The sequence below is a fragment of the Mesorhizobium sp. CNPSo 4670 genome, assembly GCF_057784235.1.
The window spans coordinates 335,701-448,607 of record NZ_JBWJFQ010000004.1; the positions used below are offsets into that span (position 1 = coordinate 335,701).

The following is a 112,907-nucleotide window of genomic DNA, read 5'->3' on the forward strand; positions in this document are numbered from 1 at the left end:
TGGCTTCATCCAACTCCATTGGGTGATCGGCATGGCAGGCCGCCAGGCCTGCATCGAGCCGACCGGCGACGCGCGGGATATGTTTATGCGCGTAAGGTCGCCGCCAAGCGAGACGTGACGGGCGAGAAGCAGGGTTTCCATCTCCAGCGTCACTGCGTTGGCGACGAGACGACCACCGGCTCGCAAGGCCTTGATGGCAGCGTTCAACACGCCGGTATCACTGCCGCCGCCGCCGATGAAAATCGCGTCCGGCGTGTCCAGCCTGGCAAGCGCCTTGGGTGCACTGCCCTCCACCACGATCAGGCCGGGAACGCCACAGGCAGCAGCGTTGCGGCCAATGCGGGTGGCGCGGATCGGGTCGGCCTCGATGGCGATGGCACGCATCGAAGGATGGGCGAGCATCCATTCGATGCCGACGGAACCGGAGCCGGCACCGATATCCCACAGCAACTCGCCGCGCCGTGGCGCCAGCGCCGACAGGGTGATGGCACGGATTTCGCGCTTGGTGATCTGGCCGTCATGGTCAAACAAATGATCGGCAAGGCCAACCGTGAGCGGCAGGACGCGCGCATCAGGCCCCGATTCAACGTCGATCGCCAAAACATTGAGCGGATTGATGTTTTCGAGGTCGAAGGCATTGGCGTGGGCCGAGCGCAGGTTTTCGTTTGGACCGCCCAGCGCCTCAAGAACCGTCAGCCGCGATGCGCCAAAGTCGAGTTCGACGAGCAGGCGCGCGATTGCAGCAGGCGCTTCGGCGTCCGACGTCAGCGCCAGGATGCGCGCGTTCGGCTGCAGCAGCGGCCGGATCAGGTCGAGCGGCCGGCCATGCAGCGACACGGTGTCGATATCCGGCAGCGGCCAGCCAAGGCGGGCCGCTGCCAGCGAAACGGCCGATGGTGCCGGGATGACATGCATCTCCTGCGCCTTCACCTTGCGGGCGAGGGTGGCGCCAACCCCATGGAAGAACGGATCGCCGGAGGCAAGCACGCACACGTTTCTGCCGGCAAGCGCCAGCACGTCGACCATATCGGCATCGAAAGGAACCGGCCATGGGCGCGCCTCGCCCTTGGCGAAGGAGGCGACAAGTGCGAGGTGCCGCTTGCCACCGAAGATGATTTCCGCCTTGGCGATCAGCCGCTTGGCCTCGTCGCCGAGACCCGCTAAACCATCCTCGCCGATGCCGACGACTGTAAGCCATCTTGAGTTGAGCTTGGCGCCGCGCGGACCTTCAGCAGGCATGATGACCCACCGCATTCTGATCCTCGGCGGAACCACGGAAGCCCGGCAGCTGGCCGGAAAACTGACGGCGCGCGCCTCGGTCACGCTGTCGCTGGCCGGCCGCACCGAAAGCCCGGCGGCGCAAGGGGTGCCGGTGCGAACCGGAGGGTTTGGCGGCGCCGATGGGCTGGCTGCCTATCTGCGGGACACGCGCACCGACCTTCTGATCGACGCAACCCATCCCTACGCAGCGCGAATCTCGGCCAATGCCGCGCAAGCCGCGCACGTGGCCGGTGTGCCTATTTTGGCCCTGAGGCGGCCGGGTTGGGAGCCTGTCGAAGGCGACCGCTGGACGCAGGTCGACACCGTCGGCGACGCCGTGCACGCGCTGGGTCCGGCGCCTCGTCGTGCCTTTCTGGCTCTGGGCCGGCAAGAGGTTGCCGCTTTCGAAGCTGCGCCCAAACATCACTATCTCATCCGCAGCGTCGATGCGGTCGAGCCGAAGCTGGCCGTTCCCGATGCTAACTATCTTTTGGCCCGGGGGCCGTTTCGCGAGGCGGAAGAACGCGCGCTGCTCGAAGAGCATCGCATCGACATCGTGGTGTCCAAGAACAGCGGCGGCGCGGCGACCTATGGAAAGATCGCCGCGGCGCGAGCACTTGGCATCGAGGTTGTCATGGTCCGCAGGCCGGCCCTGCCGGATGTTCCTTCGGCTGAAACCGTCGAAGCGCTGGCCGCCATTGTCAACCAGTTCGGGGCCGATCATCTTCTCTGACCCGTGGACGAGCGCGGCGTGTAGACCAGCGCGGGTCTGTCGTCGCGCTTGATGATCCTGGTTTCTGGCGAGCCGATGATGATGCAGGTCGCCATGTCGGCCTTTTGCGCGTCGACATCGGCCAGCAGAGTGACTTCGATACGCTCATCCGGACGGCCGGCGGCGCGGCCGAAAATCACCGGCGTGGTTCCCGGCAGGATCGCGGTTAGGCATTCGAAGGCGCGGCCGAGCTGCCAGGGGCGCGCCTTGCTGATCGGATTGTAGAGCGCGATGACGAAGCCGGCGCCGGCCGCCGCCAGTAGGCGCAGCTCGATCAGCTCCCACGGCTTCAGATTGTCGGACAGCGAAATGGCGCAGAAATCATGACCGAGCGGGGCGCCGATGCGGGCGGCAACGGCGAGCATGGCGGTGATGCCGGGCACCACGGCGACATCGACCGCACGCCATTCAGCCGGGCCGGCCTCGATCGCCTCGCAGACGGCAGCCGCCATGGCGAAGACGCCGGGATCGCCACCGGACACGACGGCGACGTCATGGCCTTCGGCGGCTTTGGTCAGGGCGTCCTTGGAGCGGGCGAGTTCCTCGCGGTTGTCAGAGGCAACGCGAGTCTGGTCCGGGCGCAACTCGAGCCGATCGAGATAGGGCTTATAGCCGTAGAAGAACGCGGCCTGCGCCACGGCGCGGCTGGCCTCAGGCGTCACCTGATCGGCATTGCCGGGTCCGAGCCCGATGACGGTGAGACGGCCGCTCATGCCTGCGCTCCCAAGGCGCCGGGCCGCCCGGACCAGCCGGCGACCAGCACGATGGCAAAATAAGGCGCCCTGTCGTCCTGCTTGTCGGCAAGTCGCATCGAGACGCTGCCGGTCATGGTGCCGCGCTCGACATAGACGGCGCGCGCCAGCTTGCCGGTTGCCTCCAGCGCCCGCCTGATCTTGGGCAGGTTGCGGCCGACCTTCATGATGACGGCGGCGTCGGTGTCGGCCAGCCGGCGGGTGAGCTCGAACTCGCTCATCGTACCCGGCAGCACGGTCAGCACATCGTCGCCCTGGACGATCGGCAGGCCGGTCGCCGACCAGCAGCCGGACATGGCGGTGACGCCGGGAATGACCTCGGTGGGGAAACGATGGGCGAGCCGCACATGCAGATGCATGTAGGAGCCGTAGAACAGTGGGTCGCCTTCGGACAGCACGGCAACCATCTTGCCTGCTTCGAGGTGCTGGGCGACCTTCTCGGCGGACTCCTCGTAGAAACCGGTGATCTGCGAGCGGTAGTCGTCGTGATCCTTGTCGATTTCGGTGGTGACGGGATAGAGCAGCGGCAGTTCCGTCATGCCCGGGCGGAACTGCGCTTCGACGATGGCGCGCGCATTGCTGTTGTTGCCGCGTTTGGCGAAATACGCCACGACATCGGCCTCGGCCAAGGCCCGTGCAGCCTTCAGCGTCAACAGTTCGGGGTCGCCGGGACCGGTGCCTACGCCGACGAGACGGCCTTTGGGGAGCGCGTTCACAGGCCAGGCCTCGCCAAGGCGTTGAGTGCGGCGGCAGTCATCGCGCTGCCGCCAAGCCGGCCGCGCACGATGGCATAGGGCACGGCATAGGAATTCTCGGCGAGCGCATCCTTGGATTCGGCCGCGCCGACGAAGCCGACCGGCATGCCGATGATCGCTGCCGGCTTCGGCGCACCGTCGCGCAGTTTTTCCAGCAAATAGAAGAGCGCGGTCGGCGCATTGCCGATGGCAACCACCGAACCGGCCATGCGCTCGCCCCAAAGGTCGATGGCGGCCGCGGAGCGTGTATTGCCGATCTCCCTGGCGATTTCGTGTGTGCGCGGGTCGCGCAAGGTACAGATCACTTCGTTGCCGGCCGGCAGCCTGGCGCGGGTGACCCCATGCGAGACCATCTCGGCGTCGCAGAAGATCGGCGCACCAGCCGAAAGTGCCGTGCGCGCGGCGGCAACGAAATCCGTCGAAAAGACAAAATGGCTGGCAGCTTCAACCTGGCCGCAGGCATGGATCATGCGGATGGCGACATCGGCCTCTGCTTCGGAGAAGCGCGACAGGTCGGCCTCGGCGCGAATGATGGCGAAGGAGCGCTCGTAGATCGCCGTGCCGTCGTGGATGTAGTCGTAGGCGGCCATGCTTATTCCTGTCGGTAAGCCCCGGCGATGCCGGCCGTGCCAAGCCTTGTCAGGCAAGCGGCGGCGGTTTCGCCGGGAAGTCGTGCGCTGCGGATCGCCGCCGCGACGCGGCTGATGCCGCGCGCGGCGTCATAGCCCGGCCTGTAGCTGGCAGGAAGGCCCTTTGCCGTCGCGTTCACGACAAGTCCGGCTCCGTTTTCGCCGCCGACCAAGGTGAGCGCTGCTTTGCCCGGATGGGCGCAGCCCTTGGCGCAGCCGGAAATGTGCAGGGTGAAGTCGAGGATGTCGGCATTTTCAACGGCAATCGCCTCGGCAATGTCGCGCGTGGCGATCCGGCCGGAGGCGCAGGCCGGCGTACCGGGGCAAGCGGCGATGCGTGTGCGCGGATCGGCGGCGTCGATGACGAATCCGAGGGTGGCGGCGTTGTCTTGAAGGGGCTTGTTGGCGGCCGCCGGCTGGCCGAGGAAGAGCAAGGCGCGGCCGGGGGCGAGGCGGATTTCCGACGTGCCGAGCGCGAGGGCGTTTTGGGCAAGGCCGATGATCTCGTCCGCCGGCATGCTGCCATAGGGGAGGGCGATGCCGAGGGCGACGCCAGAGGCGGCGAGGTCGAAAGTTCCGATTGGAGAGCGAGTCGATGGCGCAGGATAGCGATCCTGCCTACCCCCCGCTGTCCTGCCGGACATCTCCCCCACAAGGGGGGAGATCGGCAGTTCTGCCGCCGGCTCTCCTTTTGGACGCTGAGTGATTGCTGCAACTGCGACTAGCGAAAGCGGAGATGAGAGCGCAATCTCCCCCCTTGCGGGGGAGATGTCCGGCAGGACAGAGGGGGGTGGGACGGAGTGCCAACTTGCAAGAGAAGCCAGCTGCCTCTCGGTCAAATCCCTTGCATGGGCGTCGCGACCCTTCTCGGCAATCATCCTGAGCACGGCAACGGCAATATCGCGTGCAGCATTGTCTTCCACCGTAGCCAGCGGCCTCGCATTCGGCCCATCACCCGCGACAGAAACCAGCCACCGAACTCCCGCATCGGTGCGCGCTGCGGCAAGCCGCACATCGGCCGTCACCGGATCCAGTCGAAGCTGCCCGCCGCCGTCGACAACTACCGAAACCTTCGGGCCAAGCCGTTGAACGAGCCCGGCTTCTTCGACCGCTGCCTTGATCCGTTCAGCCAGCGGCCGGGGATCGGCGACTTCCAGCGGATCGATGCCGGCCAGCGGCCCGGTCTCGACCGGCACGCCGGTGCGCACCGCGATATCAAGCGCATCGACCTCTGTCGCCAGCAGCGACGCGCTTTCCGGTGTCAGGCCGCGTATCTGCAAACTGCCGCGCGCGGTGACTTCCATGATGCCGTTGCCGTGCCGCAGGGCGGATTCGGCGAGTGCGATCAAAAGCTTTGGTGACAATCCTTCAGAAGATGGGCCTCCAGCAACCGGGTTGAGCCGCACCAGCAGGCCATCGCCGGTCTGCATGGGGGCTGCCAGAGCAGGGCAGGCTCCGCGACGCGAGAAGGCGTTCATGCCGCGACCCCAAGCGCTTCAGCCTCGGCAATCAGGGCGGTGAGGTCGTCGTCGATGGAATTGCGCAAGGGATGCCAGAGCCCACGTCGGCGTGCCGACAGGAAGCGCTCGGCGATGACTTTGGCTGCTGCAGGGTTCTCGCGCAGGATGAAGGCGCGCACCATGGGGTCGCCCAGATAGGCATCGTGAACGGCCTCGATCAGGGTGCCCGATATGGCATGGGTCGTTTCGGCAAAGCCGACCAGCCGGTCAACGGTTTCGGCGAATTCGGAGGCGCCGCGCGGGCCGTGGCGCATCTGCCCTGATATAAAGCGGGCATTGACGGCGCGGGCCCGTACGACGCGGGCCACCGCCTGGCCCACCGAACGCGGCTTCGGCTTTTGCGGATCGGTAGTGTCGAGCACGATGACATCGGCATTCCTGCCAAGCGCCGCAAGCGCTGCCGAAAATCCGCCGATGAAGGCGACGTCGGCGGAGCCCTCTAGGATATCGCGGCCGGGATCGTCGCCGGTGTGGACGAGAAGATCGGCTTCGGCGATGCGGCCCTCGAAGGCGCCGGGTGCCAAGACGCCTTCGCCCCCTGCGCCGCCATAGGCATGCGAGGTGGCATCGAGATAGGCGCGGCCGATCTCTTCGCGCGCCGCCCAATCGCCGCTCGACAGCAAGTCCTCGACGCCGGCGCCGTAGGTACCGGGCGAAGTGCCGAAGATGCGCGGGCTGATCTTGCCATCCGCGCGGGTCTTGGCCGCCAGCGGGTTTTCCGAATCCTCCTCGTCGCGGGCGGCAACGGCGTTGGCCGCGGCATCGATAAGCGCGATCTGGGTTGGGAACATGTCTCGAAACAGGCCGGAAATGCGCCAGGTGACGTCGACGCGTGATCGGCCGACGGTTGCCGGCGGCAGCACCTCGATGCCGGTGATGCGGCCGGTCGCGGCATCCCATTGCGGCCGGCAGCCCATCAGGGCCAGGCCTTGCGCGATCTCCTCGCCGCCGGTGCGCAACGAGGCCGAGCCCCAGAGATCGATGACCAGCGAACGCGGCCAGTCGCCATGCGACTGCATATAGCCACGCACCACTTCTTCCGCCGCCGCCTTGCCGAGGTCATAGGCGGTCGGCGTCGGCATGGTGCGCGGATCCGACGTGAACAGGTTGCGGCCGGTGGGCAATACATCGGCGCGGCCGCGCGCCGGCGCTCCTGCCGGGCCGGCCTTGACGTGACGGCCATCGAGCGCTGCGAGCAGCGCCGCCTTCTCGGCTGCCGCGCTTTGACGTCGGATGGCGTCAGGCTCGTCCTCGGAGGCGCGGCCGTAGATATGAAGCCCGTCCTTGATGGCGAAATCCTTGAGGTCGCAAAGCCAGGCGTCGATGCGGCGCAACGCCTCGTCGGGCGCGTCGGTCTTGGCGACGCCCGCTTCGGACGCGAGGCCGGTCTTCTGGGCGGTGTCGACGATCAGCTTTGCCAGACGATCTCGGCGGCGGCGGTCGAGCCCATCGGCCTGGGCATACTCGTCGACCAGCCGTTCGAGCCTGTGCTGATCCTCGTCCAGTCCGGCGCCGGTCAGCGGCGGCGGCAGATGGCCAAGGGTGACGGCGGCGATGCGCCGCTTGGCCTGTGCGGCTTCGCCGGGGTTGGAGACGATGAAGGGATAGATCACAGGCAGCGGGCCGGTGACGATCTCGGGAAAGCAGTTTTCCGAGAGCGCAACCGTCTTGCCCGGCAGCCATTCCAGCGTGCCATGGGCGCCGACATGGACAAGCGCATGAACGCCGAGCGACTTGCGCAGCCACAGGCCGAAAGCGATCAGCGCATGGCGCGGCGGCAGCGTCGGGTCGTGATAATCGGCGCGGCGGTCCGACGAGCGGCCGCGATCGGGGGCGAGCGCCACGGTGATGTTGCCGAAGGTGGCTGCGCGGAAGGGGAACTGCCTTGAACGCTGGTGTTCCTTCCCACCCCCCTCTGTCCTGCCGGACATCTCCCCCGCAAGGGGGGAGATCGGGCCCTTATCTCTGCTTTCGCCAATTACAACGATAGCCGGGAGAGAGCCGTCTGTGGAACTGCTAATCTCCCTCCTTGCGGGGGAGATGTCCGGTAGGACAGAGGGGGGTGCCTCGCACAAACCAGTCTCGTCTTGCGCCTTCCCCCAAGCAGCCTCTACGGCAGCCGTTGCCACCCTCGGCAATTCTGTCGAACGGTCGAGATAATCCGCCAGCTTCAGCCCTTGCCCGACCACTTCCAGCAAATCCAGCAACTCACGCGGCGTTTGCGGTATCCCGTCAACGGCATAGCCCTGTCCCTTGAGGTCATGCAGCATCGCCAGCACGCTGGACGGCACGTCGAGGCCGACGGCATAGCCGGTGCGGCCGGGAGCACTCGGGTAGTCGGGGATCAGGATGGCCAGCTTGCATTGGGCGCGCGGCGTTTCTTGCAACCTGATGAAGGCTGCGACACGGTCCGCGACTTGCGCCACACGATCGGGCTCCGGCCGGTTGGCGAAGGCGCGGTGACCAAGTGCGGGATCGACCTCGCTCTCGCCCTTGAAGGAAATGGCGCCGGCAAGGATGCGGCCGTCGAGTTCGGGCAGCACGACATGCATTGCGAGGTCGGCGGGCGCCAGGCCACGCTGGTTGTTTTCCCAGATGTCGCGTGAGGTGGTGGCGACGATGACCTGGAACACAGGCACGCCGGCGCGGTCGAACAGGGTTTCGACGCCGGGTTCGGCTCCGGACGCGAAGGCGGTCGCGGTGATGATGGCAGCGGGCTTCAGTGCGGCCAGTGCGGTTTCCACAAACGCCAGGGATGCCGGTTCCTTGAGGCTAGAGACGAAGATGGGGACCGGGTTGATGCCGCGCTGCCTGAGCGCTTCAAAAAGGGCGTCGATCGGTGCGACATCGGCGGCCAGCAGCATCGAGCGGTAGAACAGGATGGGGATCACAGCGTTTACCCGCCCCTCGAGGGGGAAGGGGACGACGCCGCGGCCCGGCTCATAGTAGCCAGCCTTCGGTACCGCGACAGGCGCCGAAATTGTTGCTTCAGACCCGGCCAGCCGCGCCAGCTTCTGCACCAGCGCGCTCATATTGGCCGGGCCGCCCTCGCGAAAATAGTCGAGCAGGCCGTCCAGTTCTTCGCGCGGCAGTGTCGAGGCCTCGATCAGGCGCAGATCCTCGTCGCGGCATTCGCCGGGCAGCAGCGCCAGTTTTATGCCGCGCGCGCGGGCGGTCGAGGCAAGCTGGTCGCAGCCGTAACGCCACCAATCGTAGCCGCCGAGGATGCGCACTAGGATGACCTTGGCGTGGCGGGCGACGCTGTCGACCCAGAGGTCGACGGACATGGGATGGCGCAGGTCACGCAGGGCCGCCAGCCGCATCGAGGGTGGGCGGCTGGCATCGGCCTTCCACGCCGCCGCCAGTCCGGCAAGATCGCTGTCGGTGAAGGACAGGGCCACGATATCCGCCGGCGTCTGCCGCAGATCGACCGGCTCGGCGAGATCGTCGAGCGAGGCGGAGGTCGTGGTGAGGATGTGCATCGCGGCCCGTGGTTTGCGTCAGCCGGCGAGTATACGCTCGATCGCCGGGCGGTTCAGCCCCTTGAGGCCGATGACGACGAGACGCGAGCGGCGGTCATCGCCGGCCGTCCAGGCGCGGTCATAGTAGTGATTGACGCGCGGTCCCACGGCTTGCAGCAAGAGCCGCATCGGCTTGCCGCCGACCTCGACGAAGCCTTTCACGCGCAGCACGTTTTCTTCCTCGGCGGCGGTAGCAACGCGCTTTGCCAGCTCATCCGGATTGGCGATCGAGGCAATGTCGATGACGAAGGAATCGAAGTCGTCGTGCTCGTGGTCAAGTTCGTCGTCGTGATGGGTCTTGCGGTTCTCGATGTCGTCTTCGACGGCAAGACCAAGGCCGAGCAGCACCGAGGGATCGACCTTGCCCTGTGACGTCGGCACGATCTTCACAGCGCGAGCGATGTGCTCGTTGATGATGGCGTTGGCGCGGGCGGAGTCGGCGGCGTCCATCAGGTCGCTCTTCGACAGGATGATCAGGTCGGCGCAAGCGATCTGATCCTCGAACACTTCCTCGACCGGATCGTCGTGATCGAGCGTCTGGTCCTGCGCACGCTGTGCCTGAAGGGCGTCCATGTCGTTGGCGACGCGGCCCTCGGCGAGTGCGGGACCGTCGACCACGGCGATGACACCATCGACGGTCACCCGGCTCTTCACCGTTGGCCACTGAAAAGCCTGGACCAGTGGCTTGGGCAGAGCGAGACCTGAGGTCTCGATCAGGATATGGTCGACCTTCGGCGTCAGCGACAGGATCTGGTCGAGCGCCGGCACGAAATCGTCGGCAACGGTGCAGCAGATGCAGCCATTGGCCAGTTCGACGATGTTTTCCTCAGGGCACGTGTCGATGCCGCAGCCCTTCAGGATCTCGCCGTCGATGCCAATGTCGCCGAATTCGTTGACGATGATGGCGATCCGCTTGCCACCGGCGTTTTCCAGGAGATGGCGGATCAGCGTCGTCTTACCGGCGCCGAGGAAGCCGGTGACGACGGTGCAGGGGACGCGGGAGACGGAAGCAGTCATGATCAGTCCTTCAGCAGGTCGAGGGGAGGGATGCGGGCCACGAGGCCGCGCTTGAGGCTGTCGGGACGGCCGCGCCATGGGATCAGGCCGTCGGTCGAGGTGGCGAAGAGTTTTGCGCCAGTGACGAGGTCGGCACCGCTGGTTGCAGTCAAGTCGCCGAAGACGTAGCTCCAGCAGCCATCGCGCAGGATGGCGGCACTGAGCCGGCGCTTGCAATTGCCGAGGCATTCGACGCTGCGGACGCGGATGTCTTCGCCAGAGGCGGCGCGGCGCGTGTCGTCCGCCAGAAGTTCGCCGGCGCGGGGATGGGCATCGGAACCGGTTTCATCACGACAGGAGGCACAGACGATGACGGTCACGCCGGCAAGGGCATCGGTCGCGCCGGACGAATTGTCCGCTGTGCCAGCGGAATAACTGCTGTCGTGGTCCAAAAATCGGGCTCCTTGCCCGGAAACCCGCCGGGCGATCGGATTCTATAGTCGCAGACGGCAGGTCTCCTGGCTCGCGGGTCATCGCCTTGGGTAGCCGCCTTCCCGGGATCATCCCAGTGGCTTTCGGCCTCGGCTCTTCGCTTACAGTTGCGGGGACAGCCGCGGATTTGAAATCGGAATTTCGCACCGCATTCCCTCTTGGCTCCTCTCGTTGAAGAGAAGAGACCGTCTGGAGCTGATTTAGGCTTTTGCGGGTAGCGGTGTCAACGCGGGCTTACGACACGGTCAAGTCGGCCAGCGCCGGACCCAAATCACCGGCTGATGTCACTTCTATACGCTCAAGGCCGAGCCAGCCCTGCATCTGCTTCAGTTCCTCGAAGAGTTCTGCTGCGGTTTCAGGCGGCGCGCCGGGCTCGGCATAGGCCGCATGAACGCGCAAGACACCGGCCGGCCGGTCGGCCTTGAGGTCGACTCGCGCCACGATCCTGTCGCCGAACAGGAACGGCAGGACGTAGTAGCCGTATTGGCGCTTTTCGGCCGGGGTGTAGATCTCGATGCGGTAGTGGAAATCGAACAGCCGCTCGGTGCGCGACCGTTCGAAGACGACCGGATCGAACGGCGCCAGCAGGGCGCGGGCCTCGATTTTCCGCGGCAGACGGGCGTCGCTGTGAAGGTAAGCCGGCTTGTCCCAGCCTTCGACACGCACCGGCAACAGCTCGCCGAGTTCGACCAGTTCCTCCAGTCGGCCCTTCATGTCGGCTGGGGATAGGCGGAAATAGTCGCGCAGGTCGCCTGATGTCGCGATGCCGTGGGCGCGGGCCGAGATACGCAGCAACTCGCGGTGCGCGTCCTCGGCGGCCGGCACCGGCAGGTCGAGGATCGCCTGCGGCAGCACGCGGTCCGGCAGATCGTAGAACCGCTCGAAACCGCGGCGATGCGCCGTGGTGATGCGCCCGGCCCAGAACAGCCATTCGAAGGCATGCTTGGCATGGCTCCAGCCCCACCAGCCGCCCGAACCTTTCTGGCCTTCGAGCGCGGAAGCGGCGATCGGACCGCGATCGGCGACTTCCCTATAGATTTCCTCGATGTAGCCAGCGTGTTCGCGGCCCCATTTTGCCAGGCCGAGATACATTTCATCGCCGCGCTCGGCCCGCTGCATGCGCCAGCGCATCAGCGGATATGTCTCGACCGGCAGGAAGGAGGCTTCGTGCGCCCAGTATTCGAACACCGTGCGCTTGCGCGTTACGGCCGCATTGTCGAGCAAGGCGAGCGGGTAGGGGCCAAGGCGCGAATAGAGCGGCATATAGTGGGCGCGCACCACCGCACTGACGGAATCGATCTGCAGCAGGCCGGTCCGGGCCAGCACGCGGGCGAAATGGCGGCGGTCGGGCGTACCAGCGGGGCGGGGATCGAGAAACCCCTGGGCGGCGAGCGCGATGCGCCGGGCCATGGCAAGCGAGATCTTTTCCTTCATTCGGATGGGACTCTGATGGTGTCAGCTGACGTTTTGGCTGGTGATTCCGGCCCATGCTAGCAGGGTTTTGGCGGCAACCATGTCAGGAGACAAAAGTGGAGTAAAAAACGAAGGAAATCAAACAGGAGCGGATCGGACCTGTTTCCTCGGATATGCCGTCCAGCACCGCGTTTTGAACAAGGTTTGACTTGCTTCGCTGGAAGTGCTGCGCTAACCCTCGCCGCGTTGCAGCATAGGCCCTTAAAACGGTTCAGCGGTTAAACTGTCACGCTTCCGCATTAGGGTCCGGTGCTGTAATCAACGTGGATTGGCGCCAACGGAAAGCCGAGCATGAACGCACTTCTAGGTTCATACCTGCCCATCGTCCTGTTCATCGGCGTGGCACTGGTCGTCGGGCTGGCGCTGCTGGCCGCCCCCTTCCTGGTCGCCTACCGCAATCCCGATCCCGAAAAGCTTTCCGCCTACGAGTGCGGTTTCAACTCGTTCGACGACGCCCGCATGAAATTCGACATCCGTTTCTACCTGGTGTCGATCCTGTTCATCATCTTCGATCTGGAAGTGGCTTTCCTGTTTCCGTGGGCGGTGTCCTTTTCGAAGATCGGCATGCTCGGCTTCTGGTCGATGATGGTCTTTTTGGCGGTGCTGACCATCGGCTTTGCCTATGAATGGAAAAAAGGAGCGCTGGAATGGGATTGAACGACAGTTCCGGCACGCTCGTCGCGCCGAAGCCCAAGGGCCTGATCGATCCCAACACCGGCAAGCCGGTGGGGTCCGACGATCCGTTCTTCCTCGAGATCAACAACGAATTGGCCGACAAGGGCTTTCTCGTCACCTCGACTGAGGCGCTGATCACCTGGGCGCGCAGCGGTTCGCTGATGTTCATGACGTTCGGCCTCGCCTGCTGCGCGGTCGAGATGATCCACACTTCGATGCCGCGCTACGATTCGGAACGGTTCGGCGTTGCGCCGCGCGCGTCTCCGCGCCAGTCCGACATCATGATTGTCGCCGGCACGCTGACCAACAAGATGGCGCCGGCGCTGCGCAAGGTCTACGACCAGATGCCGGAGCCGCGCTACGTCATCTCGATGGGCTCCTGCGCCAATGGCGGCGGCTACTATCACTATTCCTATTCGGTGGTGCGCGGCTGCGACCGCGTCGTGCCGGTCGATATCTATGTGCCCGGCTGCCCGCCGAGCGCCGAAGCGCTGCTTTACGGCATTCTTCTCTTGCAGAAGAAGATCCGACGCACCGGCACGATCGAACGGTAGTCGTCATGGGCAAAGAGCAAATTATCTATGGCAACCCTGAGCCTTGGCTGGGGTTAACGTTCAAAACCTTGGATCAGCGATTCGACGTATATGAATCGGATAAGCGGTTTTATTCTTCCGAGTTCTCAACTGATACAAAATTTGGAGATGCTGGTCTCGGTATCGACATCTTATTGAATGACTGGGAGGCCAAGCCCACAGGCGACCCCCGAGCAGTTTTTTATTACGGTGACGTGAGACTGCGGTCGCTCGGTGATCGAACTAAGAATCTAGTTGCAGAAATGTCGGCCAGGCTTTCGTACAGGGGCTCGTCCGCCAATGGAGCGGCAAGCGAAAAATTGTTTGTGGAATGCGTTGCGCTGAATGGCGACCCGGCAAATCTGGAGGCCCGGCCGCTTGTCGGAAAGTTATTTTTTGGCGAACCGGGTGGTGACGATGAATGTCAAATTTTTTTGACCATTGATGCGGTTAAAGAGAGCGGCTGGTTTGGTGAGAAAGACGCGGACGACTCGTGCAAGGTCTTAGGTTGGTTGGCGAGGTTGTCATGACCGCATCCCTGAGCGAACTGTCGACCTATCTCGGCGAGAAGCTGATCGGCCGCGTGAATGACGCGGCGATCGCTTACGGCGAACTCACCGTCCATGTCGAGCCGCGCAATCTGGTCGAGGTGATGACCTTCCTGCGCGACGACGCGCGCTGCCTGTTCATCTCGATCATCGACGTCTGCGGCGCCGATTATCCGTCGCGGGCCAAGCGCTTCGACGTCGTCTATCACCTGCTGTCGCCGAAGCAGAACGTGCGCATCCGCGTCAAGGTCCAGGCCGACGAGGAAACAATGGTGCCGTCGATCACCGGCGTCTATCCCGGCGCTGACTGGTTCGAGCGCGAGACCTACGATCTTTATGGGGTGCTGTTCTCGGGCCATCCCGACTTGCGGCGCCTGTTGACCGATTACGGTTTCGAAGGCCATCCACTGCGCAAGGATTTCCCGCTCACCGGCTTCGTCGAGGTGCGCTACGACGACGAGGCCAAGCGCGTCATCTACGAGCCGGTCGAGCTCAAGCAGGAATTCCGCAATTTCGATTTTCTCTCGCCATGGGAAGGGACGGATTACGTCCTGCCGGGCGATGAAAAAGCCAAGACGAATTGAGGCGCCAGAATGGCCGAAACCTCCGTCCGCAACTTCAACATCAATTTCGGCCCGCAACACCCTGCGGCGCATGGTGTTTTGAGGTTGGTTCTCGAACTCGATGGCGAAGTCGTCGATCGCGTCGATCCGCATATCGGGCTGCTGCATCGCGGCACCGAAAAGCTGATGGAGGCCAAGACCTATCTGCAGGCGATCCCCTATCTCGATCGGCTCGACTATTGCGCTCCGATGAACCAGGAGCACGCCTTCGCGCTGGCCGCCGAGCGCCTGCTCGGCATCGACGTGCCGAAGCGCGGCCAACTGATCCGCGTGCTCTACTGCGAAATCGGCCGCATCATGTCGCACATCCTCAATGTGACGACGCAGGCGATGGACGTCGGCGCGCTGACGCCGCCGCTGTGGGGCTTCGTCGAGCGCGAAAAGCTGATGGTGTTTTATGAACGCGCCTCCGGCTCGCGCATGCATGCGGCCTATTTCCGCCCCGGTGGCGTCCACCAGGACCTGCCGCAGAAGCTGGTCGAGGATATCGGCAAGTGGATTGATCCATTTCTAAAGTCGATCGACGACCTCGATCAGTTGCTCACCGGCAACCGCATCTTCAAGCAGCGCAATGTCGACATCGGCACGGTTTCGCTGGCCGATGCCTGGGCCTGGGGCTTTTCGGGCGTGATGGTACGAGGTTCGGGCGCGCCCTGGGACCTGCGCAAGTCGCAGCCCTATGAATGCTATTCGGAGATGGATTTCGACATTCCGATTGGCAAGAACGGCGACTGTTTCGACCGTTACCTCGTGCGCATGGAAGAGATGCGCCAGTCGGCCAAGATCATGCGCCAGTGCGTCGACCTTTTGCTCGGCAAGGAAAGCACCGGCCCCGTGTCGAACCTCGACGGCAAGGTGGTGCCACCGAAGCGCCAGGCGATGAAGCGCTCGATGGAAGCGCTGATCCATCACTTCAAGCTCTACACCGAGGGCTACCGCGTGCCCGCCGGCGAGGTCTATGCGGCGGTCGAAGCGCCAAAGGGCGAGTTCGGCGTCTATCTCGTGTCCGACGGCTCCAACAAACCCTACCGCTGCAAGCTGCGGGCGCCCGGTTTCGCGCATCTGCAGGCGATGGATTTCCTCTGCCGCGGCCACATGCTGGCCGACGTCACCGCCGTTCTCGGCTCCCTCGACATCGTGTTTGGTGAGGTCGATCGCTAAATGTCAGTCCGCCGTCTCGCAGAAGCCAGCGTCCAGCCAGCGTCCTTTGCCTTCAACCGGGCGAACGCGGCGGCGGCGAAGCAATGGCTCAAGAAGTACCCCAAGGGCCGTGAGCAGTCGGCCATCATTCCGCTTTTGATGCTGGCGCAGGAGCAGGAAGGCTGGGTGACGAAGGCGGCGATCGAGACGATTTCGGACATGCTCGGCATGCCCCGTATCAGGGGGCTGGAAGTAGCCACCTTCTATACGCAATACCAGCTGAGCCCGGTCGGCACCCGCGCCCATATCCAGGTCTGCGGCACCACGCCCTGCATGCTGCGCGGCTCGGAAGCACTGATGGATGTGTGCCGCTCCAGGATCCATCACGACCAGTTCCACACCAACGACAAGGGCACCTTGTCGTGGGAAGAGGTCGAGTGCCTTGGCGCCTGCGTCAACGCGCCGATGGTGATGATCTTCAAGGATACGTTCGAGGATTTGACGCCCGAGCGGCTGGCCGAAATCATCGATCTCTATGACGCCGGCAAGGGCGCTTCGGTGACGCCCGGACCGCAGGACGGCCGCACCGGCTCGGAGCCGGCCTCCGGCCTCACGACCCTGAAGAGCGAAAAGGCGATCCTCAAGTCGACCCGCGACAGGGAAGCCAGGGAGGCAACCAAGGCCGCGAAGGCGGCGCCCGACGCGATAATCGCCACGGTCGCGCCCGCTGCCTCCCCTGTCGCGCCGTCCAATGCCAGCAAGCCGAAGACCGATGCGCCTGAAACCAGCCCGGCGTTGAAGACGCCTTCAAAGACCAAGGTCGCGCCGGCAGTTGAAAAGGCGGCGAGCGTTTCGGCCCCACTGCATTCGGCCGCCAATGCCAACAAGGCGGCCCCCGAAGTCGAGCAGGTTTCCAAGCAGCGCAATGGTCCGAGGACCAAGGCCGAGCCGGCAGCCGCCTTCAAGGCGCCGGAGGTCAAGGTGCCAGCCGCGAAGGCTGAGAAGCCGGCCAAGCCGTCGCTCGAGGACAAGAACCGCCCGGCCGGCATCGAGAGGCCGGCGCTGGTCGACGACCTCAAGTTGATCTCTGGTGTCGGCCCGAAGATCGAGGGCGTCCTGCATTCCCTGGGCATTTTCACCTTCTCGCAGGTTGCTTCCTGGAAGAAGGCCGAGCGCGAGTGGGTGGACGGTTATCTCGCTTTCCACGGCCGCATCGATCGCGACGACTGGGTCAAGCAGGCCAAGGCGCTCGCCAAGGGTGGCGTCGCCGAATACATCCGCGTCTTCGGCAAGAAGCCGGTCTGAGGGACGAAAAATGCTTCAGGACAAAGACCGCATCTTCAACAACATCTACGGCCTCTTCGACAAGTCGCTGGCCGGCGCGATGGCGCGCGGCGCCTGGGACAACACGCCCGGCATCGTCGCCAAGGGGCGCGAGTGGATCGTCAACGAGATGAAGGCATCCGGCCTGCGCGGGCGTGGCGGCGCCGGCTTTCCGACGGGCCTGAAATGGTCGTTCATGCCCAAGCAGAGCGACGGCCGGCCGAGCTACCTTGTCATCAATGCCGACGAATCCGAGCCCGGCACCTGCAAGGATCGCGACATCCTGCGCAATGACCCGCACACGCTGGTCGAAGGCGCGCTGCTCGCCGGCTTCGCCATGGGTGCGATTGCCGCCTACATCTATGTTCGCGGCGAGTTCATCCGCGAGCGCGAGGCGCTGCAGCGGGCCATCGACGAGGCCTACGAAGCCAAGCTGATCGGCAAGAACAACACGTCCGGCTACGACTTCGACATCTACATGCACCATGGCGCCGGCGCCTATATCTGCGGCGAGGAGACGGCGCTGCTCGAAAGCCTCGAAGGCAAGAAGGGCCAGCCGCGGCTGAAGCCGCCATTTCCGGCCAATGTCGGCTTGTATGGTTGCCCGACAACCGTGAACAATGTCGAATCCATCGCTGTTGCGCCGACCATCCTGCGCCGCGGTGCGGCCTGGTTCTCGTCCTTCGGCCGGCCCAACAATGTCGGCACCAAGCTTTTTTGCGTCTCAGGCCACGTCAACAACCCGTGCACGGTCGAAGAGGCGATGTCGATCCCGTTCCGCGAGCTGATCGAGACGCATTGCGGCGGCATTCGCGGCGGCTGGGACAATCTCCTGGCGGTCATACCGGGCGGCGCCTCGGTGCCGCTGGTGCCGGCAGAGCAGATCATCGACACGCCGATGGATTTCGACGCGTTGCGCGACCTCAAATCCGGCCTCGGCACGGCGGCTGTCATCGTCATGGACAAGTCGACCGATATCGTGAAGGCGATCGCGCGGCTTTCCTACTTCTACAAGCACGAGAGCTGCGGCCAGTGCACGCCGTGCCGTGAAGGCACCGGCTGGATGTGGCGGGTGATGGAGCGGCTGGTGCGCGGCGAAGCGCAGAAGCGCGAGATCGACATGCTGCTCGACGTCACCAAGCAGGTCGAGGGCCACACGATCTGCGCGCTGGGCGATGCGGCGGCATGGCCGATCCAGGGCCTGATGCGGCATTTCCGCGGCGAGGTGGAACGCCGCATCGACGAGTTTTCGCGCAATGCGCACCGGGCCGAGCCGGTGATGGTGGCGGCGGAATAGAGACTTTGTGAATTCGGGCGAAAGCCCGGAGCGGAATGCGGGCAAGTGCCCGATTTGAGACAACCGGGGCGGGCGAACGAAGAAACGACCAGGAGATATCTATGGCGCCGTATTCGACACCCTACTCATTGATGCCCAATTTGGACCAGTTCGAGAAGATGAACCAGGATCTGACCAGGATGATGCCAAAGGAGATGGCGAGCGCCGTCAACCTTCTCGCGCATCCTGTGGCGGGTGCCGCGGCGATGTCGGCGCTCGGTATCGGGTTGGCGAACCACGCCTTCGGCATCTGGCTGGGCGCACTCTCGGGGGCTGCCGAAGCCTCGCAACGGCTGCTGCAGCCGATCGTCGATGATTTCGAGGCGCGCACCGAGCGCTTCCCGGAGACGGAAAAGAGCGCCTCCAAGGCCGCTCGCGCGGCGACCAAGACCTTGATCGCCGAAGCGCAATCCTTCGCGCAGGACGTGACTGACATGGTTGCCAGGGAGGCAGCCGACGCAGTGCCGGTCGCCGATGGCGGCCCAGCAGCAGGCCCGGCTCCGGCCGGGTTGATGCCGGAGGATTTCAGGCAGCCGAAGGCTATGGACAGGCCGGAGCAGCCTTCGGACCTCAAGGCGATATCGGGCATCGGTCCGAAGCTGGAGAAGGTTCTCAACGGCTTGGGCATCTGGACATATGACCAGATCGCGGCCTGGGCGCCGGAAGAGGTTGCCTGGGTCGAGGACTATTTGTCGCTCGCCGGCCGCATCGTCCGTGACGATTGGACTGCCCAGGCGGCGGCACTCGCTGTCGGGAAATGATTGAAATGCCGGGTACGGTTTCGACCCTGCCCGGGACAAGAGATTGCGGGAAATCCGCAGGGGTTTGAGGCGAATGGCAAAGCTCAAGGTCGACGGGAAAGAGATCACTGTACCCGACCACTACACGCTGCTGCAGGCGGCGGAAGACGCTGGCGCGGAAGTGCCGCGTTTCTGCTTCCATGAGCGGTTGTCGATCGCCGGCAATTGCCGCATGTGCCTGATCGAGGTGAAGGGCGGGCCGCCCAAGCCGCAGGCCTCCTGCGCCATGGGCGTGCGCGACCTGCGCCCCGGCCCGAATGGCGAGGCGCCGGAAATCTTCACCAACACGCCGATGGTCAAGAAGGCCCGCGAGGGCGTGATGGAATTCCTGCTGATCAACCATCCGCTGGATTGCCCGATCTGCGACCAGGGCGGCGAATGCGACCTACAGGACCAGGCGATGGCCTTTGGTGTCGATTCCTCGCGCTATCACGAGAACAAGCGCGCAGTCGAAGACAAGTATATCGGCCCGCTGGTCAAGACGGTGATGAACCGCTGCATCCATTGCACGCGCTGCGTCCGCTTCACCACCGAAGTCGCCGGCATTTCCGAACTCGGCCTGATCGGCCGTGGCGAGGACGCCGAGATCACCACCTATCTCGAACAGGCGATGACCTCGGAGCTGCAGGGCAATGTCATCGACCTTTGCCCGGTCGGCGCGCTGACCTCGAAGCCGTTCGCCTTCCAGGCGCGGCCGTGGGAGCTGACCAAGACCGAATCCATTGATGTGATGGACGCCGTCGGCTCGGCGATCCGCGTCGACAGCCGCGGCCGCGAAGTGATGCGCATCCTGCCGCGCGTCAACGAGCAGGTGAACGAGGAGTGGATCTCCGACAAGACCCGCTTCATCTGGGATGGTCTGCGCACGCAGCGCCTCGACCGCCCCTATGTGCGCAAGGATGGCAGACTGGCACCGGCCAGCTGGGCCGAGGCCTTTGCCGCGATCAAGGATGCGGTGTCGAAGGCGGCACCCGAAAAGATCGGCGCCATTGCAGGCGATCTGGCCGCGGTCGAGGAAATCTACGCGCTGAAGCTGCTGATGGCTTCGCTCGGTTCGAAGAACACCGACTGCCGTCAGGACGGCGCCGCACTCGATCCGGCGCTCGGCCGGGCCAGCTATATCTTCAACGCGACCATCGAGGGCATCGAGCAGGCCGACGCGGTGCTGATCATCGGCGCCAACCCGCGCTATGAAGCCTCGGTGCTCAACGCCCGCATCCGCAAGCGCTGGCGGATCGGCAATCTGCCGGTCGGCGTCATCGGCGATGTCGGCGACACACGCTACGACTACGAACAACTGGGCGCCGGACCGGATTCACTGAAGGATCTGGCCGACGGCAACGGCAAGTTCTTCCAGACGCTGAAGAAGGCGACGCATCCGCTGATCATCGTCGGCCAGGGCGCGCTAGCGCGCGCCGATGGTGCGGCCGTGCTCGGCCAGGCGGCAAGCCTCGCCGCCGCCGTCAACGCCGCTAGGGCGGACTGGAACGGCTTTGCAGTGCTGCACAATGCGGCCGGTCGCGTCGGCGGCCTCGATCTCGGCTTCGTGCCGGGCGAGGGCGGCAAGAACGTCGCCGGCATGCTGGGCGAGATGGAACTGCTGTTCCTGCTCGGCGCCGACGAAATCGACATGGCCAAGACCGGCGGCGCCTTCGTCGTCTATATCGGCACGCATGGCGACCAGGGTGCGCACCGCGCCAATGTCATCCTGCCGGCGGCAGCCTACACCGAAAAGTCGGCCACCTATGTCAACACCGAAGGCCGCGTGCAGCAGACCAACCGCGCCGGCTTCGCGCCGGGCGATGCGCGTGAAGACTGGGCGATCCTGCGGGCGCTGTCGGACGTGCTGGGCAAGAAGCTGCCGTTCGATTCGCTGTCGCAGCTGCGTGCGAAGCTCTACGGCGAATTCCCGCATCTGGCCCGCATCGATCATGTCGCGGCCGGCAATGCCGAGGACATCGCCAAGGTGGCGAAACTCGGCGGGCGGCTGAACAAGGGCACCTTCACCTCGCCGGTCACGGACTTCTACCTGACCAACCCGATCGCGCGGGCATCGGCCGTGATGGCGGAATGCTCGGCACTGGCCAAGAGCGGCTTCAAGCAGGCGGCGGAATAAGCATGGACACTTTCTTCTCCTTCTACGTGCTGCCGGCGCTGCTGATCCTTCTCAAGTCGGTCGTGCTGATCGTCGTGCTTTTGATCTTCGTCGCCTACATCCTCTACGCCGACCGCAAGATCTGGGCGGCGGTGCAGCTGCGCCGCGGCCCGAACGTGGTCGGCCCGTGGGGCACGCTTCAGGCCTTCGCCGATCTTTTGAAGTTCGTCTTCAAGGAACCGGTCATCCCGTCCGGCGCCAACAAGGGCGTTTTTCTCCTGGCGCCGCTGGTTTCTGCCGTGCTGGCGATCTCGGCCTGGGCGGTCATTCCGGTCAACCAGGGCTGGGCGATCGCCAACGTCAATGTCGGCATCCTCTATGTCTTCGCCATCTCTTCGCTCGAGGTCTATGGCGTGATCATGGGCGGCTGGGCGTCCAACTCGAAATATCCGTTCCTCGGCGCGCTGCGTTCGGCCGCACAGATGGTGTCCTATGAAGTCTCGATCGGCTTCGTCATCGTCACCGTGCTTTTATGCGCCGGTTCGCTCAACCTGTCCGACATCGTCTTGTCGCAGCAGGATGGGCTGGGCACCAAGCTGGGCCTGCCCAACACCTTCCTCGACTGGCATTGGCTGTCGCTGTTCCCGATGTTCGTCATCTTCTTCATCTCGGCGCTGGCCGAGACGAACCGGCCGCCTTTCGACCTGGTGGAAGCCGAATCGGAACTGGTCGCCGGCCACATGGTCGAATATTCGTCGACGCCGTTCCTGCTGTTCTTCCTCGGTGAGTATGTCGCCATCGTGCTGATGTGCGCGCTGGCCACAATCCTGTTCCTCGGCGGCTGGCTGCCGCCCTTCGACTTCGCGCCGTTCACCTGGGTGCCGGGCGTCATCTGGTTTGTGCTGAAGGTCTGCTTCGTGTTCTTCGGCATCTCCATGGTGAAGGCCTTCGTGCCGCGTTACCGCTACGACCAGCTGATGCGGCTCGGCTGGAAGGTGTTCCTGCCGATCTCGCTGTTCATGGTGGTCGCCACCGCCGCCTTCCTCAAGATCACGGGGTTTGCGTGATGTCCGCTCTGTCCCAAGCCGCAAAATCGCTGTTGCTGCAGGATTTCGTCAGCGCCTTCTTCCTGTCGATGCGCCAGTTCTTCGCACCGAAGGAGACGATCAACTATCCGCACGAGAAGGGGCCGACCAGCCCGCGCTTTCGTGGCGAGCATGCGCTGCGCCGCTATCCCAACGGCGAGGAGCGCTGCATTGCGTGCAAGCTGTGCGAGGCGATCTGCCCGGCGCAGGCGATCACCATCGAAGCCGGCCCGCGCCGCAATGACGGCACGCGCCGCACGGTGCGTTACGACATCGACATGGTTAAGTGCATCTATTGCGGCTTCTGCCAGGAAGCCTGCCCGGTCGACGCCATCGTCGAGGGGCCGAATTTCGAATTCGCGACGGAGACGCGTGAAGAGCTCTACTACGACAAGGACAAGCTTTTGGCGAATGGCGACCGGTGGGAGCGCGAACTGGCGCGCAACATCTCGCTGGACTCGCCGTATCGCTGATATTTGACGCATGGACGGGGCGAGGGGCCTCGTCTAAGGAACACGAAACTTGCTTACCGGAGGCGGTGGCAAAAATCGAACTTGGCGCAAGCGTCATGTTCGAACAGGAACCCGGGGGAACCCCATGCTGAGTGGACTAGAGGCGGCCTTTTTCTACCTCTTCGCCTTTGTCGCGGTGGCGTCGGCGTTCATGGTCATTTCGTCGCGCAACCCCGTGCATTCGGTGCTGTTCCTGATCTTGACCTTCTTCAACGCGGCCGGGCTGTTCATGCTGACCGGCGCCGAGTTCCTGGCGATGATCCTGCTCGTCGTCTATGTCGGCGCGGTCATGGTGCTGTTCCTGTTCGTCGTCATGATGCTCGACGTCGATTTCGCCGAGATGAAGGAAGGCGCGCTGCAGTATGCGCCGATCGGCGCGCTGGTCGGGCTGATCCTGGCGGCGGAGCTGATCGTCGTGCTGGGCGGCTACACATTCGCACCGCAGCTCGCCTCGACGGTATCCAAGCCCATTCCGGACCTCGCCACGCGCTCGAATACGGCAGCACTCGGCGACATCCTCTATACGGACTACCTCTACTACTTCCAGATTGCCGGCCTCGTGCTCTTGGTCGCCATGATCGGCGCCATCGTCTTGACGCTGCGCCACAAGGAAGGGGTCAAGCGGCAGTCGATCGCAGCCCAGGTCGGCCGCACCGCGGCGACCGGCATGGAAATCCGCAAGGTCAAGTCGGGCGAAGGAGTCTGAGATGGTCGTCGGCATCGCACATTATCTGACCGTATCGGCGATCCTGTTCACGCTCGGCGTGTTCGGCATCTTTTTGAATCGCCGGAACGTCATCGTCATCCTGATGTCGATCGAGCTGATCCTGCTCGCGGTCAACATCAACTTCGTCGCTTTCTCGGCGGCACTTGGCGATCTGGTCGGCCAGGTGTTCGCGCTGTTCGTGCTGACGGTCGCGGCGGCCGAGGCTGCCATCGGACTTGCCATTCTCGTCGTCTTCTTCCGCAACCGCGGCTCGATCGCGGTCGAAGACGTGAACATGATGAAGGGTTGACGGAACCACCATGTACCAGGCCATCGTCTTCCTTCCCCTGCTCGGCTTCCTGATCGTCGGCCTGTTCGGCACGTCGCTCGGCGCCAAGGCATCCGAATACATCACCTCAGGCTTCCTGGTGATCGCGGCGGTGCTGTCATGGGTTGCGTTCTTCACCGTCGGCTTCGGCCATGGCGAGGTGTTCACCGTGCCGGTGCTGCGCTGGATCCAGTCAGGCGGATTGGAAGCGTCCTGGGCACTCCGGATCGACACGCTGACGGTGGTGATGTTGGTGGTGGTCAACACTGTGTCGGCGCTGGTCCACATCTATTCGATCGGCTACATGCACCACGATCCGAACCGGCCGCGCTTCTTCGCCTATCTGTCGCTGTTCACCTTCGCCATGCTGATGCTGGTGACCGCCGACAATCTGGTGCAGATGTTCTTCGGTTGGGAAGGGGTGGGTCTCGCGTCCTACCTGCTGATCGGCTTCTGGTACAAGAAGCCGTCGGCCAACGCCGCCGCCATCAAGGCCTTCGTCGTCAACCGCGTCGGCGATTTCGGCTTCGCGCTCGGCATTTTCGGTCTGTTCGTGCTGTTCGGTTCGGTCAATCTGGGCACCATCTTCGCCAATGCGGCGACGTTCATTCCCGCTGAAGGCGCGCCGCAAGGTGCCGCCGTGCTGACCTTCCTCGGGCACGCGCTCGACAAGCAGTCGGCAATGACGATCGTCTGCCTGCTGCTGTTCATGGGCGCCATGGGCAAGTCGGCGCAGGTGCCGCTGCACACCTGGCTGCCGGACGCCATGGAAGGCCCGACGCCGGTCTCGGCACTCATCCACGCCGCCACCATGGTGACGGCCGGCGTGTTCATGCTGGCGCGGTTGTCGCCGCTGTTCGAACTGTCGCATTCGGCGCTGACGGTCGTGACCTTCATCGGCGCCTTCACCGCCTTCTTCGCGGCAACCGTCGGCCTCGTCCAGAACGACATCAAGCGCGTCATCGCCTATTCGACCTGTTCGCAGCTCGGCTACATGTTCGTGGCGCTCGGCGTCGGCGCCTACGGTGCCGCGATCTTCCACCTGTTCACACATGCCTTCTTCAAGGCGCTGCTATTCCTCGGCTCGGGCTCGGTCATCCACGCCGTCTCCGACGAGCAGGACATGCGCAACATGGGCGGCCTGCGCAAGCTGATCCCGACCACCTACTGGATGATGGTGATCGGCACGCTGGCGCTGACCGGTGTAGGCATTCCGGTGACGGTCATCGGCACCGCCGGCTTCTTCTCCAAGGATGCCATCATCGAAAGCGCCTTTGCCGGCCACAATTCAGTTGCCGGCCTCGCCTTCGTGCTTTTGGTCATCGCCGCCTGCTTCACCTCCTTCTATTCGTGGCGGCTGATCTTCATGACCTTCCATGGCGAGCCGCGGGCGAGCCATGAGGTGATGCACCACGTTCATGAATCGCCGCCGGTGATGCTGGTGCCGCTGTTCATCCTGGCCGCAGGCGCACTGTTCGCCGGCATCATCTTCCACGGCGCCTTCATCGGCGAGGGCTATGCCGAGTTCTGGAAGGCATCGCTGTTCACACTGCCGGACAACCACATCCTGCACGAAATCCACGAACTGCCGCTGTGGGTCGAGCTCTCGCCCTTCATCGCCATGCTGATCGGCTTCGCGCTGGCCTGGAAGTTCTACATCCGCTCGCCGGAATTGCCGCGAAGCGTCGCCGCCAACCACCGCTTGCTCTACGCCTTCCTGCTCAACAAGTGGTATTTCGACGAGCTGTACGACTTCCTGTTCGTGCGGCCGGCCAAGCGGCTCGGTCGTTTCCTGTGGAAGACCGGCGACGGCACCATCATAGACGGTCTTGGTCCTGACGGCATCTCGGCGCGCGTCATCGATGTCACCGACCGCGTCGTCAAGCTGCAGACCGGCTACCTCTATCACTATGCCTTCGCCATGCTGATCGGCGTTGCCGCACTCGTCACCTGGATGATGCTCTGATGACCGCCTGGCCAATCCTCTCGCTGGTCACCTTCCTGCCGCTGGTTGGTGTGCTGCTCATCCTGTTCATCAATGATGACAGTGAAAACGCGCGCCGCAACATCCGCGCCATCGCGCTGTTGACGACGACGTTCACGTTCATCATCTCGCTGTTCATCTGGACCGGCTTCGACAATTCGCAAGCGGGCTTCCAGTTCGTCGAGAAGATTGCCTGGCTCGACTCCGGCATCTCCTACCATATGGGCGTCGACGGCATTTCAATGCTGTTCGTCATCCTGACGACGTTCCTGATGCCGCTCTGCATCCTGGCCTCGTGGGAAGCTATCGAGAAGCGCGTCAAGGCCTACATGATCGCCTTCCTGCTGCTCGAAACGCTGATGATCGGCGTGTTCTGCGCGCTGGACATTGTGCTGTTCTACGTCTTCTTCGAGGCCGGCCTGATCCCGATGTTCATCATCATCGGCGTCTGGGGCGGCAAGCGGCGCGTCTATGCCTCGTTCAAGTTCTTCCTCTACACGCTGGCCGGCTCGGTGCTGATGCTGCTCGCCATCATGGCGATGTTCTATCAGTCCGGCACGACCGACATCCCGACGCTTTTGACGCACAATTTCCCGGCAAACATGCAGACTTGGCTGTGGCTCGCCTTCTTCGCCTCCTTCGCGGTGAAGATGCCGATGTGGCCGGTGCACACCTGGCTGCCTGACGCGCATGTTGAAGCGCCGACGGCGGGCTCGGTGATCCTGGCAGCAATCCTGCTCAAGATGGGCGGGTACGGCTTCCTGCGCTTCTCGCTGCCGATGTTCCCGCTGGCGTCAGAAATGTTCGCGCCACTGGTGTTCACACTGTCGGTTGTCGCCATCATCTACACCTCGCTGGTGGCGCTGATGCAGGAGGACATGAAGAAGCTGATCGCCTATTCCTCGGTCGCTCATATGGGCTTCGTCACTATGGGCATCTTCGCCATGAACCAGGAAGGCGTGCAGGGTGCGATCTTCCAGATGCTCAGCCACGGCCTCGTCTCCGGCGCGCTGTTCCTGTGCGTCGGCGTTATCTACGACCGCATGCACACGCGCGAGATCGACGCCTATGGCGGGCTGGTCAACAACATGCCGAAATACGCCACCGTGTTCATGGTGTTCACCATGGCCAATGTCGGCCTGCCCGGCACCAGCGGCTTCGTCGGCGAGTTCCTGACCATGCTCGGCGTGTTCCGGGTCAACACCTGGGTGGCGTTCTTCGCCGCCACCGGCGTCATCCTGTCGGCAGCCTATGCGCTGTGGCTTTATCGCCGGGTGATCTTCGGCGCGCTGACCAAGGACAGCCTGAAGGGCCTGCTCGATCTCTCGCCGCGCGAGAAGGTGATCATCTACCCGCTGGTCGTGCTGGTCATATTCTTCGGCGTCTATCCGGCGCCCGTCTTCGACGCGACGGCCCAATCGGTCAAGTCGCTCGTCACCAATGTCACTGCATCCATCGGCGCCGCGCAGACCGCGGCGGCGAATTAACCCAAGGGTTTTGCGAACCATGACGCCGGACCTTCTCTCCAGCCTGTCGCTCTCGACGCCAGAGCTGATCCTCGCCATCGGCGCGCTGGCGCTGCTGATGGTCGGCGCCTATTCGCGCGCCAACACCGCCAATACGGTGACCGGCCTCGCCGTCGCCGTGCTGGTGATATCAGGCGCCTGGCTGGTCTTCCGCACGGGGCAGGGCAGCGCCTATGGCAATGCCTTCATCCAGGATTCCTTCGCCCACTTCATGAAGGTGCTGGCGCTGATCGGCTCGGCGGTGACGCTGGTGATGTCGATGCGCTTTGCCAAGGCGGAGCATTTCGACAAGTTCGAGTATCCGGTGCTGATCCTGCTTTGCACGCTCGGCATGATGCTGATGATCTCGGCCAACAGCATGATCGGGCTCTATCTCGGTCTTGAGCTGCAGTCGCTGGCGATCTACGTGCTGGCGGCGATCAACCGTGACAATCTGCGTTCGACCGAGGCCGGCCTGAAGTACTTCGTCCTCGGCGCACTGTCGTCGGGCATGCTGCTCTATGGCATCAGTCTGGTCTACGGCTACACCGGCAACACCGGCTTCCAGGAGATCGCCACGGCGCTGGGCAGCGGCGAGCGCCAGCTTGGCCTGGTTTTCGGGCTCGTCTTCGTGCTGGCCGGCCTTGCCTTCAAGATCTCGGCGGTGCCGTTCCACATGTGGACGCCCGACGTCTATGAAGGCGCGCCGACGCCGGTGACGGCCTTCCTGGCGGCTGCTCCCAAGATGGCAGCGATGGCGCTGATGGTGCGCGTCACCATGGGCGCGTTCAAGCCGATCGCCTCGGACTGGCAGCAGATCATCGTCTTCATCTCGATCGCCTCGATGGCGCTCGGTGCCTTCGCGGCGATCGGCCAGACCAACATCAAGCGACTGATGGCCTATTCCTCGATCGGCCATATGGGCTACGCGCTGGTCGGCCTTGCCGCCAACAGCCAGGCGGGCGTGCGTGGCGTTGCCATCTACATGCTGATCTATCTGGTGATGACGCTCGGCACCTTCGCCTTCATCCTCGCCATGCGGCGCAAGGAAGGCAATGTCGAGCAGATCAGCGACCTGGCCGGCCTGTCGTCGACCAACCCGATCATGGCGACGATCCTGACCATCCTGATGTTCTCGCTGGCCGGCATTCCGCCGCTCGCCGGTTTCTGGGGGAAATGGTACGTCTTCCTCGCCGCCATCAACGCCAACCTCTACGCGCTGGCGATCATCGGCGTGCTGGCCTCGGTGGTGGGTGCTTATTACTATCTGCGCATCATCAAGATCATGTGGTTCGACGAGCCGGTTGGCGGCTTTGTGCCGATGGCGAGTGAATTGCGCATGGTGCTCGGCGTCAGTGGCGCCTTCGTGCTGTTCTACGTGCTGATCGGCGGGCCGATCGGCACCTATGCCGAAGCCGCCGCCAAGACATTTTTCTAAGCGGCATGGCATTTCGGCTGGCTCCTACCTCGGCGTCGGAAGGGTTCCGGCTCGAGGCGCATGACAGCGTCGGCTCCACCAATGCGCTGGCGCTGGACCATGCCCGGGCCGGCGACCCCGGCAAATTGTGGGTCGTTTCCAAGAAGCAGGAAAGCGGGCGCGGGCGGCGCGGCCGTGTCTGGGCGACACCGGAAGGCAATCTCGCGGCGACGCTGCTTGTCATCACCACTGCCGAGCTTCGCCTTGCCGCGACGCTGGGCTTCGTGGCCGGGCTGGCGCTCGCCGATGCGCTCGACGCGGTGGTGCCGAAGGGCCGGATCGCCGTCGGCCTCGACGGCGCAAGTGCGGGCAAAAACCGGTTCCAGCTGAAATGGCCGAACGACGTGCTTGCCTCTGGCGCCAAGCTGGCCGGCATCCTGCTGGAATCGGCGAACCTGGACGGCGGCCGTTTCGCGGTGGCGGTCGGCATCGGCGTCAATGTTGTGGCTTATCCCGAGGATTTGCCTTATCCGGCAACTTCATTGCGCGCGCTGGGCGCGACATGCGATGCGGAAACATTGTTTCTGGCGCTGTCGGATGCCTGGAGCGAGAATGCCCGGTTGTGGGATGAGGGGCGCGGACTTGCCGCCGTCAGGCAACGCTGGCTGGCACGGGCGGCGGGGCTTGGCGGCGAGGTTGCTGTCAGAATTGACGGTAATGTGGTGCGCGGCGTGTTTGAAACCATTGACGAGGACTGCCGTTTCGTGATCCGCGACGATGAAGGTTCTATTCTGACGATCGCCGCCGGCGACGTGCATTTCGGCGCGGTGGCGTCTGCCCGCGTCTAACGGGCTGGCCTGAGGGCCAGGAAGGGAAAAATCATGGCGAAAGCGGAAAACGCCGAACTCGTCTTCGTGCCGCTCGGCGGCGTCGGCGAGATCGGCATGAACTTCGCCCTCTACGGCTACGGCCCGCCGAGCGCGCGCGAGTGGGTCGTCATCGATGTCGGCGTCACTTTCCCCGATGCCAGCCTGCCCGGTGTTGACCTGGTGCTGCCCGACACGCGCTTCATCGAGGAGAACCTCGCCAACCTGCGCGGGATCATCATCACGCATGCGCATGAAGACCATTACGGCGCGCTGCTCGACACCTGGCCGAAGCTGAAGGCCCCGGTCTGGATGACGCCGTTCAGCGCCGGCCTGCTCGAAGCCAAGCGGCAGGGCGAGCAGGGCGCGCCGAAGATCCCGCTGACCATTTACCGGGCGGGCGAGAAATTCACCGTCGGCCCGTTCGAGATCGAAGCTATTCCCGTGGCGCACTCTATCCCCGAGCCGATGTCGCTGGCGATCACGTCGCCGGCCGGCACCGTCATCCACACCGGCGACTGGAAGATCGATCCGGAGCCGACGATCGGCCCAAAGACCGACGAGGCGCGTTTCCGCGCCTATGGCGACAAGGGTGTTCTGGCGCTGATCTGCGATTCGACGAATGCACTGCGGGAAGGCGAGTCACCTTCGGAAGTCGCCGTGGGCGAGGGCCTCAAGGGCGTCATCCAGGCCGCCAAGGGCCGCGTCGCCGTCACGACTTTCTCCTCCAATGTCGGCCGCATCGTCTCCATTGCCAAGGCGGCGCGGGATGCCGGCCGCCAGTGCCTGGTGCTCGGCCGTTCGTTGAAGCGGGTGATCGATGTGGCTGATGAACTCGGCTACATGGATGGGCTGCCCGAGTTCATCGCAGAAGAGGATTTTGGCTTCATACCGCGCGAAAACCTGGTGATCATCTGCACCGGCAGCCAGGGCGAGCCGCTGGCGGCGCTGGCCAAGCTTTCGCGCGAAGAAATGAAATCGGTGTCGCTGACGGCCGGCGATACGGTTGTGTTTTCGTCGCGTACGATCCCCGGCAATGAAAAGGCGATCCTCGAGATCAAGAACCGCCTGATCGACCTCGGCATCAAGATCATCGAGGACGGGGACGCGCTGGTGCATGTTTCCGGCCACCCGCGGCGCAGCGAATTGCGCAAGATGTACGAATGGGTGCGGCCGCAGATCGGCGTTCCTGTGCATGGCGAGGCGGCGCATCTGGTGGCGCAGGGGTCGCTGATGTCGACCTCCGGCATCGGCCAGGTGGCGCAGGTGCGAGACGGCGACATGCTCAGGCTCGCTCCCGGCCCCGCCACCATCATCGACCAGGTGCCGTTCGGGCGCATCTACAAGGACGGCAGTCTGATCGGCACCGATCAGGCGATGGGCATTCGCGACCGGCGCAAACTATCCTTCGCCGGCCATGTCGCGGTCAATGTCGTGCTCGACGACAAATATGAGCTTGCCGGCGATCCCGATCTGGTCGCCATCGGCGTCGCCGAGGCCGATGCAAGCGGTGAGGCGCTCGAAGACCTGATGATCGATGCGGCGGTCGGCGCGGTGGATTCGATCCCCCGCCAGCGCCGAAAGGACCTCGACCTGGTGCAAGAGGCAGTCCGGCGCGCCGTGCGCGGCGCTGCCAACGAAGCCTGGGGCAAGAAACCGCTGGTGACGGTGTTTGTCACCCGGTGAGGGTGGCAGCGTTCGCTACACGTTCAGCTGATAGCTGACGGGAAGCCAGCGAAAAGATCCGTCCACCTGCTCGACGTAGCCCAGTCCTGGAAATGGCAGGTGATGGCCAGCGATCAACAGACGCTGTTCCGCGGCCATCTTCAGCAGTCGCTTGCGGGTCTCGACGGCTTGGTCTTTGTCATCATCCAGATCAGCACGCCACTCCGGTCGCTGGATGGACACGACATAGTGCAGGAAGGCGTCCGACCAGATGAGCAATTGCCGGCCGTCGCTTTCGACGAGAAACGCCAGGAGCCCGGGGGAATGACCGGCAGCGTCGATGGCGGTAATGCCTGGCACAACCCGATCTCCGGGCGCTATGAATGTCACCTGATCAGTAAGGCTGCTGCATATTCGCCTGAATAGATCACGGTTGGCCAACCTGGCCTCACGCACCGCATTTCCCCCGGTCCAGAAGCTGAATTCGGCCGCGCCGAATACATAGCGTGCTCGCCTGAAAACGGGTTCGCCATTCTTCACGAGCCCTCCGATGTGATCCGGGTGCCCGTGGGTGATAATCACCACATCGATGTCATCAGGCCCGAGCCCGAGGTCCTGCAGACATTCCAGGAGTGAACTGTCCTCGTCTCCGCATCCGGTGTCGAACAGGATCCTTTCGGAACCGGTGTCGATCAACGTCGGGATGAAGCAGTGCTCGTAGCGATCGCGGTCGATGAAGTTCGAGACGGCGAGGTCGTGCACTGCGCTTGGCGACTGTCCAGGTGCCAGGGCCGATGCGAGGTTGTCGCGAACATCGACGGCATCGAGCAAAGCGGCAACTTTGAATGAGCCAAGGCTGAATATGAAAACGCGTGGGCGGGCAGGGCAGGCGTCGAACATTGCCGTTTGTACTTCGCAGTTGCCGATTGGAACAGCCTGGGCCGTGATTTTGTATCTCTGCCCGTTCGAAGACGGCTCATCAAAGTGCGACAGTGCGCGCCTCGTGAAAGGCTGTTGATATCGGTCGATTTGACGTATGACGCCAGCCATTGGAGCCTAGGAGAGAAAGCTCGGATATATGCTCGGACGCCTGAACCATGTCGCGCTTGCCGTGCCGGATCTGACCGCGGCCGTTGCCGCCTATCGCAACACGCTCGGCGCCGAAGTGACCGAGCCGCAGGCACTGCCGGAGCACGGTGTGACCGTGGTGTTCGTCAATGTCGGCAACACCAAGATCGAACTTCTGGAGCCGCTGGGCGAGGGGTCGCCGATCGCCGCCTTCCTCGAGAAGAACCCGTCCGGCGGCATGCACCATCTTTGCTACGAAGTCGACGACATCCTGGTCGCGCGCGACCAGCTCAAGGCCGCCGGCGCGCGCGTGCTGGGTGACGGCAATCCGAAGCTAGGTGCGCATGGCAAGCCGGTGCTGTTCCTGCATCCGAAGGATTTCTTCGGGACGCTGATCGAACTGGAGCAATCATGAGCTGGGTATCGTTCACTGCCCTTTTCTTCGCCACCTGGTGGATCGTATTGTTCGTCGTGCTGCCGTTCAGCGTCAGGACACAGGACGACGATCACGACGTGACGCTGGGCACGGTTCCAAGTGCGCCACGCGGCCCGCATATGCTGCGCGCCGTCCTGCGAACCACCGTCGCCACGGCGGTACTCATGGGCATTTTCTATGGCCTCACGAAAGGGTTGGGATACAGCCTCGACGAGGTGCCGCACATCATTCCGGAATTCAGTCAGACGCCAACGAAATAGACCGTTTTCAGGTTCGCGCTTCAGCAGGTTCGAGATCGAAACGATATCGCCTGAAGGCCATGGCGATTCCAGCCTTGTGCCGGTTGACGCAAGGTCATCCAGTTTATCAATCTCTGCTGCTAACCAGATGTTTGCACAAAAAAAATGCAAGGCACAAGGCCTTGCAATTTAAACGCGTCCGATCTGTTTCCGGTTTCCGGCGGCAGCGAGTAACCGCGCCTAGATCGCATCCTCCCAAGACTTTGACCGCGTAGGAGAGCAGATTTTTCTCTACCCTCTCGGTTATCGGGGCACATTAGCCCAACGCGAATGAAAATGTCACGAAGAATTTTGCCTTGAAACGGGCATTCTCGTGCTGCACTGCACAATAGTGCGGCAGGCTTTGCTTGGGAAACGAACAGTAAGACGCACGCGGCACTGCAGCATCCCTGGAACGCCGGGTGTCCGAGGCACGCGCGAGGACGCTCAGGCACGTTCGACCCCATGTATCGTGCATTTCCGAAGCCGATTTCCGATTTTCGGATCGATGGGTCCGGGTTTCCATTCCGCCATGAAATGGCTATGAAGCCGGGGCAAGCAAGCCCGTGTCGCGCCGATTCCCGCGCGGCCATCCTCACTCACGGACCAGTCCATGCGTTTGTCGCGCTATTTCCTGCCTATCCTCAAAGAAAATCCGCGCGAGGCCGAAATCGTCTCGCACCGGCTGATGCTGCGCGCCGGCATGATCCGCCAGCAGGGGCAGGGAAGTTTCTCGTGGCTGCCACTCGGCAAGCGGGTGCTGGACAAGGTCTGCAGGATCATCCGCGAGGAGCAGAATCGCGCCGGTGCGCTGGAAATCCTGATGCCGACCATCCAGTCGGCGGATCTGTGGCGCGAAAGCGGCCGCTATGACGATTACGGCAAGGAGATGCTGCGCATCAAGGACCGGCAGGACCGCGATATGCTCTACGGCCCGACCAATGAGGAAGTGGTCACCGAGATCGTCCGCGCCTATGTGAAGTCCTACAAGGACCTGCCGCTCAATCTCTACCACATCCAGTGGAAGTTCCGCGACGAAGTGCGGCCGCGCTTCGGCGTCATGCGCAGCAGGGAATTCCTGATGAAGGACGCCTATTCCTTCGACCTCGACTTCGAGGGCGCCAAGGCGGCCTACAACCGGATGTTCGTGTCCTATCTCAGGACGTTCACGCGCATGGGCCTGCAGGCGATTCCGATGCGGGCCGACACCGGACCGATCGGCGGCGATCTCAGCCATGAATTCATCATCCTCGCCGACACCGGCGAGAGCCAGGTTTTCTGCCATCGCGACTATCTTTCGCTCGACGTGCCCGGAGAGAAGACCGACTTCGCCAACGACGCCGAGATCGGCGACATCGTCAAGACATGGACGACGCCCTACGCCGCCACCGACGAGATGCATGATGAGGCGGCTTGGGAAAAGATCGGCGAAGGCGACAAGGTTTCGGCGCGCGGCATCGAGGTTGGCCACATCTTCCATTTCGGTGACAAATACTCAAAGCCGATGGGCGCCAAGGTGACCGGGCCCGACGGCAAGGATCATTTCGTCTCCGGCGGCTCCTACGGCATCGGTCCGTCGCGCCTGGTCGCAGCGATCATCGAGGCCAGCCATGACGACAACGGCATCATCTGGCCGGAAGCGGTGGCGCCATTCGACATCGGATTGATCAACATGAAGGCGGGCGATGCCGAGTGCGACCGCATCTGTGACGAACTGCATGCTGCCTTCGTCGCCGCCGGCAAGGATGTCCTTTACGACGACACCGACCAGCGGCCGGGCGGCAAGTTCGCCACCGCCGATCTGATCGGTCTGCCGTGGCAAGTCATCGTCGGTCCACGCGGCGTTGCAGCAGGCGAGATCGAGATCAAGAATCGCAAGACCGGCGAGCGCGAGACACTGCCGATCGCCGACGCGAAAAAACGCTTTGGCAGCGCCGCATGAGCGACGTGGCGGCGGCAAGATCGGCGGGCGCCGGACCTTTTTCCATGTTCGAGCGCATGGTTGCCTGGCGCTACTTGCGCTCGCGGCGCAAGGAGACGGTGATCTCGGTGATCGCCTCGATCTCCTTCCTCGGCATCATGCTGGGGGTCGCCACGCTGATCGTGGTGATGGCGGTGATGAATGGCTTTCGGGCGGAGCTGTTGACGCGCATCCTCGGCGTCAACGGCCATCTGATCGCGCAGCCGCTCGATTCGCCCCTTGAGGACTACGCGCAGGTTGCCGGCCGCATCAACGGCGTGCCCGGCGTCAAATACGCCATCCCGCTGATCGACGGCCAGGTGCTGGCGCAAGGCAATGTCGGCGGCGGAACCGGTGCGCTGGTGCGTGGCATACGCGGCGAGGATCTGAGCAAGATCGCCATCGTCGCCGCCAACGTCAAGCAGGGCTCGATCGCCGGCTTCGACACCGGCGAGGGCGTCGCCATCGGCAAGCGCATGGCTGAGAATCTCGGCCTGGCGCTCGGCGACACCATCACCTTGATCTCGCCCGACGGCGACGTGACGCCGCTCGGCACGACGCCGCGCATGAAGGGCTATCCGATCACCGCGATCTTCGAAGTCGGCATGTCGGAATATGACAGTTCCATCGTCTACATGCCGTTCTCGGAGGCACAGCTCTATTTCAACATGGACGGCCGGGCCCAGACGATCGAGATCTATGTCGACAATCCCGATGATGTCGACGCGCTGAAACCGAAGGTGGAGGAGGCGGCGCAGCGGCCGATCGACCTCGTCGACTGGCGCCAGCGCAACGAGACCTTCTTTTCCGCCCTGCAGGTCGAGCGCAACGTCATGTTCATGATCCTGACGCTGATCGTGCTGGTGGCGGCGCTCAATATCATTTCCGGCCTGATCATGCTGGTGAAGGACAAGGGGCATGACATCGCCATCCTGCGCACCATGGGCGCGTCGCGCGGCGCCATCCTGCGCATCTTCCTGATGACGGGGGCGGCGATCGGCGTGACCGGTACGATCGCCGGCGTGCTGCTTGGCGTACTGATCTGCACCAACATCGAATCCATCCGCCAATTCTTCTCCTGGATGACCGGAAAGGTGCTGTTCAACCCGGAGCTCTATTTCCTCAGCCAGCTGCCGGCAAAAATGGATCCGCGCGAGACGACCTATGTCATCCTGATGGCGCTCGGGCTGTCCTTCCTGGCAACGGTGTTTCCCGCGTGGCGAGCCGCCCGGCTCGATCCCGTCGAAGCCTTGAGGTATGAATGATGGCCGAGGCCATAATCGAGCTGAAGAGCGTCGAGCGGCACTACGTCCAGGGGCCGCGCAAGCTCACCATTCTCAACGGCGCCGATTTCTCGCTGAAGCGCGGCGAGATGGTGGCGCTGGTGGCGCCGTCGGGCACCGGCAAGTCGACGCTGCTGCACACTGCCGGCCTGCTGGAGCGGCCTGATGCCGGCGACGTCATCCTGGCCGGCCGTGCCTGCGGCCGGCTCTCAGATGACGAGCGCACGGCGATCCGCCGCAACGATGTCGGCTTCGTCTATCAGTTCCATCACCTGCTGCCGGAATTCTCGGCGCTGGAAAACATCATGATGCCGCAGCTGATCAAGGGGCTGAGCCGCAAGGAGGCGTCGGAGCGAGCGGCGCAACTGTTGGACTACATGCAGATCGGCAAGCGCGCGTCGCATCGTCCATCCGAGCTTTCCGGCGGCGAGCAGCAGCGCGTCGCCATTGCCCGCGCGGTTGCCAACGCACCGCTGGTGCTGCTGGCCGACGAGCCGACCGGCAACCTCGACCCGGTCACCGCTTCCTATGTGTTCGAGGCGCTGGCGGCGCTGGTCAAGCAATCGGGCCTCGCAGCGCTGATCGCCACCCATAATCACGAACTGGCCTCGCGTATGGACCGGCGCGTCACGCTGGCCGACGGCAAAGTGGTGCCGCTCGGCTCGGGCTGACTTCAATCTCGACAGACCATGGGTGGGCTCGCGGACGGTCCGCCTTCGGAGCGTGTTGCCGCTCCTTTGATGGCTGTCGCACGCCCGTCAACCTTTCCTTAACCCTGCCAGTTTGATCGCCCGGAAATTCGGAATGCGGCCGGATTCCGGTCGTTGACATTCGAACAAAATTAGAACAAATTACGAACATATCAACAACAGGAGAGAGTTATGACCGATCTGGTTCAGGATGTCATCTCACTGGTTTGCATGAGCACTTTTCTCATTTCCATGGCGATCTGGATCGGCGCCATGTGATCTGGAGTTGAGGACGTGGTGCGAACGCTAGCGTCCCTGCGCAGCATTGCTCCTCACACTTACCCTCTCCCCGTTAAGAACGGGGAGAGGGGGGCATCAACGCGGGCGGCATGCCTTTCACCGAGACGCCGACGCGAATGGCATGTGACCGGGAACCGAGCTTTCCTGTTAAGCCTTTCTTGCCGCCGCGACGTTTAGGGTAGTCCCTCCAAGACAGGGAGCAACGTCGCGTGTCGCCCATCGTCACGGCCATCCTCGTGGCCAGCAATCTCGGGCTGATCTTTCTCTTGATGAGCGTGCCGCTTGGTTTGCGCACGATCAGGCTCAGCCGTGTCGTGGCTATGGACCAGCAGCGCCTCTGGCAGGCGCTGTGGCCGCTTGGCAGCGATGCCGGCTGGTCCGGCGAGATCCTTTCGGCCGAGCCGCTGGACGGCGAAGGCATGGCACGCATCATGCTGTCCTGGGAAGGCCGCGACGGTAAGCCGATCGAGCGCAAGTCGCGGTTTGAAGACGTGGTCGAGGGCAGCCGGTTCTCGATGCGGGTCATCGAGGATACCGCGCTCGACACCTCGTTCTGGAAGGATTTTCGCGAGACCACTGAGCTCGTTTCCGAAGGCGGCGGCACGCGGGTCACGCTTGGCCAGACGGATCGCTATCGCGGCTTTGCCTTCCTGGTGTTCCGCTATTTCGCCATGCGCCGTGAACTCTCCAAGCTGCAGCGCTGGGCAAGGACCGGGCAGTATCGCAAGGGCGGCTGGTTCGAGCATCCGCTCAGCCAGGTCGGCTTCGCCGCACTGTCGGCATTGATCCTGTGGCCGTTGTTCGGTCTTCATCTCGGCGGACTGGCGCTGGCCGCGATCTTGACGTCGGTGGTGGCCCTGCACGAGCTCGGCCATATGGCGGCGTTTCGCCTGATGGGTCACAGCAAGGCGCGCATGATCTTCATTCCGCTGCTCGGCGGCATCGCCATTGGCGGGCGGCCATATGACAGCCGTTTCGAAGTCGCCTTCGTGGCGTTGATGGGCGCCGGCTTCTCCGCCTTCCTGGTGCCGGTCGTCATCGCCGCCAGTACCTTTGCCGGCGCGGAAGGATATCGACTGGCAGCAATGCTGCTGGCGACGCTGGCGGGCTTTGCTGCCCTGTTCAACATCGCCAATCTGGTGCCGGTGTGGAAGTTCGATGGCGGCCAGGTGCTGCGCCAGATCTGCCCGGGACCGATCGTGCTGGCGCTGGCCTCGTTCTCCTTGCTTTCGGCCTTCCTGGCGCTTGGCCGACAGGCCGGCTTTTCCCCGGGCTTTCTGCTCGCCGCGGGCGCGGTCTTTTCAATCCTCAGCCTGTTGACGATGCGCAGCGGGGTCAAGCCGCGCCATGAGCTAAAACCGATCCGCACCGTCGACCGCTTCGTCATCGCCGGCGCGCTGCTGGCGGTGTTCGCCATTCATGGCTACGGCGTTCTGTGGGCGTCGGCGCAGCTCATCTGAGGTGTTGCTATTCAGATGATGCCGGCCTGAGATCTCAACACCACCTTGAGCCGTTTCCAGACCGAACGGTCAGCCGGCCTTGCGCGCGGCTTCGACAGGCAAAGCCGTGGCAGGACCGAACACGTCCTCGAAGGCGGATTTCAGGGCCAGGTCGAGGTCCGCCATTGTTACAGGCAAGCCGAGGTCGACAAGGCTGGTAACGCCGTGGTCCTGCACGCCGCACGGCACGATGCCGCTGAAATCGTCTAGGTTCGGTTCGACATTGATGGCGATGCCGTGAAAGCTCACCCAACGCCGCAGCCTGATGCCGATGGCCGCGATCTTGTCCTCGGCCGGCGAGCCGTCCGGCAGGGCAGGGCGATCCGGCCGCACCACCCAGACGCCGACCCGGTCCTCGCGGCGCTCGCCGTGCACGTTGAAAGCGGCGAGCGTGCCGATGATCCACTGTTCGAGCGCGGCGACAAAGGCGCGGACATCCTCGCGCCGGCGCTTCAGGTCGAGCATCACATAGGCGACCCGTTGGCCTGGCCCATGATAGGTGTACTCACCGCCGCGCCCGGCCGCGAACACCGGGAAGCGGTTGGCGTCGATCAGGTCCTCGCTGCGGGCGCTGGTGCCGGCGGTGTAAAGCGGCGGATGTTCGACCAGCCAGACCATTTCGCCGGCGGCGCCGCTTCGGATCGCCTCGGCACGCTCCTCCATGAAGGCCAGCGCATCGGGATAGGCGGTGAGGCCAGGCTCGATGCGCCATTCGACCGGTGCTGAACCGGGGAGCGGCAGGAACGACGTGGCGATCTGGCTGCGTTCTGGCATGGCTTTTCGTTTTTCGTTTATGCATGCCATGATCCCAAAACCGCCTTGCGCTTTCGGGCGACATGCATTTGCCTTCCATATGGCGCTATCGGGCCGAAACGTCCAGTTTCGGCTACGCATTCCAATTCTGTGGAACGTTATGCCAATTGCTGGCGATTATTGCTTGCGGCGCCCTTGTTTCGCCGGAAACGATTTGCTACACGCCGCGAGCCGGTCGGTTCCGGCTCCTACCACGTGCGGTCGTGGCGGAATTGGTAGACGCGCAGCGTTGAGGTCGCTGTGGGGCAACCCGTGGAAGTTCGAGTCTTCTCGACCGCACCAAAATTTCCCTGACAGATTGCTTATGGCGAGCTCTGACGGCAGGCGATGACACATCGCGGCCACAGGGCTTTCCGCGGATCGAAACGGCAGCGGCGGCGCGTCATTCAGACCAGACCGCCGCTTCGCTTTTTAGGACCTATCCCGTCCACCCAAGGCCAGCCGAGATACAATTGATCGATACAAGCAAAGCGTCGGTCGCCCGCTTTTGATCCGCAGTGCCGGTACTTGCCCGAACTTCACGCAGCAGATCGACCTGCAGCCGGTGAATGTCATCCATCTGTCGCCGCAGACTGTCGAAACGCCGCTTGAACATCGGAAAGCGCGCGGAAAGATCGCCTCCCGTGAGGTCGCCGATCAGGCGTCGCGTTAACTCGTATTCGGCGGCGATTCGGGCGTAGATTCGTCGGGCCGCGTCGCTGTCGGACACCAAGCGGGCGTAGAGACCCGCGATCTCCATGTCGGACTGGTAAAGCGTCTTCTCGGCCTCGTCGATGATCAAGCGGAAGAAGCGCGAGTGCTCGAACATGCGAGCCAGAAGTTCGCGCCCGGCCTCGCCGCGCACGGCGACGAAAGAGCTAAGCGCGCTGCCGATGCCATACCAGCCGGTCAGCAGATGACGGTTCTGGCTCCACGCGAACACCCATGGAATGGCGCGCAGGTCAGCAATGCCGCTGGCGCCGAAACGGCGCTCCGGCCGTGAGCCCATTTTCAGGAGCGCCAGCTCCGCGACCGGGCTTGCCTGGTTGAAATAATCGAGGAAACCGGGCTCGGCCATCAATCTGGCGTAGGATGCCTGCGACATGCCTGCCAGCGCTTCCAGCGCTTCGTCGAACTCCGGCGTTTCCTTCGGCTCGACATCGCCGGGCGATCCGACACCGTGGGCCAGCACGCCAGCGGCGAGAACCTCGAGTTGGTTGAGGCCGGTGCCGCGATTGGCGAATTTCGACGATACGACCTCGCCCTGCTCCGTCACCCGCATGGTTCCGGCGACCGTGCCTTCCGGTTGTGCCGCGATCGCTCGGCCAGTCGGCGCGCCGCCACGGCTGACAGAGCCGCCGCGACCGTGAAAGAAACTGATCCTGACGTTGTTCTTGCGCCCGACCGCAGAAAGGCGCTTTTGCGCTTTTGCCAGCTCCCAATTGGAAGCCAGGAAACCGCCGTCCTTGTTGGAATCTGAATAGCCAAGCATGATTTCCTGGCGCGCGCCGAAGTCCCGCACCGTCCGCCTCACCAGCGAAACGCCGAGCAATCCATTGAGGATGCCCGGTGCGGCCTGTAGATCGGCGATGGTCTCGAACAATGGCACGATCCGCAGCCTGATTGTGCCGCCGCCAGCGGGCGCGGTTGAAAGTCCGCAATATTGCGCCAGCAGATAGACCGCGAGCAGATCGTCGGCCGAGCGGGTCATGCTGAGAACGAAAGAGCCGACTGCGTCAGCATCCGAGCCGGAGATGTGCTCGCGGATAACGGAGAATGTCGAAAGCAGTTCACCTGCTTCAGGCGAGAGCCGGCCTGCGTCGATCTCCAGCAGCCCGCCCTGGCTGACGGCCGCGCGAATGCGCGCCGACCATCGCGGCGTGCCGGCTACGACCGGATCGGCGGGATTTGCCAGCGCAAACAGCTCGGCCAGCACCCGGTTGACGACCGTGGAGTTCTGCCGGATGTCGAGCGAGACCGTACGGAAGCCGAAGCTTCCGACTTGCCAAAGCAGAGGCTGGATGAAGCGCTTGGCTACCGCGCGCCCTCCGATTGCTTCGAGAACGGAGGACAGCCCGTTCAGATCAGCCCGAAACGCCTCTGCCGAGAGATATGCCGGCGGACCGCCGTCTCGCGTGGTCTCCAGCCGGGCAAGCAAGGCCGAGGCGAACTGGCGAAGCGGTTCGTCGGGGTTGCGGGCGGCGATCACGTGCGCCAGTCCGCTTTTATCAAGCGCCGTTTGCAGCACCGGCTTGAAGCTGGCCGGCAGGTCGATGACGTTCGAGCTGGCGCTGAGCACCGTCACCAGCCGCTGCACCTGCGTCAGATACCAGCCGATGGCGGTGTTGCGGTATTCGGCCATGGCATGGGCGGTGACCGCGGCAGTCACATTTGGATTGCCATCGCGGTCGCCGCCGATCCACGAGGCATAGCGCATGAATGAGGGAATTCTGATCGACTCTCCCGGATAGTGACGCTCGAAGGCGCCCTGAAGCTTGCCATAGAGCTGCGGCGTTGCCTCGAAGATGACTTCGCGAAAGAAATGCAGGCCCCAGGCGATTTCACGTTCGACCGTCGGACGCTCCAGGCGCAGCTCACCCGTCATCCACAGAAGCTCGATCTCGCTTTCCAGATCGGCGACCAACAAGGAGCGTTCGCGCGGCGCCCAGCGTGGCTGGTCGAGCTCGGTCAGTTTGCGATAGATACGTCGGTGGATCTCCAGCACCGTGACCCGTTTGGCTTCCGTCGGGTGCGCGGTCATGGTCGGGCCGACGCGAAGCTCATCGAGCTTTGCCTGGACTTCCTCGGCGGAGTGGCCGTTCGCTGCCATCTGCGCGATCACGCTGGCAAAGGATCCGGGCACTTCGTCGACACCCGCGCCTTGTTCGAGTTCGCGGCGCGCCCGCATGGCAAGCAACTCGTCTGCTATCGCCAGCAACTGGAACCATACGCCGCTCGCCTGGAGCGCCGGGATGCGCTGCTCCGCGGCGAGGGAGACAAGGGACCGACGTCCGGCCAGAACGGCGGCGATCTCGGGCTCACGCGCGCTTGCGACCTGAAGCAGCAAGCGCAACAACAGGCTGCGCTCGTCCTCACGAAAGTTGATGCGTCTGCTCTGTTCCAAACCGGTTTCCTGCTTCGTGCGCACCGATGCCGCTGTAGCCCTGAACCGAGGGCGGCGCCTGCTGTCAGGCGACCCGGTCGGGGACCGGGCGACCCTCGAAAAAGGCGGTCAGGTTCTCCACCACCTTCATGCCCATTGCCACCCGCGTTTCCTCGGTCGCACTCCCGAGATGCGGCAACAGCACCACGTTCTCCAACCGCTTCAGCGCCTCCGGAACGGCCGGCTCGTCGGCAAAGACGTCGAGACCCGCCCCAGCGATCTCGCGCCTTTCCAGCGCACCGATCAGGGCATCCTGGTCGACAACGTCGCCGCGCGCCGTGTTGATCAGGAACGCGTCGCTTTTCATGGACCGCAAGCTTCGAGCATTGATGAGATGGCGGTTTTCCGCGCCGCCCGGACAGTGCAGCGACACGAAATCGGATGCTGTGAGCACATCTTCCAAAGTTGGCATCTGGACTGCGCCCATGGCGCGCGTCTCGTCGTCATCAACTGGGGACCGATTGAAGAACACGATCTTCATCCCGAAGCCGAAATGCGCGCGCCTGGCTGTCGCCTTGCCGATGCGCCCCATGCCGACAATACCCAAGGTTTTGCCCGACACCTTCGCGCCGGCCATATGGGTTGGCGACCAGCCCCGCCACTCTCCGGCCCGCAACTGCCGCTCGCCCTCACCGGTCCGGCGCGCGACAGCCAACAGCAAGCTGAGGGCGAGGTCGGCGGTGCAATCGGTCAGCACTCCCGGGGTGTTGGTCACCACGATGTCGCGGTCGCGAGCTGCCGCGACATCGATATGGCTGAAGCCGACGCCGAAATTGGCAATGATCCGGGTGCGGGCGGTGTTCTCGGGAAACACCGCAACAGGTAAGCGGTCGCTGACCGTTGCCAGGATCGCGTCAAAATTCGCGAACGCCGATGTCATTGCGGCAGGGCTCAGCGGCGTATCGCTTGGGTTGAGCGTCGTGTCGAAGCGCTCGGCGAGGATCGCTTCAACGGGGGCCGGCCATCTCCGGGTGACAATCAAACGCGGTTTCATCGAATTTCCTGCCGATCGATGGGCCGCGATGCATCCGCCAACCCGAAACAGACTTCACATCTTGCGCCATGCGACCGTCAGGCCGCCTTCTTCATCCCGGCCAGTGTATTGGCAACGACCTCCCCGAAGGAGGATGGCGTCGGCACGATGACGACGCCGGCCTCTTTGAGGATTTCGACCTTTTCCTGCGCCGACTCGCCGAAGGCCGAGATGATGGCGCCGGCATGCCCCATGCGCCGGCCCTTCGGCGCGGAAAGCCCGGCGATGTAGGCGATCAGCGGCTTGCGCATGTTGTCGCGTGCCCAGATCGCGGCTTCCGCTTCCTGCGGTCCGCCGATCTCGCCGATCATGACCACGGCATCGGTTTCGTCGTCCTGTTCGAACAGCTTCAGCATGTCTTTGAAGGACGAGCCGTTGATCGGATCGCCGCCGATGCCGACGCTGGTCGAGACACCGATGCCAAGCGCCTTCATCTGTGAGGCGGCCTCATAGCCGAGCGTGCCCGAGCGTCCGACGATGCCGACGCGGCCGGGGAGATAGATGCTGCCCGGCATGATGCCCATCAGTGCCTGTCCGGGCGTGATCACGCCGGCGCAGTTCGGCCCGATCAGCCGCATGCGGTCCTCAAAACGGTAGCGAAGCATGTAGCGCTTCACCTGCATCATGTCCTGCGAGGGGATGCCGTCGGTAATGCAGACGCAAAGCTTTATGCCGGCATCGGCGGCTTCCATGATCGAGTCGGCGGCGAAAGGCGGCGGCACGAAGACGATGCTGGCTTCGGCGCGGGTTTCGCGAACGGCGCCCTTGACGGTGTTGAAGACCGGCAGGCCGAGATGCTTCTGAGCGCCCTTGCCGGGCGTCACGCCGCCGACGAGCTTGGTGCCATAGCGCTTCATGTCCTCGGCATGGAAACTGCCGATCTTGCCGGTGAAGCCCTGGACGATGACCCGCGTGCCGCGGTTGAGCAGGATTGCCATATTTTCAGCTCCCTCAGCTTGCTTTCTTGAGCGTTGCCGAACGCCATGCGGCGACGGCTTTTTCGGCGGCTTCGGCCAGCGTTTCGGCGACGATCACCGCCTCGCCGGAATCGGCCAGGATGCGGCGCCCTTCCTCGACCTTGGTGCCGGCAAGCCGCACAACCAGGGGGACGTTGACCCCGACTTCGCGGATCGCCTTGACGACACCCTCGGCGACCCAGTCGCAACGGTTGATGCCGGCGAAGATGTTGACCAGGATGGTCTCGACATTCTTGTCGCCAAGCACGGCGCGGAACGATTTCGCGACCCGCTCCGGCGAGGCACCACCACCGATGTCAAGGAAGTTGGCCGGCTCGCCGCCGGCGATCTTGATCATGTCCATCGTCGCCATGGCGAGGCCGGCGCCGTTGATGATGCAGCCGATATTGCCGTCGAGGCCGACATAGGACAGGCCGCGGTCGCTGGCGAAGGTTTCGCGCGGGTCTTCCTGGCTCTTGTCGCGCAGCTCGGAGATTTCCGGCCGCCGGAACAACGCGTTCTCGTCGAACGACATCTTGGCGTCGAGCGCGACAAGGTTGCCGTCGCGGGTCACCACCAGCGGATTGATCTCCAGCATCGAAGCGTCGTAGTCGCGGAACACCTGGTAGCAGCTGAAGATGGTTTCGGTCGCCTTGCCGATCAGGTTCTGATCCAGGCCGAGCCCGAAGGCGATCTCGCGCGCCTGGAAGCGCTGCATGCCGACACCCGGATCGACCGTGGTCCGGATGATGGAATCCGGCGCCCGCTCGACGATATCCTCGATCTCCATGCCGCCGGCGGCCGAAGCCACGATCATGACGCGCTCCTCCTTGCGGTCGAGAACGAAGCCGACATAGAGCTCCTGCGCGATGTCGACGGCCTCCTCGAGATAGAGCCGCGAAATCAGCTTGCCCCGCGGGCCGGTCTGCTGGGTCACGAGCTTGCGGCCGAGCATTGCTTCGGCTGCGTTGGAGATCTCCTCGTCATTGGCGCAGAGCTTGATACCGCCGGCCTTGCCGCGCGCACCGGAGTGAACCTGAGCCTTGAGAACCCATTTGCCGCCGCCGATCTCGCGCGCCCGATAGGTCGCCTGCTCGGGGCTGTAGGCCAGGCCGCCGCGTGGAACGTGAATCCCGTGGCGGGCAAGCAGTTCCTTGGCCTGGTATTCGTGAATGTCCATCTTTTGTCCTCCCAAGAGCCTTCAGTGCGTGGCGGCGTGCGCCTGGCCGGCGCGTTCGATTGCTTCGTTGACCACCAGCACATTGCGGGCCATGCGTTCCGAGGCCGCGTCGATCATTTTGCCGTCGAGCGCTGCCGCGCCCTTTCCGAGCGCCTCTGCTTCCTTGAGCACTTCCAGGATGCGCCTGGCGCGGACGACTTCCTTTTCCGGCGGCGAGAACACGCTGTTGGCAAGCGCGATCTGCGAGGGGTGGATCGCCCATTTGCCTTCGATGCCAAGTGCCGCCGCGCGCCTTGCCGCAGCCGTGTAGCCCTCAGGGTCCGAGAAATCGCCGAACGGCCCGTCGATGGCGCGCAGGCCGTAGGCCCTGCAGGCAACCGTCATCCGCGACAAGGCGAAATGCCACTGGTCGCCCGGATAGTCGGGATTGAGGCCGCCGATGTTGACGGTGCGCGCCTTGTTGCTGGCGGCATAGTCGGCGACGCCGAAATGCATCGCCTCCAGGCGGCCGGGCGTGGCGGCGATAGCCTCGACATTGGCCATGCCGAGCGCCGTCTCGATGAGGGCTTCGAGGCCGACGCGGGTCTTGTAACCCTTGGCCATCTCGATCTGATTGACCATGGCCTCGACCATATAGAGGTCGGCCGGAACGCCGACTTTCGGCACCAGGATGGTGTCCAGCCGGTCGCCGGCCTGTTCCATCACATCGACCACGTCGCGGTACATGTAGTGTGTGTCGAGGCCGTTGATGCGCACCGAAACGGTCTTGCCCTTGGCACGCCAGTCGATGTCGTTGAGCGCCTGGATGATGTTTTTGCGGGCGCGTTCCTTGTCTGGCGGCGCCACGGCGTCCTCGATGTCGAGGAAGACGAAGTCGGCGGCGCTGTTGGCCGCCTTTTCGATCATCTCCGGGCTGGAGCCGGGAACCGCGAGTTCGCTGCGCTGCAGCCTGAGTTTTTTGAGATGGTTGATCGTGTGGCTCATAGTCGCGTTCCTCTCACGCCGCTTCGGCGACAGGTACCTCGGCCGAGGCACGGAAGTGCTGGATGGCGGCGCCGACGCCCGAGCCTGGCGCCAGCCGGACGCCGCAATCGAGCAGCGCCATTTCCGCCGCCGACAGCGAGGCCAGCACCATCACCTCGTTCAGCCAGCCGAGATGGCCGATGCGGAAGACCTTGCCGAGCACCTTGTTGAGACCGCCTCCGAGCGAGGTCCGGTAGCTCTGGTAGGCGCGCTTGACGACGTCGCTGCTGTCGATGCCTTCCGGCACCAGGATAGCGCTGACAGTATCCGAGTGCCATTTCGGCGCCTTCGCGCAAAGCTTCAGGCCCCAGGCGTCGACCGCCTTGCGCACGCCTTCGGCGAGGCGATGGTGACGGGCGAAGATGTTGTCGAGCCCTTCCTCGGCGATCAGGTCGAGCGAGGCGCGCAGTCCGCGCAGCAGCTGCGTCGCCGGCGTATAGGGGAAATAGCCGGCGTCGTTGGTGCGGATCATGTCCTCGAACGAGAAGAAGCAGCGGCGGTGAGTCGCGACCCTGGAAGCGGCCAGCGCTTTCTTGCTGACCGAGAGGAAGCCGAGGCCGGCGGGCAGCATGAAGCCTTTCTGCGAGCCGCTGACGGCGCAGTCGACACCCCATTCTTCCTGACGGAAGTCGATCGAGCCAATCGACGACACACCGTCGACGAAGAGCAGCGCTGGATGGTTCGCCGCGTCGAGTATGGCTCGGCAGCCTGCGACATCGCTGGTGACGCCGGTGGCGGTCTCGTTCTGCGTGCAGAAGATTGCCCTGATGCGGTGTGCCTTGTCGGCCTTCAGCTTTTCTGCGTAGAGGTCGAGCGGCACGCCGGTTCCCCACTCGCAGTCGATCACGTCGACCTCGAGGCCGAGGCGCTCGGCCATGTCGACCCACAGATGCGAGAACTGTCCGAAGCGCGACATCAGCACGCGATCGCCGGGGCTGAGCACATTGGTCATCGCCGCCTCCCAGGCGCCGGTGCCCGACGACGGGTAGATGAAGACGCGGCCGGTTTCGTTCTTGAAGACTTTTTTGATGTCCTCGAACAGCGGCAGCGTGAAATCAGGAAACGATCCGGCGCGCATGTCCTCCATCGGGAGGTTCATCGCTTGCCGGACCTGCTCCGGAATGTTGGTGGGTCCTGGAATAAAAAGGTGGGTGAACCCAGCCATGCGTGAACTCCTCCGAAGTTAGAGATTTGTGGAGGGAGTGTCGTTTGGAAGGCGAGGGGCAACAACACCTTGGTGGGTAAGTTCTCGCCGCGCGCGGGTGGGGCGAGACTACCCGCTTGGCCTACCCGGTCGTCCTATCCGACAGGCTGTTTGGGACTGCGACGTTTCTCGCTCGAATAGAGCGCGACCGCCATTGCCCGATTGCGGACGTCAAGCTTGTCATAGAGATTCTTGAGGTGATACTTCACCGTATTCTCGGAAATTCCCGTGCGCGTTGCGATCTGAAGGTTGGTCCAGCCGTCGGAAAGCACCGCCAGCAGTTCGCGCTCGCGAACCGTGAGCTGGGCCAAAGGCGTGTCGTTGACCTTGTTGATGTCGATGTAGGGGATGCAGATGCGGCCGTGCGCGACGGCCAGGATCGTCTCGAAGATGATATGCGGATCGTCGAACTGGAAGCAGTAGCCTTGAGCACCGAGTCGCACGCACTGCTTCAAGATGCCGATGTCGTGGTCGTTGGAGAACACCGTGATGCGCACATCGAGCTTGCGGCTCTGGACCTCGGCCAGGACATCCGCGCCGTCCATGTCGGCGAGCCTCCAGCCGATGACGGCGACATCGAACTTGGTCTTTCCTGCCAGGTCCAGGAGTTGCCTGCCGCTCTGCACGGCGCTCAGCAATTCGAAACGTCCGTCGCATTCCAGCATTTCGCGGAGCGCCGATATGACAAGCGGATTGCGCTCGGCGACAACGACGCGAACGCGTTGCTGTCCTGATGTGGCCTCGTTCGTTCTCGCCGACCTTGCGTTCAAGGGCTTCCGTTCTGGACCGGTTGCGGGCATGGGCGGATCCGGCCGATATCCGGACCCTGTGCCATGACAATCGCCGCAACCGCACCACCGTGCTCTTTCCCCAGCGACATGCGCTGTCGCGCCACCTGAACCGGTATCCTATTGGTTTTGACGCGATCGGCATTGTCAGCCCAAGGTTTGGCGATGTCCGCCTCTCACGAAGTCAGGCCGGTAGGTGAGCGCGTATTTCGTTTGATATTCCGTGCGTTAGCACCATAGGTTCCCAAATCGAATCGTGCTGCCGCGCTATCCCTGGATTGAGCGGCGGATTCTCCCCAAAAGCGGTTTCCACTTTTGGGTCCGATGCTCTAGACCTGAGACGCTCCTTTTCCGGGATTGCGATGGCGGGAGGCGCTGGTGGAAGGCCAGGACGAACGGACGACCGGCGCCAGGGCCGCTGAAGACGCCCACGCCGATATTTATGGCGAGGATGGCGCCGTCCTATCGTCCTTCCTTGCCCAGATCGGTGCGGCGATCGCCGACCGCGACACGCTCACGCTCAAGCATGAAGTCGACCACTTGCACCAGTCGGAGCTCGGCGACCTGCTCGAGGCGCTGCATCCCGAACAGCGCCGCGCGCTGGTCGACTTGTTGGGCGCCGATTTCGATTTTTCCGCGCTGACCGAGGTCGACGAGGCGATCCGTATGGAGATCGTCGACAATCTGCCCAATGCGCAGATCGCCCAGGCGGTGCAGGAGCTCGATTCCGACGACGCGGTCTACATTCTCGAAGATCTCGAAAAGGAAGACCAGGACGAGATCCTGTCGCAACTGCCGTTCACCGAACGGATCAGGCTGCGCCGTTCGCTCGACTATCCGGAAGAGACGGCCGGCCGCCGCATGCAGACCGAGTTCGTCGCGGTGCCGCCGTTCTGGACGATCGGCCAGACCATCGACTACATGCGCGAGGACAAGAACCTGCCTGAGCGCTTCAGCCAGATCTTCGTCATCGATCCGACCTTCAAGCTGCTCGGCGCCATCGACCTCGACCAGATCCTGCGCACCAAGCGCGCGGTCAAGGTCGAGGAGGTCATGCATGAGACGCGGCACGCCATTCCCGCCACCATGGACCAGGAAGAGGCTGCACGGGAATTCGAACAGTATGACCTTCTGTCTGCCGCCGTTGTCGACGAGAACGAGCGGCTGGTCGGCGTGCTGACCATCGACGACGTCGTCGACGTCATCCAGCAGGAAGCGGAAGAAGATCTCCTGCGCATGGGCGGTGTCGGCGACGAAGAGCTCTCCGACAGCATCCTTTCGACCTCGCGCTCGCGCGTTCCATGGCTGCTGGTCAACCTCTTGACTGCATTCCTGGCGGCTTCGGTGATCGGCCTGTTCGACCGCACGATCGAGCATATCGTGGCCCTGGCGGTGCTGATGCCGATCGTCGCGGGCATGGGTGGCAATGCCGGCTCGCAGACCATGACCGTCACCGTGCGCGCGCTGGCGACCAAGGATATCGACATCTACAATGCCGGCCGCATCATCCGCCGCGAGATGGGTGTCGGTTTCATCAACGGCATCGTCTTCGCCATCCTGATCGGCATCGTCGCCGCGACCTGGTTCCACGACAACAATCTGGGCGGCATCATCGCGGCGGCGATGATCATCAACATGTTCGCGGCCGCTTTGGCCGGCATCCTGATCCCGCTGCTGCTCGACCGTTTCAAGATCGATCCGGCGGTCGCTTCGGCGGTCTTCGTCACCACGGTCACCGATGTCGTCGGCTTCTTTGCCTTTCTCGGCATTGCCACGTGGTGGTTTGCGGTGCCTTGAAGGCGCATCGTGCCTTCAATTGACTTTTACGTAAATGCCGTGCGAGGCTTGCGCGGGGTGCAATGTCGATTCCGGCATGGCATGGGTTTGGTTCGGGACAGGAGGGGGTGCCGCTCCCCGGGTTCCGGGTTCCGGGGTGTGGGAGTGACAATGCGGGAATATTATTCGATCACCGAACTGACCCGCGAATTCGACGTGTCGACGCGGACGCTGCGCTTCTATGAGGACGAGGGGCTGGTGCAGCCGGTAAGACGCGGCCGCACGCGGCTGTTTCGCCCGTCCGACCGCCACCTCATTCGCCAGATCATGCGGGGAAAACGGCTAGGCTTCTCGATCAATGAGATCCGCGAAATCATCCAGATGTACAAGGAGCCGCCCGGCGAGGTCGGTCAACTCAAGCTGATGATCAAGCGCATCGAGGAAAAGCGCGAGGACCTGCGACAGAAGCGCCGCGACCTCGAGGAGACGCTGGCCGAACTCGACCAGGCCGAGGAATCCTGTGTCGAGCGGCTGGTGGAACTCGGCGTCAACACGTAACGCTGTTCAAATCCAGCGCCGCACTCTTTTGGCGTAGTCCCGGTATTTCTTGCCGAATTTCGCCGCAAGCACCTTTTCCTCGCCCTCGATCGCGACCTTTTGCGTGACAAAGGCAGCGATGAAGGCGAGCGGCAGGAACCAAACGATCCCCGAGACAAAGGCGACGCCGATCAACAGCAGCGTGTTGGCCAGATACATCGGATTGCGGGTGATGCCGAAGGGCCCCGTGGTAACCAGGTGATCGGGCACCGCGTTGGGATTGAGCGTGGTCTTGGCCCTGATCATGGTGCGGATCGCGGTGAACCAGAGTGCCGCGACGCCGAACAGGGCCACCCAGCCGGCGGCGAACAGGATATCGCCCAAAAGGTCGCCAATCCAGGGCAGGGGATAGAGCAGGCCGAGTGCGATGCTGATGGCGATGGCAGCAACGTAGATCACCGGCGGCCACGGTATGAGCCCTGCCTTCGGCTGGTTCTCGGTCATTTGACCCCTCCCTCCGTCATCTTGTCTTCGGTCTTGGCGGTGCACATACCGGCGAGATCGGATATATGCGTCTTCCATTCGGCAGTCTGGTCGTTGTTGTAGAGCCGATCAAGTGAGGCCTCGCCCTCGAGCGTGTCGAGCATGCAGACACAGTAGCTCGAACAGAACTCGGTGTCGCGCGACTGCTCGCAAGACAGCTGGCAGGTTTTCAGGAAGTTCACCTGCGGGGTTTCGACCTTGGCCGGCATGACTTGCGCGAACAGCCACACACAGCCGATCAAAAGCGGCTGGTGGATCAGGTAGAAGGCCAGGCTGTGGCGGCCGATGAAGACCAGCGGGTTGGCCCAGCGGCCGGGTGTCAGTTCGGCAAGCCGCGCAAGCAGGCCCGAAGCGGAGGCGAGTTTAGTTACCGCGATGCCTGCAAGTACGGCGCCGAACCACGGAAACAGCGGAACGTAGTCGTTGGAACGCGGATTGATCGCCGACAGGCCGATCCACCACAGCCATGGATGGTCGAAGGCCTCGAAGCGCAGATAGACGGGCGCTGCGATGACCAGCGCTGCCACAAGTAGCGTCAGCAGCGCCGGCAGCCGCAGGAAGGCGAGGCCGAGCAGGCTGGCCAGCGCGATCTCGTGCAGGATGCCGAAGAAGATAAAACCGTCCGGGGTGGCAATGCGGGTGACGACCGAGATGGCGATCGCCGCTCCGGCGACCATGGCGAAGCGCCTCCAGAAGTCGTTCCAGCGGATTTGCCGGCCATGGGCGAGGTACAGGCTGACGCCGACCAGGAACAGGAAGGTCGAGGCGATGCAGCGCGCATAGATCTTCCACCAGCCGAAAGCGGTGAGGCCGGGATCGGTATAGCCGAAGAATTCCAGGTCCCAGGTGAAATGGTAGCTCGCCATGGCGATGAGCGCGATACCGCGCACGATGTCGATGGCGACGATGCGCTTCGGTCGATCCTGAATTGGTACGGTCGGCGTGTGGATGCTCATGGTCTCGTATTCTGATTCAGCCCCGCAAGACGACTATCACGGTTGCCCCGGACAAAAGAAGGCCGGCAGCTTCGGGTATAGGGTGCGCTGCAGAAGATGGATCAGGCGCCGCTTTAGGCCAGTGCCGGAAAGCCTTTGGCCGACTTCGCTTTTGCTGGATAGGCGTCGGTTTCCTGTTACCCGTGCAGGAATCACCACGGCAGATTTGACCCGCTGATTCTGCTTTGGGGAAGCAATGTCCACCCATGTGCGCCATCCGATCTGGCTACCGGCTTTGCGGCCGGCCGACGCGCGCACCTTCGCTTCGCTCTATGCGGTCGAATCATTCGCCCGCGCCACGGTGTCGAGCGTCATCCCGATACAGGCCTACGAGATCCTGCATAACGAGCAGATCGTCTCGATCCTCTACACCATCGTGGCGATGCTCGGCCTGTCGGTAACGCTGTTCATGCCGATGCTGATCCGACGCTTTGCCCGGCGCTGGGTCTACACGGCAGGTGCCTGCCTGCTGGCCATCGGCTCGCTGTTCTTCGTCACCCATACGCTTGCCGGACAATTGGCCGGCATGCTGTGCCGCGTGATGGGCGCCAGCGCGCTGTCGATCACGCTCAACCTCTACATCATGGACCACATCCGCAAGACCGATTTCATGCAGGCCGAATCACTGCGCATGGCGTGGTCGATGTTGGCCTGGACCGGCGGGCCGACGCTCGGCATCTTCCTCTACACGCGCTTCGGCATCTACGCCGCGCATGGTGCGGTGGCGGTGTTCGCGCTGGCCTTGCTGGCGCTGTTCTGGACCTACCGCCTGGGCGACAACCCATCGATCCGCCCAGGCAAGACGCGGCCGGCCAATCCGCTCGCCAATATCGGCCGCTTCCTCGCCCAGCCCAGGTTGCGGCTGGCCTGGCTGATCGCCTTCGGCCGCTCCTGTTTCTGGACGACGTTCTTCGTCTATGGGCCGCTGTTCATGGTCATCACCGGCGAGGGCAAGCTGGCCGGCGGTCTTTTGGTTTCGGCCGGCAATGCGTTGCTGTTCATGGCCATCTTCTGGGGCAAGGCAGGAAAGCGCTTCGGTGGCCGCCGAACCATGACATTTGCCTATTTCGCCATGTCGGCCATGCTGCTGGCGGCGGGTGCGGTCGGCGAAACCGGGCCGCTGCTCACCGGCGCCCTCCTGCTCTGCGGCGCTTTCTTCACCATCGCGCTCGATGCACTGGGCTCGACCGCCTTCATGCGCTCGGTGCGATCCTATGAAAGGTCGCAGATGGCGGCGGTCTATCGCACCTATCTCGACTTTTCCGAACTGACGCCGCCGCTGGTCTATTCGGTCGTGCTGGCGTTCTTCGGACTGGGGTCGGTGTTCGTCACGCTCGGCCTGCTGGCGGCGTTTTGCGGCTTCGTGACCTGGCGATACCTGCCGAAATCGCTGTGATCTTCACGGGTTGGGGGTAGCTGCTGCGTGCCGTTCGCGGATCCAGTTGTGGAAGCGGTGCAGGTCGTACTCCTCGGGCATCAGCACGCCGGCCGCATGGCGCCTCGAGCGCAAGCCTTTCTGGTTGACCTCGCAGATCCCTGCATCCTCCTCCAGCACCTGTTTGCCGAAGGCGACGATGTTGTCGATATCGGTTGCATCAAGCGCCTCCGGCGCAAACAGCCATTCGGCGACAAGCTCGGTCTGCTCGGGGCCGAGCGGCACCAGCCGCACGGTCCTGACATAGTCGACATGCCCGACGATGAACATCGACGGCAGGTTGGTGGCGTAGGTCTGGCCGGCGGCGCGTTCGGCTGATGTGAGGCTGGCAAAGATCGGCCCATGCGCCTGGCCATCGCGCGACCAGGTCTGCGCGCCGGCACGCAGGCCGCCGGAAAACTCCGGCGCGTCATTGTCGGCGTGGCGGGACCATTCGGGATCGTCATGGCGACCCATCAGGCCGCGGCCATAGATCGGCACCAGCCGCGACAGGTCCTTGTGGACGCCCGGACAATGCAGGCACTCGTTGAAGTTTTCCCAAAAGATCTTCCAGTTGCAGTTCATCACCTTGCGCAGCACATGGCCGGTAACAAGCGTTTCCAGCGGCCAGTTGGCGAGACTGCCGGACGCTGGATCGAAGGAGGTTTGCGCCGAGCCGGCGGCGTCCTCTTGCAGATTGACGAAGACAAAACCGCGCCACACCGAGAGCGCCACGCGATAGAGCGGATGATTTGCCTTGTCGAAGCCTTCCGGCAGCGACTTCGACGGCACGCGAACGAGGTCGCCGCGCAGCGAATAGGACCAGGCATGGTAGGGGCAGGTGATGAGCCGTGCCTTCAGCCGGCCTTCGCTTTCCTGGCAAAGCTGCGAGCCGCGATGGCGGCACGTGTTGTGGAAGGCGCGCAGTTCGCCGGTTTCGTCGCGGAGCATGACGATTTCCTGCGTGCCGACGCGGAAGGTGCGGAATGAAAGCGGCTGCGCAAGGTCGGCCTCGCGGCAGACGAGCAACCAGCTTTTGTACCAGATGACGTCGAGATCGCGCTGATAGCTGTCCGCATCCCAATAGGCCGACGATGGCAGCGTCGGTTCGGCCCGGGTCAGGCCGTTGTAAGGATCGCGCTCGCTGGCAATGGGCTGCATGGCTGGCTTCCTGTGGATTTGTCAGCCGACACCCGACCATGGGAATTGTCAATTGTTGTGCCGGAGACCCGATTTATCTGGATGGCGCAATCGCGCTGGTTGTCGGCGGAATTTGGTTTGCCGGTTGCGGCGATTTTCCCTATAGTCGCGCTTGTCGTCGGTTCCGTTTTGGAGCCAAGAGGGAATGCGGTGCGGGCGGACTGGTTGCCCAATGCCGTGGCTGCCCCCGCAACTGTGTGCGGTAGTCCTCTCCATATGCCACTGAAGGTTTTTCTTCGGGAAGGTGGGGAAGGGCGCTGATCCGCGAGCCAGGAGACCTGCCGGCGACAGGAAACTGACTTCGATGCCCTCGGGTGGAGGGTGAAAGGACAAGACATGACTACCGCTTCCGTCTCCCTCGGCGCCTCCGTCTCCTCGCAGTCGCGCTTCATGCAGCTTGCACTCGTGGCGCTGCTCGGCATCTTCGTTGTCGGCTTTGTCGGCTTCTCGCATATCGATGCGGTCCACAATGCGGCTCACGACTATCGCCATTCGATGGCGTTTCCCTGCCACTGACGAGGATTTGACATCATGAACTTGTTTCGCAACGTCGTGTTCATCGCGGCGATCGCAGGGCTCGTGGCCGGCGTCGTTCTCGCCTGTCTGCAGGCCTATGCCACCGTGCCGCTGATCCTGAAGGCGGAAGTCTACGAACAGGCCGGCGGCGGCCACCATCATGACCATGCCGCTCCTGCCGCAACCGATACCAGCGCCATGAGCACAGCCGCTCCGGCGGGGAATGCCATGAGCTCCGCCGCCCCGGCGCCGGCGGAAGCAGCCACTCCGGCCGCGGAAGACGAAGGCTGGGCGCCGGCCGACGGTTTCGAGCGTTTCGCCTTCAGCGTTGTCGCCAATATCGTCACCGGCATCGGTTTTGCGCTGATCCTGGTCGCGGTTTCCGAATTCGCCGGCGGCATCGGCAATTGGCGCCAGGGCGTATTCTGGGGCCTGGCCGGCTTTGCCGTGTTCACGCTGGCACCTGGCCTCGGCCTGCCACCGGAATTGCCCGCCATGCCGGCGGCCGATCTCACGCAGCGCCAGATCTGGTGGTGGGCAACCGTGGTGGCGACCGCGGCGGGTCTCGGCCTGATCGCGTTCCGCAAGTCGCTGCCGCTTGCGATCCTTGCTGTCCTGCTGATCGTCGCGCCGCATGTCGTCGGCGCACCGCAGCCCGACAGTTTCGAGACGCCGATCCCGGAAGGCCTGCACCACCAGTTCGTGGTGGCGGTTACGGTGACCAACCTGGTGTTCTGGCTGGTGCTCGGCGCCGTCGTCGGCGTGGTGCGCGGCCGCTTCACCGGCACCGCGACCAGCCTGCGCGACAGCTTTGCCTGATCGCAGCAAGCTGACCTTCATCATCGGCGGTGCGCGCTCCGGCAAGAGCGCGCATGCCGAAACCCTGGCGACGGTTCTACCCTCGCCATGGACCTATATCGCCACGGCGCAAGCCTATGATGACGAAATGCGTGAGCGTATCGCGTTGCACCGCTCGCGGCGCGGCGAGGGCTGGGCGACCATCGACGCACCGCTCGATCTCGCCGGCACGCTCGAGGCTTTGCCGGACGATCAGCCGGTGCTTGTCGACTGCCTGACACTGTGGCTGACCAATCATATGCTGGCCGAACACGACCTCGACCTTGAGTGCCGTCGGCTGGCGGACGTGCTGTCGCGGCCGCGCGGGCCCTGGTTCGTCGTGTCCAATGAAGTCGGCCAAGGCATCGTGCCGGACAACGCACTGGCGCGCCGTTTTCGCGATGCCGGCGGCCGGCTCAACCAGCAGGTGGCCGCTGTCGCCGATACGGTGCTGCTGATGGTGGCGGGGCTGCCGCTCAAGGTGAAATGAAATGACCGATATCGACGACAAGACCATTGACGACCGGGATGAGGAACGCCACCGCGCCAAGATGGCCAAGCGCAAGGCAGTGCAGGATGCCGAGGTGGCGGCCAAGACGATCGAGAAGGGGCTGCTGATCGTCAACACCGGGCCGGGCAAGGGTAAGACCACCGCCGCTTTTGGTCTGGCGCTGCGGATGCTCGGCTACGGCAAGCGTGTCGGCGTCGTCCAGTTCATCAAGGGCAAATGGCACACCGGCGAGAAGGATGCCTTCGCCGCCTTTGGCGACCGCGTCGTCTGGCACGCCATGGGCGAGGGGTTCACCTGGGAAACCCAGGATCTGAAGCGCGACATCGCGGCGGCCGAAGCCGCATGGGCCAAAGTGCTCGAACTGATGGCCGATCCATCGATCAGCCTGCTGGTGCTCGACGAACTGAACATCGCGCTGCGCTACGATTATCTCGATCTCGACAAAGTGGTTGCGGCGCTGAAGGTGCGGCGCGAGGGCCTGCACGTCGTCGTCACCGGCCGCAACGCCAAGCCGGCAATGATCGAGGCGGCCGATCTCGTCACCGAAATGGGCGTGACCAAGCACCATTTTTCCGCGGGCGTGAAGGCGCAGCAAGGCATCGAGTTCTGATAGCCTTAACCAGCAGGCCCGATCACGCGACGATGACGATTGCCAAGACCAAACCGAACAGCGCGATCAGCAGATAATCGGCGACACGATAGAGTTTCAGCGCCTGCCTGATGTCGATGCTGTCGGCCTCGCGGCGGCCACCTTCGCCCATGAAGAGATCGTCGACCAGCACGCCGCCATAGCTGCGCGGCCCGGCGAGCGCCAGGCCGAGCGCGCCGGCCATCGCCGCTTCCGGCCAGCCGGCATTGGGCGAGCGGTGTTTTTTCGCGTCGCGCCACACAGACTGCCAGGCGTTTTTCGCATCAGCACCCCTGACGAGGAATGCGGCCAGCACGATCAACAGCGCCGTCAGCCGCGATGCCGGCAGGTTGATCCAATCGTCGAAGCGCGCCGCCGCCCAACCGAACGCTTGGTGGCGCGGGGTGCGGTGGCCGATCATCGAATCGGCGGTGTTGGCTGCCTTGTAGGCAGCGCCTCCTGCCAGCCCGCCGACGCCGGTCCAGAAGGCGGGAGCAACGATGCCGTCGGAAAAATTCTCGGCCAGGCTCTCGATCGCCGCGCGGCTGACACCGGCCCGGTCCAGCGATTCGGGATCGCGGCCGACGATGCGCGAGACGGCGATGCGTCCAAGAGCAAGGCCACCGGTATCGAGCGCGTCGGCCACGGCCTCAACATGCTCGTAGAGGCTCTTCTGCGACAGAAGCGATGTCGCCAGAAGAGCGGAAATGATCAATCCCATGGGAACGAACCAGAGCAGGATCTGCACGCCGAGCCCTATCGCCGCCGGCACCAGCACGATGACCAGCAGCGCCTGGACACCACGCTTGCGACGCAGCGCGTCGGGATCAGTGGCGCGGTTGAGCCGGCCGTCGAGAAAGGATATCAGCCTGCCGAACCACGTCACCGGATGGCCGATGGCGCGAAACAGCCAGTCCGGGTAACCCAGGACGAATTCAGCGGCCAATGACAGGAAAGCGATCAGGATTGACATGAAGCTTCTTGATGGGGCGGTGGACCATGGTGGAAGTCTCGGCCGGGCGAGGGCGCTTTTCCCCAACGCGCCGCAGCCTTTCGTCGACCTCTCGACCGGTATCAATCCGCACTCCTACCCGCTTTTCGAGTTGCCCGCCACCACCCTGTCGCGGCTGCCGGAGGCAGCGCGTGCCAGCGAGCTGGTCGAGATCGCGGCGAGCGCCTATGGCGCGCCATCGCCAGCCAATGTGGCGGCGGCACCCGGCACGCAGATCCTGTTGCCGCGCGTCGCATCGCTGATCGCGCCCGGCAAGGCGCTGGTGCTGGGTCCGACTTATGCCGAACATGCGCGGGCAGCGGTGATCGCCGGGCACGCGGTGACGGAGGTCGGCGATTTCGAAGTATTGGCGGAAGCCGACCTTGCCATCATCGTCAATCCCAACAATCCGGATGGGCGCATCATAGAGCGCGACAGGCTGCTGGCGCTGGCCGCGGGGCTGCGCGCCAAGCACGGGCTGCTGGTGGTCGACGAGGCGTTCATGGATGTCGGCCCGCACGAGCACAGCCTTGGCGTCGATGTCGGTCAGGGCGGCATCGTGGTGCTGCGCTCATTCGGCAAGTTCTTTGGCCTGGCCGGGCTGCGGCTCGGTTTTGCGCTTTCCGATGCGGTGACGGTCGGCCGGCTGGACACGCAATTCGGACCATGGGCCGTCGCCGGCCCGGCGCTGGAATACGGCATTCGCGCGCTTGCCGACCTTGAGTGGCAGGACGCGATGCGGGCATCGCTTGCGGAGGCATCGGCACGGCTTGATGTGCTGTTCGGCCGCTTCGGCGCTGCTGTCGCGGGCGGCACCACATTGTTCCGCTATCTCTGCTTGCACGACGCCGCCGATCTGTTTGCCAAACTCGGCGAGCGCGGCATCCTGCTGCGTCATTTCGCCGATCGTCCGGGCGTCTTGCGCGCCGGCCTGCCGGGGAGTCCGGAGGAATGGCAGCGGCTCGAATCCGCTCTTGCCGAATGGGCGTCACGGCGCGAGGATCGTTCGAAGGGTTCGAAACGATGATCCATGTCTGTTCGCTGGCAAAGGTCGAGGAAACGGTGGCAAGGACCGGCGCCGACCGCATGCTGTCGCTGCTCGCCGCCGGAACCGACGTTGTGCGCCCGGCCTCGATCGCCCGGGAAAACCATCTGCATCTGGTCATGCACGACATCGCGGTGGCGCAGGACGGCATGACCATGCCGGGCGAGGAGCATGTCCGCAACCTGCTTGATTTCGCGCGCCGATGGGACCGGGCAAAGCCGATGGTCGTGCATTGCTATGCCGGCATCAGCCGCTCGACCGCTTCCGCCTACATCATCGCCGCGGCATTGGCGCCGAAGCGCGACGAAGCCGAACTGGCGCAGACGCTGCGGGCGCTGTCTCCATCGGCGACGCCCAACCCGCGGCTGATTGCGGTGGCCGATGTGCTGCTCCACCGCAATGGCCGCATGATCGAGGCGATCCAGGCTATCGGGCGCGGCGCCGACGCCTTTGAGGGAACGCCCTTTGCGCTGAAGATCGACATCTAGGACATGTTGATATTCAGGTGACCTGCCCTGCGACGGAAGTGCTATCTCAGCCAGTCGGCAAGCTTTGCCTTACGCACATCGCGCAGCAGGCTGATGAAACCGTCGGCCTGATGTTCTGATGTCAGCCGGCCTTTCTCGGCCGTGGCGATGCTGGCGTCGCCGACCACGCCATTCGGGTTGAGATCGCTGGCGATCCAGGCAAAGGCATGGGTGCCGGTGTGGCGCAGCAGCGAAAATTCCTTTTCGGCCCTCGCGACACTGGAAACGAAATTGTCGGCCTTGCCCATGTCGACGAGATCCGGCCGGAAATGCAGCATCAACGACGTCTCGACATCGCCGCCATGGATGCCATGGCGGTCCTCGAGCTCGGTGTACATGCCGGCCGGGCGGCCAAAGCGCTGCCAGCTGGTTTTCACCGCCAGAATTTTTTCGCGCACACGCAGTTCGCGCGTGACGATGCCCATGATCTCTTCATTGCCGCCATGCGAATTGACGACGATCAGTTTGCGCACGCCGGCCCGTGCGATCGACAGGCCAAGTTCGGTCCAGGCCTCGACCAGCGTCGTTGCCGGCAGGCTGAGAGTGCCCGGTGCGTGAAGATGCTCGTTCGACTTGCCCACCGCCTGCACCGGCAGGATGCGGATGTCGAGATCGTCGGGCAGGCGGGCAATCACCGTGTCGAGCATGCCGTTCATGATCGCAGTGTCGGTCGAGACCGGCAGATGCGGACCATGCTGCTCGATCGCCGCCAGCGGCAGCACTGCGATCGTTGCCTCCGGGTCGATCGAGGCGTATTCGGTCGTGCGGTAGTCGCCCCACCACACGCGTCTTTTTGCAACGGTCATGTTACGCCTCTTCGATAATAGGTCAGACCTAGCGCGGCAAGCGCGGCCTGTCGATCACCCAGCCGCGATGGCCTCGACCTCGACCTTGAATTCAGGCCGGGCGAAACCGGTGACGATCATCAGCGTCGAGGCTGGCGCCGGGCTGGAAAACAGCCGGTCGCGGACATCCATATAGGGCCGCAGATGTGCGCGGTCGGTGACGTAGGCGTTGATGCGGACGATATCCTGCAGCCCCAGACCGGCCTCTCCGAGCACTGCCGCGATGTTGCGGAAGCAGAGTTCGGCCTGCGCGCTGGCATCTTCGGGTATCTGGTCGTCCGCCGTGATGGCGACCTGGCCCGAGCACAGCACCAGCCGCTTGCCGGCCGGCACCTCGACGCCGTGGCTGTAGCGGGCAAAGGGCGGCTTGATCGACTTCGGTGTAAGGAACTTGAACATGGCAATCTCCGGTTCGTCGGCAACCTAAGACCGGACGCACCATACCTTCAAGATGGCGGTGCATGTCGCTGGGGCGATTGTGGACAGGCGTTCAAAAAATAGGCACGATGCCTCTGGTGCAGCATGACCCGTCCGGCTTTCGCAGATGGCTGTGGTGCAAGCGGGCGGTCCCGGCGCAAGACGCCGGTGGCATGTGTCTTGCTTCTTGAATCTCTGGTGTCGAGCCTGGCGCGTGGCGTGCCGGAGCAAACAAAGGGTGATGTTAATGTACGGAAAACAGAAGATCTCGGTGGCGGTGGTGGCCCTGCTTGCGGCCAGCACGCTCGGTGCCGCAGCGAATGAAAAAGTCACCTTCGGCACCAACTGGTTGGCCGAGCCGGAACATGGCGGATATTATCAGGCGGTGGCTGACGGCACCTACGCCGCCTGCGGCCTCGACGTAACCATCATGCAGGGCGGTCCGCAGGTCAGCGGCCGGCCGATGCTGCTTGCCGGCAAGATCGATTTCTACATGGGCGGCAATCTGCTGTCGGCGTTCGATGCCGTCCAGCAAGGCATTCCGATGCGCGTGGTGGCGGCGGATTTCCAGAAGGACCCGCAGGTCATCATGTCCCACCCCGGCGAGGGGCTCGACAAATGGGAGGATCTGAAGAACGCCGACCAGTATATATTGGGCGACGAGGGCGTGCAGACCTTCTTCCAATGGATGGTCATCGAACTCGGCTTCGATGCCGCCAAGCGCGCGCCCTACACCTACAACACCGCCCCGTTCCTCGCCAACAAGAAGTCGATCCAGCAGGGCTATGTCACCTCCGAGCCGTTCGCGGTCAAGAAGGAAGGCGGCTTCGTACCGAACCAGTTCCTGCTTGCCGACTATGGCTGGGATACCTACTCGACGACGATCGAAGTGATGCAGGACACGATCGACAAGAAGCCGGAGGTGGTCCAATGCTTCGTCGATGGCTCGGCCAAGGGCTGGTACAAATATCTCTACGGCGACAACAAGGCCGCCAACGACATGATCAAGAAAGACAATCCTGACATGAGCGACGAGCAGATTGCCTTCTCGATCGAGCAGATGAAGAAGTTCGGCCTTGCCGATTCAGGCGACACCGAAAAACTCGGCATCGGCGCCATGACTGACGCGCGCATCCAGAGCTTCTACGACAAGATGGTCAAGGCCAAGGTCACGCCAGCCGGCATCGACATCAAGAAGGCCTACACGCTGACCTTCGTCAACAAGGGCGTCGGGCTCGAGCTGAAGAAGTAGGCCGTTCCGGCATGATGCAGGAGAATGTGGCGCAAGCGCCAGCGAGCGCGTCGGATGTCGCTCCGACATTGCTGGCGCTGCGTGGCGTTGGCAAGGTCTTTTCCAACGGCGTGACGGCGCTCAGCGATGTCGATCTGACGATCCGGGAAGGCGATTTCCTCAGCCTGCTCGGACCGTCCGGTTGCGGCAAGTCGACGGCGCTACGGCTGATCGCCGGCCTGTCGACGCCGACCTCCGGCGTGCTCGACTGGCGCGGCGGCGGCTCGCTTGACCGCTCGAACATCGGCTTCGTCTTCCAGGAGCCGACGCTGCTGCCCTGGGCCAGCGTCTTCGACAATGTCTGGCTGCCGCTCAGGCTGAAAGGCGTTTCCCGCGCCAAGGCGGCGCCGGCGGTGACGGAAATGTTGGCGCGGGTTCACCTGACCGGCTTCGAAGACGCAGTGCCGCGCGAACTGTCCGGCGGCATGAAGATGCGCGTCTCGATCGCGCGCGCCATGGTGACGAAACCGCGTGTGCTGTTGATGGACGAGCCGTTCGCCGCGCTCGACGAGATCACCCGCTTCAAGCTCAACAACGATCTTCTGGAGTTGTGGCAGGACGAGCGCTTCACCGTCGTCTTCGTCACCCACAGCGTCTTCGAAAGCGTGTTTCTCTCCAACCGTGTCGTCGTCATGGCGGCGCGGCCGGGCAGGGTGTTCGACGAACTCGCAATCGAGGCAGCCTATCCGCGCGACGAGGCGTTTCGCACCTCGCCCGACTATGCGGCGTTGTGCCGGCAGGCCTCCGACGTGTTGGTCAAGGCCATCAATTCAACAGCAGGCACGCATCATGACGGCCATTGACGAGGGCGTCCTCAAACTGGACCCCGAGGAAGCGCGCCGCGTGCGCCAGGAGCGGCTCGAAGGGATTGGTCGCTGGGTGTTGCCGCTGGCGATCATGATCCTGGCGATCTGGCTATGGGATCGCATTTGCGTGTGGAATGAGATCCCGCAATACATCCTGCCGCGCCCCGGCGTGGTGCTGTGGACGCTCTACAACGATGCCGGCCTGCTGTTTTCCGCGCTGCTGGTGACCTTGCGCATCACCTTCCTCAGCCTGGCCTTGGCCGTCATCGGTGGTGTCGGACTGGCGGTGCTGTTCGCGCAATCGAAATGGGTCGAGATGTCGTTCTTCCCGTTCGCCATCGTTCTGCAGGTGACACCGATCGTGGCGATCTTTCCGCTGATCAACATCTATGTCGACAACCAGACGACGAAGCTTCTGCTCTGCGCCTGGATCGTCGCCTTCTTTCCGATCCTGTCCAACACCACGCTCGGCCTCAACTCGGTCGACCGCAACCTGCGCGACATGTTCAAGCTCAATGGCGCGACGCGCTGGCAGCAGTTGCGCTATCTCAGATTGCCGGCGGCGATGCCGTATTTCCTGGGCGGGTTGAAGATCGCCGGCGGCTTGTCGCTAATCGGCGCCGTGGTGGCCGAGTTCGTCGCCGGCGCCACCGGCCAGTCTTCGGGGCTTGCCTCACGCATCATCGAAGCCGGCTATCGGCTCAACGCGCCGCGGCTGTTCGCAGCGCTGTTCCTGATCTCGCTCACCGGCATCCTGATCTTCCTCGTGCTGTCGCTGATCTCCCATCTCATTCTAAGGCGCTGGCACGAAAGCGCGCTGAAGCAGGAGCGCTAGTTCCTTGGTACCGAACACAGGTTCCTACCGCCTCGCCAACGCCCGGCTTCACGCGTCCCTGACGCCGGGATTCACCGCTGCTTTCGACAGCGATGGCTTTGCGCTTGCGGACATCGCTGTCGCCGATGGCAAGATTTCCGCTATCGCCGCGCATGGCCGTGCAGCGGCGCCGGCGGGGGCTGTCGACCTCGCCGGCCGTATCATCCTGCCGTGCTTCGTCGACTGCCATACACATATCGACAAGGGCCATATCTGGCCGCGAAAACCCAATCCCGACGGTACCTTCATGGGCGCGCTGAATGCAACCGGCGCCGACCGCGCCGCGCGCTGGAGCGCCGAGGACGTGGCGCGGCGCATGGATTTCTCGCTGCGCTCAGCCTACGCGCATGGCACCAGGGCGCTGCGGACTCATCTCGACAGCGTCGCGCCGCAGGAGGAAATCTCCTGGCCGGTGTTCGAGACGATGCGCGAGACATGGCGCGGCCGCATCGAATTGCAGGGCGCCTGCCTGATCGGCATCGAGGGCGTACGCGACAAAAAATGGTTCGACAGGCTGGCAAAAAGGGTTGCCGCGGCCAAGGGTGTTCTCGGTGTCGTCACCTATATGGTGCCGGACCTGGAAGAGCTGCTCGACCATGTCTTCGCGCAAGCGATCGCGCATGGGCTCGATCTCGATTTCCATGCCGACGAGACCGACGACATCGCCGCGATCTCGCTGAAGAAGATCGCCGAGGCGGCACTGTGGAACGGCTTCGAGGGCAACATCCTCGTCGGCCATTGCTGCTCGCTGGCGCGCCAGCCCGACCTCGATGTGCTCGACACGCTGGACAAGGTGGCGAAGGCCGGGCTCGCAATCGTGTCGCTGCCGATGTGCAATCTCTATCTGCAGGACCGGCGCGCTGACCGCACCACGCCGCGCTGGCGCGGCGTGACGCTGCTGCACGAGATGAAGGCGCGGGGCATTCCGGTCGCCGTTGCTTCCGACAACACGCGCGACCCGTTCTATGCCTATGGCGATCTCGACATGCTGGAGGTCTACCGCATGGCGACGCGCATCCTGCATTTCGATCATCCGGTCGCCGATTGGCCGCAAGCGATCACCGCGACGCCCGCCAAGGTGATGCGGCTTGAGGGTTTCGGTATGCTTACCAATGGCGGTGATGCCGACTTCGTCGTGTTCAAGGGCAGGAGCTGGACGGAATTGCTGTCGCGGCCCGAATCGGATCGCATCGTCGTGCGCAGCGGGCGCGCGATCGACCGGCAATTGCCCGACTATGCCGAACTCGACGAGCTGATGGTGGAATGATGGATGTTTCGGCGCTCAAACGCGATCTCGACGGGCTGAAGCTCGACGACAATCCGGCCATCGTCCAGCAGAAGAGCCGCGACTTCTACTGGTACAGCCCGGTGCTGAAGCAGCAGCTCGATCATATCACCGGCGACCTGATCGTGACGCCGAAGAGCGAGGCCGAGCTGATCCGCGTGCTTGCGGCCTGCCACAAGCATGGCGTGCCGGTGACGCCGCGCGGCAGCGGCACGGGCAACTACGGCCAGGCCATGCCGCTCTCCGGCGGCGTGGTGCTCAATCTTGCCGAAATGAACGAGATCAAGTCGATCGCACCGGGGCGCGTGGTGACCGGACCGGGTGCGGTTCTGGCCGACATCGACAAGGCAACGCGGGCCCATTCCGGCCAGGAACTCCGGCTGTCGCCCTCCACCTACAACACGGCTTCGATCGGAGGCTTCATTGCCGGTGGCTCGGGCGGCGTTGGCTCGATCAATTTCGGCGGCCTGCGCGATTTCGGCAATGTGCTTCGCCTGCGCGTGGTGACCATGGAGGCCGAGCCGAAGGCGCTCGAACTCACCGGCGAGGATTTGCACAAAGTGACCCACGCCTATGGCACCAACGGCATCATCTCCGAAGTCGAGATGCCGCTGACATCAGCCTATGACTGGGTAGATGTCATCGTCGGCTTCGACGCCTTCATGGACGCGGCCCGCTATGGCAATGCGCTGGCTTGCCAGGACGGCATCCTGACCAAGCTGATCACGCCGATAGCGGCACCCGTGCCGCAGCTCTATTTCAAGCGGCACCAGAAGTTCCTCAGGGAAGGGCAGAGCATCTGCGTCGTCATGGTGGCACAGCATGGGCTGGACGCCTTCCTTGCCTTTACCCGCCGTACCGGTGGCGAGGTGATCTTCAATGCCGCCACAGCAACGCCGGAGGACAAGAAGGGCCTGCCGCCGGCCTATGAGCTGGCCTGGAACCACACTACGCTCAGGGCGCTGCGCGTCGACCCCTCGATCACCTATCTGCAATCGCTCTATCCCTTTCCCAACCAGCTGGCGCTGGTCGAGAAGATGGACGCAATGTTTCCTGGCGAGGTGTTCTCGCATCTCGAATTCGTGCGGCTGGACGGCAACATCACCTGCTTTGGCCTGCCGCTGGTCAAGTTCACCACCGAGGAACGGCTCGACGAGATCGTGCGCCTGCATGAGGAGAATGGCTGCCCGATCTTCAACCCGCACCGCTATACGCTGGAAGAGGGCGGCATGAAGCAGACCGACGCGGTGCAGCTTGCCTTCAAGCGCGAGACCGATCCGCAAGGCCTGCTCAACCCCGGCAAGATGATCGCCTGGGAAAACCCGGAGTACGACTACCGTTCGGGCCGGACATTCCTGTTCAAGGGGCTGCAAAAGGCAGGCTGATGAACATTCTCGTCCTCCACGCCCATCCGGTCGAGACCAGCTTCAACGCCGGCCTGCACCGGGTGATCGTCGAGCGGCTGACGGCAGCGGGCCATACGGTCGACGATTGCGACCTCTACGCCGAGGATTTTGATCCGCGACTGACGCGTCAGGAGCGGCTGGACTACCACAATCTGCGCGGCCCCGCTGACCCTGTGGCGCCCTATGTCGAGCGTCTGCTGCGGGCCGATGCGCTGGCGCTTTCCTATCCGGTCTGGAACTACGGCTTTCCGGCGATCCTTAAGGGCTTCTTCGATCGAGTCTTTCTGCCCGGCGTGTCGTTCAAGCTGGTCAACGGCAAGGTGCAGCCATCGCTGCACAACATAGTCAAGGTCGCTGCGGTGACCACCTATGGCGGCAGCCGGTTCCGCGCGATGCTGATGGGTGATCCACCGCGCAGACTGATCAAGCGCATGCTGCGCGCCACGGTAAAACCGGGCGCGCCGGTGAGCTATCTCGCGCATTACGCGATGAACCTGTCGACAATTGAGACGCGAACGGCCTTCATGACCAAGGTCGCGGCCAGCATGGACAGATTCTGATGCGCGCGCTGGTGGTCTACTGCCATCCGGTGCCTGAAAGCTTTTGCGCTTCAATCCGCGACACTGCCGTAGACGTGCTGAAGGCGCGGGGCTGGGAGGTGCGGCTGCTCGACCTCTATGCCGAGAAATTCGACCCGGTGATGGGTTGCGACGAGCGGCGTTCCTACAATGACCAGGCGCCGCAAGACCCGGCGCTGAAGCCGCATTTCGAGCTGCTCAACTGGGCCGAGGCGATCCTGTTCGTCTATCCGACCTGGTGGTACGGGTTGCCGGCGATGCTGAAGGGCTGGCTCGACCGGGTGTGGGCGACCGACGTCGCCTTCAAGCTGCCGGCGGGCAAGGGGCGGATCAAGTCGCTGATGACGCATGTGACCAAGGTCGGTGTTATCACCACCTGCGGTGCGCCGACCTGGTGGAGCGTCGTCGTCGGCCAGCCCGGACGCAAGACCCTGCTGCGCGGCATGCGGGCGCTGTGCGCGACGCGCTGCCGGACCTTCTTCCTGGCGCACTATCTGATGGATGCCTCGACGCCGGCGACGCGGGCCGCGTTTCTGCTCAAGGTGCGGGCGAAGCTGGAGCGGTTCTGAGGGATTAGCATCTTCTCCCCGTGAAACGGGGAGAAGGGTAAGACGCTACATCCTCGTCCGCTCCGACTTCGGATCATACATCGGCTTCAGCGATGCTTCCGCGGCGAAGCGTTCGCCGGCGATTTCGATCTCATAGGACGAACTCAGCACGTCAGCCTCACTCTCGCCCTGGCACGGCACATAGCCCAGCCCAACGGCGCCGCCGAGGTGATGACCGTAATTGCCCGAGGTTATCGGGCCGACAATCCTGCCGTCGCGCAGGATCGCCTCGTTGTGGAAGAGCAGGGGTTGCGGTTCCTTCAACCGGAACTGCAGCAGCCGGCGTGACAGGCCGGCCTCCTTCTTCCGCAGCACCGCATCGCGACCGATGAAGTCGCCCTTGGCCATCTTGACGGCAAAGCCGAGGCCGGCTTCCAGCACATTGTCCTCATCGGTGATGTCGTGGCCGAAATGCCGGAAGGCCTTTTCGATGCGGCAGGAATCCAGCGTGTGCAGGCCGCAGAGCTTCAGGCCGACATCAGAACCCGCCTCGTCGATCGCCTCGAAGACATGAGCTGCCTGGTCGGTCGAGACGTAGAGTTCCCAGCCGAGTTCTCCGACATAGGTGACGCGATGGGCGCGGGCCAGGCCCATGCCGATCTCGATCTCCTGGAACGTCCCAAACGGGTTGGCTTCGTTGGAGAAATCATTCGGGCTGACCTTCTGGATCAGCTTTCGTGAGTCCGGCCCCATCAGGCAAAGCACGGCTTCAGCGGCGGTGACATCGGTGACGACCACGAACTCGTCGGTCAGATGCTTGCGCAGCCAGGCGAGGTCTCGCTGCAGCGTCGCGCCGGGAACGACAAGGAAGAAAGCCGTTTCCGACAGCCGCGAGACGGTGAGGTCGCTTTCGATGCCGCCGCGCTGGTTGAGCATCTGCGTGTAGACGATCTTGCCCGGCGCCACGTCCATATCGTTGGAGCAGAGCTTTTGCAGGTAGGCGCAGGCATCGCGGCCCTCGACACGGATCTTGCCGAACGAGGTCATGTCGAAAAGACCGACCTTGTTCCTGACCGCCAGATGTTCCTCGCGCTGGTTGTCGAACCAGTTCTGCCGTTTCCAGGAATAGCGGTATTCGCGCTCCTGACCGTCACGGGCGAACCAGTTGGCACGCTCCCATCCGGCGACTTCGCCAAAGACGGCGCCACGCGCCTTCAGATGTTCATGCAGGGGCGAGCGGCGGACATCGCGCGATGTCGCCATCTGCCGATAGGGGAAATGGTCGGCGTAGAGCAGGCCGAGCGTTTCGGAGACGCGCTCCTTCAAATAGCGGCGGTTCTTCTGGAACGGCTGGGCGCGGCGAATGTCGACTTCCCACAGATCAAAGGGTGCTTCGCCATCGTTGATCCACTGCGCCAGCGCCATGCCGGCGCCACCGGAGGAGACGATGCCGATCGAGTTGTAGCCGGTCGCCATCCAGTAGCCGGACAGCTCCGGCGCCTCGCCGAGATAGTAGCGGTCGTCGGGGGTGAAGCTCTCGGGACCGTTGAAGAAGGTGTGGATGCCGGCGGTCGCCAGCATCGGCATGCGGTTGACGCCCATTTCAAGGATCGGCTCGAAATGGTCCATGTCTTCGGGCAACTGGTCGAAGCAGAAATCCTCACGGATGCCGTCCATGCCCCAGGGCTTGGCCACCGGCTCGAAGGCGCCGAGCATCATCTTGCCGGCGTCTTCCTTGTAGTAGGCGCACTCGTCCGGCACGCGCAGCACCGGCAGACGGGTGAGGCCTGGGATCGGCTCGGTGACGAGGTAAAAATGTTCGCAGGCGTGCAACGGGATGGTGACGCCGTTCTGGGCGCCAAGCTCACGCGCCCACATGCCGGCGCAGTTGACGACGATGTCGGCCTCGATGGTGCCCTGTTCTTCGCCTTGCGCCCAGGACACGCCGGTGACGCGACCGGCCTTGGTATGGACCTTGGTCACCTTCACATTCTCGACGATGGTGGCGCCGCGCTGGCGCGCGCCCTTGGCCAGTGCCATGGCGATGTTGGCTGGGTCGCACTGGCCGTCGAGCGGCAGATGCACGGCGCCGACGACGTCGGACACATTGAGATGCGGGTATATCTCCTTGACTTCATTCGGCGAAATCTCCCGCACGTCGACATCGAACGCGCGGGCGAGAGACGCCTGCCTATAAATCTCGTGCTTGCGCTCCTCGGTTAGTGCCACCGTGATCGAGCCGACCTGCCGCATGCCGGTGCCAACCTCGGTCTCGGCCTCCAGCTTGACGTAGAGGTCGGCTGAATATTTCGCCAGCCGCGTCATGTTCTGCGAGCCGCGCAACTGGCCGATCAGGCCGGCGGCGTGCCAGGTCGTGCCCGACGTCAGTTGCTTGCGCTCCAGGAGCACGATGTCGGTCCAGCCGAGCTTGGCCAGATGATAGGCGACCGAACAGCCGGAGACGCCGCCGCCGATGATGACAGCCCTTGCCTTGGTGGGGATGGCCTTGGCGGTCATGCGGCCTCGCGGCGATAGCTGGAAGCAAAACGGCGCAGCCGAAGCGCTGCTTCCTGCAGCACGGGCTCCGGCTGGCAGAGGCTGATGCGGATGTGGCCGGCGGCGGCCTCGCCGAAGCTGGAGCCGGGCATCACGCCGACCTTTTCCTTGTCGAGCAAGGCCCAGGCGAATTTCTCGTCGTCGGGTTCGACGGCCGATACGTCGAGCATGACGTACATGCCGCCTTCAGAACCGCGCACGGTGACATCGTTCATGCCACGCACGGCGTCGAGGAAGACGGCGCGCCGCGCCGCGTAGCGTTTGGCGATCTCCTTGACGCCATAACGGTTCTCGAGCGCCTCAGCGCAGGCGATCGAGATGAAGGCCGGCAGGCCGTAGGTCGTCACCAGATTGAGGTTGGTCAGCAGCGAGATCATTTCGCTGGGGCCTGTCAGCCAGCCCATGCGCCAGCCGGTCATGCCGTGGCTCTTCGACATCGAATTGATGACCAGGGTGCGCTCGGCCATGCCGGGCAGCGAGCGCGGCGAGACGTGCTCGCCGCCGCCCAGTGTCCAGTAGACCTCGTCCGACAGCAGCCAGAGGTCGTGCTCCCTGCAGATCTCAGCCAGCTGTTCCAGCCGCTCCCGCGAATAGACCGCACCGGTCGGGTTGTTCGGCGTGTTGATCAGAATGGCGCGCGTGTTCGGCCGAAGTGCTGCGCGGATCATGTCGGCGTGCGGCTGGAAGCCATCCTCGGCCGGTGTCTCGACCACGGTGAAACTGGCACCGGCGGCGCTGAACGTGTTGGGATAGGTGGCGTAGTAGGGCGCCACCACGATGGCATGGTCGCCCTGGTCGAGCACAGCCTGCACGGCGGCGTAGAGTGCGGCCTGGCCGCCCGACGTGGCGATGACCTGATCCGGCGTCGTCTCGACGCCGGTACAGGCGCTCGAGGCTGCCGCCATTGCCTTGCGCAGGCGTGGCAGGCCGGGAAGCGGGGTGTAGTGATGATTGCTGCCGCGAACCGCTGTCACACAGGCTTCGATCGCTTCCGAAGGCGTGTCGAAATCATGGTCGCCGACCGACAGCATGATGATGTCTTCGCCGGCCGCCCTGCGGGCCCAAGCGGCCGAATGGACTTCCCATCCGTCTTTGCCCGAAGGCACGATGCCGGAAATGCGCGATGATGGTCTAGGCATGTATATCTCCCGAAATTTCATAGCCGGCCTGTTCGAGCCGGTCGCGCAGAGCGGCGATATGCGCCGGTCCGACTTCGCAGCAGCCGCCGACAATGTTCGCGCCGGCCTGCACCCAGCCGATCGCCTGGTCGGCATAGGCGTCCGGACCGAGGTCGTGGCGAGCGTGCAGCACATCCACCGTGCCGCCGTGCTTGAGCGCTTCGACCGAGGTGAAGCCGTTGGCATAGCCGCCGACCAGGCCGCCGAGATCGATCAGCTCGGGCAGCGCCGCACTGACTGCTTCGGGCCGGCAACAATTGACCAGCCGCGCCGCCACAGGCAGGCCGTCTAGAGCGCCTGCCGCCGCGGCTATTGCCTCGCCACTGCGCAGGCGTGGCTTGCCATGATCGGCCAACGTCCACGAAACCCACACCGGCTTGCCGCTTTCCGACGCCGCGGTGACGGCCGCACGCGCTTCCTCGGTGGACGCCATGGTCTCGCACAGGAACAGGTCGACGCCATCAGCCTGCTCGGCAACGATGCGGCGGTAGATGTCGAGCGTATCCTCGAATGAAATGGTCAGCGCATCGGCATAGCTGCCGAAAAGCGGCGACAGGCAGCCGGCGATGGTTGCCTTGCCGGCCTGGTCGCAGGCTTGCCTTGCAAGCTCGATGCCGCGCTTCTGCAATGGCTTGAAGAGGTCTTCCGCGCCTTCGCGCGCCAGGCGTTCGGGTGTCGCCGAATAGGTGTTTATGGTGATGACGCGGGCGCCGGCACGGATAAATTCCGCGTGCAGGTCGCGCACCAGGTCCGGCTCGTCGATCAGCACCCTGGCCGACCATAGCGGCGTCGGCTCGGATTTGCTGCGGCGGACCAGTTCCTGGCCCATGCCGCCATCCGTGAGGATGATTTTCTTCACGTGCGCAACCTCTCGTTCTTCGGATCCCACAAAGGCTCATCCTTCTGCACGACCGCCTGAAAACGGTCGCCGAAGATTTCGACCTCGATTGCTGTTCCCGGTTCCGCCAGATCGGCGCGCAGCATGCCGAGCGCGATCGATTTGTCGACCCGATGACCCCAGCCGCCTGACGTCGTTTCGCCGACGATCTGGCCGTCATGCCACAGCGTCGACATGTAGGGCGCGTCGCAATCACTGGGGTTCTCGACGACCAGCGTGACGAAACGCTTCTTCACGCCTTGTTGCTTCTCGTTCTGCAGCGCCGCTTTGCCGCGGAAGTCGGGCTTGTCCCATTTGACGAAGCGCTGAAGCCCGCCCTGGAGGATCGAATAGTCGGTCGACAGGTCGCCCTTCCAGGTGCGGTAGCCCTTTTCGAGCCGGAGCGAATCCAGCGCGTACATGCCGAATGGCCTCAGGCCATGCAGCTGTCCGGCCGCGCAGATGGCGTCAAAGATGGCTGCGGTGTCGTCGACCCTGGTGTGGATTTCCCAGCCGAGTTCGCCGGCGAACGAGACGCGCACCAGCTTCGCCCAGCGGCCGGCGATCTTCGTCTCCTGATGTGTCAGCCACGGCAGAGCAAGGTCGGCGCTGCAGACATCGGCGAGGACTTTTCGCGAGTTCGGCCCGGCCAGGATCTGGGTGGAAAATTCCTCGGTGCGGTCGATCAGCCTGAACGGCGCGTCCTTGGGCATCTTCGATTTCAGCCATTCGAAATCATGCCATTGCGCGACCGCCGCGGTGATCAGCGTCATCAGGTTCTCATCATGGCGCACGACCGACATTTCGGTGACGATGCGGCCCTTGTCGTCGGCGAAATAGACGAGGCCGATGCGGCCGGGCTTCGGCACCAGCCCGGTGACCTGCAGGCTCAACCATTCGGCAGCACCCGGGCCGTCGAGGTTGAAGCGCGAGAAGCCCGGCAGGTCGAGGATGCCGGCCGCGTCGCGGACGGCCAGGCATTCCTCGCGGACGCGATTGTGCCACGGCCCTTCGCGACGGAAGGTCAGCGTCGCTTCCTCGGAGATGTCGTCGCCGTCTTTTGCGTACCAGGTGGCGCGTTCCCAGCCATTATAGGCATCGAAGCGGGCACCGAGCGCCTTGATGCGATCGTGGATCGGCGACAGCTTGCGATCACGGCCTTCCGGCCAGGCATGGCGCGGGAACTGGATGGCGTATTCGTTGCCGTAGATCTCCATGCCCTTGGCGACGCAATAGTCCGGCGCGGCGGCAAAGGAGGTGAAGCGGCGCGGATCGCACGACCACATGTCCCATTCGGTCTGGCCCTCTGTCACCCATTCGGCCAGCACCTTGCCGGCGCCGCCGCCCTGGGCGATGCCGAAGGTGAAGACGCACGCCTCGAAGGCTTTGGGAACGCCGGGCATCGGCCCGATCAGCGGATTGCCGTCCGGCGTATAGGGGATCGGACCGTTGATGACCTTGGACAGGCCGGCGGCGCCCAAGATCGGCACGCGGGCGACGGCATCGGCCAGATAATGTTCCAGCCGGTCGAGGTCGTCGGGGAACAACTGGAAGGAAAAGTCCTCCGGCATCGGATCGTTGTGGGTCGCCCAATGCGCGCGGCAGTTGCGCTCATAGGGACCGAGATTCATGCCGTTCTTTTCCTGGCGCAGATAGTAGGAGGTGTCGACGTCGCGCAGCAGCGGCAGTTTCTTGCCCTGTTCCTTCGACCATGCCGCCAGCTCGGGGATTTCCTCGAACAATATGTACTGATGGCTCATCACCATCATCGGCAGCTCGCGGCCGAACATCTTGCCGACTTCGGCGGCGCGGTAGCCGGCGGCATTGATGACGATCTCGCAGCGGATTTCGCCTTGCGCGGTCTCGACCACCCATTCGTCATTCTCGCGGCGCACGCCGGTGACCGGGCAGAAGCGGATGATCCTGGCGCCCATGTCGCGCGCGCCCTTAGCCAGCGCCTGGGTCAACTGCGCCGGATCGATGTCGCCGTCGCTCGGATCGTAGAGTGCGCCTTTCAGGTCATGCGTCTCGATGAACGGGTAGCGGCGTTTGATCTCGTCGACGCCAACGATGTCGATGTCCATGCCCTGATAGCGGCCCATGCCCTTGGCGCGCTGGAACTCCTGCATGCGCTCTTTCGTATGGGCAAGGCGCAGCGACCCAGTGACGTGGTAGTTCATGGGATAGTCGACCGCTTCGGCCAGCCCGCGGTAAAGCTCGGTCGAATAGCGCTGCATGTTCATCAGCGACCAGGACGAGGAGAAGGTCGGCACATTGCCGGCAGCATGCCAGGTCGAGCCGGAGGTCAGCTCATTCTTTTCGAGCAGCACGCAGTCGGTCCAACCCGCCTTGGCGAGATGATAGAGCGCGGACGTGCCGACGGCACCCCCTCCGATGATCACCACGCGTGCCGTGCTCGGCAAACCCGCCATGTTCTTCTCCCTGACAAACCCAAAGCGCGTTGCGCTTTCCATTTTTGTTTTTGATGCCTGTCGTTGTCCCAAACCGCTGCACGCTTTTGGGCGACATGCATTCAATAGACTGGCGGCGCAACCACCCAGATGACAACCGCCGGCTCGGTACCCGGATTGCGCCAGCGGTAGGGCTTGCCATCGAAGCGAAAGGAGTCGCCTTCGCCTAGCCGATGCCAGACGCCCGATATCTCGATGTCGAACAGTCCCGACGCGACGTATCCGGCCTCCTCGGTCGGCCGGCGCGCCTCGGTCTTCAGCTCCGCGCCCGGCGCGAAGACCGAACGCACCATCTCGAAGCTACCGCCGAGATCGGGCGACAGAAGCTCCTCCACCAGGCCGGATTCGCTTGTGCCAAGCGTGCGGCGCCTGCCGGCACGCACAACCACGCCACGCTCGCTTTCGACAGGCACCTCATGGCTGAAGAACAGGCTGATCGGCACGCCGAACAGTTCAGCGAAGGCTCTGAGGTCGCTGAGCGATGGCGTCGAGAGGCCACGTTCGACCTGGCTGACCCAGCCGACCGAACGGCCAAGCTTCAGGCCGATCTCGGCAAGCGTCAGCCCGCGCGCCTTGCGCAGCGCCCTGATATCGCCGGCCAGAACGCGTTCGTCAGGTCCCTGCAATGTTCGTGCGATAGGTGAAGGCAAAACGCTCACTTCATGAAAATTTGCATCCGAATTTCATGAGAAATCAAGCTCATGAAAAAATCAAGTGGATTTTCACAGATGCTCAAGATTTGCTTGCAGGATTTTGGCGGTTCATGCAAAGGCTCGGGCACGAACGGCGAGTGGGGACGTCTGGTCGAGACGAGGGTTAAAGGACGGCCCATGCTTGAAAAGAACACCCGAATTGCGGACGAGGCCGAGATTGTCGACGAGGCGATCCTGTCGCGCCGCTCGGTGCGCGCATTCCTGCCCGACATGGTCGACGACGACACCATCCGCGCCATTCTGTCGGTTGCGGCGCGCGCTCCATCCGGCACCAACATGCAGCCGTGGAAGGTCTACGTCACCAAGGGCGAGACCAAGCAGCAGATCACCGACGCCATCCTCAACTCGGGCATCCGCGCCGAAAAGGCAGATTGGGACGAGTACCGCTACTATCCGACCCAGTTCTTCGAGCCCTATCTGACCCGACGGCGCGCCAACGGCTTCGGGCTCTATGGCGCGCTCGGCATCGGTCGCCGCGAGGTCGACAAGATGCGCGCCCAGCACGACCGCAACTTCGTCTTCTTCGACGCGCCGGTCGGCATGATCTTCACCATCGACCGTCGGCTCAACCAGGGTTCATGGATCGACTACGGCATGTTCCTGCAAAACATCATGGTCGCGGCGCGGGGCAGGGGTTTGCACACTTGCCCCCAAGCGGCGTTCGCCCCCTATCACCGGCAGATCAGGCCGGTGCTCAATATTCCCGACGAGGAGATCGTCGTCTGCGGCATGGCGCTTGGCCATGAGGACATTTCCAAACCCGAAAACGCCTTCCGCACTGACCGCGTACCGCTGGAAGAGTGGGTGACGTTCAGCGAGTAAGCCGGCCGCCTTGGCCAGAACCGGCCAACTGGGCGTCGAGCACTATTCCGTGTTCATCTGCGCGCCGTGGCCGCTGACATGGGCGCCGTCCTGCGGCGTCAGCTTGAGATAGGCGAGCAGCGCGCACAGCGTGATGACGCCCTCGATCACGAACAGGATCCGAAAATCGTTGGCGATCGCCGGACCGCCGCCGGCGAGAAACGACAGTGCCGCGGCGGCGAGGCCGACGCTGATCGCCACGGCCAGCTGCCACAGGATGTAATAGAGCGCGCTGAAGCGGGCGAGTTGCTCGGGTGCGATGTCGGAATAGGCGAGGTTGCCGGTCGACGCCCATTGCGCGGAGCGGAAGACGCCGAAGACGAAGATGTAGGCAAGCACGATCCACACCGGTGTGGTTGCCTGCATCAAGGCAAATCCACCGACCATGGCGGCGACGATCGGCGTGTTGCAGACCAGCACGCGGCGGAAGCCGAAACGGTTGAGGACACGCGGCATGAAGAAGCGCATGGCCACCGAACCGACCGCGGCTACGAAAGTCAGCGATCCCGCCTGCACCGCGCTCATGCCGAAGCCGAGCTGGAACATCAGAGGCAGCAGGAAGACGACCGAGCTGAGGCCGATCGTGTCCAGGCCGCCGCCGGTCAGGAACGAGATGCGGAAGGTGCGGATGCGAAGGAGCTTGAGATCGAGCAGCGGATTGCGCACGCGCAGGCAGTAGAACGAGGCAATGGTCAGGATGACGAGCGCGAGCGCCAGTTCACCGGCGATGACGCTGCCGGCAGCGTCCTTGGCGGCAAGCGAGTCCATGCCGAACACCAGCAGCACCATGCCGCTGCCGACCAGCAGAAAGCCCGGAAAATCGAACGGCGTGCGCACCGGCTTGGTCACTGTCGGAAACAGCGAGGCGGCAAGGAGAGCCGCTGCCAGGGCGAATGGCACGTTGATGAAGAAGATCCAGCGCCAGGAAATGTAGGTGGTCAGCGCGCCACCGACGAGCGGGCCAACCAGCGGCCCGGACTGGCCGGCCAGCGAGATGTACATGTTGATCTTCAGCGTGCGGCTGCGCGGAAAGGTCTGCAGGATGACGACCTGGCCGAGCGTGCCCATCAGCGCGCCGCCGAACCCTTGCAGCGCGCGGGCGCCGACCAGCATCCAGATGTTGTCGGACAACCCGCACAAGGCCGATGCGGTGGCGAACACAAGCAAGGCAAAGCAATAGACATTGCGCAGGCCGAAGCGGTCGGCGGCCCAGCCGCCAAGCGGCATCGAGATGATCAGGCTGGCGACATAGACGGTGATCAACAGGCCGAGCTGGCTGGGCGGGCGACCGAGGCTTTCGCCGATACCGGGCAGCGCCGTCACCACGACATTCTGGTCGAGGCTGGTCATGAAGACGCCGCAGGCAACCGTCAGTGGCAGCAGGAGCAAGGCTCTGGCCGACACATCGGCGCGATCGGTGGCGCCGGCGGATATTTCTGCGGTCATGGGGATGTTCGAACCAAACGAATGTGCCGAGCCTGAGACGGGTTTTTGATACCCCTTGGGCCGGTCTGGCGGCCACGTTTCCCATCATGGCCGCCCGCGGCGCGATTCTCTAGCGGCAGAACCGGCTGGCCTTGATGCCAGAAGCCGTGGCGATGCGGCCGGCCGGCGCCGCCTATTGCACCTCGTAGCCGACTTCCTCGCTGGCATGGCAGAGCGCCTTCCAGAACGAGCGTGCGAACGAGCGGAAGACATAGATGTCGAACTGGTCGGAGCCGGTGCGCTGGATCTGGGCGAAGACATCGTGATGGGTGGTCGAGCGGCCGGCGCCGACCGGAAAGGCCGGCAGTGCGAAGTCGATGGCGAAGAATTTCGCCTGCACCCATTCGGCCTTCGGCCCGGCGATGCGAATGGCGGTGCGACCATGCGAAAGGTCGGTCACCGTGCCGATGGCCGGGGTGACCACCTTGGCAAAGGCGTCGGCCAGGCCTTCGGCTTCATCGGCAACGGTGAATTTTCCCGGTGCGAAGCCGAAGACCGACTTCACACCGTCGCTCAGGCCGCCGCCTGCGCCATCGGGCAGCGCAAGCCCGGTGACGGTGCGAATGGCGGCGATCAGCTTCTTCTCCTCGCCCGGCCAGGCTGCCAGCTGCACGATCGAGCCGGTCCCGGTCTCGGTCAGGATGATCTCGACGCCGTGTTCGAAATTGCCATGCGAGCCAATGTGAAACTCCGGCTCGAGCGGTGATTGACGCTCAACCATGCATGCGGCTCCCGTCCGGATCGAAGAAGTGGTTGGAGACGATCTCGACCGGCCCGAACCGGTTGCGCAACGGATCGGAGACATTGGCGCGCGTGCCGTGCCTTGCCTTGCCGCCCTTGACCAGCGCCAGCGCAATGTGTTTGCCGAGCGCCGGCGAATAACAGCAGGCGGTGATGTGGCCGATCGAGCCGTGCGGATTGGCCTCGTCGACTTGCTCGACGATGTGTGCGCCGCCATTGAGCGGCCGGTTGTCGAGCGCGATCAGGCCTACCAGTTCCAGCCTGTCAGCCGCGATCAGGCCCTCGCGGTCCATCATCGCCGAGCCGATGAATGGCTTCTTCTTCGACAGCATCCAGTCGAGATGCAGGTCGCGCGCCGTGGTGCGGCCGTCGATCTCGGCACCGGTGACATGGCCTTTCTCGATGCGCATAGTGCCCAGCGCCTCGAGCCCGTAGGTGACCAGCCCGAACGGCTTGCCGGCCTCGATTAGCGCTTCCCAGACATGGGTGCCGTAGCCGGCACCGGAATAGACCTCGAAGGCCATTTCACCGGAGAAAGACAGCCGGCAAATCATCACCGGTACACCCGATATCTCGCCGCGCACGATGCCCATGAAGGGCAAGGTGGCGTTGTCGACCGATGTGCCGGTGACACACGCAGCGAGGATCTGTCTTGCCTTCGGTCCGCCGATCGCGGCGCCCGCCCATTCGTCGGTAACAGAGGTGACGTGGACCTTGAGCTCCGGCCAGATCACGTCGAGGAAATATTCCAGATGCTGCATCACCTTGCCGGCGTTGGCCGTGGTGGTGGTCATCAGGAAATCCTGCTCGCCAAGCCGCCAGGTGGTGCCGTCGTCGAAGGCGAGGCCGTCCTCGCGCAGCATCAGCCCGTAGCGCGCCTTGCCGACGACCAGCGTCGAAAACATGTTGGTGTAGACGCGGTCGAGGAATGCGGCGGCGTCGGGTCCTTGCACGGCGATCTTGCCCAGTGTCGAGACATCGACGATGCCGGCGCTGTGACGCGCCGCCTTGGCTTCGCGCACATAGGCCTGCTCGACCGTCTCTCCGGCATGGCCGTAGATCATCGGACGGTACCAGAGGCCGGCCGAATACATGGTCGCGCCATTGGCGAGATGCCAGTCATGCATCGGCGTCAGCCGCTCGGGTTTCAGGTCGCCGAAGCGTTCCGCCGCCAGCGAGCCGATCGACACCGGCGTAAAGGGTGGGCGGAAGCGCGTCGTGCCGACTTCGGGGATCGGCTTGCCCAGCGCCTCGGCCATGATGGCAAGGCCCGGAACATTGGAGCTCTTGCCCTGGTCGGTCGCCATGCCGAGCGTGGTGTAGCGCTTCAGGTGCTCGACCGAGACAAAGCCCTCGCGGTGTGCCAGCCGCACATCCTCCGCAGTGACGTCGTGCTGGAAATCGACAAAGCTCTTGCCTTTGGCCCTGATCTCGAACACCGGCGCCGGATCGGGATCGCCAGGAACGGCTTCGACAGTGGGCAACGCCGCTGGCGTGCTGGTTCCACCGGCCGCGGCAAGGCCAGCGGCGCGGCCTTCGGCGATGGCTTCGGTGGTGGAAAAACTGCCGGTGAAGGCGCCGGCGCCGATCCAATGCTGAGTTGGCCATTGCTGCGTCGGCTTCGGCGGCAGGAAAGCCTGCCGCGCGGCGTTCCATTCCGCCTTGGCGCCGGCCTGGCTGGCCAGATGGATGGTCGGCGACCAGCCGCCCGACATCAGCAGGCAATCGGCATGGATGCTGCGGGCGTCGCCGGTGAGCGAGCCGTTGGCCATATCGAAGCGTTGCAGCTTAAGGCCGGACAGCGCCTTGCCGCCCTCGGTGGCGACGACGGCATGGCCGGCGAAGATCTCGGCCTCGGCCTCCGTGGCCAGCTTGCGCATTTCTGCTGAAGGCTCTGGCCGGACGTCGGCAATGGCGACGACCGCGGCACCCGCCTTCTTCAAGGCGACGGCCGCTCGGTAGGCACTGTCATTGTTGGTGAACAGCGCGATCCGTTCGCCCGGCAAGACGCCGAACTCGTTGGCGTAGCGCTCGGCGGCATGCGCCAGCATCACGCCCGGCCTGTCGTTGCCCGGGAACACCAGCGGCCGCTCGAAGGCGCCGGTGGCGAGCACCACGGAGCGGGCGCGGATCGCCCAATAGCGATGGCGCGGCTCGCCCTTGCCGGGCTGCTCCTTGTGGTCGCTGACCCTTTCGAGCGCGGCAAGGGTGTTGTTGTCGTAATAGCCCCAGACCGTGGTGCGCGGCAAAAGCCGGACATTGTCGCGGCCTTCGAGCTGGGCGACGGTGCGGCGGGCCCAGTCGGCGGCCGGTGCGCCATCGATGGTTTCGCCTGACCAGTTGGCAGCGCCGCCGAAACGCGGCTCGAGATCGGCCAGCATGACGCGGGCGCCCTGATCGGCAGCGGCCTTGGCGGCCATCAGCCCGGCCGGACCGGAGCCGACCACCAGCACGTCGCAAAAGGCGTTCATGCGCTCGTAGCGGGCCGGGTCCTTCGCCGATCCGGCGCTGCCGAGACCGGCGGCGCGGCGGATGAAATGTTCGCAGAACATCCAGAAGCGCGTGCCCTTGAGCGGACCGATCACCGGCCCCATGAAGGTCTTGTAGTAGAAGCCGGCCGACAGGATCTTGCCGCCAAGCTGGTTGACGGCGTTGACGTCCCAGGCAAGCGAGGGAAAGCGGTTCTGGCTGATGACGACCAGCCCGTCATGGATCTCGACCATGGTCGCCGGAATGTTGGGCTCGCGAACCTCGCCCTTCAGCACCGTCACCAGCGCGTTGGGCTCCTCGACGCCTGCGGTGAGCAGGCCGCGCGGGCGGTGATATTTGAATGAACGCCCGTAAAGGGTGACGCCCCTGGCCAGCAGCGCCGACGCCAGCGTGTCGCCGGCATGGCCGGTATAGGCCGCTCCGTCGAAGGTGAAGCGGACGGTTTTCAGCCGGTCGATGCGGCCGCCGGTGTCGGTGCGGCGCGGGCTCATGACTTGTCCTCCGCCTTGCGGCGCGCGGTCGAGGTGTGAGCGCCGCGCATGAAGGCGACGCTCAAAATCTCATGTGTCAGCGTGTTGCGCACGACCCTCAGATGCGCGCGGCAACCGCCGGAATGCTGCCAGATTTCGTTGTGGTCACCGGCCGGGTTCAGCCGGTCGTAGACATAGGCGTTCCATGCCTCGAAATTCTGCGAGGCGGGGTCGGGACGCTCGCGGTTGCCGTCACCTTGATAGGTGAACTCGATGACGTCGCGCGGGCCGCAATATGGACAGGTGATCAACATAGGACTTTACCTAATGCAGCCGCGGGTTTGCACCCTGGCCCTTGTCGTCGATCACCAGGCCGCGGTGGAAGCGGTCGAGCGTGAAGGGGGCGTTGAAGTCGTGCGGCTGATCCTTGGCGATGGTCCAGGCAAAGCACCAGCCCGAGGCCGGCGTCGCCTTGAAGCCGCCATAGCACCAGCCGCAGTTGAGATACATGCCGGGCAGGGGGCCGGTGGTGATGATCGGCGAGCCGTCCATCGACATATCGCAGACGCCGCCCCAGGAGCGCAGCATGCGCACGCGGGCAAGGCCCGGAAACAGCGCCAGCATCTCGCTCATCACCTCGTCGACGATAGGCAGGTTGCCGCGCTGGGCATAGCTGTTGTAGCCGTCGATGTCGCCGCCATAGATGAGGCCGCCCTTGTCCGACTGCGACATGTAGAAATGGCCCATGCCGAAGGTGACCACGGTGTCGATGAAGGGTTTTAGCGATTCGGTGACGAAGGCCTGCAGCACGTGGCTTTCGATCGGCATCGTCTCGACGCCGGCCAACTGCATGACGCGCCCGGTGCTGCCGGCGACCGCTACGGCCACCTTCCTGGCGCGGATGTCGCCGCGCGAAGTCGTGACGCCGGTGACGCGGTCGCCGTCGCGCAGGAAGCCGGTGACCTCGCAATTCTCGATGATGTCAACGCCGCGCCGGTCGGCGCCACGCGCATAGCCCCAGGCCACCGCATCGTGGCGGGCGGTGCCGGCGCGCCGCTGCATCAGGCCGCCGACCACCGGGAAGCGTGCGCTGTCGGAGATATCGAGCGCCGGGATCAGGCGTTTGATCTGCGCTGGCGTCATCAATTCAGCATCGACGCCGAGATGGCGCATGGCGTTGCCGCGCCGTGCATAATCGTCGAACTGGGCCGGCGTGTGGGCCAGGTTCAGGCAGCCGCGCTGGGAGAACATGACATTGTAATTGAGGTCGTGCGACAGGTTCTCCCACATCTTCATCGAATGCTCGTAGAAGCGGGTGTTGGCGGGCAGCAGATAGTTCGAGCGCACGGCCGTCGTGTTGCGGCCGACATTGCCGGAGCCGAGCCACCCCTTTTCCAGCACCGCGACATTGGTGATGCCGTGTTCCTTGGCGAGATAGTAGGCGGTTGCCAGCCCGTGGCCTCCGCCACCGATGACGATGACATCATAGGACGCCTTCGGATCCGGCTTGCGCCAGGCCGGTTTCCAGTCCTTGTTTCCCTTGAGCGCGTTCGCGAGCAGCGAAAAGGCCGAGTACTCTGCCATCATTGTCATCCGGTTCGGGCGATGCGGCAGACTATAGAGCAGGCCGCATCCGCAAAGCCAATATTGCGCCATCGCCTTTCGACTGGCCGACGCCCGCGATCGGATGAGTCGAGCGTTCGGATGCGACGGCTTGCCCCATGATATGGCCGTCTTTATCAATGACAGGCTTTTTAGATGCCTTTGCCGCTCGTGAGTCGCCAACAAATCATGCTTTTCCGGTTGCTTCGCCTCATTTTGATCCTAGCGCTTGTCGTCTCGGCGCCGCCTTCGTTTAACGCGATGGCGCAAGCGCTCGGTCAGGGCGCTGCCGGATTGATCACCGATCAGCAGAAAGTCATCCAGGGCCTGACGGCCAAGACTGACGACCTCGAGAAGAAAATACAGCAGGACGGTGAGGACGATGCCTCACTTGTCGATATTCGTCTGCAACTGGAGGACGTGTCGCGTGCGGCACTTACCAGTGCGCTGGCGTTTCGTTCGCGCCTCACCGACATCAACAATCGGATCGAGGTGCTGGGCCCGCCACCCGCGGCGGGGCAGCCGCAGGAGCCCGACATAGTGACAGGCGAACGCCAGGCGTTGGCGTCGGAAAAGGCCGAGATCAACGCAGTCGTCGCCAGCGCGCAGAACCTGTCGATCCGCATCAGCGGGCTGGTCGACAAGATCGGCAACATGCGCAGCGCGCTGTTCCGCAACCTTTTGACCAAGCGCTACGTGCTGTCCGATGCCCTGAGCCCTGAGGTCTTCTCCGACGCCCATGACGAATACGCCAACCTGTACAAGGCGGTGTCGTCCTGGCTGATCTTCGCTTTCAAGTTCAAGTTCAAGGCCATCCTGGCAGCGACCTTCGTGGCGCTCGGACTGGCGCTGGTGCTGCTGGTCGGGGGCAGGCGGCTGTTCGGGCGGGTCTTCGAAGCCGACCCGACGGTCGAGGAACCGTCCTATCTCAGCCGTCTGTCGGTGGCGTTCTGGTCGACTTTGCTGCCGTCACTGGCGGTCAGCGTATTCCTGGCCTCCACGGTGTTCTTATTTAACTATTACAATGTGTTGCGTGGCGACATCGGGGTCTTCCTGAACGCGCTGGCGGCTGTCATCGCTGTGGTGTTCGGCGTCAACCGGCTGACCAATGCGGCGCTCGAGCCGCGGCTGCCGAACTGGCGGCTCATTCCCGTCGAAACCGGCCCGGCGCGCTGGCTGGTGCGGCTGACGACCGCCATGGCAGTGGTCATCGGCGTCAACTATTTCCTGTCCATCGTCAACGACAAGATGGGCTCGCCGCTGTCGCTGACCATCGCACGGAGTTTCGGCGCCACGATCATCTTTGGCGTGATCCTGATCCTGATGGCGATGCTGCGGCCGTTCAGGGCGCGTGATGGAAGCTGGCGGCCGTGGCCGGCATGGCTGCGCTACATGGCGCTCGCGCTCGGTCTGTTCACCATCGCTGCGGCCTTGCTCGGCTATATTGGCCTTGCCATCTTTGTCTCGGTGCAAGTGTTGGTCACCGGCACCATCCTCATCACTTCCTATATCGGCTTCCTGTCGGCGCGGGCGATCGGCGAGGAGGGCGCTTTCGCCGACACGTCCGTTGGGCGCCGGCTGTCCGCCAATTCGAGTTACGATGACGCCGCCCTCGATCAACTCGGCCTCGCCGTCAGCGTCGCCATCAACCTGATGATCGTGCTGGTGTTCCTGCCGCTGATCCTGTTGATGTGGGGCTTCCAGCCCGGCGACATCGAGGCCTGGGCCTACAAGCTGGCAACCGGAGTCACCATCGGCTCGGTGACGATTTCGGTCGTCGGCATCCTTTCCGGCATCGTCGTCTTCATCATCGGCTATTTCCTGACGCGATGGTTCCAGGGCTGGCTCGACGGCTCGGTGATGGCTCGCGGCAAGGTCGATACCGGAGTGCGCAATTCGATCCGGCTGGCGGTCGGCTATGCCGGCGTTGCGCTGGCGGCACTGGTCGGCATATCGGCTGCAGGCATCGACCTGTCCAGTCTTGCGCTGGTCGCAGGAGCGCTTTCCCTTGGTATCGGCTTTGGCCTGCAGAATGTGGTGTCCAATTTCGTCTCCGGCCTGATCCTTTTGGCCGAGCGGCCATTCAAGGTCGGTGACTGGATTGTCGCCGGCGATGTCAGCGGCACCGTCAAGAAGATCAGCGTGCGCGCCACCGAGATCGAGACGTTCCAGCGGCAGTCGGTGATCCTGCCCAATTCGAACCTGATCAACAACGCCGTCGGCAACTGGACGCATCGCAACAAGCTTGGCCGCGTCGACATCAAGGTCGGCGTCGCCTATGGCAGCGACGTCAAACAGGTTCACGCCATCCTGCTGGACATCGCACGCAGCCACCCCATGGTGCTGAAGAATCCGGAACCCTTCGTGCTGTTTTCCAATTTCGGCGCGGCAGCACTGGAATTCGAGATCCGCGTGTTCCTGGCCGATGTGATGAACGGCAATATCGCGCAGAACGACATCCGCTTTGCCGTGCTCGAGAAATTCAACGGCGAGCATATCGAGATTCCTTCGACGCCACGCGCTGTCGTCGAGGTCCGCAAGCCAGAGGCCTGGCCGACCGACGACGACAAGATCGAGGCCGACTTCGCTGAACAGGAGCAGGCCAAGGTGGAAGCCGCGGTCGAGGCGAAGCGGCTCGCCAAATCGGGACGCAAGGTGCGCAAGCCCGATCCCGACTAGGGGGTGCTGACAGTCAGCTGGCCCTCGCGCTCCCAACCAGCCAAAGCCAATTGCGGCATGAATGCGGCATTCAGTTGCGGTTCAGCTTCCATCTCATATAAGCTCCCATGCAAAGGCGAAAATGCCTTGCGAAATGCAACAGAGGCGGTGGGAACACCGATATTGCAACATGTGGAAGTCTCTCGTCGCTGCCGTCGCTTTGGCCGCTGCCATCGGCTCGACCCATGCCGCCAGCGCGGTCAACAAGGACGCCGAGACCCGCACGCTGATCGTGACGGAGGGCGGCAGCAAATCCGACCTTGCGCTGGCCGCTGGCGAAACCGTTGAATTCTGCCCGAACGGTTGCTTCGTCACCTTGCCCAATGGTGATCTCGAAGCCCTCACTGGCTCGGAAACCGTCGAAATCTCGGGCGGCGTTGCCCGCATCAAGTAATTCCGGCGACATGACGAAAAAAGGCCGGGCATTTGCCCGGCCTTTTATTGTTCGCGGTAGCGTTTGCTTAACAATGACGCTGGAAATACCGCCGCGACAACCGCCTGCATCCGGGCGTTTTAACGTTCGCTATGCCGTTCCCGGCTATACCAGCTTCAAGACGCCGAAACGCGGCGCGCAACGAGGCTCCGGTTTTCCGGATCATACGGTGGCAGGGCAGGACGGGCTATGGATGCGCGGTCGGACAGGAACGCAATACCGTTTGCGGTCGATCTCGACGGCACGCTGATTGCTACCGACCTGTTGTGGGAAGGGCTGTTCATCCTTCTCAAGAAGAACCCGCTCTATATCTTCCTCGTGCCTTTCTGGGCCGCCCGAGGGCCGGCCCGGTTGAAGCAGGCGATCGCCCAGCGCATCGACATCGATCCGGCAACGCTGCCCTATCGCGAGGCGTTGCTCTGCCGTCTCCGGACCGAGCACGCCGAAGGCCGTAAGATCGTGCTGGCGACGGGCACGCCGCGCAAATTCGCCGATGCCATCGCTGCCCATCTCGGAATTTTCGACCGGGTGCTGGCCACCGACGGTTTCGACAATCTCACCTCCGGCAAGAAGCGCGCCTCACTGATCGCGGCCTATGGCGACGGCGGCTTCGATTATGCCGGCAACAGCCGACACGACCTCCAGGTCTTCGACTCGGCGCGTACGGCAATCGTCGTAGCGCCCGACCGTCATGCCGCGCGCTGGCAGGCAGCCCACGGCGCCGAGACGATGCCGACGCCGAAGCCGACATTGCGGACCGTCGTCAAGATGTTGCGGGTGCATCAGTGGCTCAAAAACTCGCTGATCGCCGTGCCGATGGTGCTGTCGCATGAATATTTCAACACCGACATGATCTGGGAATGCCTGCTGGCATTCGTTTCGTTCAGCGCCGTGGCCTCGGCCATCTACATCCTCAACGATTTCTTCGACCTTGCGCTCGACCGCAAGCACGCCACCAAGCGCAACCGGCCGTTCGCCAGTGGTGCGCTGTCGATCCCGTTCGGCCTTGGCGCGATCGCGGTGCTGCTGGCGATCGGCATCGCCACCGGGTTGCTGTTGTCGCCCGAATTCCTGGCCGTGCTTGGCGGCTACATGGTGGTCACGACGGCCTATTCGCTGTCGTTCAAGCGCATGCTGCTTGTCGACGTGCTGACGCTTGCCGGCCTCTACACGATCCGTGTCCTGGCGGGTGCGGCCGCGACCGGTGTCGACGTCTCGTTCTGGCTGCTCGCTTTCTCGATCTTCTTCTTCCTGTCGCTGGCGCTGGTGAAGCGCTTCGTCGAACTGCGCACCACCGCCATTCCGCCCGGCGAACGCATTGCCGGCCGTGGCTATCGCACCGAAGACCAGGAGATCGTTGCCCAGGCCGGCATGGCTTCGGCCTTCTCCTCGGCGCTGGTTCTGGCGCTCTACATGGACAGCGTCGCGGTGCGCGAGCTTTATCCGCATCCGTGGCTGATCTGGCCGCTGGCGCCGATCGTGCTTTATCTCACCATGCGCGTCTGGATCCTGGCGCGCCGCGACGAGATGCATGACGACCCGGTCGTCTTCATCATCCGCGACTGGCGCAGCCAAATCGTTGTGCTGATCGGCGCGGTGATGCTGGTCATCGGGGGCTGGTAGGGGATGGCCGAACGCTTCCAGAGCTTTGGTCTTGCCACGCCGCCGGCGCCACGAGCGATCGGTGCAGATGACGGCATTGCCTTGCTGAAGGGCGGCCAACCCAAGCCGGCGTCGCTGCTCGCCTATGGCAACGGGCGTTCCTACGGCGATTCCTGCCAGAACGAGGCCGGCACGGTCGTCGACATGCGGTCTTTGAACACCATCCGCGCCTTCAATGCCGAGACAGGCCTTCTTGAAGCCGATGCCGGCGTGCTGCTGTCCGACATCATCGCACACGCTGCCCCTTACGGCTTCTTCCCGGCGGTTGTTCCAGGCACGCAATTCGTCACGCTCGGCGGCGCCATCGCCAATGACGTGCATGGCAAGAACCATCATCGGCGCGGCACCTTCGGCTGTCATGTCGAGACTTTGACGCTGCTCAGGTCCGACGGAAAGACCCGTCGCTGTGCTGCGACCGACAATGCGCGGCTGTTTCGGGCGACGATCGGCGGCATGGGGCTAACCGGCCTCATCCTGTCGGCCTCGATCCGGCTGATGCGGGTGCCTTCGCTCGACATCGTCGAGACGGCGACGCCGTTTCGCGATCTCGGCGAATTTTTCGGTCTGGCCGAGGCGGCCGACCAGGCCAATGAATATGCGGTCGCCTGGATCGACCAACTGGCCGGCGGCCGCAACAGTGGCCGCGGCCTGCTGTTCACGGGCAATCACGCCGAGCACGGTTCGCATGCCGCCGCGCGCGCCGGTTGCACGCTATCGGTGCCGGTCCAGCCACCGTTCAATGTCCTCAACCGGCCGTTCCTGACCGCCTTCAACGCCGCCTACCGGTGGAAGAAGGGCCGGTCCGCGGCGCCGCGCCAGGTCGGATACCAGGGCTTCTTCTTTCCGCTTGATGGCGTGCGCGACTGGAACCGGCTTTACGGACCGAAGGGACTTTTCCAGCACCAGAGCGTGATGCCGGAAGAGACAGCGCGCGAAGCGGTGTCGGCGCTGCTGGCGGCTGCAAGGCAGGGCGGGCAGGGGTCGTTCCTCACGGTGCTGAAGCGGTTCGGCTCGATCCGCTCGCCGGCACTGCTGTCGTTCCCGCGTCCCGGCTATACGCTGACGTTGGATTTCCCCAACAGAGGAGCGGCAACGCTTGCGCTGCTTCGGGAACTCGACCGCATCGCGGTCGAGGCCGGCGGCGCGGTCAACCCCTATAAGGATGCCCGCATGGGCGCCGACATCTTCGCTTCGTCCTTTCCCGAATGGCAGCGGCTGGAAGCGTTGCGCGATCCCGCCTTCATGTCGTCATTCTGGGCTCGGACGGCAAGAAAACTCGATACGCGGCGCGGTACGGTCGAGGCGGCGGAATAGATAAAACTTGAGTAATTCTTGATTATCAAATCGTTAAATTGACGATTCACTCAAAACATTTTCGTGGCTTCACGAAATATTTGCGGGTTTGTAATAGGAAGCGTGAAGGGGTGGTTGGGAACACATGAAATACATCGTCTTCATTCTCTTTACGGTCATGACCAATGCCGCTGCGCAGCTGATGCTGAAGCAAGGTATGATGTCGCTGGGGCCGATCTCGTTCGAGGGCATCAATCCCCTGGTCAAGCTGTTGCAGATCGTCTTCAGCCCCTGGGTGTTCCTTGGCCTGTGCACCTTCGTCATCTCGATGGCCTCGCACCTCTATGTGCTGTCCAAGGTCGAGCTTTCCTTCGCCTATCCGTTCCTCAGCCTCGCCTATGTCGCCGTTGCCATCTTCGCGTATTTCGTCTTCCGCGAGGACCTCAATGGCTGGCGCATCGCCGGCATCGCCTGCATTTGCGTCGGCACGGTGCTGATCGCGCAAAGCGGGCGCGGGCATGAGGCGCAAACGGCTTCGCTTTCCTCCGACAAGATTCACAGCGAGACTATCCAATGAGACATGTGATTTTCGGTGGCGACGGTTTCGTCGGTCGCCATCTTGCCCCGAAGCTTGTCGCCGATGGTGAAGAGGTTGTCGTCGCCGACATCGTCAGGAGCGACCTGCCGCATTACCGCAATGTCCGCTTTATCAAGTGCGATGTCACCGATCCGGCCTCGGTCGCCGCGGTTGGGCTGAAGGCCGACGACATGGTCTACAATTTGTCGGCCAAGATGCTGTCGCCGATCCAGGTTCGCGCCAAGCGGCATGATTTCTTCTTTCCGGTGAATTTCCATGGCACCGAGCACATCATGCAGGCGATGGACAAGGCCGGCGCATCCAAGCTCGTCCATTATACCACCGACATGATCTACGGCCACACGGTCACCCAGCCGATGACCGAGGAGCATCCGGTCGCGCCGCTTGGCGAATATGGCTGGTCGAAGCAGAAGACCGAGGAACTTGCCGCCGAATGGCGCAAGCGTGGCATGTCGATCTCGCTGTTTCGCCCGCGCCTGATCATCGGTCCCGGCCGGCTCGGCATTCTGGAAAAACTGTTCAAGCTGATCGACTGGAGTTTTCCGGTGCCGATGATCGGTTCGGGCAGAAATCCCTACCAGTTCATCTCGGTGTTCGACTGCGCCGAGGCCGCGCGCGCCGCCTGGAAGGCCGGGGTGCCTGATGAGGCCTATAATCTGGGCTCGCTCAACCCGCCGCCGGTCAAGAAACTGCTCGGCGACCTGATCAGGCATGCCGGTTCTAAATCGGTCCTGATCCCTACCCCGGGCTGGGCGGTGAAGCGCACGCTCGACCTGCTCGACCTGATGAACATGCCGATCATGGATCCGGAGCAATATCTGATCGCCGACGAAGAGTGCGTCCTCGATGTCTCCAAGGCGGAGCGCCAGCTCGGCTGGGTGCCGCAATATCGCGACGAGGACATGCTGATCGCCGCTTACAGCGAGTACCGCGCCAAGAAGGCCGGTCACGCCGTCGCCACCAAACATGTGCCCGCCGAATAGCGGCTCGCAAAACAGCTTTCGTTGCGCACGATCCTGGTCATGCGCGCAGACAGGAGATTGAAATGACCGTCATGGCCAAGCCCGAACAGACGAGCGCGCGCACCATGGTCAGCGCGCCGGCGCTGTCGCCCGCCACCATCGCCAAGCCCGACCTGATCAGCGTCGAGCAGGCCAAGGCGATGGACGTCGCTGCGATGACCGACCTGTTCAAGGCGCATCTCAACCCCGGGCAGCTGCATTTCATGAAGCTGCTCGGCTTCCACAAGGTCAAGATCGAGCGCGCCGAGGGCATGTTCTACATCGACCAGAACGGCCGCAAGATCCTCGACTTCTTCGGCGGTTTCGGTTCGCTGGCCTTCGGCCACAACCATCCGCGCATTCTGGAAGCGCGGAAAAAATTCCAGGAGGAGAAGCGCCAGGAGATCGCCATCGCCTTCATGTCGCAATATGCGGCGGCCCTGGCGCACAACATCGCCAAATGCTCACCGGGCGATCTCGACATGGTGTTCCTTGGCTCGTCAGGCTCCGAAGCGATGGAAGCGGCGGTCAAGCTCGCCGAGCGCGCCGCAGGCCCGAAGCGGCCGAAAATCGCCTATGCCGAGAATTCCTTCCACGGCAAGACCAAGGGCGTGCTGGGCATCACCGACGGCCAGCTTTATCGCGCCGACTTCAAGATGGCGGACAATACGGTCCGCATCCCATTTGCCGACATTGAAGCGGTCGAGCGCCTGTTCCGCTCCGACCCGGAGGTCGGTGTCATCGTGCTCGAAACCATCCAGGGCGGCGGCGGCATCATCCAGGCTCCCGCCGAATACTGGCAGAAGCTGCGCGCGCTCTGCGACCAATATGGGGTGCTGTGGGTCGCCGACGAAGTGCAGTGCGGCTATGGCCGCTCGGGCCGCTTCTATGCCTTCGAGCATTACGGCGTGGTTCCTGACGTGACGGCGCTGGCCAAGTCGCTTGGTGCCGGCAAGGCGGCGGTCGGGGCCATGATTGCCCGGCGCGAGGTCTACATGAAGGCCTACGGCACGCCGAAGACGGCGATGATCCATGCGATGGCAACCTTCGGCGGCATGGGCGAGGCCTGCATCACCTCGATCGAGGGGCTCAACGTGCTCTATGACGAGGGGCTGATCGACAACGCCGCCGTCACCGGCGATTACCTGCTGCAGCGGCTGCAGGCGCTCAAGGACAAATACCCGAAGATCATCAAGGACGTGCGTGGCAAAGGTTTCATGGTCGGCCTGGAGTTCCACGACTTCTCGCAGACCTTGCCGATGGTGCTGCGGCCGATCGTCAGCGTGCTCGACGACAAGCTGAAAGGCTCGCTGTCCGGCTTCGTCGGTGCGCTCTTGCTGCGTGACTACGACGTGCTGGTCGCCTTCACCGAATACAATCGCAACGTCATCCGGCTCGAGCCGCCACTGATCTGCCAGCGCGAGCATGTCGATCGCTTCGTCGATGCCTTCGACAGCCTGCTGTCGCGCGGCATCGTGTCGATCGTCAAGGATTTCGTCAAAAGCCAAGTCCGTTAAAGCGAGGTCGCTGAGCAAAATCATGCTGACCAAGTCCCCCGCTGAGAAAAACCCACTCGACCGGCTCACCGAGGCCGGCCTGACGTGGGGCGAGGGGACCTATGCGCGTTTGGCGGCACCTATCGGCGCGGCGGCTTTCGCGCTCTACATCCTGCTGACGGCGTTCACGGCATGGGTGATGCCGGACGCCAACTGGGACATGCTGCCCTATCTCGCCATCGCCGAGGAAGGCACCTATCCCGATGCGCAGGTGCTGCACGACTATGCCTACAGCACCGTCAAGGCCGGCGTGTCGGCGGGCGACTACAAGACGCTGACCGATGATGGTGGCGGCTTCCGCAGCCATATGGCGGAGAATGCCGCCGACTTCCATTCGCTGCTCGGCATGTACCGGATCAAGTTCCTCTACGCCGAGATCCTGTCGACCATGAGTTCGGCGATGTCGCCGGTCGAGGCGATGCGGCTGGTCTCGGTGTTGTCCGTGTTGTTGTTCGGCACGATCGCGCTGCTCTGGCTGCGCTCGGAGCATGCACTGGCGCTGGCGCCTGTGGTCGGCGCGGTGCTGATCATGGCCGACTTCGGCGATGCGGCGCGTGCCTCGACACCTGACCTGTTGTGCTCGGCACTGTTCCTCGGTGGGCTTTACGCCTATGTCCGCGGCCGCGAGGCGCCTACGGCGATCCTGCTCTTCCTCGCCTTCATGGCGCGGCCGGACAACATTGTTTTCCTTGCCATTTTCGCTGTGCTGCTGGTCGTGTTCAGGCAGAAGGCGTGGGGTGCTCTGGCCGGCTTTGTGGCGTCCTTCGTCGCCTATTTCGCCATTTCGCACTGGGCCCATCACCCCGGCTGGTGGCCGCATCTGTGGTTCTCCAGCATCGAGCAGCACTACAATATGGACGGGTTCGAGCCGCCATTCTCGATCGCTGCCTATCTGCGGGCGTTTGCCACATCGCTGCTGCGGGCCGTCAGCCTGAACAGCTGGGTCGGCGTGTCGGTCCTGGCTTTGGCCGGCTGGTATGCGGCAAGCCGCGCCGGCTTTCGCCTCGAGCGTCGCGCCGGCATCCTTTTTGCAGCACTGGTGCTCGGCGTGCTGGCGAAATTCGCCGTGTTTCCGATCCACGACACCCGCATCTATTTCCCCAATCTGATCCCGCCGTTCCTGCTGCTGGCGACGCCGCTGATGGCGCCGTGGGCGACAGTGACGCGTGGCCAGCAGCGCGCCGCCCTGCACGTCATTCCCGGAGAGAAGTCATGAGTTCCGTATCCAACCTGGCGCGCGTTGCCCTGTCGCTCGGTCTTCCCGTTGGACTTCTCGATCGCGGGCCGTCGTTGCGCGGCACGAAATTCCTGACCAAGGCGGCGCTGAAGGCACGCTTCGGCGGATCAGGACGACCGTTCCAGATGGTCAATGTCGGCGCCTGCGACGGCGCGTTGTTCGATGATGTCACGCCTTGGCTAAATCGCATAGCTGGTGCACGCGCCATGCTGGTCGAGCCGATCCCGTACAATCAGAAACGGTTGCGCGCCAACTATCCCGACACGAGCCGGTTCATCATCGAGCCGGTGGCTGTCACCAAGACGAAGGGCACGATCACCGTCCACACCTTCGATGCCGCAGCACTCGAGGCAGGCACGTTGCCGATCGAGTTCATCGGCTGCTCGTCGGTGACCGACACCAATCTGATGTCGGGCAAGAATGCCTGGGGCGAGGCCGACGCCAACTTCAACAAGTTCGCGCCGCATCTGAGAGACATCGAAGTGCCGTCGGAAACGCTGCAGACCCTGCTCGACCGCAACGGCATCAGCCACATCGATGCCTTCCTCGTCGATTGCGAGGGCGCCGACTGGGTCGTCTTCGAACAACTCGACCTCAAGCGCTATCGCCCAGGCATGATCAAGGTCGAGGTCGGTGCGCTGCCGGCGGCCGAGATCGGCCAGGTCGTGGTCAAGCTGAAGACATCAGGCTATCAGGTCGGCTTCCAGGCTGAGGATGTGTGGGCCTTCGCTTGAGCTGATCTTCCGGCAGAAATAGAAAACCGCCCTAGGCGCTTGATGTGAACCATTCGGTCGTCTGGTCGCTCGGCTTTTTGCCAATGTCGCAAACAGGCTTCATCAGCGCCACCGCTCCGCCCTATAGTCCGCCCGCTTTATCACTTTGGAGTCGCGGGCAATGGCAGAGTTTCCGAAAAAGGCGAAGGTCGTCATCGTTGGCCTGGGCGGCATTGTCGGTGCATCGATCGCCCATCACCTGATCGAACGCGGCTGGGACGATATTGTCGGCATCGACAAGTCCGGCATCCCGACCGACATCGGCTCGACCGCGCATGCCTCCGATTTCTGCTACACCACCAGCCATGATTTCCTGTCGTGCTGGACGACGCTGTACTCCATCGATTTCTACGAGAGGATGGGCCACTACGCGCGCATCGGCGGCCTCGAAGTGGCTCGCGTCGGCGACGACAGCCGCATGGACGAGATCAAGCGCAAGATCGCCTCGGCCAAGGCCTTTGGCACGCGCGCCCGCCTGATCGAACCGGCCGAGATCAAGCAAAAGTTTCCGCTGATCGAAGAAGGGATGGTGCAGGGCGGCCTGTGGGATCCCGATGCCGGTCTCGTCATCCCGCGTTCGCAGACCGTCGCCGGCAAGCTGGTCGACCAGGCGGAAGCCTCCGGCAAGCTCAAATCCTTCGCCAACACTCCGGCAAAGTCGCTCATCGTCAAAGACGGCCGCATCACTGGCGTGGTGACCGATCGCGGCACGATCGAGGCCGATTATGTCGTGGTCTGCGCCGGCATATGGGGCCGGCTGATCGCGGAGATGGTCGGCGAGGATCTGCCTGTCATGCCGATTGACCATCCGCTCACCTTCTTCGGCCCGTACAACGAGTTCGCCGGCACCGGCAAGGAGATCGGCTGGCCGCTGCTGCGTGATCAGGGCAATTCGGCCTACATGCGTGACACCGGCGATCCCAAGACCGCCGAGGGCGGGCAGATCGAATGGGGCTATTACGAAGAGACCAATCCACGCCTTTGCCATCCGCGCGACCTGCTGGAGAAGGACCAGGCTCGGCTTTCGCCTTCGCAGCGCGATCTCGACATGGAGCAGATCCTGGGACCGCTCGAACGCGCCATGGAACTGACGCCGATCCTGGGCGAACTCGGCTACAACGAGAGCCATTCCTTCAATGGTCTCTTGCAGGTGACGGCGGATGGCGGCCCGTCGATGGGCGAAAGCCAGAAGGTGAGGGGCCTGTGGTATGCCGTCGCCATCTGGGTCAAGGACGGGCCCGGCATGGGCAAGCTGATCGCCGACTGGATGACAGACGGCCGCACGGCGATCGACCATCACGCCATCGATTATGCGCGTTTCTATCCGCACCAGACGAAGGAGCAGTTCATCTGGGACCGCTGCACCGAGACGGCGATGAAGGTCTACAATCCGGCGGTGCATCCGCGCGAGCCCTTCTCCAAGGCCCGCAACATCAGGCGCTCGCCGTTCTGGGAGCGCGAAAATGAACTCGGCGGCTATTTTATGGAACTCGGCGGCTGGGAGCGCGCCCACGGCTATGCCGCCAACGAGCATCTTCTGGAAAAATACGGCAACCGCGTGCCGGTGCGCGAGAACGAGTGGGACAACCGCCATTTCTGGCGCGTTTCCAATGCCGAACACCTCGCCATGAGCGAGGATTGCGGCATCGTCAACCTGTCGCACTTCTCGATGTATGACATCGAAGGGCCGGATCATGTCGCGTTACTGGAATGGCTGTGCGCGGCTAAGATCGGCGGCGACAACAATATCGGCAAGGGCATCTACACCCACTTCCTCGACGAGGAAGGCATGGTGCGCGCTGACTTCACTGTCATCCGAATGGCTGACCGCTGTCGTTTGATCGACGGGGCGGACGCCGGCCCGCGCGACTTCCAGTACATGCGCCGCACCGCGCAGGACAAAGGTTTCGACGTCACCATCACCGACGTGACCGAGAAATATGTCACCATCGGCATCTGGGGTCCGAATGCCCGGGCGACCTTGCAGAAGGTGGTCGAGAATCCGGGCGGGCTCTCGATTGAAAACTTCCCGTTCGCGGCGATCAAGCCGGTCCGGATCGGCGGCAAGGACGTCACCGCCTTCCGCATCTCCTATGTCGGCGAGCAGGGCTGGGAATTGCATATGCGCTACGAGGATGGTCTCGCCGTCTGGGACGCGCTGCGCTCGACCGGCGTTATGCCCTTTGGCGTCGAAACCTATGCCAACACGCGCCGCATGGAAAAGAGCCTGCGCCTGCAGAATGCCGACCTGCTGACCGAGTACAATCTGCTCGAAGCCGATCTAGCCCGTCCGAAGGTCAAGGAGAACGATTTCTGCGGCAAGGCCAGGCATGTCGAGTACCGCGCGCGCGAGCACCAGCCGGCCACGCTGTGCACGCTGGTGATGACCGAGAATGTCGATTCGAAAGGCGTTGCCCGCTATCCCGTCGGCACGATGCCGGTGATGGATCCGAAGACGGGCGAAACGCTGGTCGACGAACTCGGGCGCCGGTCGTTCACGACGTCGATGGCCTATGGTCCGACCATCGGCAAGAACATCGGCCTCGCCTATCTGCCGTGGGCGTTTGCCCAGGAAGGCCGCAAGCTCGCCATCGAGTATTTCGGTGAGACCTATCCGGTTGAAGTCGCGGCGGTCGGCTACAAGCCGCTCTATGACCCGGAAAACCTCAAGCCGCGCAGCTGAGCGCCGGCAAGCGCGAAACAGCGTGAACGCGAAGCCCGGCTCTTGGCCGGGCTTTTCACTTCTTAATCGGACGATTCTCGCTTACCCTTGCGGCATGTCTGCTTTTTCATGCGCGAGACATGTCTTGTCGGGCGGCGCCGCGATCGCAATGATGCTCTGGCTGACGCCGGTGTCCCTCGCGGATGAACCGGTCGATGTCGAGCTGGTGCTGGCCGTCGATGTTTCCCTGTCGATGTCGCCCGATGAACTTGAGATCCAGCGGCACGGCTACGCGGCGGCGCTGACGCACGACAACGTGCTGCAGGCGATCGCCGATGGCGTCCATGGCAAGATCGCGGTTACCTATGTCGAGTGGGCCGGCACCACCTGGCAACGCGTCATCGTGCCGTGGACGGTGATCGCCAATCGCGCCGACGCGGAGCGTGTGGTTGCGCAATTGTCGGCCCAGCCGCCCGGCAGCGCGCGGCGCACCTCGATCTCCGGCGCGCTGGAGTTCGGCAGCGATCTTTTTGCTGAAAGCGGCTACCAGGGAGACAAGCGAGTCATCGACATTTCGGGTGACGGCCCCAACAACCAGGGCGCGCCGGTCAACCTCACCCGCGACGGGCTGGTCAAGCAAGGCATCGTCATCAACGGACTGCCGCTGATGACCCGAGGCGGCTTTTCCGGCGCCTACGACGTCAACAATCTCGATCGCTACTACAGCGACTGTGTCATCGGCGGTCCTGGGGCCTTCATGATCCCGGTCAACGACTGGACGCAATTTCCCGAAGCCATACGCCGCAAGCTGGTGCTGGAACTTGCCGGCCCAGCCTCACCGCAATGGGCGGCGGAAGAAGCCGCGCATCCGCCTGTTGTATTGGCGCAGGACGCGCCCGTCAGCGATTGCCTGGTCGGCGAGAAAATGTGGCGCAACCGCAGCTGGATGTTCGACAGCCGCTAGGCTTGCCTCTCCAGCGGAAGCAATGGCAAACTGGCGAGGCCGCGCGATCGGGCGGCGGGGGCCGCGGTCAGAACCGAGGAAAACACCAGATGAAACGTCTTGCCATCCTGACTGCTGTCGCATCCCTGCTTTGTGCTGACGGCGCCAGCGCCCAATACAATGATGAGCCCGCCTGCATCATGTTCGAGCACGCAAATTTTCGCGGGCGGTCTATCGGCATGGGGTCCGACGATTCCGTGAATTTTCGCGGCGGTCAGTTCTGGAACGACCGTGTGTCGTCGGTGATCGTCCGCCGGGGTTGCACGCTCGTTGCCTATGAGGACTCGCGGATGGGCGGCCGTTCGATCGAGATCAGGCGCAGGGTCCGTAATTTCGGCGGCAGCGAGTGGAACGACCGCATCTCGTCGGCGGAGTGTTATTGCAACGACTACTAAAGGCATGCCGGATTTCTGGCGGCTGATGCCGTTTCGGCGGCGGGCGGGCGATCCAGTGGGGCTATCGGCGCCGGCCCGCGTTGCACCTCACCATCCTGTTCATTGACAAGCCGATTGCCCTCTGTGACACAATTTCCTCAGAGAAAACAAAAGGGGAACTGACATGACCAGGATCGCCGTTCTTGCCTTTGCCGCCGGCTTGTCCGCACCGGCGATGGCTGCCACATCTGTCACCATCGGCATCAGCGGCTGGACCGGCTTCGCGCCGCTGACGCTTGCCAAACAGGCAGGCCTGTTCGAGAAGCACGGCCTCGACGTGACCTTGAAGAAGGTGCCGCAAGCGAGCCGGCCGCTCGCCATCGCCAGCGGCGACCTGCAATGCGCCGCCACCACGGTCGAGACCTGGCTGGTCTGGAATGCCAGCGGTGTCACCACCAAGCAGATCTTCCAGCTCGACAAGTCCTATGGCGCCGACGGCATCGTCGTCCGCAACGACATCAAGACCGTCGCCGATCTCAAGGGCAAGAATGTCGCGTCCTCGGCACCGGGCACGTCGCCCTACTTCATGCTCGCCTGGGTGCTGAACAAGAACGGCATGTCGACCAAGGATGTGACCGTCGTCAACCTGGAGCCGGACGCGGCGGCGCAGGCCTTCCTCGCCGGTCAGAACGACGCCGCCGTCACCTATGAGCCGTTCATCTCGGCGGTGCGAGGCAAATCCGACCAGGGCCATATCCTAGCGACGACGCTCGACTACCCGATGGTGCTCGACACGGTCGGTTGCACGCCAGAGTTCCTCAAGGCCAATCCCGATGCCGCCAAAGCACTTGCCGACAGCTATTTCGAAGCGCTCGACCTGATCAAGAGCGATCCGCAGAAATCCTACGAGATCATGGGCGCGGACGTGAAGCAGTCGGCCAAGGAATTCGAGGATTCGGCGAAGTACCTGAAATGGGCCGACAAGGCCGAGAACAAACAGTTCTTCACCAAGGAATTCCAGGACTTTTCCAAGACGGCCGGCGATCTTCTGCTGCAGATGGGGCTGATCAAGGAAGCGCCCGACGTCGCCACGCTGGCCGACACCAGCGCGGTGTCGAACTGACAGTCCAGCGTTCGGCCATCTCGCGGCGGCGCTCGGCGCCGCCGTTTTCTCCTGGACAAGTGACGATTTGAAGATGGGGACGATTTGAAGATGCGCCCCTTGCATCCAGTCTCGCCGGGCATCCGAACCGTGCTCGGCATCTCCTTCTTCGTGCTGTTCGTGGCCTTCTGGGCGTGGATCACGCTTGGCGGCCACGTCAATCGCATCTTCCTCGCCGATCCGCTGTCGATGCTGCGGGATGGCTTGCGGCTGCTGGTCGAGGATCGCTTTTGGCTCGACATACTGATCACCATCTGGCGCGTCTTCGGCGGCTTCCTGCTGGCCTCGGTCGTCGCGGTGCCGCTCGGCATCGCGATGGGCGCCTGGAAGCCGGTGGAGGCGTTCCTGGAGCCTTTCGTCTCCTTTGCCCGTTACCTGCCGGCCTCGGCCTTCATTCCGCTGCTTATCCTGTGGGCCGGCATTGGCGAACTGGAAAAACTGCTCGTCATCTTCGTCGGCTCGGTGTTCCAGATCATCCTGATCATCGCGGTCAAGGTCGGCAGCACGCGCCGCGACCTAGTCGAGGCTGCCTATACGCTGGGCTCCACCAACAACGGCATCGTCAGCCGTGTGATCATGCCGGCCAATGCGCCGGAGATCGCCGAGACGTTGCGGCTGGTGCTCGGCTGGGCCTGGACCTATGTCATCGTCGCCGAGCTGATCGGCTCGTCCTCCGGCATCGGCTACATGATCATCAACAGCCAGTCGCGGCTGGCGACGGGGCAGATCATCTTCGGCATCATCGTCATCGGGCTGATCGGACTGTTGTCCGATTTCGCTTTCAAGGCCTTCAACCGCTGGCTCTTTCCGTGGAGCCTGGCGTGAGCAAGCTTCTCATCGAGGGCGTTTCGCGAACGTTCGCCGGCGTGCGCGGCGGGGAGCCGGTCAAGGCGCTGATGCCGGTCGACCTGGCGGTCGCCGCCAACGACTTCATCACCATCCTGGGTCCATCGGGCTGCGGAAAGTCGACTTTGCTCAGAATTGTCGCCGGCCTGGAAGCGCCAAGCGAAGGCCGGGTGCTGCTCGACGGCAAGGCGGTGACCCGGCCGGGGCCGGATCGCGGCATGGTCTTCCAGTCCTACACGCTGTTTCCCTGGCTGACTGTGGCCGAGAATATCGCCTTCGGCCTGCGCGAACGCGGTATCCCCGAAAAGGAGCGTGACGGGATCGTTGCTTCCTATATCGATCTCGTCGGGCTGAAAGGGTTTGAGAGCCATTGGCCGAAGCAGCTTTCCGGCGGCATGCAGCAGCGCACGGCTATAGCCCGTGCGCTGGCCAACGATCCCGAGATCCTGTTGCTCGACGAGCCGTTCGGCGCGCTCGACAACCAGACGCGCGGGTTGATGCAGGAGCTGCTGCTCGGCATCTGGGAGCGTCGCAAGAAAACGGTGCTGTTCGTCACCCACGACATCGAAGAGGCGATCTTCATGGCGTCGCGCGTGATCGTGATGACGGCCCGGCCCGGCCGCATCAAGTCGGACGTCGCCATCGACCTGCCGCATCCGCGCCACTACACGCTGAAGACCAGCCCGGAATTCTCGGCGCTGAAGGCACGACTGACCGAGGATATCCGCGTCGAGGCGATGCGCACGGCGCAGGCGCAGAGCGCCTAGGCAACCTTGATCCGCCGGCTCAGGCCGCCAGCAATTGCTTGCGGTCGACGCGCTCCTGCTGCGGCGAGCGGGCATAGAGCTCGCGGTAGCATTTGGAGAAATGCGAGGCCGAGACGAAGCCGCAGGCGACCGCCACCTCGACCACCGGCATCGACGACTGGATCAGCAGGTGCCTGGCGCGGTCGAGCCGGATTTCCAGATAGTACCGGGCAGGGGAGCGTCCCATCTCGGTGCGGAACAGCCGCTCGATCTGGCGGCGCGACAGGTCTACATGGTCGGCGATCTCGATCAGCGACAGCGGTTCGGAAAGGTTCGCCTCCATCAGTTCGATGATGGTCAGCACCTTCGAGTTCTGTACGCCGAGGCGGGCGCGTAGCGGCAGGCGCTGGCGGTCAGTCGGGCTGCGCACGCGGTCGGTCAGCACCTGCTCGCAGACGCGGTTGACGAGGTTTTCGTCGAAATCGTCGCCGATTAGCTTCAGCATCATGTCGAGTGCCGCGGTGCCGCCGGCGCAGGTGTAGATATTCTGATCGATCTCGAAGAGGTCGGCAAAAACATTGGCCTTCGGGAACGCCTCGGAAAAGCCCGGCAGGTTCTCCCAGTGGATGGCGCAGCGCTTATTGGACAGCAGGCCCGCGGCGGCAAGGATATGCGCGCCAGTGCACAGGCCGCCAACGGCGACGCCGCGATTGTACTCCTCGCGCAGCCAGGCGAAGGCCGACTTGTTCTGATAGCGCTCGACATTGACGCCGCTGCAGACGATGGCCATGTTCGGCCGGTCGGGGCCCGCCATCTTCTTGCGCTCTTCCTCCAGCGAGGTGTTGACCGCGCATTCGACCCCGTTCGAGGCACGCACCGGTTTGCCGTCGATGCTGGCGAGACGCCAGCGATAGGCCTCATAGCCAAGCATGCGGTTGGCCGAGCGCAACGGGTCGAGCGCGGTCGCAAACGCGATCATGGTGAAATCGGGAATAAGAAAGAATACAAACGATCGCTTGATCGGATGCTTTACGGCGTTCAAGGGAACCTCACGCAGCCATGACGCGAACAGGATGTCGCGATTAGCATAGCGACATCAGGAAAAACCATGTCTGTCAATCGGCTACGCGGCCAGGACACGATTAAATTTGCGACATGGGTCGCAAATGGGCAATCGGGTGTTCAGCGAGGCCTGCACGAGACGCCCAACTGTTCAGGAACAGCAAGATCACGCTTGCGGCGGAAACAAAAACGCCGCCTTGGGAGGAACCAGGCGGCGTTGCAGTTTTAAAGCAGCGGCAGGGAAGCGCTGCCTGCAAAAAAGATCAGGCGACGAAGCCGAGGCGCGCCGCAGCCATCGCGCCGGTCTGGCCGGGCATGGTGTTGGCAAGGCGCTGACGCTCGAGAGCGGTGGTCAGGTTCATTTCACGGCGGGCGAAGAGGCGGGCAAAAAGCTTCATGATCATCTCCATTCGGTTGCTCAGACGGGTCGCCTTCGCTTGATGGAGTGGGGCAGCTCGTTTGCTGACGCTGATATAGGCTTGTGCTGCGTAAAACTAAATCGCAAAAGCGAAGCGCTTGTTATGAAATGCGACACCGATTGCGACAATTTTGGGCAACATGCTCGAAATTTACGATTGTTTACAAGGGACTAATTGGGAAACCGGGCCGCTATGCGGCTTGCTCATATGCGTCATGCGCTGGCGACATGGCTCCAAAACTCGTTTGAATACAAATAAAACAGAGAAGGCCTGCCGGGCGGGCCGCGCGGCAGGCCTTCAGCACATGGTACACACGATTTACTTTGCTCCAGCCCAGGATCCGACGCCGTTGCGAATGCCGGTCTTGGTGTCGGCAGCTTCAGGCCAGCCGATGTCCTTCTGCAGTTCGATCGGCAGAGAGTGGATAGCGCGTTCGGTCTGGTAGCGGGCGCGGGCTGCGCTGAATTCGGTCGCGATCCGACCGATGGACGACAGGATAGACATTTCTTTCTCCTTTGGTGCTGGCAGATGCCAGACGGTGAGTTGGTTACGTCGCTTTTGTTTCAACCGCATTTCGTGTCGATTGCAGGTTTGTGTCGTGGTCGTTTCGTGGTCACGTCCAATGCGTCCTGCCTCGATGGTGTTGACTATCGTCCCAATCTGATGTTCAATCAAACGAAATGGAATGATCCTTTGTATCAGAAAAATTGAAGGTCGCTTCCCATGAACGCCCCACTCAATCACCCACTGCCACTGCTCGATCTCGACGTTTTGCGCACTTTCGTGGCGATTGCCGAGACAGGCAGCTTCACCACCGCCGCCAATGCCGTCTTCCGCACGCCGTCGGCCGTCTCCATGCAGATCAAGAAGCTGGAGGACATTCTCGGCCGCTCGGTGTTCGCGCGCGACGCACGCTCGGTGTCTCTCACCACCGATGGCGAAATGCTGCTCGGCTATGCCCGCAGGCTGCTGTCGATCAACCGCGAGGTGGTGTCGAAATTCATCATTCCCGAGATTGTCGGCGTTGTCCGGCTCGGCTCGCCGGATGACTATGGCGAGCGCGTGCTGCCGCATGTGCTGAAGCGTTTTGCGCAATCGCATCCGTCGATCGCGGTCGATGTCACCATCGACCAGAGCAGCAATCTGCGCCGGCGCATGGACGACCGCGCGCTCGACATCACGCTCTTGACCAACTCCTACAAGACCAGTGCGCTCGGCGCCGAGGTTCTGCTCACCGAGCCGATCGTCTGGGCCGGTGCCAAGGGCGGCTGCGCGCATCTGCGCGAACCCTTGCCGGTATCGCTCTGGGAAGAGGGCTGCGCCTGGCGGGCCGGCGCACTTGAGGCGCTTGGACGCGAAGGCCGCAACTATCGCATCGCCTATATGAGTGCGCACACGGCCGGCCAGCGCGCCGCGATCATGTCCGATCTCGCCGTGGCGCCGCTGCCGAAGTCATTCCTCGGCAACGACATGGTTGAACTCTGCCCGAAGGACGGCATGCCCGACATCGGCACTTACAATCTGGCGATGGTGGTGGCGCCGGACGCCAGCGCGCCTGTCAAGGCCGTCGCCGACCATATCCGCGCGACCTTCGAAGTGTTCCGGGAAACCGGCAAGTTCTGATGCGCCGGCTGTGAACCGGGTTTCAGTGCTCAGCGACCTTATCACATATGGCAAGCCGATTGACGTTCTGGCTGCAAACGTAAGCGACCTGGGTTGGTCCGAGACGCCAGTGGTCGTCCTGACCACTTATCATATTTTGAGTGTGCTCCGACGGTTCCAGGAAGGAGAGCTCACCGCTGCGGACGTGGAGGCTTGGGCAGATCTGATCGAATGCAGGGAAGATATCGACTACCAGCCAGAGCGAGATGAAGACATAGTGGAAGCAATTTTCGTGCTGGCCAATCCGGTGTTGAATGGTTCGCTAGATGAAGCCTTGACCGACCAGGTGATCGCCTCGATCTCGGCTTGACCAAAGGTTTTTTCCCCGGCCAGGAAGGTCACGATGCTGTCGCGCGCCCGCCGTGCTTCAGGCATGTCGATCAGTGGCCAAACGTGGAACATACCTTCCTCGTAGACGACCTCGACCTCGACGCCTGCGGCGCGCGCCTTTTGCGCGAAGATCAGATTGTCAGGACTGAGGAGGTCGTGCGAGCCGGTTAGGAGCAGCGTTTTCGGCAGCACCGAGAGGTCGCCATAGAGCGGGCTGATGTGCCAGTCGCTGCGATCGAAGCCGGCGCTGTAGAGCCGGACAGCCTCCATCCCGCCCGAAATGCCCAGCCAGGGGTCGCGGCGTTCGGCCTCGAACACTTCGGGGTTGGAAAGCGACATGTCGAGGCCGGGCGAAATCAGCACATGGCGCGACGGCAGGGGCAGGGCCTGTTCCGCGGCCATCATGGTCAGCACGACGGCCATGTTGCCGCCGGCGGAATCGCCCATGAAGACGATATCCTCGGCCTCCGTCTCGTCGAGCATCTGGCGGTAGACGTCGCCGACCATACCGAACATGGCGTGGAAATCGTGTTCGGGGGCGATAGGATAGATCGGCACGGTGATGCTGTAGCCCAGCCGGTCGGCCATGTCGGCGATCAGGTGCCAGTGATAGGGCGTGATTTCAAAGACATAGGCGCCGCCGTGCAGATAGAGCATCCGCTTCTGCTCGCCGGCCTTGGGGGCGATTTCATAGACGGGGAAGCCATCGACCGTATGCATCTGGATGTCGAGACGCTGATGCAGTGAGGCGGGAGGTTGGTGGTTCTCGGTCTTGCGCGCGGCAGCGATCCAGCGCTGCAGGTTTTCCGGGCTGGAAAACGCCTTCTTGCGGCTGTGCCGGAGCACGAAGGACACAACGTGGCTTTTCAAACTTGGCATGGCGGATACACGAACTTCGGCGGCAGCCGACTAAGAGAATTCCCCTCTCTGGCGAAGATCGTGCCGTGGCCGAAAATGTCAAGTTATACGCTATGTCTACACGGTGGTGTGATCCGCGCCGCGGTGCTTGCGCCGACGATCAACGCCGCAGCAGAAGCGCGGCGCGCAGCCTAGTGTTGCCAGGCGCCGAGGCCGCATGGGGGCTCCGACGCCTGACGAGCAGCTTGCATTTGTCGGCGAATGTCATCAGCGCGCCGTACCCAGAAGCAGCGAGATGAGCTCGGCCTGCGGGTCGTTCGGCGGCGATGCCGGCCAACCAATGTCCTTCTGGACATGCGGCGGCAGGCTGTTCATGGCCCGGATCGACTTCTTCCTGTCGTGGGCAAACTTGATGGCCGCACCATAACGGCCGAGGCTCTCGAACATCGACATTTTGGTTTCCTCCGGAAGGTCACTGCGGCAGGAAGACATTTCCGGCCGGCCTTCGACGCCGGCTTAAATGCGCCGCGCATGTTTCCAGCGGATTTCACGAAAACAACGCTTCGGTTTCCGAATCAGCAGATCCGGAAACATTTGCATACATATGAGTTGGTGAGGCTGTCGGCCTAGGCGCGCCCGCTTATTCCCGGCCGCGCCGGGCCGCGTGGCCTTCGCGCGAACGCCGGCGCGGGGCGGCGTCGCCGGCGACGCCATCCTCGCTGACTGTCTTGCGCGGCGGCAGTTTCACCGCCGCCGACAGTTTCGGGAACGGATCGACCTTGTTGGGCAGCGCCATGGCGTAGACGAAATGCTCCTGGAATTTCGGTTCCAGCGCGGTCTCGATCTTCTCGATCTTGCTGACCGTGTCCTCGATCTCGCGGCGATAGCCGCGGTTGAGCAGCGCCATGCGCGCACCGGCGCCGGCGGCGTTGCCGACAGCCGAGACCTTGTCGAGATCGCAATCCGGGATCAGGCCCAGCACCATGGCGTATTTCGGATCGATGAAGGAGCCGAAGGCGCCGGCGAAATGGATGCGGTCGACATGGTCGGTGTTCTGCTTTTCCATCAACAGCTTTGTGCCGGCGTAAAGCGCTGCCTTGGCGAGCTGGATGGCTCGCACGTCGGTCTGGGTGATGGTGATCTTCGGCTCGCCTTCCTTCAGCACGTAGGAGAAGGTGCGGCCATTGGCGGTGACGCGCGGCGAGCGGGCGGCAAGTCCGCCATCGATGACGCCGTCCTCGGAGATGATGCCGGAGAGATACATTTCCGCCACAACCTCGATGATGCCGGAGCCGCAGATGCCGGTGACGCCGGTCGCCTGCACGCTGTCGAGGAAGCCCGGCTCGTCGGACCACAATTCCGAGCCGATGACGCGATATTTCGGCTCCAGCGTGTCGGGGTCGATGCGCACGCGCTCGATGGCACCGGGGGCGGCGCGCTGGCCGCCGGAGATTTCCGCGCCCTCGAAAGCGGGGCCGGTGGGCGAGGAGGCGGCGACGACGCGCGTGCGGTTGCCAAGCACGATCTCGGCATTGGTGCCTACGTCGACGATCAGCATCATCTCGTCCTGGCGATGTGGCCCTTCCGACAGCGTCACCGCTGCCGCATCGGCGCCGACATGGCCGGCGATGCAAGGCAGCATGTAGAGCCGGGCGCCTTGGTTGAGCTTCAGGCCGATGTCGGATGCCTTGACGTGCACCGCGCCTGAAACCGCTAGTGCGAAAGGCGCGCCGCCAAGCTCGGTCGGGTCGATGCCGAGGAACAGATGGTGCATGATCGGATTGCCGACGAAGACGGAATCCAGGATGTCGTTTCGGTGGACATTGCCTTCGGCGCAGACCTTGTCGACCAGGCCGGAGATCGCTTCGCGCACGGCGACCGTCATGCCTTCACGACCGTCGGGGTTCATCATCACGTAGGAGACCCGGCTCATCAGGTCCTCGCCGAAGCGGATCTGCGGGTTCGACGTGCCCGACGAGGCGGCGACGCGGCCCGACAGCAGCGACACCAGATGCATGGCAATGGTGGTCGAGCCGATATCGCAGGCCAACCCATAGGCTTCGTTCTTAAGTCCCGGCCACAAAGCGATGACGCGTGCGGTCTCCGAGTCGGCATCCTTGTAGATGGCAGCGGTGGCGGTCCAGCTGCCCTTGCGCAGAATGCCTTGCACTTGCGGCAAGAGATAAAAATCGAAGTCCAGGCTCTTGAGGTTCCAGTCCTTCATCAGGGCGATCTTGAGGCGGTCGAGATCCCCGAGCGGCTTATGCATGTCGGGCTCTTCGATTTCGACATAGCACATGCGGATTGCCGCATCGCGGGCGATCACCCTGGTGTCGGCATCCTTGCGGATGGTTTGCGCGTTGATGACCGTGTCCTGCGGCACGTCGATGACGAGGTCGCCGAGAATCTGCGCCGAGCAGGACAGGCGCCGCCGTTCGGGCAGGCCGCGCACGCGCTCATAGCGTTCTTCCTTGGCGCCCTTTGGCGTGATGTGGTCGTTGGAGGAGACGATCTTGTGCTTGGCGAAATTTCCTTCCTGCACTTCGATCTGGCAGCGCCCACAGGTGGCGCGACCGCCGCAGACGCTTTCGACATAGACGCCGAGCTGGCGCGCGGCATCGAGCACCGGCGTGCCGACAGGAAACCGGCCACGCTTGCCCGACGGCATGAACAGCACGAGCGGATCGGTGATGTTGGCAGGTGAATTCATGCTTGCACGCGTCTCGATGACGATTGTCGATGCCGTTTAACGGATCGTTTGACTAATGGGCGGAGAGTTTGATGGTCCAGAGGCCAATCATGTCCGATCTCCTCCTGTCCGCCATAACAACCGCTTTTACCATGGTTCGCCTGATGCGCGGCCCATGGCTGCGCAATCCGCAATATCTGGCGTCGGGTATCGTCGGCGCAATTGTCGGAGCCCTGCTGCTCCATGGGTTCTGGCCGGCCGCCGACGACGACTTCATTGTCGGCGGGCTGACCGGCATTTTCGGATCGTGGGCGGGAATGGTGCTGTTCGACGCCATTTTGGGCACGGCCTGACCGAAACGCACACCGTCCCGACGGCATCAACTGCACGATCGGTCCGGTGAGGTTTGCAGGACAGTCCACGATTGCGCGCTTATCCCCGACCCATCCGGGCTTCACGGCCGCCACGGCGGCGTCCACCATTGCCGGCGCCTTCGCCCGGCGCATTGACTTGCGTCGGGGCGGCTACCGCCTGGCCGCCTTCGGCCGGCTTGTAGTCCTTGTAGGTGCGAATCCAGTTGGTGCAGTTCTCGTCGGTGCCGTTGAGCACATTGGCGCCGCGCACGGCTTCCATTTCTTGCGGACGCACCGGGTTCATGATGGCTGATGTCATGCCGGCGCCGATCACCATCGGGATGAAAGCGGCATTGATGCCGTGGCGATGCGGCAGGCCGAAGGAGATGTTGGACAGGCCGCAGGTGGTGTTGACCTTCAGCTCTTCGCGCAGCCGGCGCAGCAGCGCGAACACCTGGCGGCCGGCATCGCCGAGCGCGCCGATCGGCATCACCAACGGGTCGACGACGACGTCATGCGCGGGAATGCCGAAATCGGCGCAGCGTTGCACGATCTTCTTGGCAACGGCGAAACGCACATCCGGATCCATCGAAATGCCGGTCTCGTCGTTGGAGATCGCGACGACAGGGACGTTGTACTTCTTGACCAGCGGCAGGATGGCCTCGAGCTTTTCTTCCTCGCCGGTGACGGAGTTGACCAGCGGCCGGCCCTTGGCGACCTTCAGCGCGGCCTCGATCGCGGCGGTGACCGACGAGTCGATCGACAGTGGCAGGTCGACCAGGCCCTGGACGATCTCCAGCGTCTGCACCAGCAGGCCGGGTTCGGTCTCGTTCGGGTTGACCGAGGTAACGCCGGCATTGACGTCGAGCATGGTGGCGCCACAGGCTGCCTGCTCGAGCGCATCCCTGATGACCGTCTCGAAATTGCCCACGATCATCTCGGCGGCCAGCTTCTTGCGGCCGGTCGGATTGATGCGTTCGCCAATCACGCAGAACGGCTGGTCGAAGCCGATGATGATTTCTCGTGTCGCCGAGGCGACGATGGTTCGGGTCATGAATTCACTCCGCCGTGATATAAAGATTTCTTTATATCGTTGTCTGGTTTCGTTCAAGCGAACGGGTGGTCGTCCGCGCCGTCAGTGCGCGGTCTTCACCATGTCCACCTGCGTTTCGGTAATGTCGTCGTGCAGTATGTGCTCGAGCCGGTCGGCGACCATCTGGTCGTCGCGACGGATTTCGCGTTTCCATGGCTGGCGGCCCTTCAGCACGCCCGATTCATCGACGATCTCGGCGACATATTCCTCCTGGCGATAGGCCATCACATGGACGCCGGAGACGCCGGAGATTTCCTTCACCTCATTGATGATGTCGATGCAGAGCTGCTTGCCTTCCTTCTTCTGGTCCTGCGCGCCCTCAAGCCGCTTGATGACCGAATCGGGGATGTGAATGCCCGGCACGTTGGAGCGGATCCACTTGGCCGTCTTGGCCGAGGCCAGCGGTCCGACGCCAACCAGGATGAAGCACTGTTCGGTGTAGCCGAGGTCGCGCACCCTCTGCATGTAGGTGCGGAACATCGGCACATCGAAACAATACTGGCTCTGCACGAATTGCGCGCCGGCGGCGATCTTCTTGCCCAGCCGATGCGGGCGGAAGTCGATCGGCGGTGCGAACGGATTGATCGCCGCTCCAAGGAAAAGCTGCGGTGGCGTCGTCAGCTTGCGACCGGACAGGAACTTGCCGTTGTCGCGCATGATGCGGCAGGTTTCCAGGAGCGACATGCAGTCGAGGTCGAAGACCGGCTTGGCGCCCGGCTGGTCGCCGGCCTGCACGCCATCGCCGGTCAGGCACAGCATGTTGGCGACGCCCATCGCAGCCCCGCCCAGCACGTCGCCCTGGATGGCGATACGGTTCTTGTCGCGGCAAGCGATCTGCATGATCGGCGCATAGCCCATGCGGGTCAAAAGCGCACAGATGCCGACCGACGACATGTGGCAGTTGGCGCCCGAGGCGTCGACGGCGTTGATCGCATCGACCCAGCCGTCGAAGATCTTCGCGCGGTTGTAGACGTCTTCCGGGTCGGCGCTGTCGGGCGGGTTGAGCTCGGTCGTGACCGCGAATTCACCACGCCGCAGGACACGTTCCAGCCGGCCGCGCGAGGTGTGGCCGGGCAGGGGGTCGAGCGGCAGATGGATGCCGGCCGGGTTCTCGTCGCGCTGGCTTCCGATCATGCCGATGCCCCGGTGTTTGCCGCCCCATTCTTGGCGGCAGCGGCGGCTTCGCGCGCGGCGGCCGCCTGCGCGGTGACCCGCAGCCAGGCCGAGGTTTCGCGCAGCGACTGATCGACCGGCTTCTGCACGGTCAGGATCCTGTCGTTGTGGACCATGTTCTGCGAGCCTTCCCAGGCCTTGACCCAGACGCAGGGCATATCAGGCTCTACCTCGCAATTGCCGTTGGCGCGCACGCCGCCGCACGGGCCGTTGCGCAATTGCTTGGGGCAGTTCATCGGGCACGACATGCCGGTCGAGGACAATATGCATTGGCCGCACATGCGGCAGTCGAACATGAAGCCCTTGACGCGCTTCTCTATAAATTTGACCGGCCCTTCGACACGGCCGTAGCCGATGCCCTTCCACAAGGGGTGGAGGAGCAGGAACATGTCGGCGAATCTGGCATAGAACCATTCGAGCAATCGCGAGTGCCGCACCGACCATAGTCTGACAGCGAAGGAACGCTGCACGCGCCGCTGCGGCGACACGTCGGCCGGCTTGTAGTCGGATTTCGGCGCTGCCTTCTTGACCAGGGTGGCCTGGGTAACCGTTGGCTGGGTGTCAGACATTTTCTTTGCCGCCCGCCTTGACCAGGGCGACCAGCCGCTCACGGTCGTATGTCGTGTCGATGTCCTGGAACGCCTTCTCGACCTCGGCTTCGAGGTCGTCGCCGACCGGAACAGGATCTGCCTTGCGCCATTCGGCCAGATAGTCGTCGGTGCCGCCGGCGCCGGTGCGCATGGCGCACATGTCGATCGCTTCGGTGAAGCGCAGCGGCAGTTCGCGCTTGGCGTTCTGCCGACCCTTCTTGACGATGACCTGGGCAGGGATGTCGCGCCAGTAGACGACGATCAGATCGGCCATAAATTCTCACTCCTCGATGGAGCGAGCATTGCCGGAAGCGCAGTTGGGCCGCTTGTTATGGGACGACGCGCGCGCATTCAAAAGCGACGCATTCGGATGTCGTAAAATGAAAGGTGCGTTTATTCGTTCGCGGGGCGCACCGGCGGCAGGGTCGACGTGCCGAAAAGCCGTCTGGCCTTGTCCGGCTCCGGGCTGACGAGACCTACCAGATTCCGGTTCTGAGGCCGGTCCAGACGTAGAACCAGATCGTCGGGTGATACCACTGTTTCGAGGGCAGGCCGGGATCGATCGTCGTGAGTTTTCCCGCCAGCGCATCGCTGACGG

At 63.4% G+C, this 112,907-nt stretch carries 105 protein-coding genes, 1 tRNA gene and 2 riboswitches (3 of these 108 cut by a window edge); of the genes, 60 read left to right on the plus strand and 46 right to left on the minus strand.

The genetic code is table 11. The features are described 5' to 3' along the window. Position 1, minus strand: a 1-nt sliver of a protein-coding gene (locus AC0ZT5_RS10275) for a cobalamin biosynthesis protein (RefSeq protein ID WP_488496360.1). It extends 386 nt beyond the left edge of the window; just 1 of its 387 coding nucleotides falls inside the window; the start codon is cut by the window's left edge — 1 of its three bases falls inside, at position 1; the stop codon falls past the left edge of the window. Then, on the minus strand, positions 1-1,239 hold the 5' portion of the coding sequence (cbiE, locus tag AC0ZT5_RS10280) for a precorrin-6y C5,15-methyltransferase (decarboxylating) subunit CbiE (RefSeq protein WP_488496361.1). 3 nt of this gene lie to the left of the window's left edge; only the first 1,239 of its 1,242 coding nucleotides appear in the window; the start codon lies at positions 1,237-1,239; its stop codon lies beyond the left edge, outside the window. Before cbiE ends, AC0ZT5_RS10275 begins: the two co-directional genes overlap by 4 nt. 1 nt (position 1,240) lies before the next feature. Between cbiE and AC0ZT5_RS10285 the strand changes: the two genes are divergently transcribed. Continuing rightward, a complete protein-coding gene (locus tag AC0ZT5_RS10285; protein ID WP_488496362.1) occupies positions 1,241-1,993 on the plus strand; it encodes a cobalt-precorrin-6A reductase in 753 nt (250 codons plus the stop codon). Here the strand turns inward: AC0ZT5_RS10285 and AC0ZT5_RS10290 are convergent. From AC0ZT5_RS10290 to AC0ZT5_RS10325, 8 genes are all read right to left on the minus strand, one after another. Beyond that, positions 1,981-2,745 carry a precorrin-3B C(17)-methyltransferase gene (locus tag AC0ZT5_RS10290; protein ID WP_488496363.1) on the minus strand — a complete coding sequence of 255 codons (765 nt, stop codon included), beginning with the start codon at positions 2,743-2,745 and terminating at the stop codon, positions 1,981-1,983. The two genes, AC0ZT5_RS10285 and AC0ZT5_RS10290, sit on opposite strands and share 13 nt — an antisense overlap. Continuing rightward, the gene (locus AC0ZT5_RS10295; protein WP_488496364.1) at positions 2,742-3,500 is read right to left on the minus strand and encodes a precorrin-2 C(20)-methyltransferase; all 759 of its coding nucleotides are present in this window, start codon (positions 3,498-3,500) and stop codon (positions 2,742-2,744) included. Before AC0ZT5_RS10295 ends, AC0ZT5_RS10290 begins: the two co-directional genes overlap by 4 nt. Beyond that, the gene (locus AC0ZT5_RS10300) at positions 3,497-4,129 is read right to left on the minus strand and encodes a precorrin-8X methylmutase (protein ID WP_488496365.1); all 633 of its coding nucleotides are present in this window, start codon (positions 4,127-4,129) and stop codon (positions 3,497-3,499) included. Before AC0ZT5_RS10300 ends, AC0ZT5_RS10295 begins: the two co-directional genes overlap by 4 nt. Positions 4,130-4,131: 2 nt before the next feature. Further along, the gene (cobG, locus tag AC0ZT5_RS10305; RefSeq protein WP_488496366.1) at positions 4,132-5,646 is read right to left on the minus strand and encodes a precorrin-3B synthase; all 1,515 of its coding nucleotides are present in this window, start codon (positions 5,644-5,646) and stop codon (positions 4,132-4,134) included. Then, positions 5,643-9,170, minus strand: coding sequence for a cobaltochelatase subunit CobN (locus tag AC0ZT5_RS10310; protein WP_488496367.1), 3,528 nt, complete (start codon positions 9,168-9,170; stop codon positions 5,643-5,645). Before AC0ZT5_RS10310 ends, cobG begins: the two co-directional genes overlap by 4 nt. Before the next feature lie 18 nt (positions 9,171-9,188). Further along, positions 9,189-10,226, minus strand: a complete 1,038-nt coding sequence (gene cobW, locus AC0ZT5_RS10315; RefSeq protein ID WP_488496368.1) for a cobalamin biosynthesis protein CobW — start codon at positions 10,224-10,226, stop codon at positions 9,189-9,191. Positions 10,227-10,228: 2 nt separating this feature from the next. Beyond that, positions 10,229-10,657, minus strand: coding sequence for a DUF1636 family protein (locus AC0ZT5_RS10320; protein ID WP_488496369.1), 429 nt, complete (start codon positions 10,655-10,657; stop codon positions 10,229-10,231). A gap of 39 nt (positions 10,658-10,696) precedes the next feature. Continuing rightward, a riboswitch (cobalamin riboswitch) is annotated at positions 10,697-10,902 on the minus strand. Positions 10,903-10,931: 29 nt separating this feature from the next. After that, the gene (locus AC0ZT5_RS10325; protein WP_488496370.1) at positions 10,932-12,131 is read right to left on the minus strand and encodes a winged helix-turn-helix domain-containing protein; all 1,200 of its coding nucleotides are present in this window, start codon (positions 12,129-12,131) and stop codon (positions 10,932-10,934) included. 330 nt (positions 12,132-12,461) lie between these two features. Between AC0ZT5_RS10325 and AC0ZT5_RS10330 the strand changes: the two genes are divergently transcribed. The 18 genes from AC0ZT5_RS10330 to AC0ZT5_RS10415 all read left to right on the plus strand — a co-directional run bounded on the left by AC0ZT5_RS10330 (position 12,462) and on the right by AC0ZT5_RS10415 (position 31,371). Further along, positions 12,462-12,827, plus strand: coding sequence for an NADH-quinone oxidoreductase subunit A (locus tag AC0ZT5_RS10330; protein WP_095087214.1), 366 nt, complete (start codon positions 12,462-12,464; stop codon positions 12,825-12,827). Next, positions 12,818-13,399 (plus strand): NuoB/complex I 20 kDa subunit family protein, encoded by a 582-nt coding sequence (locus AC0ZT5_RS10335; protein ID WP_488496371.1) that lies wholly within the window; start codon positions 12,818-12,820, stop codon positions 13,397-13,399. The genes AC0ZT5_RS10330 and AC0ZT5_RS10335 overlap by 10 nt, the downstream gene beginning before the upstream one ends. A gap of 5 nt (positions 13,400-13,404) precedes the next feature. Then, positions 13,405-13,947: a hypothetical protein gene (locus AC0ZT5_RS10340; RefSeq protein ID WP_488496372.1), complete on the plus strand. Its 543-nt coding sequence runs from the start codon at positions 13,405-13,407 to the stop codon at positions 13,945-13,947. Next, on the plus strand, positions 13,944-14,549 hold the full coding sequence (locus AC0ZT5_RS10345) for an NADH-quinone oxidoreductase subunit C (protein WP_477289398.1): 606 nt from the start codon (positions 13,944-13,946) through the stop codon (positions 14,547-14,549). Before AC0ZT5_RS10340 ends, AC0ZT5_RS10345 begins: the two co-directional genes overlap by 4 nt. A 9-nt stretch (positions 14,550-14,558) precedes the next feature. Then, entirely contained in the window at positions 14,559-15,749 is a 1,191-nt protein-coding gene (locus AC0ZT5_RS10350) for an NADH-quinone oxidoreductase subunit D (protein ID WP_488496373.1), read from the plus strand. Further along, entirely contained in the window at positions 15,750-17,033 is a 1,284-nt protein-coding gene (locus AC0ZT5_RS10355) for an NADH-quinone oxidoreductase subunit E (RefSeq protein ID WP_488496374.1), read from the plus strand. A gap of 10 nt (positions 17,034-17,043) precedes the next feature. Next, entirely contained in the window at positions 17,044-18,348 is a 1,305-nt protein-coding gene (gene nuoF, locus AC0ZT5_RS10360) for an NADH-quinone oxidoreductase subunit NuoF (protein ID WP_095087224.1), read from the plus strand. Between the two features lie 101 nt (positions 18,349-18,449). Then, positions 18,450-19,148: an NADH-ubiquinone dehydrogenase gene (locus AC0ZT5_RS10365; RefSeq protein WP_488496375.1), complete on the plus strand. Its 699-nt coding sequence runs from the start codon at positions 18,450-18,452 to the stop codon at positions 19,146-19,148. A 73-nt stretch (positions 19,149-19,221) separates the two neighbouring features. Continuing rightward, positions 19,222-21,303 (plus strand): NADH-quinone oxidoreductase subunit NuoG, encoded by a 2,082-nt coding sequence (nuoG, locus tag AC0ZT5_RS10370; RefSeq protein ID WP_488496376.1) that lies wholly within the window; start codon positions 19,222-19,224, stop codon positions 21,301-21,303. Positions 21,304-21,305: 2 nt separating this feature from the next. Next, positions 21,306-22,349, plus strand: a complete 1,044-nt coding sequence (gene nuoH / locus AC0ZT5_RS10375) for an NADH-quinone oxidoreductase subunit NuoH (RefSeq protein WP_095087231.1) — start codon at positions 21,306-21,308, stop codon at positions 22,347-22,349. Beyond that, the gene (nuoI, locus tag AC0ZT5_RS10380; protein WP_023812382.1) at positions 22,349-22,840 is read left to right on the plus strand and encodes an NADH-quinone oxidoreductase subunit NuoI; all 492 of its coding nucleotides are present in this window, start codon (positions 22,349-22,351) and stop codon (positions 22,838-22,840) included. The genes nuoH and nuoI overlap by 1 nt, the downstream gene beginning before the upstream one ends. Before the next feature lie 124 nt (positions 22,841-22,964). Next, positions 22,965-23,585: an NADH-quinone oxidoreductase subunit J gene (locus AC0ZT5_RS10385; protein ID WP_095087233.1), complete on the plus strand. Its 621-nt coding sequence runs from the start codon at positions 22,965-22,967 to the stop codon at positions 23,583-23,585. A gap of 1 nt (position 23,586) precedes the next feature. Continuing rightward, positions 23,587-23,895 carry an NADH-quinone oxidoreductase subunit NuoK gene (gene nuoK / locus AC0ZT5_RS10390; protein ID WP_023676620.1) on the plus strand — a complete coding sequence of 103 codons (309 nt, stop codon included), beginning with the start codon at positions 23,587-23,589 and terminating at the stop codon, positions 23,893-23,895. Between the two features lie 10 nt (positions 23,896-23,905). Beyond that, a complete protein-coding gene (gene nuoL / locus AC0ZT5_RS10395; RefSeq protein ID WP_477289386.1) occupies positions 23,906-25,879 on the plus strand; it encodes an NADH-quinone oxidoreductase subunit L in 1,974 nt (657 codons plus the stop codon). Further along, positions 25,879-27,384 (plus strand): NADH-quinone oxidoreductase subunit M, encoded by a 1,506-nt coding sequence (locus AC0ZT5_RS10400; protein WP_488496377.1) that lies wholly within the window; start codon positions 25,879-25,881, stop codon positions 27,382-27,384. The genes nuoL and AC0ZT5_RS10400 overlap by 1 nt, the downstream gene beginning before the upstream one ends. 19 nt (positions 27,385-27,403) lie before the next feature. After that, positions 27,404-28,840: an NADH-quinone oxidoreductase subunit NuoN gene (gene nuoN / locus AC0ZT5_RS10405; protein ID WP_488496378.1), complete on the plus strand. Its 1,437-nt coding sequence runs from the start codon at positions 27,404-27,406 to the stop codon at positions 28,838-28,840. Positions 28,841-28,845: 5 nt separating this feature from the next. Further along, positions 28,846-29,667: a biotin--[acetyl-CoA-carboxylase] ligase gene (locus tag AC0ZT5_RS10410; protein ID WP_488496379.1), complete on the plus strand. Its 822-nt coding sequence runs from the start codon at positions 28,846-28,848 to the stop codon at positions 29,665-29,667. A 33-nt stretch (positions 29,668-29,700) separates the two neighbouring features. Continuing rightward, positions 29,701-31,371, plus strand: a complete 1,671-nt coding sequence (locus AC0ZT5_RS10415; RefSeq protein WP_488496380.1) for a ribonuclease J — start codon at positions 29,701-29,703, stop codon at positions 31,369-31,371. Positions 31,372-31,386: 15 nt separating this feature from the next. Here the strand turns inward: AC0ZT5_RS10415 and AC0ZT5_RS10420 are convergent, their stop codons facing one another. Continuing rightward, positions 31,387-32,250 carry an MBL fold metallo-hydrolase gene (locus AC0ZT5_RS10420; RefSeq protein ID WP_488496381.1) on the minus strand — a complete coding sequence of 288 codons (864 nt, stop codon included), beginning with the start codon at positions 32,248-32,250 and terminating at the stop codon, positions 31,387-31,389. Positions 32,251-32,428: 178 nt separating this feature from the next. Between AC0ZT5_RS10420 and mce the strand changes: the two genes are divergently transcribed. The 6 genes from mce to AC0ZT5_RS10450 all read left to right on the plus strand — a co-directional run bounded on the left by mce (position 32,429) and on the right by AC0ZT5_RS10450 (position 38,824). After that, positions 32,429-32,833 (plus strand): methylmalonyl-CoA epimerase, encoded by a 405-nt coding sequence (gene mce / locus AC0ZT5_RS10425; protein ID WP_488496382.1) that lies wholly within the window; start codon positions 32,429-32,431, stop codon positions 32,831-32,833. Further along, positions 32,830-33,114, plus strand: coding sequence for a DUF1467 family protein (locus AC0ZT5_RS10430; RefSeq protein WP_488496383.1), 285 nt, complete (start codon positions 32,830-32,832; stop codon positions 33,112-33,114). Before mce ends, AC0ZT5_RS10430 begins: the two co-directional genes overlap by 4 nt. Before the next feature lie 631 nt (positions 33,115-33,745). Next, a complete protein-coding gene (proS, locus tag AC0ZT5_RS10435) occupies positions 33,746-35,074 on the plus strand; it encodes a proline--tRNA ligase (protein WP_488496384.1) in 1,329 nt (442 codons plus the stop codon). Further along, entirely contained in the window at positions 35,071-36,357 is a 1,287-nt protein-coding gene (locus AC0ZT5_RS10440; RefSeq protein ID WP_488496385.1) for a lipoprotein-releasing ABC transporter permease subunit, read from the plus strand. Before proS ends, AC0ZT5_RS10440 begins: the two co-directional genes overlap by 4 nt. Then, positions 36,354-37,046: an ABC transporter ATP-binding protein gene (locus tag AC0ZT5_RS10445; RefSeq protein ID WP_184873474.1), complete on the plus strand. Its 693-nt coding sequence runs from the start codon at positions 36,354-36,356 to the stop codon at positions 37,044-37,046. The genes AC0ZT5_RS10440 and AC0ZT5_RS10445 overlap by 4 nt, the downstream gene beginning before the upstream one ends. A 527-nt stretch (positions 37,047-37,573) precedes the next feature. Then, positions 37,574-38,824, plus strand: coding sequence for a site-2 protease family protein (locus AC0ZT5_RS10450; RefSeq protein ID WP_488496386.1), 1,251 nt, complete (start codon positions 37,574-37,576; stop codon positions 38,822-38,824). Positions 38,825-38,893: 69 nt separating this feature from the next. On the opposite strand, the gene lipB is transcribed toward AC0ZT5_RS10450, so the two are convergent. After that, positions 38,894-39,637: a lipoyl(octanoyl) transferase LipB gene (gene lipB / locus AC0ZT5_RS10455; protein ID WP_488496387.1), complete on the minus strand. Its 744-nt coding sequence runs from the start codon at positions 39,635-39,637 to the stop codon at positions 38,894-38,896. Between the two features lie 236 nt (positions 39,638-39,873). Between lipB and AC0ZT5_RS10460 the strand changes: the two genes are divergently transcribed. Beyond that, positions 39,874-39,958 (plus strand) — tRNA-Leu (locus tag AC0ZT5_RS10460). Positions 39,959-40,094: 136 nt separating this feature from the next. Here AC0ZT5_RS10460 and AC0ZT5_RS10465 read toward each other — a convergent pair. The 7 genes from AC0ZT5_RS10465 to AC0ZT5_RS10495 all read right to left on the minus strand — a co-directional run bounded on the left by AC0ZT5_RS10465 (position 40,095) and on the right by AC0ZT5_RS10495 (position 48,984). After that, positions 40,095-42,779 (minus strand): phosphoenolpyruvate carboxylase, encoded by a 2,685-nt coding sequence (locus tag AC0ZT5_RS10465; protein WP_488496388.1) that lies wholly within the window; start codon positions 42,777-42,779, stop codon positions 40,095-40,097. Between the two features lie 64 nt (positions 42,780-42,843). Next, positions 42,844-43,812, minus strand: a complete 969-nt coding sequence (locus AC0ZT5_RS10470; RefSeq protein ID WP_488496389.1) for a 2-hydroxyacid dehydrogenase — start codon at positions 43,810-43,812, stop codon at positions 42,844-42,846. A gap of 77 nt (positions 43,813-43,889) precedes the next feature. Continuing rightward, positions 43,890-44,789: a succinate--CoA ligase subunit alpha gene (sucD, locus tag AC0ZT5_RS10475; protein ID WP_488496390.1), complete on the minus strand. Its 900-nt coding sequence runs from the start codon at positions 44,787-44,789 to the stop codon at positions 43,890-43,892. Between the two features lie 13 nt (positions 44,790-44,802). Beyond that, on the minus strand, positions 44,803-45,987 hold the full coding sequence (locus AC0ZT5_RS10480; protein WP_184873480.1) for a malate--CoA ligase subunit beta: 1,185 nt from the start codon (positions 45,985-45,987) through the stop codon (positions 44,803-44,805). A gap of 21 nt (positions 45,988-46,008) precedes the next feature. Beyond that, positions 46,009-46,971, minus strand: a complete 963-nt coding sequence (locus tag AC0ZT5_RS10485; protein WP_477228747.1) for an HpcH/HpaI aldolase/citrate lyase family protein — start codon at positions 46,969-46,971, stop codon at positions 46,009-46,011. 13 nt (positions 46,972-46,984) lie between these two features. After that, positions 46,985-48,175: an aminotransferase class V-fold PLP-dependent enzyme gene (locus tag AC0ZT5_RS10490; protein WP_488496391.1), complete on the minus strand. Its 1,191-nt coding sequence runs from the start codon at positions 48,173-48,175 to the stop codon at positions 46,985-46,987. A 134-nt stretch (positions 48,176-48,309) separates the two neighbouring features. Then, positions 48,310-48,984, minus strand: a complete 675-nt coding sequence (locus AC0ZT5_RS10495) for a response regulator transcription factor (protein ID WP_488496392.1) — start codon at positions 48,982-48,984, stop codon at positions 48,310-48,312. 396 nt (positions 48,985-49,380) lie between these two features. On the opposite strand from AC0ZT5_RS10495, the gene mgtE reads away from it, so the two are divergent. Together mgtE and AC0ZT5_RS10505 are read left to right on the plus strand one after the other, a co-directional pair. Next, the gene (mgtE, locus tag AC0ZT5_RS10500) at positions 49,381-50,799 is read left to right on the plus strand and encodes a magnesium transporter (protein ID WP_477289354.1); all 1,419 of its coding nucleotides are present in this window, start codon (positions 49,381-49,383) and stop codon (positions 50,797-50,799) included. Between the two features lie 150 nt (positions 50,800-50,949). After that, positions 50,950-51,336, plus strand: a complete 387-nt coding sequence (locus AC0ZT5_RS10505) for a MerR family transcriptional regulator (RefSeq protein WP_006203215.1) — start codon at positions 50,950-50,952, stop codon at positions 51,334-51,336. A gap of 6 nt (positions 51,337-51,342) precedes the next feature. Here AC0ZT5_RS10505 and AC0ZT5_RS10510 read toward each other — a convergent pair whose 3' ends face one another. Both AC0ZT5_RS10510 and AC0ZT5_RS10515 read right to left on the minus strand, forming a co-directional pair. Beyond that, positions 51,343-51,819 carry a methyltransferase family protein gene (locus tag AC0ZT5_RS10510; RefSeq protein WP_488496393.1) on the minus strand — a complete coding sequence of 159 codons (477 nt, stop codon included), beginning with the start codon at positions 51,817-51,819 and terminating at the stop codon, positions 51,343-51,345. Then, positions 51,816-52,814, minus strand: a complete 999-nt coding sequence (locus tag AC0ZT5_RS10515; protein ID WP_488496394.1) for a heparan-alpha-glucosaminide N-acetyltransferase — start codon at positions 52,812-52,814, stop codon at positions 51,816-51,818. The genes AC0ZT5_RS10510 and AC0ZT5_RS10515 overlap by 4 nt, the downstream gene beginning before the upstream one ends. A 235-nt stretch (positions 52,815-53,049) precedes the next feature. Here AC0ZT5_RS10515 and AC0ZT5_RS10520 point away from each other — a divergent pair, with 235 nt between their 5' ends. Further along, entirely contained in the window at positions 53,050-54,249 is a 1,200-nt protein-coding gene (locus AC0ZT5_RS10520) for an MFS transporter (RefSeq protein ID WP_488496395.1), read from the plus strand. 3 nt (positions 54,250-54,252) lie between these two features. Here AC0ZT5_RS10520 and AC0ZT5_RS10525 read toward each other — a convergent pair whose 3' ends face one another. Beyond that, a complete protein-coding gene (locus tag AC0ZT5_RS10525) occupies positions 54,253-55,428 on the minus strand; it encodes an aromatic ring-hydroxylating oxygenase subunit alpha (RefSeq protein WP_488496396.1) in 1,176 nt (391 codons plus the stop codon). A gap of 141 nt (positions 55,429-55,569) precedes the next feature. After that, a riboswitch (cobalamin riboswitch) is annotated at positions 55,570-55,767 on the plus strand. A 36-nt stretch (positions 55,768-55,803) separates the two neighbouring features. Between AC0ZT5_RS10525 and AC0ZT5_RS10530 the strand changes: the two genes are divergently transcribed. From AC0ZT5_RS10530 to cobO, 4 genes are read left to right on the plus strand one after another with little or no spacing between them, the layout of a single operon-like run. Continuing rightward, the gene (locus tag AC0ZT5_RS10530; RefSeq protein WP_095087280.1) at positions 55,804-55,983 is read left to right on the plus strand and encodes a CbtB domain-containing protein; all 180 of its coding nucleotides are present in this window, start codon (positions 55,804-55,806) and stop codon (positions 55,981-55,983) included. 15 nt (positions 55,984-55,998) lie between these two features. Further along, a complete protein-coding gene (locus AC0ZT5_RS10535; protein ID WP_488496397.1) occupies positions 55,999-56,802 on the plus strand; it encodes a CbtA family protein in 804 nt (267 codons plus the stop codon). Beyond that, positions 56,795-57,310 (plus strand): bifunctional adenosylcobinamide kinase/adenosylcobinamide-phosphate guanylyltransferase, encoded by a 516-nt coding sequence (gene cobU / locus AC0ZT5_RS10540; protein WP_488496398.1) that lies wholly within the window; start codon positions 56,795-56,797, stop codon positions 57,308-57,310. Before AC0ZT5_RS10535 ends, cobU begins: the two co-directional genes overlap by 8 nt. A gap of 1 nt (position 57,311) precedes the next feature. Next, a complete protein-coding gene (gene cobO, locus AC0ZT5_RS10545) occupies positions 57,312-57,941 on the plus strand; it encodes a cob(I)yrinic acid a,c-diamide adenosyltransferase (protein ID WP_488496399.1) in 630 nt (209 codons plus the stop codon). A 22-nt stretch (positions 57,942-57,963) separates the two neighbouring features. Here cobO and cbiB read toward each other — a convergent pair whose 3' ends face one another. Next, a complete protein-coding gene (cbiB, locus tag AC0ZT5_RS10550) occupies positions 57,964-58,932 on the minus strand; it encodes an adenosylcobinamide-phosphate synthase CbiB (protein WP_488496400.1) in 969 nt (322 codons plus the stop codon). Here cbiB and cobD point away from each other — a divergent pair. Together cobD and AC0ZT5_RS10560 are read left to right on the plus strand one after the other, a co-directional pair. After that, positions 58,931-59,977, plus strand: a complete 1,047-nt coding sequence (gene cobD / locus AC0ZT5_RS10555) for a threonine-phosphate decarboxylase CobD (protein WP_488496401.1) — start codon at positions 58,931-58,933, stop codon at positions 59,975-59,977. The two genes, cbiB and cobD, sit on opposite strands and share 2 nt — an antisense overlap. After that, the gene (locus AC0ZT5_RS10560) at positions 59,974-60,483 is read left to right on the plus strand and encodes a tyrosine phosphatase family protein (RefSeq protein WP_488496402.1); all 510 of its coding nucleotides are present in this window, start codon (positions 59,974-59,976) and stop codon (positions 60,481-60,483) included. The genes cobD and AC0ZT5_RS10560 overlap by 4 nt, the downstream gene beginning before the upstream one ends. Before the next feature lie 41 nt (positions 60,484-60,524). On the opposite strand, the gene AC0ZT5_RS10565 is transcribed toward AC0ZT5_RS10560, so the two are convergent. Beyond that, positions 60,525-61,328, minus strand: a complete 804-nt coding sequence (locus tag AC0ZT5_RS10565; RefSeq protein ID WP_488496403.1) for a creatininase family protein — start codon at positions 61,326-61,328, stop codon at positions 60,525-60,527. A gap of 54 nt (positions 61,329-61,382) precedes the next feature. Beyond that, positions 61,383-61,766 carry a RidA family protein gene (locus tag AC0ZT5_RS10570; protein WP_488496404.1) on the minus strand — a complete coding sequence of 128 codons (384 nt, stop codon included), beginning with the start codon at positions 61,764-61,766 and terminating at the stop codon, positions 61,383-61,385. 265 nt (positions 61,767-62,031) lie between these two features. Here AC0ZT5_RS10570 and AC0ZT5_RS10575 point away from each other — a divergent pair, with 265 nt between their 5' ends. Genes AC0ZT5_RS10575 through AC0ZT5_RS10605 form a run of 7 tightly spaced genes read left to right on the plus strand, consistent with a single transcriptional unit; the run spans position 62,032 to position 68,593 of the window. Then, positions 62,032-63,036, plus strand: a complete 1,005-nt coding sequence (locus AC0ZT5_RS10575) for an ABC transporter substrate-binding protein (RefSeq protein WP_095087295.1) — start codon at positions 62,032-62,034, stop codon at positions 63,034-63,036. Positions 63,037-63,047: 11 nt separating this feature from the next. Next, positions 63,048-63,878 carry an ABC transporter ATP-binding protein gene (locus tag AC0ZT5_RS10580; RefSeq protein ID WP_488496405.1) on the plus strand — a complete coding sequence of 277 codons (831 nt, stop codon included), beginning with the start codon at positions 63,048-63,050 and terminating at the stop codon, positions 63,876-63,878. After that, positions 63,865-64,716 carry an ABC transporter permease gene (locus tag AC0ZT5_RS10585; protein WP_488496406.1) on the plus strand — a complete coding sequence of 284 codons (852 nt, stop codon included), beginning with the start codon at positions 63,865-63,867 and terminating at the stop codon, positions 64,714-64,716. The genes AC0ZT5_RS10580 and AC0ZT5_RS10585 overlap by 14 nt, the downstream gene beginning before the upstream one ends. 4 nt (positions 64,717-64,720) lie before the next feature. Then, complete coding sequence (locus tag AC0ZT5_RS10590) at positions 64,721-66,022, plus strand: cytosine deaminase (protein ID WP_488496407.1); 1,302 nt, start codon at positions 64,721-64,723, stop codon at positions 66,020-66,022. Next, complete coding sequence (locus AC0ZT5_RS10595) at positions 66,022-67,425, plus strand: FAD-binding oxidoreductase (RefSeq protein ID WP_488496447.1); 1,404 nt, start codon at positions 66,022-66,024, stop codon at positions 67,423-67,425. The genes AC0ZT5_RS10590 and AC0ZT5_RS10595 overlap by 1 nt, the downstream gene beginning before the upstream one ends. Next, positions 67,425-68,006: an NAD(P)H-dependent oxidoreductase gene (locus tag AC0ZT5_RS10600; RefSeq protein WP_488496408.1), complete on the plus strand. Its 582-nt coding sequence runs from the start codon at positions 67,425-67,427 to the stop codon at positions 68,004-68,006. Before AC0ZT5_RS10595 ends, AC0ZT5_RS10600 begins: the two co-directional genes overlap by 1 nt. Beyond that, entirely contained in the window at positions 68,006-68,593 is a 588-nt protein-coding gene (locus tag AC0ZT5_RS10605; protein ID WP_488496409.1) for an NAD(P)H-dependent oxidoreductase, read from the plus strand. The genes AC0ZT5_RS10600 and AC0ZT5_RS10605 overlap by 1 nt, the downstream gene beginning before the upstream one ends. 45 nt (positions 68,594-68,638) lie before the next feature. Here AC0ZT5_RS10605 and AC0ZT5_RS10610 read toward each other — a convergent pair whose 3' ends face one another. The 5 genes from AC0ZT5_RS10610 to AC0ZT5_RS10630 form a co-directional block, all read right to left on the minus strand. Next, a complete protein-coding gene (locus AC0ZT5_RS10610; RefSeq protein WP_488496410.1) occupies positions 68,639-71,089 on the minus strand; it encodes a GcvT family protein in 2,451 nt (816 codons plus the stop codon). Further along, complete coding sequence (locus AC0ZT5_RS10615) at positions 71,086-72,267, minus strand: pyridoxal phosphate-dependent aminotransferase (RefSeq protein ID WP_488496411.1); 1,182 nt, start codon at positions 72,265-72,267, stop codon at positions 71,086-71,088. Before AC0ZT5_RS10615 ends, AC0ZT5_RS10610 begins: the two co-directional genes overlap by 4 nt. Beyond that, a complete protein-coding gene (locus AC0ZT5_RS10620) occupies positions 72,260-73,165 on the minus strand; it encodes a homocysteine S-methyltransferase family protein (protein ID WP_488496412.1) in 906 nt (301 codons plus the stop codon). Before AC0ZT5_RS10620 ends, AC0ZT5_RS10615 begins: the two co-directional genes overlap by 8 nt. Beyond that, on the minus strand, positions 73,162-75,615 hold the full coding sequence (locus tag AC0ZT5_RS10625) for a GcvT family protein (protein WP_488496413.1): 2,454 nt from the start codon (positions 75,613-75,615) through the stop codon (positions 73,162-73,164). The genes AC0ZT5_RS10620 and AC0ZT5_RS10625 overlap by 4 nt, the downstream gene beginning before the upstream one ends. Positions 75,616-75,716: 101 nt before the next feature. Then, complete coding sequence (locus tag AC0ZT5_RS10630) at positions 75,717-76,280, minus strand: helix-turn-helix domain-containing protein (protein ID WP_488496414.1); 564 nt, start codon at positions 76,278-76,280, stop codon at positions 75,717-75,719. 204 nt (positions 76,281-76,484) lie between these two features. On the opposite strand from AC0ZT5_RS10630, the gene AC0ZT5_RS10635 reads away from it, so the two are divergent. After that, complete coding sequence (locus tag AC0ZT5_RS10635; protein WP_457150426.1) at positions 76,485-77,189, plus strand: nitroreductase; 705 nt, start codon at positions 76,485-76,487, stop codon at positions 77,187-77,189. Positions 77,190-77,231: 42 nt separating this feature from the next. On the opposite strand, the gene AC0ZT5_RS10640 is transcribed toward AC0ZT5_RS10635, so the two are convergent. From AC0ZT5_RS10640 to AC0ZT5_RS10660, 5 genes are all read right to left on the minus strand, one after another. Then, the gene (locus tag AC0ZT5_RS10640; RefSeq protein ID WP_488496415.1) at positions 77,232-78,674 is read right to left on the minus strand and encodes an MFS transporter; all 1,443 of its coding nucleotides are present in this window, start codon (positions 78,672-78,674) and stop codon (positions 77,232-77,234) included. Between the two features lie 172 nt (positions 78,675-78,846). Then, positions 78,847-79,434 (minus strand): sarcosine oxidase subunit gamma, encoded by a 588-nt coding sequence (locus AC0ZT5_RS10645; protein WP_488496416.1) that lies wholly within the window; start codon positions 79,432-79,434, stop codon positions 78,847-78,849. Then, on the minus strand, positions 79,427-82,435 hold the full coding sequence (locus tag AC0ZT5_RS10650) for a sarcosine oxidase subunit alpha (RefSeq protein ID WP_488496417.1): 3,009 nt from the start codon (positions 82,433-82,435) through the stop codon (positions 79,427-79,429). The genes AC0ZT5_RS10645 and AC0ZT5_RS10650 overlap by 8 nt, the downstream gene beginning before the upstream one ends. Then, entirely contained in the window at positions 82,432-82,728 is a 297-nt protein-coding gene (locus AC0ZT5_RS10655) for a sarcosine oxidase subunit delta (protein ID WP_378915062.1), read from the minus strand. The genes AC0ZT5_RS10650 and AC0ZT5_RS10655 overlap by 4 nt, the downstream gene beginning before the upstream one ends. A 10-nt stretch (positions 82,729-82,738) precedes the next feature. Next, positions 82,739-83,998 (minus strand): sarcosine oxidase subunit beta, encoded by a 1,260-nt coding sequence (locus AC0ZT5_RS10660; RefSeq protein WP_488496418.1) that lies wholly within the window; start codon positions 83,996-83,998, stop codon positions 82,739-82,741. Between the two features lie 207 nt (positions 83,999-84,205). Between AC0ZT5_RS10660 and AC0ZT5_RS10665 the strand changes: the two genes are divergently transcribed. The 15 genes from AC0ZT5_RS10665 (at position 84,206) to AC0ZT5_RS10735 (ending at position 102,101) form a co-directional block, all read left to right on the plus strand. Further along, a complete protein-coding gene (locus AC0ZT5_RS10665) occupies positions 84,206-86,695 on the plus strand; it encodes a mechanosensitive ion channel family protein (RefSeq protein ID WP_488496419.1) in 2,490 nt (829 codons plus the stop codon). Between the two features lie 169 nt (positions 86,696-86,864). After that, positions 86,865-87,128 carry a hypothetical protein gene (locus tag AC0ZT5_RS10670; RefSeq protein ID WP_167392187.1) on the plus strand — a complete coding sequence of 88 codons (264 nt, stop codon included), beginning with the start codon at positions 86,865-86,867 and terminating at the stop codon, positions 87,126-87,128. 228 nt (positions 87,129-87,356) lie between these two features. Continuing rightward, entirely contained in the window at positions 87,357-88,790 is a 1,434-nt protein-coding gene (locus AC0ZT5_RS10675) for a UbiA family prenyltransferase (RefSeq protein WP_488496420.1), read from the plus strand. 3 nt (positions 88,791-88,793) lie between these two features. Next, on the plus strand, positions 88,794-90,143 hold the full coding sequence (locus tag AC0ZT5_RS10680) for an FAD-binding oxidoreductase (RefSeq protein WP_488496421.1): 1,350 nt from the start codon (positions 88,794-88,796) through the stop codon (positions 90,141-90,143). Between the two features lie 124 nt (positions 90,144-90,267). After that, positions 90,268-90,699, plus strand: a complete 432-nt coding sequence (locus AC0ZT5_RS10685; RefSeq protein ID WP_488496422.1) for an EamA family transporter — start codon at positions 90,268-90,270, stop codon at positions 90,697-90,699. Then, positions 90,696-91,703, plus strand: a complete 1,008-nt coding sequence (locus AC0ZT5_RS10690) for an NAD-dependent epimerase/dehydratase family protein (RefSeq protein WP_488496423.1) — start codon at positions 90,696-90,698, stop codon at positions 91,701-91,703. Before AC0ZT5_RS10685 ends, AC0ZT5_RS10690 begins: the two co-directional genes overlap by 4 nt. Before the next feature lie 104 nt (positions 91,704-91,807). Continuing rightward, the gene (locus AC0ZT5_RS10695; protein ID WP_488496448.1) at positions 91,808-93,238 is read left to right on the plus strand and encodes an aspartate aminotransferase family protein; all 1,431 of its coding nucleotides are present in this window, start codon (positions 91,808-91,810) and stop codon (positions 93,236-93,238) included. 22 nt (positions 93,239-93,260) lie between these two features. Then, on the plus strand, positions 93,261-94,493 hold the full coding sequence (locus tag AC0ZT5_RS10700) for a hypothetical protein (RefSeq protein WP_488496424.1): 1,233 nt from the start codon (positions 93,261-93,263) through the stop codon (positions 94,491-94,493). Then, on the plus strand, positions 94,490-95,248 hold the full coding sequence (locus AC0ZT5_RS10705; protein ID WP_488496425.1) for an FkbM family methyltransferase: 759 nt from the start codon (positions 94,490-94,492) through the stop codon (positions 95,246-95,248). The genes AC0ZT5_RS10700 and AC0ZT5_RS10705 overlap by 4 nt, the downstream gene beginning before the upstream one ends. Before the next feature lie 160 nt (positions 95,249-95,408). Then, a complete protein-coding gene (locus AC0ZT5_RS10710) occupies positions 95,409-97,970 on the plus strand; it encodes a GcvT family protein (RefSeq protein ID WP_488496426.1) in 2,562 nt (853 codons plus the stop codon). 94 nt (positions 97,971-98,064) lie between these two features. After that, positions 98,065-98,913, plus strand: a complete 849-nt coding sequence (locus AC0ZT5_RS10715) for a DUF1194 domain-containing protein (protein ID WP_488496427.1) — start codon at positions 98,065-98,067, stop codon at positions 98,911-98,913. Positions 98,914-99,002: 89 nt separating this feature from the next. Next, positions 99,003-99,347: a peptidase inhibitor family I36 protein gene (locus AC0ZT5_RS10720; protein ID WP_477418654.1), complete on the plus strand. Its 345-nt coding sequence runs from the start codon at positions 99,003-99,005 to the stop codon at positions 99,345-99,347. A gap of 163 nt (positions 99,348-99,510) precedes the next feature. Continuing rightward, on the plus strand, positions 99,511-100,449 hold the full coding sequence (locus tag AC0ZT5_RS10725; protein WP_488496428.1) for an ABC transporter substrate-binding protein: 939 nt from the start codon (positions 99,511-99,513) through the stop codon (positions 100,447-100,449). A 90-nt stretch (positions 100,450-100,539) separates the two neighbouring features. Next, the gene (locus AC0ZT5_RS10730) at positions 100,540-101,313 is read left to right on the plus strand and encodes an ABC transporter permease (RefSeq protein WP_488496429.1); all 774 of its coding nucleotides are present in this window, start codon (positions 100,540-100,542) and stop codon (positions 101,311-101,313) included. Further along, positions 101,310-102,101, plus strand: coding sequence for an ABC transporter ATP-binding protein (locus AC0ZT5_RS10735; RefSeq protein ID WP_488496430.1), 792 nt, complete (start codon positions 101,310-101,312; stop codon positions 102,099-102,101). Before AC0ZT5_RS10730 ends, AC0ZT5_RS10735 begins: the two co-directional genes overlap by 4 nt. Positions 102,102-102,120: 19 nt before the next feature. Here the strand turns inward: AC0ZT5_RS10735 and AC0ZT5_RS10740 are convergent, their stop codons facing one another. From AC0ZT5_RS10740 to AC0ZT5_RS10750, 3 genes are all read right to left on the minus strand, one after another. After that, on the minus strand, positions 102,121-103,059 hold the full coding sequence (locus tag AC0ZT5_RS10740) for a GlxA family transcriptional regulator (RefSeq protein WP_425352300.1): 939 nt from the start codon (positions 103,057-103,059) through the stop codon (positions 102,121-102,123). A gap of 346 nt (positions 103,060-103,405) precedes the next feature. After that, positions 103,406-103,540: a hypothetical protein gene (locus tag AC0ZT5_RS10745; RefSeq protein ID WP_013894968.1), complete on the minus strand. Its 135-nt coding sequence runs from the start codon at positions 103,538-103,540 to the stop codon at positions 103,406-103,408. Between the two features lie 339 nt (positions 103,541-103,879). Beyond that, a complete protein-coding gene (locus tag AC0ZT5_RS10750; protein ID WP_184874366.1) occupies positions 103,880-104,065 on the minus strand; it encodes a hypothetical protein in 186 nt (61 codons plus the stop codon). 219 nt (positions 104,066-104,284) lie between these two features. Between AC0ZT5_RS10750 and AC0ZT5_RS10755 the strand changes: the two genes are divergently transcribed. Further along, complete coding sequence (locus AC0ZT5_RS10755; protein ID WP_095087339.1) at positions 104,285-105,184, plus strand: LysR substrate-binding domain-containing protein; 900 nt, start codon at positions 104,285-104,287, stop codon at positions 105,182-105,184. A gap of 228 nt (positions 105,185-105,412) precedes the next feature. On the opposite strand, the gene AC0ZT5_RS10760 is transcribed toward AC0ZT5_RS10755, so the two are convergent. The 3 genes from AC0ZT5_RS10760 to AC0ZT5_RS10770 form a co-directional block, all read right to left on the minus strand. Beyond that, positions 105,413-106,432 (minus strand): alpha/beta hydrolase fold domain-containing protein, encoded by a 1,020-nt coding sequence (locus tag AC0ZT5_RS10760; protein ID WP_488496431.1) that lies wholly within the window; start codon positions 106,430-106,432, stop codon positions 105,413-105,415. A 246-nt stretch (positions 106,433-106,678) separates the two neighbouring features. Then, a complete protein-coding gene (locus AC0ZT5_RS10765; protein WP_477418643.1) occupies positions 106,679-106,864 on the minus strand; it encodes a hypothetical protein in 186 nt (61 codons plus the stop codon). A gap of 187 nt (positions 106,865-107,051) precedes the next feature. Next, positions 107,052-109,121 (minus strand): ASKHA domain-containing protein, encoded by a 2,070-nt coding sequence (locus tag AC0ZT5_RS10770; protein WP_477289265.1) that lies wholly within the window; start codon positions 109,119-109,121, stop codon positions 107,052-107,054. Positions 109,122-109,210: 89 nt separating this feature from the next. Between AC0ZT5_RS10770 and AC0ZT5_RS10775 the strand changes: the two genes are divergently transcribed. Next, positions 109,211-109,453 carry a hypothetical protein gene (locus AC0ZT5_RS10775; RefSeq protein ID WP_488496432.1) on the plus strand — a complete coding sequence of 81 codons (243 nt, stop codon included), beginning with the start codon at positions 109,211-109,213 and terminating at the stop codon, positions 109,451-109,453. A gap of 79 nt (positions 109,454-109,532) precedes the next feature. Here the strand turns inward: AC0ZT5_RS10775 and AC0ZT5_RS10780 are convergent, their stop codons facing one another. From AC0ZT5_RS10780 to AC0ZT5_RS10800, 5 genes are all read right to left on the minus strand, one after another. Next, the gene (locus tag AC0ZT5_RS10780) at positions 109,533-110,507 is read right to left on the minus strand and encodes a methyltetrahydrofolate cobalamin methyltransferase (RefSeq protein ID WP_184873528.1); all 975 of its coding nucleotides are present in this window, start codon (positions 110,505-110,507) and stop codon (positions 109,533-109,535) included. Positions 110,508-110,588: 81 nt separating this feature from the next. Then, positions 110,589-111,680 (minus strand): methylenetetrahydrofolate reductase, encoded by a 1,092-nt coding sequence (locus AC0ZT5_RS10785; protein ID WP_488496433.1) that lies wholly within the window; start codon positions 111,678-111,680, stop codon positions 110,589-110,591. Further along, entirely contained in the window at positions 111,677-112,288 is a 612-nt protein-coding gene (locus tag AC0ZT5_RS10790) for a methylenetetrahydrofolate reductase C-terminal domain-containing protein (protein ID WP_478349950.1), read from the minus strand. The genes AC0ZT5_RS10785 and AC0ZT5_RS10790 overlap by 4 nt, the downstream gene beginning before the upstream one ends. Further along, positions 112,281-112,583 carry a virulence factor gene (locus AC0ZT5_RS10795; protein ID WP_477289258.1) on the minus strand — a complete coding sequence of 101 codons (303 nt, stop codon included), beginning with the start codon at positions 112,581-112,583 and terminating at the stop codon, positions 112,281-112,283. Before AC0ZT5_RS10795 ends, AC0ZT5_RS10790 begins: the two co-directional genes overlap by 8 nt. A gap of 202 nt (positions 112,584-112,785) precedes the next feature. Next, a protein-coding gene (locus AC0ZT5_RS10800; RefSeq protein WP_488496434.1) for a formyl transferase crosses the window boundary here: on the minus strand, positions 112,786-112,907 show its final stretch. It continues 661 nt past the right edge of the window; the window shows 122 of its 783 coding nt (coding positions 662-783); the start codon falls outside the window, past its right edge — the gene reads right to left on this strand; its stop codon occupies positions 112,786-112,788.

Coding starts and splice junctions, on each gene's coding strand:
- AC0ZT5_RS10285 (WP_488496362.1), top strand. CDS start 1,241: ATGACCCACCGCATTCTGATCCTCGGCGGAACCACGGAAGCCCGGCAG.
- AC0ZT5_RS10290 (WP_488496363.1), bottom strand. CDS start 2,745: ATGAGCGGCCGTCTCACCGTCATCGGGCTCGGACCCGGCAATGCCGAT.
- AC0ZT5_RS10300 (WP_488496365.1), bottom strand. CDS start 4,129: ATGGCCGCCTACGACTACATCCACGACGGCACGGCGATCTACGAGCGC.
- cobG (WP_488496366.1), bottom strand. CDS start 5,646: ATGAACGCCTTCTCGCGTCGCGGAGCCTGCCCTGCTCTGGCAGCCCCC.
- AC0ZT5_RS10310 (WP_488496367.1), bottom strand. CDS start 9,170: ATGCACATCCTCACCACGACCTCCGCCTCGCTCGACGATCTCGCCGAG.
- cobW (WP_488496368.1), bottom strand. CDS start 10,226: ATGACTGCTTCCGTCTCCCGCGTCCCCTGCACCGTCGTCACCGGCTTC.
- AC0ZT5_RS10325 (WP_488496370.1), bottom strand. CDS start 12,131: ATGAAGGAAAAGATCTCGCTTGCCATGGCCCGGCGCATCGCGCTCGCC.
- AC0ZT5_RS10330 (WP_095087214.1), top strand. CDS start 12,462: ATGAACGCACTTCTAGGTTCATACCTGCCCATCGTCCTGTTCATCGGC.
- AC0ZT5_RS10335 (WP_488496371.1), top strand. CDS start 12,818: ATGGGATTGAACGACAGTTCCGGCACGCTCGTCGCGCCGAAGCCCAAG.
- AC0ZT5_RS10340 (WP_488496372.1), top strand. CDS start 13,405: ATGGGCAAAGAGCAAATTATCTATGGCAACCCTGAGCCTTGGCTGGGG.
- AC0ZT5_RS10345 (WP_477289398.1), top strand. CDS start 13,944: ATGACCGCATCCCTGAGCGAACTGTCGACCTATCTCGGCGAGAAGCTG.
- AC0ZT5_RS10350 (WP_488496373.1), top strand. CDS start 14,559: ATGGCCGAAACCTCCGTCCGCAACTTCAACATCAATTTCGGCCCGCAA.
- AC0ZT5_RS10355 (WP_488496374.1), top strand. CDS start 15,750: ATGTCAGTCCGCCGTCTCGCAGAAGCCAGCGTCCAGCCAGCGTCCTTT.
- nuoF (WP_095087224.1), top strand. CDS start 17,044: ATGCTTCAGGACAAAGACCGCATCTTCAACAACATCTACGGCCTCTTC.
- AC0ZT5_RS10365 (WP_488496375.1), top strand. CDS start 18,450: ATGGCGCCGTATTCGACACCCTACTCATTGATGCCCAATTTGGACCAG.
- nuoG (WP_488496376.1), top strand. CDS start 19,222: ATGGCAAAGCTCAAGGTCGACGGGAAAGAGATCACTGTACCCGACCAC.
- nuoH (WP_095087231.1), top strand. CDS start 21,306: ATGGACACTTTCTTCTCCTTCTACGTGCTGCCGGCGCTGCTGATCCTT.
- nuoI (WP_023812382.1), top strand. CDS start 22,349: ATGTCCGCTCTGTCCCAAGCCGCAAAATCGCTGTTGCTGCAGGATTTC.
- AC0ZT5_RS10385 (WP_095087233.1), top strand. CDS start 22,965: ATGCTGAGTGGACTAGAGGCGGCCTTTTTCTACCTCTTCGCCTTTGTC.
- nuoK (WP_023676620.1), top strand. CDS start 23,587: ATGGTCGTCGGCATCGCACATTATCTGACCGTATCGGCGATCCTGTTC.
- nuoL (WP_477289386.1), top strand. CDS start 23,906: ATGTACCAGGCCATCGTCTTCCTTCCCCTGCTCGGCTTCCTGATCGTC.
- AC0ZT5_RS10400 (WP_488496377.1), top strand. CDS start 25,879: ATGACCGCCTGGCCAATCCTCTCGCTGGTCACCTTCCTGCCGCTGGTT.
- nuoN (WP_488496378.1), top strand. CDS start 27,404: ATGACGCCGGACCTTCTCTCCAGCCTGTCGCTCTCGACGCCAGAGCTG.
- AC0ZT5_RS10410 (WP_488496379.1), top strand. CDS start 28,846: ATGGCATTTCGGCTGGCTCCTACCTCGGCGTCGGAAGGGTTCCGGCTC.
- AC0ZT5_RS10415 (WP_488496380.1), top strand. CDS start 29,701: ATGGCGAAAGCGGAAAACGCCGAACTCGTCTTCGTGCCGCTCGGCGGC.
- AC0ZT5_RS10420 (WP_488496381.1), bottom strand. CDS start 32,250: ATGTTCGACGCCTGCCCTGCCCGCCCACGCGTTTTCATATTCAGCCTT.
- mce (WP_488496382.1), top strand. CDS start 32,429: ATGCTCGGACGCCTGAACCATGTCGCGCTTGCCGTGCCGGATCTGACC.
- AC0ZT5_RS10430 (WP_488496383.1), top strand. CDS start 32,830: ATGAGCTGGGTATCGTTCACTGCCCTTTTCTTCGCCACCTGGTGGATC.
- proS (WP_488496384.1), top strand. CDS start 33,746: ATGCGTTTGTCGCGCTATTTCCTGCCTATCCTCAAAGAAAATCCGCGC.
- AC0ZT5_RS10440 (WP_488496385.1), top strand. CDS start 35,071: ATGAGCGACGTGGCGGCGGCAAGATCGGCGGGCGCCGGACCTTTTTCC.
- AC0ZT5_RS10445 (WP_184873474.1), top strand. CDS start 36,354: ATGATGGCCGAGGCCATAATCGAGCTGAAGAGCGTCGAGCGGCACTAC.
- lipB (WP_488496387.1), bottom strand. CDS start 39,637: ATGCCAGAACGCAGCCAGATCGCCACGTCGTTCCTGCCGCTCCCCGGT.
- AC0ZT5_RS10470 (WP_488496389.1), bottom strand. CDS start 43,812: ATGAAACCGCGTTTGATTGTCACCCGGAGATGGCCGGCCCCCGTTGAA.
- sucD (WP_488496390.1), bottom strand. CDS start 44,789: ATGGCAATCCTGCTCAACCGCGGCACGCGGGTCATCGTCCAGGGCTTC.
- AC0ZT5_RS10480 (WP_184873480.1), bottom strand. CDS start 45,987: ATGGACATTCACGAATACCAGGCCAAGGAACTGCTTGCCCGCCACGGG.
- AC0ZT5_RS10485 (WP_477228747.1), bottom strand. CDS start 46,971: ATGAGCCACACGATCAACCATCTCAAAAAACTCAGGCTGCAGCGCAGC.
- AC0ZT5_RS10490 (WP_488496391.1), bottom strand. CDS start 48,175: ATGGCTGGGTTCACCCACCTTTTTATTCCAGGACCCACCAACATTCCG.
- AC0ZT5_RS10505 (WP_006203215.1), top strand. CDS start 50,950: ATGCGGGAATATTATTCGATCACCGAACTGACCCGCGAATTCGACGTG.
- AC0ZT5_RS10510 (WP_488496393.1), bottom strand. CDS start 51,819: ATGACCGAGAACCAGCCGAAGGCAGGGCTCATACCGTGGCCGCCGGTG.
- AC0ZT5_RS10515 (WP_488496394.1), bottom strand. CDS start 52,814: ATGAGCATCCACACGCCGACCGTACCAATTCAGGATCGACCGAAGCGC.
- AC0ZT5_RS10520 (WP_488496395.1), top strand. CDS start 53,050: ATGTCCACCCATGTGCGCCATCCGATCTGGCTACCGGCTTTGCGGCCG.
- AC0ZT5_RS10525 (WP_488496396.1), bottom strand. CDS start 55,428: ATGCAGCCCATTGCCAGCGAGCGCGATCCTTACAACGGCCTGACCCGG.
- AC0ZT5_RS10530 (WP_095087280.1), top strand. CDS start 55,804: ATGACTACCGCTTCCGTCTCCCTCGGCGCCTCCGTCTCCTCGCAGTCG.
- AC0ZT5_RS10535 (WP_488496397.1), top strand. CDS start 55,999: ATGAACTTGTTTCGCAACGTCGTGTTCATCGCGGCGATCGCAGGGCTC.
- cobO (WP_488496399.1), top strand. CDS start 57,312: ATGACCGATATCGACGACAAGACCATTGACGACCGGGATGAGGAACGC.
- cobD (WP_488496401.1), top strand. CDS start 58,931: ATGAAGCTTCTTGATGGGGCGGTGGACCATGGTGGAAGTCTCGGCCGG.
- cbiB (WP_488496400.1), bottom strand. CDS start 58,932: ATGTCAATCCTGATCGCTTTCCTGTCATTGGCCGCTGAATTCGTCCTG.
- AC0ZT5_RS10560 (WP_488496402.1), top strand. CDS start 59,974: ATGATCCATGTCTGTTCGCTGGCAAAGGTCGAGGAAACGGTGGCAAGG.
- AC0ZT5_RS10565 (WP_488496403.1), bottom strand. CDS start 61,328: ATGACCGTTGCAAAAAGACGCGTGTGGTGGGGCGACTACCGCACGACC.
- AC0ZT5_RS10570 (WP_488496404.1), bottom strand. CDS start 61,766: ATGTTCAAGTTCCTTACACCGAAGTCGATCAAGCCGCCCTTTGCCCGC.
- AC0ZT5_RS10575 (WP_095087295.1), top strand. CDS start 62,032: ATGTACGGAAAACAGAAGATCTCGGTGGCGGTGGTGGCCCTGCTTGCG.
- AC0ZT5_RS10580 (WP_488496405.1), top strand. CDS start 63,048: ATGATGCAGGAGAATGTGGCGCAAGCGCCAGCGAGCGCGTCGGATGTC.
- AC0ZT5_RS10585 (WP_488496406.1), top strand. CDS start 63,865: ATGACGGCCATTGACGAGGGCGTCCTCAAACTGGACCCCGAGGAAGCG.
- AC0ZT5_RS10595 (WP_488496447.1), top strand. CDS start 66,022: ATGGATGTTTCGGCGCTCAAACGCGATCTCGACGGGCTGAAGCTCGAC.
- AC0ZT5_RS10600 (WP_488496408.1), top strand. CDS start 67,425: ATGAACATTCTCGTCCTCCACGCCCATCCGGTCGAGACCAGCTTCAAC.
- AC0ZT5_RS10605 (WP_488496409.1), top strand. CDS start 68,006: ATGCGCGCGCTGGTGGTCTACTGCCATCCGGTGCCTGAAAGCTTTTGC.
- AC0ZT5_RS10610 (WP_488496410.1), bottom strand. CDS start 71,089: ATGACCGCCAAGGCCATCCCCACCAAGGCAAGGGCTGTCATCATCGGC.
- AC0ZT5_RS10615 (WP_488496411.1), bottom strand. CDS start 72,267: ATGCCTAGACCATCATCGCGCATTTCCGGCATCGTGCCTTCGGGCAAA.
- AC0ZT5_RS10625 (WP_488496413.1), bottom strand. CDS start 75,615: ATGGCGGGTTTGCCGAGCACGGCACGCGTGGTGATCATCGGAGGGGGT.
- AC0ZT5_RS10635 (WP_457150426.1), top strand. CDS start 76,485: ATGCTTGAAAAGAACACCCGAATTGCGGACGAGGCCGAGATTGTCGAC.
- AC0ZT5_RS10640 (WP_488496415.1), bottom strand. CDS start 78,674: ATGACCGCAGAAATATCCGCCGGCGCCACCGATCGCGCCGATGTGTCG.
- AC0ZT5_RS10645 (WP_488496416.1), bottom strand. CDS start 79,434: ATGGTTGAGCGTCAATCACCGCTCGAGCCGGAGTTTCACATTGGCTCG.
- AC0ZT5_RS10650 (WP_488496417.1), bottom strand. CDS start 82,435: ATGAGCCCGCGCCGCACCGACACCGGCGGCCGCATCGACCGGCTGAAA.
- AC0ZT5_RS10655 (WP_378915062.1), bottom strand. CDS start 82,728: ATGTTGATCACCTGTCCATATTGCGGCCCGCGCGACGTCATCGAGTTC.
- AC0ZT5_RS10660 (WP_488496418.1), bottom strand. CDS start 83,998: ATGGCAGAGTACTCGGCCTTTTCGCTGCTCGCGAACGCGCTCAAGGGA.
- AC0ZT5_RS10665 (WP_488496419.1), top strand. CDS start 84,206: ATGCTTTTCCGGTTGCTTCGCCTCATTTTGATCCTAGCGCTTGTCGTC.
- AC0ZT5_RS10670 (WP_167392187.1), top strand. CDS start 86,865: ATGTGGAAGTCTCTCGTCGCTGCCGTCGCTTTGGCCGCTGCCATCGGC.
- AC0ZT5_RS10675 (WP_488496420.1), top strand. CDS start 87,357: ATGGATGCGCGGTCGGACAGGAACGCAATACCGTTTGCGGTCGATCTC.
- AC0ZT5_RS10680 (WP_488496421.1), top strand. CDS start 88,794: ATGGCCGAACGCTTCCAGAGCTTTGGTCTTGCCACGCCGCCGGCGCCA.
- AC0ZT5_RS10685 (WP_488496422.1), top strand. CDS start 90,268: ATGAAATACATCGTCTTCATTCTCTTTACGGTCATGACCAATGCCGCT.
- AC0ZT5_RS10690 (WP_488496423.1), top strand. CDS start 90,696: ATGAGACATGTGATTTTCGGTGGCGACGGTTTCGTCGGTCGCCATCTT.
- AC0ZT5_RS10695 (WP_488496448.1), top strand. CDS start 91,808: ATGGTCAGCGCGCCGGCGCTGTCGCCCGCCACCATCGCCAAGCCCGAC.
- AC0ZT5_RS10700 (WP_488496424.1), top strand. CDS start 93,261: ATGCTGACCAAGTCCCCCGCTGAGAAAAACCCACTCGACCGGCTCACC.
- AC0ZT5_RS10705 (WP_488496425.1), top strand. CDS start 94,490: ATGAGTTCCGTATCCAACCTGGCGCGCGTTGCCCTGTCGCTCGGTCTT.
- AC0ZT5_RS10710 (WP_488496426.1), top strand. CDS start 95,409: ATGGCAGAGTTTCCGAAAAAGGCGAAGGTCGTCATCGTTGGCCTGGGC.
- AC0ZT5_RS10715 (WP_488496427.1), top strand. CDS start 98,065: ATGTCTGCTTTTTCATGCGCGAGACATGTCTTGTCGGGCGGCGCCGCG.
- AC0ZT5_RS10720 (WP_477418654.1), top strand. CDS start 99,003: ATGAAACGTCTTGCCATCCTGACTGCTGTCGCATCCCTGCTTTGTGCT.
- AC0ZT5_RS10725 (WP_488496428.1), top strand. CDS start 99,511: ATGACCAGGATCGCCGTTCTTGCCTTTGCCGCCGGCTTGTCCGCACCG.
- AC0ZT5_RS10730 (WP_488496429.1), top strand. CDS start 100,540: ATGCGCCCCTTGCATCCAGTCTCGCCGGGCATCCGAACCGTGCTCGGC.
- AC0ZT5_RS10740 (WP_425352300.1), bottom strand. CDS start 103,059: ATGATCGCGTTTGCGACCGCGCTCGACCCGTTGCGCTCGGCCAACCGC.
- AC0ZT5_RS10745 (WP_013894968.1), bottom strand. CDS start 103,540: ATGAAGCTTTTTGCCCGCCTCTTCGCCCGCCGTGAAATGAACCTGACC.
- AC0ZT5_RS10750 (WP_184874366.1), bottom strand. CDS start 104,065: ATGTCTATCCTGTCGTCCATCGGTCGGATCGCGACCGAATTCAGCGCA.
- AC0ZT5_RS10755 (WP_095087339.1), top strand. CDS start 104,285: ATGAACGCCCCACTCAATCACCCACTGCCACTGCTCGATCTCGACGTT.
- AC0ZT5_RS10760 (WP_488496431.1), bottom strand. CDS start 106,432: ATGCCAAGTTTGAAAAGCCACGTTGTGTCCTTCGTGCTCCGGCACAGC.
- AC0ZT5_RS10765 (WP_477418643.1), bottom strand. CDS start 106,864: ATGTCGATGTTCGAGAGCCTCGGCCGTTATGGTGCGGCCATCAAGTTT.
- AC0ZT5_RS10770 (WP_477289265.1), bottom strand. CDS start 109,121: ATGAATTCACCTGCCAACATCACCGATCCGCTCGTGCTGTTCATGCCG.
- AC0ZT5_RS10775 (WP_488496432.1), top strand. CDS start 109,211: ATGTCCGATCTCCTCCTGTCCGCCATAACAACCGCTTTTACCATGGTT.
- AC0ZT5_RS10780 (WP_184873528.1), bottom strand. CDS start 110,507: ATGACCCGAACCATCGTCGCCTCGGCGACACGAGAAATCATCATCGGC.
- AC0ZT5_RS10785 (WP_488496433.1), bottom strand. CDS start 111,680: ATGATCGGAAGCCAGCGCGACGAGAACCCGGCCGGCATCCATCTGCCG.
- AC0ZT5_RS10790 (WP_478349950.1), bottom strand. CDS start 112,288: ATGTCTGACACCCAGCCAACGGTTACCCAGGCCACCCTGGTCAAGAAG.
- AC0ZT5_RS10795 (WP_477289258.1), bottom strand. CDS start 112,583: ATGGCCGATCTGATCGTCGTCTACTGGCGCGACATCCCTGCCCAGGTC.